Here is a 112,913-nt window from a genome sequence, read left to right as displayed (position 1 = left end):
ACGTGAGCGACCTGATCACGATATAGATGTGGTTATCCCTATTCCAGATACCAGTCGTAGCTCAGCGGTTGAATTAGCCAATCGTCTAGGTGTTAAGTATCGTGAAGGTTTTATGAAGAACCGCTATATCGGCCGTACCTTCATTATGCCGGGTCAACAGCAACGTAAAAAATCAGTGAAACAAAAACTGAATGCGTTGGACCTTGAGTTTCGCGGTAAAAATGTATTATTAGTAGATGACTCGATCGTTCGTGGTACCACGTGTGAGCAAATCATCGAAATGGCTCGCGATGCGGGTGCTAATAAAGTGTACTTTGCGAGCGCAGCGCCAGAGGTTCGCTTTCCTAATGTTTATGGCATTGATATGCCAGCCAAAGAAGAATTAATAGCACATGATCGCAGCGTTGAAGAAATTCAAGAAGCGATTGGTGCTGATTGGCTAATCTATCAAGACCTTGACGATCTAATTGAAGCGACCTGTGATGGTGCTGACGTTAAATACGATTTTGATTGTTCTGTGTTTAATGGTGAATATGTCACCGGTGACATAGATGATGCTTACCTAGAAAATTTGCAAGCGTTGCGTAATGACGCAAACAAAAAGCAAGACATAGAAAACAGCATCATTGATTTACACAATGACGATGATATTGAATAGAGACAATTTAAGTGGCCGATAATAAACGTTACAACTCTCAGTTAGAGGGTGCCGAATTCGCAACACTAGGTGTTCGTGCTGGTTACGAGCGCACACAGGAGCATGAGCACAGCGAAGCCATGTTCTTAACATCTAGTTATGTTTTTGGTAACGCCCAAGAAGCGGCAGCAGTATTTGCCGGTGATGAAGAAGGTAATGTTTACACTCGATATACGAACCCCACTGTACGTACGTTCGAGCAGCGTTTAGCAGCTTTAGAAGGTGCGCAGCAATGTGTGGCAACGGCATCAGGCATGTCGGCTATTTTCTCTATGATTCTGGCGCTGTTAAATCCCGGTGATCATATTGTGTCGAGTCGCAGCATTTTTGGCTCGACCAATGTTCAATTTAAAAAATACGTAAGCAAGTTAGGTATTACAGTTGATTACGTATCGTTAACCGATATCGAGGAATGGCGTTCAGCCATCAAAGAAAACACAAAACTGTTTTTTTTAGAATCACCTTCTAACCCTATGAACGAAGTTGGGGACCTAACCGCACTCGTTGAATTGGCCCATCAAAATGATGTTTTAGTCGCGGTTGATAATTGTTTTTGTACCCCCGCATTGCAACAGCCATTGAAATTCGGTGTGGATATTGTCATACACAGCGCTACTAAATTTATTGATGGCCAAGGTCGAACATTAGGTGGTGCGGTATTAGGTCGTCATGAATTAATGGAAGAAGTGGTGGGCGTATTACGCTCCGTTGGCCCAACCATGAGTCCATTTAATGCATGGGTGATGTTGAAAGGTTTAGAGACATTAAAAATTCGTATGAAAGCGCACAGTGAAAATGCAATGGCACTTGCACTTTGGCTTAAAGAGCAGCCGAGTGTGACGGCCGTGCATTATGCTGGCTTGCCTGAGCACCCTCAGCATGAGCTTGCAAAATCTCAACAAAAAGACTTTGGCGGTGTATTAGCCTTTGAGGTCAGTGGCGGTAAAGAAGAAGCGTGGTCTGTTATTGATAGCACGCGTATGTTTTCGATTACTGCCAATTTAGGCGATACAAAAACCACGATTACACATCCTGCAACCACAACCCATTGTCGAGTTGATCCTGCCGAGCGTGAGCGTGCTGGGATTAGTGATGGTTTGATTCGTATTGCGTGCGGTATTGAAGATATCGAAGACATTAAAAGAGATCTGTCTTTTGGTTTGAGTCGTATTTAAAACAATTATAAATACATAGCAATTTTGCATAGGAGTCATTCTGTCATGGATGCAAAATTACGTTCAGTATTATCTGCACTAAATAGCGTGGTACTGGGTAAAGAGCACCAAGTAAAATTGGCTCTAAGTTGTTTACTAGCCAAAGGTCACCTCTTAATTGAAGACTTACCTGGTATGGGCAAGACCACATTGAGTCATGCATTGGCAAATGTGCTTGGTCTGCAATATCAGCGTATTCAATTTACCAGCGATATGTTACCAGCCGACATTATTGGCGGCAGTATTTATCAAAAAGATGAAAAAACCCAGCAGGGTTCGTTTGTATTTCACCCTGGGCCTGTTTTTTCTCAAGTGGTTTTGGCGGATGAAATCAACCGCGCAACCCCTAAAACCCAGAGTGCACTGTTAGAGGCCATGGAAGAGCGTCAAGTGAGTATTGACGGTAAAACCCATGCGTTGCCTCAGCCGTTTTTTGTCATTGCTACGCAAAATCCTATTTCACAGTCGGGTACGTTTACATTACCTGAATCTCAGCTTGACCGTTTTTTGATGCGTATTGAATTAGGTTACCCTAACGAAAAAGCAGAGCGTGCATTATTAGAAGGTAAGTCGGTTTCTTCAACAAGCCTTACAACATTAATGAATGAAAAAGAGTTATCTGTTTACCAAAATAAAGTGGCTAGCGTAAATGCCAGTGCCGCGTTGTTAGATTATGTGCAGCGTTTAATTAAGCAAACCCGCGAACATAGCCAGCTACGCTATGGGTTGTCTCCAAGAGCAACACTTGCATTGCTGAATACAGCAAAAAGCTGGGCTTTGCTGCATGGTCGTGATCATGTATTGCCTGATGATGTGCAGGATGTTTTCCGTTATGTCGCCCAGCATCGCTTAGAAGATGCGTTAGTTGATAGCAAAAAGGATATTTGCGCAGACATATTGCAAAATGTATCTGTGTTGTGATGTCTAAGGGTGTTGAAAAAATTGGCCAGTTATACGAAGGCTGGCTAAAAAAACGAATGCCTTTGTCTAGTGAGATTCAGCTCACTCAAAAACGTATTTTTATTTTTCCGAATAAAGTGGGCTTTTTATTTTTAGTGCTGCTTTTGTTGTTGTTGGTGACAGGGATTAACTATCAAAATAATCTAATACTAAGTATTGGATTTATAATGATCAGCTTATTTGTCACCGCAATTGTTGCTACCTATCAAAATATTTCATCTTTAATTATTAAAGCAAGCGCATGTGATGCGTGTTTCTGTGGTGATACGATTTCTTTGCCGCTCACCTTTTTGAACCCTAATAAAGCCAGTAAAGTTGGTATTTTTGTCGGCTTTGATAAAGCGAGTGCTAAGTTGATTCCTCTGGTTGAGGACCAGCAAGCAATGAAATTATCATTCAGCCCAGCAGAGCGTGGTCACCTGAGTGTGCCAAGAATTAAGCTGTTTAGTGTGTATCCTCTGGGGTTGCTCACATGTTGGAGCTGGCTGCACTTGGAGTTTAATGGTGTGGTTTACCCAAAGCCGGTCGATATGTTGTTTCGTAGCAGTACGGGTGAGGGAATTGATGATACAACTGAAACCACTCAGTCTGGTATGGATGAGTTTGATGGTTTAAAAATGTATCAAAAAGGTGATTCACTGAAGCGTGTGGCATGGAAGCAGTATGCAAAAACACAACAATTGATGACAAAGCAATATCTAGATTATCAAGGCGATGAGCGCTGCTTAGATTGGTATACCTTGTCTGGCTTTGAAGTTGAATACCGGTTGCAAGTATTGTGTGGCTGGGTTTTAAAAGCACACAAGCAACAAAGTGAGTTTAGTCTTAAGCTTCCTAGTATAGAAATACCGCTAGGCAGTGGTGAACAGCATATGCATCGCTGCTTAACCGAGCTTGCGTTATTTCAATACGGAGGCAAATTATAATGGCCTTTAATGCAGGTTTGATGTCTCAGGCGACGTTAGTTTTTTTGTTTGTGAATGTCTTTGCTGCTTTGCTACTGCATGTTGGCCGCTTGCCTGTTTGGCTTGTTGTATTTTCGATAACGGCTTTAGTTTGGCGATTATCTATGTTTGGTGGGCGCGTGCCTAGGCCCAATTGGTTTGCCAAGTTAGTATTAGTTATATTGGGTTTTGCTGGTGTCTATTACACATATGGCGCAACCCTTACCATAGAGGGAATGGTGTCATTACTGATCGCTGGTGTTATGTTGAAACCGTTAGAGGTCAGTAAACAACAAGACAGTTATCTGCTTATTTTTCTGAATTATTTCTTATGTGCATTGCTGTTTCTGTTTGATCGAACCCCACTCGATTTTTTATTGGTAATAATAGTGATGGTATTGACCTTAGGGTCACAAGTTTTAGTGCATTTTTATGATCAGCCAAATCGCAGTGCTAGTTTAAAAACAGGGTTTGGATTGTTGTTGAAATCACTGCCATTGGCGCTGATTTTATTTTTTGTGTTGCCTCGTTTAGGTCCGTTATGGACTTTGAGTATCCCAACACAATCCGGTGTTGTGGGCTTAAGTGATTCTATGTCACCAGGAAGTATTGCTCAGCTAGGTGAGAACGATAAGCTAGCCTTTAGGGCTAAGCTGCTAGACGGTGATTTACCGATGAATCAACGCTACTGGCGAGCTTTCACATTAAGTGATTTTGATGGTAATACTTGGCAACAAGGCAGCGCTTATCAAAAGCAAAACATGCCGGATTTTTACGACCCTAATTCTCAGTCTGTTCGTTATGAGGTGATGATAGAGCCCCATGAAAAAAAGTGGTTGTTTGCATTAGGTGCTGCAAAACCATTAACACAAGGCGTTGAGATACAAAATGATGCGACATTTGAAAGTGAGCGCAGGCTGTATAATCAATGGCAGTATCAGGTTGCATCAAATAGTGCTGAGCTTATTCCGCAGCCTTCACTGACGCGATCGCAGCGTATTATTTATACGCGACTGCCACAAGGCTCTAACCCTAAAGCTCACGCATTTGCACAGCAACTTATACAGCAATCTAATGATGTCAGTGTGCTGATTTCACTTGTGCGTGCTTATATTTCTACTCAGCAGTTTAGCTATACGTTGAGCCCAGGTGAGTTTAGTGGTGATCATCAAATCGATAACTTCTTATTTGAGTCGAAATCTGGTTTTTGCTCTTACTATGCAGGCTCTCTTGCGTTTTTATTACGGGCTGTTGATGTGCCAGCTCGTATCGTCCTTGGCTATATGGGGGGAGAAGAGAATTCAATATCTAAGACCTTATCCGTTTACCAGTATGATGCTCACGCTTGGGTCGAAGTATTTATTGAAGGCGAGGGATGGCTACGCATAGACCCAACGGCTTGGGTATCGCCTGAGCGTGTTGAGTCTGGATTACGGCAGGCGATACCAAATGAATTTAAAGGTTTTGACAGTCAGTCTCAGTGGTTAAGGGATTTGCGTAAGCAATGGCAGGCATTTGATTATCTTTGGAATGAGTGGATGCTCAGTTACAAAGGGAGTAAGCAGCAGGCTGTGTTACAAGATTTTTGGGGTGAGCGCAGTACACAAGAGCTGGCTTTACTTCTAATGAGTGTGTTTGTTTTATTAGGCGCGGGCTTGTTCGCTTTTTTGTGGTGGGATCAAACATCTAAGCCTGTCAGTAATGAGCAGCGAATATACTATGTTTTGCTAGCATGGCTTAATAATGAAAAATATAATAAACAAAAGCGTTTAGAGCAAGGTTTAACGCTCCAGCAATTATTTTTGCGCTTACAAAATAAGTATCCCCATCTTAAGGCTTCTCTGGCGGCTTTAAATAAAGAAATGAGCCTTGGGTTATATCAATCTCAAACCGTTGGGTTGGATAAGATAAAGACACGCCGTATTATGAAGTTAATTAATATTCTTAAGAAGCAGTCTCGCTAATTTATTAAATGACTTTTTCCATGTAAATATGATTGTCTAAAATATTATTGTAACTGTTCTGTATGCTTATGATTTTGAATCCATGCGATAGATAGAGGTTTAATGCTCTTTGGTTGCTTTGCGCAACATCTAAACTGAGCTTTTTAAATCCGGATGCTTTTTGCTTGTGATGTCATTTGTATGATTAATTTACTGGCTATTCCTTTTCCTTGGAAGGCTTTGTCTACAGCGATATGGCACAAGTACAGACAACCTTCTTCTGGCGATTTCACAAGCTCTGATTCAAATTTTAAACCCTTAATAATACTGCGCCAGCCATACTGTCTGAATATTTCAAAGACATTCGCGAGAAAGGTTTTTTTGTAACTTTTTTTACTGAAGCTACCAAGCGTTGCGATGACATGATTTTTATCTATGCAAACTAAATGATGTTGATGGCTAAACATAGATTTTGACGTTCTAAATAAATGACGCAAAAAAACGTTTATATCGGGCCCGTGACTTTGATTAAAGATATATTCAAAAGCAATGGGGCCAGATTGGTAAATAAGTTCACAGGCTCGCTGTGCATGAATGGGCTGTGCAGGCTTAATAGTCATAGTAATACTTTTTTCTTTTACTATGGGAGGTTTTAAGCGCTAGAAAAAGGTGCTATTTGGCCGAACTTTGGTTATATATGAATGTCATATATGGCACTGATATAATTTTGAGGAGTTGGCATGTTAGAGTCAGTTAAAGACTATTACGGGAAGGTATTGCAAAGCTCAGATGACTTACAAACTAATGCATGCTGTACCGATGAGGCAATGCCTGAGTTTTTAAAACCAATTTTGTCTAAAGTGCACGATGACGTCATGATGCGCTATTACGGCTGCGGGTTGGTTGTGCCTGAGGAAATGAAAGGCCTAAAAGTGCTTGATCTAGGTTGCGGCGCTGGTCGAGATGTATATGCGCTATCGGCAATGGTCGGCGAAGAAGGTTTGGTTGTAGGCTTGGATATGACAGATGAGCAACTGGCCGTTGCTCGTCAATATCAAGATTATCACGCTGACGTATTTGGTTATAAGCAATCTAATGTTGAGTTTATTCAAGGTGACATTGATCAATTACAAAATCTGCCTTATGACGATGGCTATTTTGATTTGATCGTTTCAAATTGTGTTATTAATCTTGTACAAGACAAACAAAATGTATTGAAACAAGCTCATCGCTTACTCAAGCAGGGTGGCGAAATGTATTTCTCGGACGTTTATTGTGATCGACGCATACCTGATGAACTCGTTAAGGATGAAGTTCTCTACGGTGAATGTTTAAGCGGTGCGTTGTATTGGAGAGACTTCTTAGACTTTAGTAAGCAAGCAGGCTTTACAGATCCTCGATTAGTAAAAGACAGAGTGCTAACCATTGAAAATGCCAAGCTTGAGCAAAAAATTGGTCACATGAATTTTTACAGCGCCACTTATCGCTTGTTTAAAATAGAAGGCTTAGAGACAGCGTGTGAAGATTATGGCCAAGCTGTGCGCTATAAGGGCACCATTGAACATCATCCACATTTTTTAATGCTCGATAATCATCATAAAATTGAGACAGGAAAAATGTTTTCTGTCTGTGGTAATACCTATCGTATGCTGAGCGACACGCGCTTTAAATCGAATTTTGATTTTTTTGGTGATTGGTCAACGCATTATGGAATTTACCCTGACTGTGGTACGCCCATTCCATTTGTAACGGATCAGAGCTCAGGTTTAGGGGGCGCGTGCTGTTAGCAGTGTGAGTTTCATGCACTAAAAATGCTAAGCGTCTGCTTGGTATTTTAGTGTGTTCTCATCAGTGATTAACGCTTTATGAGGGTTTGCTAAGTAGATAAGGTGTTATATCGTCTACATCAATTTGATCTGGGCTTAATACTCGTTTAGCGTACTTTTCCCAAACGCGAGATTGCACAAATAATTCGTAAATATCGGGGTCAATGTGCTCGTCATCAACCATTCGATGCATAATATTGAGTGATAAACTGATTTTCATTGGGTCTTTATAAGGTCTATCTTTTGCGGTTAATGCCTCGAATATATCAGCAATGGCCATCATACGAGCAGGGATCGACATCTGTTCGCGAGTAAGGCCACGAGGAAAGCCAGAGCCGTTCATCTTTTCATGATGGCCACCTGCGTACTCTGGGACGCGTTTTAATTGCTTAGGGAAGGGTAGCCCTTCGAGCATATCAATGGTGACGGTCATGTGATTGTTGATGATCTGACGTTCTTCTGCGTTAAGAGTACCTCGTTCAATGCAAAGGTTATAAATTTCGTCTTCACTGAGCATGGGTTGCAGTGTACCACTGATGTCTGGCCATTTTAGTTTTGCGATTTTTTCTATTTTTGCCTTTGCATCCTCACTCATGAATTCGCCTCCTTTATTGCTCGTGCGGACACATTCTAAATCGCTTTCTATCTCATTTAATGCGGTATCGAACTTGGCTTTATGGGCTTTTTCTTCATCCGGTGATTTGATACACGCTTTTAAATAATCGATTTCTAGCTTCTGTTTCAAACTGGTAAAGCGCGCTTCGACTAATTCTATGCCATCGCGCATTTTATGAAGCTTGGTTGATTTCTCTAATACGCTATCGGGTGTAGCGAGTTTGCCACAGTCATGCATCCAAGCACTGACGCGTAACTCATACCATTCTTCTTCTGATAAGTTAAAATCTTTGAATAAGCTGTCATCTTTGCAGGCTGCGTCAGCGATCAGTTCCATTAGAAGGGGAACACGCTGGCAGTGTCCGCTGGTGTGGGGGCTTTTTGCATCAATGGCTTTTGCAATGGTTTTTACAAAGGCATCTAAAAGATTTTTTAAATCTTGAACCAATATTTGGTTGTTAAGCGCAATGGCGGCATAAAGTGCAAGGCCTTTCAAAAGTGGAATATAGCGATCAGAAAACGGTATTATTTTTTCTGAGTCTGGTGGGCGCGCATTAATTAATTGCAGAACACCAATGACTTCCTGTTGGTGGTTGAGTAAAGGGAATGTTAATACGCTTTGGGTGCGATAATTGGTTTGTTTATCGAATTCCCGTGCGCCAGAAAAATCAAATTGCTCTGAGCAATATACATCATCAATGTTTACAACCTGTTTACTGTTTGCGCTATAGGCTGCCACGATATGATTATTTTCACTGCCATCTTGCTCAAATAACTCAAGTGGTGGAAAGGGTATGGGAACACCTTGCTTGCCTCCCATTTTGATATTGAGAATATCGTTCTTAATGATCTCGAACTTTAGCTTAGAAACTTCACCGCTATTATCGCTTTGCGTTAGGTAAAGCGTACCGCCTTCGCTGTGGGTGAGGTTAATGGCTTCATCTAAAATTCTTTCAATGATCTCTTCAGTGTCTTCTGTTGCGGCGAGCTCAATGAGCAACGCTTTTTGACTGTCACTGATGGTTCTATTTTCAATGGCACTGGCGGCAAACGTTGCCAGCGACATAATGAGAGGTTCGATTTCTTCACTGAAGGGAATGATTTTTCCGCTGTTTTTGTCTTGAGCATTAATAAGTTGTAATAAGCCTAGTATTTGATTGGCTTCGTTAAGTAAAGGAATCGCAAGAACAGATTGGGTGCGATATTGGTTTTCAGCATCAAATTGTTTGGCGCCCGAAAAATCAAATTGAGTATTGTCATAGGCGTCCTCAACATTAATTAGCGTTTTTGCGTGGGCGGTAAATGCAGCAACATGATGCTGATTTGTGTTGCCATTGTTTTCAAATAACGGAATAGGGGGGAAAACAGAGCCGCTTTCATCGCTAATGAGTCTGATGTTTAAACGGTTGTTATGCACAATCGCAAATTTCAATTCTGTGGCCGGTTGCTTATCGACAAGATAGAGGGTGCCGCCGTCAGCGCCAGAAAGCTGCTGAGCTTCATCTAGAATTAGTTCACACAGTTTGGTGATATTGCGCTCGCTAATAAGGTTGCGGCCAATACGCACTAAGCTTTGATAGTCAGATTGTTGCATGATTGTCAGATTTAACCGGTCTAATGTAAGACTAGTTCAAATCTGACGAAGAAAGGGGAAAAAACCGCTTATTGTGTATTGGGCCACTGGCAGAAGCAGCCTTGGCCTATTTGGTTGTAGAATGCTCGGCTTGTTTGATTATTGATGCCCAAAAGCTGGCTTTCAATAACACTGGTGGTGGCTTGGCTGCAAAAGGCGCCAAAACCTAGTGGCCCAATATAAAGCAGTTGGCTCAAAGGTCCTTCGATTAAGACGGAAGGATTTGCCGGCCAGTTGTTTAATAGCGCATGATTAATGCTGATAACGGTTGTTTTAGGGTTTAATGATTGCAGTGATTGCACCTGATCTTTGTAGGTCTCGGGGATGAGGGTTATGTGTTCGTACCCCAGTGTTTCGGCTACATTCATGGCGTTAATGGCATGTGTGCGAGCAAATCGGTTGCATAAGCAGTCTGGTAGCCACAGTTGTATAAGGCGTGCATCTTTGGTTTTAGCTGGCAGGCTTTGCAGTAGCTGTTTGAACCATTGCTCGGTATAGCTGGCCTGTAAAAACGCAGGTTGAGACTGCGTGAATTCGTGAATATAGCGAGACTGAAACCAACTTAACGCCAAGAGCATAATCATAAGCCATAAACCTAGGCCTACAAAAATACTGATAATAACGGTATTAGATCGCGGCTTAGAATACGTCATTAGCCTTGCATTTTGTTTTGGTTTTTCATTTTAGTTGCCGCAAGCTCTAACGCTTTGGCTATCTTCTCGCGATCATAATTATTGATGCGGTTGGTGTCCATGTACATTGAAAAGCCAGGAAGCTCGTGCTCAATGAACGATGATTTGGCTGCTAGGTTATGCCTAAAGTCGACCGCTTCATAAACCGGAACCGGACGAGAGAAGCCTTTTGCGCTGATTGTGCCTTTTTCACGACAAATGATTTTATCTTGAATAAGAGAATAAGATTCGTGTGACAGCAAGATCTCACCCGCCTCAGCAGCGCTTTCTAAGCGGCTAGCCATATTCACTTCTCTGCCGATAATGGTGTAATCCATGCGTGACTCGGTGCCAAAGTTACCCACTGTACAGTAGCCTGTGTTAATGCCCATGCGCATTTCTAGCGGGGTTTGCACACCTTGTGCGCGCCATTTTTGTCGTAATACCTTCATATGTTTGCGCATTTCTATTGCCATGGCCACGCAGGCTAACGTATCTTTTTTTGCCCCTTGGGTTTTAGGGTCGCCAAAAAAGACCATGATGCTGTCACCAATGTACTTATCAATAGTGCCACCATATTTAAGTGCAATATTGGTCATCTCAGTCAGGTAGTTATTGAGTAGCTCGGTTAGTGGTTCGGATTCTAACTGCTCAGAAAGGGACGTAAATCCACGAATATCTGAAAAGAACACCACGAGCTTTTTACGTTGTGTTTCAAGTTTGACTTCACGGTTGCCTGAAAATATGGACTCCCAAATCTGAGGAGAAATATACTTGGCAACTTTATTTGATAGGTTTTTTTGTTTGGCTTGCTCAGCTTTTAACTCGGTATGTAATTTTGTTAGTTGCTTATTTTGCTTGCCCGAATAAAAGGAGGTGACAGCTAAATGAATAGACATGCCCAGCGCCGCTACAATGTTTACTAAATTTGGTACTTCGTAGTTCGGTTGAAAGCCAAAGAGTGCACTCGCGATAGATGCGCCCATAATGGCACCGATAATACAAGTCAGCCAGGTAGTGCCTGTGCCAAGGGCAATAACGGAAGTATTAACCATGACAAAGAATAAAATACTAGGGACCACGGCGAAGTTCATATACGCAATCAAGCAACCTACAAAACTGGCATCAATCGTAATGAATATAGGGCGTCGTAAGTGTGCAATGTTCTCAGGCAGGCGCTTACCAATGACAAGTGCCAGAATAGGGTAGATGACGCATATACTTAATATAGGAGCCTCAAAACCGGACCAAGCACCTAGCTTGCTGCCCATTAAAATGGTGATGGCGCCAACAATAAAGCCTACGCTGCGGGAATAAAACTCGTATAAAGGGGCTGACGATGATTCTTGGCTGGTGTTAGTCATTGATCTAATTGATAATTCTGAGGTATATCTGCGACAGTGCAGAATAAGTATAGTATTTAATACTTAGATAGTCTCATGTGCAAGGACATACATTAGACATAGTTAAATTATCCCACGAAAGATTAAAAGATATAAGGCTACTCATTGAATACGGTAATCGAACTGCTACAAAACAGAGTATCTTGCCCAAAATTGGTAGCGCCAGCCCCAGGGCAAGATGAACTTGAGCAAATTTTAGCGTGTGCTGTAAGGGCTCCTGATCATGCGCGCTTGAAACCTTGGTTTTATCATGTATTGCAAGGCGATGCGCTGGTTAAGCTAGGTGACACCTTTGTACAAACATTGGATGCTGAAAGCGCAGCGCAAGATAAGATCGATAAAACCCGCAATATGCCATTGCGCTCGCCAATGATGATCGTTGCGGTGTGTGAGCCTAAAGCTAACCCTAAGGTACCCGTGATGGAGCAACTTCTAGCCGTAGGTGCCTCGATTCAAAATATGCAAATAGCCATTAGCTCGCTGGGTTACGGCTCTATTTGGCGGACAGGTGATATGGCACACGCAAGTGTAGTTAAAGAACTATTTGGTTTATCTGAACAGGGTGAAATCGTTGGCTTTTTATATGTAGGTACGCCAGATAAAATACCCAGTAAGCCCAGTACCAATATTGATGAATATGTAAAATATTGGGAATAGTGCTTAAAAATCAAGGAATTACTTGCACTTAGAAGACCGATTTGTATAATACGCCGCCTTAAAGCTGTGTGCGTAAAGGCTTTAAACTTGTTTTTTTACCACAAGTATAAAAAAGTAAAACTGCGGTGAAGTGTCCGAGTGCAGACTCGAAGAGATTTCACGAGCATAGTTACGCAGTAACCGCGTGCGACTTGTTTGGGGTTTGATTCAAGTATAAAAAAACAAAAACTGATTTTGCGGTGAGGTGTCCGAGTGGCCGAAGGAGCACGCCTGGAAAGTGTGTATACGGTAACGTATCGAGGGTTCGAATCCCTCCCTCACCGCCATTAATTATGAAGCCCGAGATGCGAAAGCATCTCGGGTTTTCTCATATATGTCTCAAGCAAACATTAGCGTAAGTGTTGAGGCTTCTTGGCAAGTTTTCACTGCATATCGCGAAAGATAAGTCGAAAGTAATACAGCGAATGCAAAAGGTGACCTCCTTTTATTGTCATTAAGCTTGAAACCGAGGTGTGAAAATACCACGGTTTTTGGTGGTGTATAAGTGCGGCGCTGTTTACTTTTGGGTCGCTTATAATCAAGAAAAGCCGCAGTAGAAAATATGTAGCCTATGCAGTTGATTTGGCTAAGCAGTCTTGTTTTTAGTTTTAAGGCTCATTTTTTATAAAAATTGGGCTCGTTTTATGCTGGTTGTGAAAAAATAAATCGTGCAGAATCAGTCATTTATAAAAACAATAGGCGAAATAACGAGACCCCGTTATTTCGATGAAAAGCGACATGCTTGTTTTTACAGGTTAGGTAGATACTTGAAAGCTCATAGCTTCTTATTTTAAAAGGGTTTATTTATATTTTGAGGAGTTTATGTGAAATGTAAAAACGAGCGTGCGCATGATTAAAATGTTATGCCTAAAGGAGAGAATGTGCTATTTTTTTTGTTTTTGTTACTGGTGTGTCTAACAGGCTGTAGTAAAAACATTGATACAGCATTGACTGAGAAAGATCTCATAGCTGAGCTCTCTGAGCATGGGCAGCAATACAGGTTGCTTCGTGAAATGATCACCGAAGACGTAAAGGCACTTCAAAAATTTGAGGTAGGCGAAGATCGCCTAGGTGAATATCAGTTGTACGATGATGGGTGGGCTAAGAGGTATGATAATTACGTCCCTCTAGAAGCTATTTTATCTGAGTATTCATTGACACAATCGAGGCACCAGGAATATCTAAATCTATTATCCTCTGCGGGGGCGTCAGCGATAGAGCGGTATAATGGCAATGTATCAATCGCCATATCGGCATTGGGCTTTGTTTTCGGTGGTTGTCTTAGCCAGATCCACTACAGCCCGCACAAATTAGAACTTGAAAAATCATCATGGGCACAGGTCTATCATCAGGCAAAGTTCAACGATAATTGGGGCGGTGAAACAAAGTGCAACTAAGGCATAACAAGCGCAGGCTGTCGGAACGCCTTTCCGCTGCGCTCCAAGTCGTCCGCAGCTGCGGGCGTTATAACCCTAGGAACGTATGAAGAGTACAGTAATAAAATGGATTTTATATTCATTTTTTGTCGGATTAATCCCAGTCTTACTATTAGGTGCTAGTCTAGGCGGGATAGCGTTAAATCCAATCATTCTAACGTTGAGTCTTCTGATCGGCTTGTTTGGCGCTGCCATACATATAAATATTTTTGCATTTACTAAGGGTACTCAAAAACAGAAAATTAAATCTTCGGTTTTCGGTACGCTCGTATTTATCATTGTAACTATGATCATATACACTGAAAATCAATGTGGTCTATCAGAAGAAATTGCTAAAAATAAAATTTTGAAATACATCGATGGTCTAGAACATTTAGATGCAATGTATCTTGGTGAATACGTGTTTTATGAAGATTCTTGTCAAGGTAGCCTTAAATACGACTCCCCTAGTAGACCCTCTACAATTATAATTGATAAGCATCATAAAATAGGCGAGTACTATGGTGGATAAACCTCAGAGCATATATTTCAACGCGAAACGAGTTATAACAAAGCACTGTTGTCAGAATCAATCACTTCGCTCGTTCTCCGCAAAGCGCGGCGTAAGGTGCTAAGGATAAAGTTTGAGAAAAGTATATCAGTCAAAGTTTTTAAGTGGATTTATTAGATGCACTCTTTATTTTTCATTGATTCACTTTCTTCAGTATGCCTTTAGTATTCCAGATCAAGTTGTAGATGGTTGCGGGCGTACAGGTTTCCCTAGAATTTTTTTCGTGAATTGCTACTGGTCTGGTGGGAGTTTTGAAAAAGGTAGTTTTATATTTAACATGGTGTTTTGGCTTTTTTGCGCTATAGCAACTGGCTTGTGGTGGCGTTTTAAAAAACATAAGTAAGTGTCATGTTAGCACCTAACAAGCAAATCAATCAGGACAAAAAACAGTTGGCTTTTGTTCCTTTGTCGCTATTTTAGCCAACAATTTTTTGCCTATTATTTGGGCATTAGGTGTACAAATAATGAGAGTTGAAGCTAGAAAAACATTCGCTTCAAATGGTCTAATCGATGACTTGGTTATCTATGGGGAGTCAAAGGACTATTTGCAATTAGCTGAGCTTATCGGGAATGCAATTAGTTCAAAATCACCGACATCATTACTATCGAAGTCAGGAATTACAATCGAGATAATTCTAGATTATGAGGATGAACTTTTTACTTCTCTTCAAAATAAGACCAACGAGTACTACTCGATGAATGACTGGAATAATCGCAATGTATTAAGGATTTATGGCTGCGAAAAAATTCTATCGGCCTTACAGTCATTTTTAAGCGATGTCGCAAAACGTGGCGATGGCTACAGTTATATTAGTGAATATTCCAAAAACCTTGGTTACTCACGTAATTCGCCAGAATGGAGGCTTCATGTTGAAGACACCTAACAAGCGTCAGCACAAACAGGCACTACGGGTCTTGGACTCGCAACAAGTTGCTCGCCTGTGTGGCGAGCGTTGAGGCTGTAGAAAAACCTCAAAGAGAAAAGTAGAGCGCGCTCTACGTTAAATTTCAAGGAAGTTTAATGGTAAAACCTATATGGATTTTAAACTGAGGCGTATTTATAGAGTGATTTTTACTCTATTTTCATAATGAAATTTAGGCTGTGTGTTTTTCTACAGCCTCGTTAACAGGTAAAATATGAATAAACCTCTATCACTTATAATCCTGTTACTTTTAACAAAGACAGCATTAGCCGGAACACAACTAACGAATCAAAACTTCGATTGGTACTCTGAGAACCATAAATATATAAGCGAACTAGTTAAATCTGGGAATAAGAGAGAGCTAGTACCAGTTATTACAACCCTCGGTGCTATCTGGGAAAATAGAGATGGCGCTATTGGTTCTGAAATAGCCGAGGTAATTGCAGAGGCGATGACTTATCAACCAAAAATGATGTTTAGTTGGTTTAATAAATATCCGGAGTAACTTGAAAAATATAATAAAAGAATGCCTTCGAACCTTTTTACGAACTACAGTGGTTCAACTGAATTCGCGGCCCGTATAAATAAATTAAAATTCCTAATGGAGAAGAATTTGTTTAAATTTATAAGTAGCGAGAAAGATACTGAGTTAGTGGTTGGTGCTATTTCTGTTTTAGAAGTCGTTCGCAACTCCAGTATCAGAGAAATCGATTGAAACTGTTAACAACGCCAGCCAAATTCGCCAGCAAGCTGGCTGGATTCGTTTCACTCGTCTTTGCTGGCAAGCGTTGAGACTGTAGAAAAACCCCAAAGAGAAAAATAGAGCGTGCTCTGCGTTAAATTTCAAGGAAATTTAATGGTAAAATCTATATGGATTTTAAACTGAGACGTATTTATAGAGTGATTTTCACTCTATTTCAATAATGAAATTTAGGCTGTGGGTTTTTCTACAGCCTCGTTATGCACTAATAATTAATTGGAAAAGTTATGTTAACAGAAGTAGACAGTACCCCTAAATCACCTCAAATAAAGGAAGGAAGTGTTACAAAGGGAGTTATTTGGGGGAGTATAATAGATGTAGTAGGAACAACTATATTTGGTTTGATTTTTGGTGTTGCTTATGCAACTTTTCAAGCCAGTCAGGGGGTAAGTGAGCAAGAAATTATTGAGTCATTGGTGCAAGTAGATATGTTCTCAATTTATAATTTAATTGCTATATCAGTGGGTTTGTTAATTTCCTTTTATGCTGGTTATCTTTGTGCAAAAAAATCAGGTGAGGACGTAAAAAAAAGTACGACTATATTGTGTCTTATATCTTGCTTTTTTGGCATTGCCGTTGGAGCTACAGTGTATTCGTTAAGCGAGCTTGTGGTGCTGAGTGTTTTGACCATTGGAGCAATAATACTTGGTGCTAATAGGTGGCAAGTCAAAAGTGCATAACAAATCAAGGCACATTCGCACAGCAAGCTGTGCTGGACTCGCTCCTGCGTCGCTCGCCTATGCTTTCAAACGTTATGCGCTATTAGGTACGGATTTTAAATGAACAAAATTGTGGTTTTTGGAACAGTGATCCTTTGTTTTATTAGTTATGGTATTTGGCCACTTGCTGCGTCTGCTTTGTTGGTGTCCATATCAGATGAGCCAACGGTAGGCCTTATCAGTGTAGTTATTTGGTCAATTGCTGTAGTAATTCAAATTATTGCAATGTGGCAGATTTTCAAAAGAAATCCCAAAGGGTTACATTTGTTCTTTTCGGTGATTTTTCTTTACGTACTTTTATATACGGGTGATGAGCTAATGTTTTATTTAGAAAGTGACGAACCTTTTCCATTTTCAAGCATTTTAAATAAAGCAATTTATCCATTTTTCGCAATATGGGTATTATATTTTAGTGATGCAAAAGATTTCTTTAATCAATCAATTAAGAGTTAGTTATGAGTAAGTGTAGTAAGTGTAGTAATTGTAGTACCAGCATTTCATTTATGTCAGTTTTAAATACAATGAATCCTTTGAAAGTAAAGTGTTCAAATTGTAAAGAACCCGTGCAAATGGACAAAGTAAGTGGTGGTATAGCGGTGTTTATTATTTTATCTATTATAGTTCCGGTTCTAGTAATGTTTTACGGCTCTGAGAACTACTGGTTACAAGTTGTATTACCTCTTGTCGCTGCAGCAGAAGTGGGATATTTTGCATTAATCAAGTTTGGCGTAGTCAAAATAAAATCCGCATAACAAAGCAATCTTGCGGAACTTGAACTTCCTCCGATAGTGTGGACACCTTTAAATAACTTAAAGGTGTCGTAATACCAAAGTATAATAGTCCCAGAAAAACATGGTTTTACACTAATGAGTTCAAAATCAAAGCTGAACTTCCCCCGATAATGTGAATGCTGTCATTTAATATAGGGAATTCCATTCGCTATAGTCTTCGTTTTTATCTGGTGAAGTGTTTCAGTATAATTCGGTGCTTGAGCAGCCGCTCTTTCATAATTCAATAAAGAGCATGTTTGTGGCTGAAGCCAGAATAGAAAGATAATTACCTGCGCTAAAAATACCTAGCCTCTAAGGCTTTTACGCCAAGCCGCCGGTGTCACCCCATAAATTTTACGAAATTGCCGTATGAAATGTGTCGTGTCTTGCCAGCCAATACGGGGTGCGATTTGATCAATGGCCATGTCGGTATGTTGTAAAAGTTGTGCGGCCTTTGCAATGCGTGAAGAGGTGATCCATGTGCCTACGGTGAATCCTGTTTCGGACTTTATAACCCCTGCAACATGGGGCGCTGTTCGGTTTACGGCAGCGGCAACATCCACCAAAGAAATGGGCGAGAGACTGTGCAGTTGTATGTAGCGTAACGCTTTTGCCACCACGTTTGATTTTGGCATGCGTTCACTAGTAGAGGGAAGAGCACGAGCAACTTCGGCTAATATTAACGTAATCAGGCTGCGTTGCACGGCCGCGCTTTCTGGGGTTTGCATATCTGACTCTTGCAGCAAAATCTTAAACCACGCTTTTATTCGCTGTTGTGCTTTTTTGTTTAAAGCGATGACGGGAGCCGCGCCAAGGCGAACTTCAGAAAAAGGCCGCATGATGGCTTGCGTTTCATCAAGGTCAAAACTGCCAGCTGAGAACCCTAATAGCCAGTAATCGAGATTTTCACCCGCTAGTGGTCTGTGGGGTACGCCAGCAGGCACCACCGTAACACTGCCTGGCAGCGATAGTGCAGAATAGCGCTGCTCCATGGTGAACCATCCGTCGATCACAAAGATTAAGCCATGCTCAGCATGCACTGCAACAGGTGCAGGGGATGTGGTAATGCCTGTTTCATGGATGACATAGCATGATGGGTGAGGTGTTTCTGAGGAGTGCTTTGACGACAATTGGGCTATCTCATAAAATCTTAAGATCAGCCGATATTACCCCAATCCTCCCTCTCAAGTAAAACATCACAATAGCCTACTATATTCAGCGGTATCTTAAGCACTGAGGAGTACGACGATGGCACATTATGATCTTATTATTATTGGTGGCGGCCCTGCTGGGCAATCTGCGGCATTGATTGCCGGCAGAACCCGGATGAAGACGGCTTTTATTAATGAAGAAAGCCCACGTAATTTTGTCACGACCGCTTCTCATGGGTTTTTAACACGCGATGGTGCACATCCAAGCGAGCTGTTGTCCGTCGCTAAAGAGCAGCTTAAAAAATACCCCAGCGTACGCTATGTCGCGGCTAACGTGTTGGCAGTAGAGCGCTTGGAAGAAGGTTTTTCTGCCACTGTTGCAGGTGGTGAGACATTATCAGCAACCCGCATGATCATTGCGACGGGCCACCGAGATCATCTTGATCGATTAGAGCTGCCGGGGATTGAAAAGGTTTATGGGAAATCAGTTTACCCTTGCCCATTTTGTGATGGTTTTGAGCACGCAGATGAAGCACTGGCGATTTTTGGTCATGGGGCCGTCGAGCATTTTGTGCCTATGATGCATATCTGGTCGAGTGACATGATTGTGTTTACTAATGGCAAGCCATTGAATGCTAATTTGAAAGCACAATTTGCTAAAAAAGGGGTCGGCGTTGAAGAAAGTAAAATCACGCAACTACTCTCAAATAAAGGAAAGCTAACCCATGTGCTGTTAGAGGGGGGTCGTAAGATCGACCGCCAAAGTGGATTTGTAGTTGAGGAGTTTTCGTCACCCGCTACGGACTTTGCAGAGCGTTTAGGGGTTGTACCAAATGAAGAAAACGATTGGGGCATGCCTGAATTGGCGGGGGCATCGGGCACAACGAATATCCCAGGTCTTTACGTTGTGGGTGATGCCCGAATTGGTTTTAGTGGTATTGCAGCGGCCGTATCAGAAGGAGGGTTTTGTGTCGAAATGATGGTGCATGAGATCGCTATGGCGCGTTGGAATGCAGAATCTAAGGACGCATTATGAGCAGTAAGACGCTTGCACTATGGGAAAAACAAGATCAGCACAAAGGGGACCGTTGGCGCTTGTTTAAAGCGATGAGCGAATTTACCCCTGCAAAAAAAGTGCTTTACCCTGGTAGTTATGTCGATCTCGCTCCGTCTTTTGTGTTTGATGATGTGACGTATACCGATATGGATAAACGCGCAGCAAAATTTTTTGAGGATGATACAGGGGTTAAGCAGATTATTGAGTCCCATGAAGGCAACCCAAATGCCAGAGTGAAATTCATACCGGGTGATTACAATGCGCTTGCGCTTAAAGCCGAGAGCTTTGATTTGTTAATCTCACTTTATGCTGGATTCATTTCTGAGCCATGCGGTCATTTATTGCGCATTGGTGGAATGTTACTGGTTAACTCAAGTCACGGTGATGCTGCGCTTGCGGCACTGGATGCAAGGTTTGAGTTAATGGGCGTTATTCATTGTGTTAATGGGGAATACAAGATTGATGATCAAAATATTGATCGCTTTATGGTGCCCAAAAAGCCTAAGGTCATGACACGCGAAAGTATTCTGAGCTGGGGTCGGGGTATTGCTTATACAAAATCGCCCTTTGCGTATTTGTTTCGACGCATTAGCTGACTTGATAAATGAGGGTGTTGGGTGTTGGGTTGGTTTGATTTGTTAGTATCAGAAATAACGAAGAATGGTTTATAAAAGTGGAAATTTCGCCCCTTCATGCTTAAGTGAAGGGGCGAACGTTAATGTATAAATCAAAAATTTTTTTTTTGAGCTAGAAGATGAAATCGACCCCAGCCGTAATGGTTTGTGAATTACCGTGATAATCCCAGCCAGTTGCTTTCTCCCCTTGATCTTCAAAGTGGTCAAATTGTATTTTGGCAGATGATTTAGAGCTCAAGTTATAGCGTAAACCTACACTAGCTAGGTAATGTTCTTCATAGTCTTTTTCTATATCTTCTTTTGTCATCCAGTGGTCGGCTTTTGAATAACTAAAATAAGGTTGATACTGATCAATATTGTAAACAAATGAAATTAGATAGGTCGGAAAAACAGTACCAGCATCATCATCATAAGTAACATAGTTAGCATCAAATAACATAGTCAGTGCATTCATGTTAATGCTGCCGCCAACACCAAAGAACTGCTGTGAAAAGCCTGAAGCGCTTGCTCTTATTGCAGTTTCGCCCGCTGTGTTTGTATCAATTCTTTTTCTGTCATTTCTAAAATAGACGAAACGCACATCATAAGAATCGGCTACTACATTGAGGTTAAAGCCGGCAATATTAGTCCATTCCTCAGTAACCTTCGTAATGGCTAGACCATTTAGCGTTCTATTACCGATTTCGGCATAATACAGCATTTCTTTGTTGTCGGTTGAGTACTCATTACCATAAAACGCGGTTAGAGTATTTGAAAAATCACCGAAACTAAAATCATAAATTGCATGAAATCCATTAAATTGCGTCACTTGCCACCAATATAAATTGGCTGGTGGACCGCATCCAAGGGTATGCATAACCCACTTCAGAGAACTCCGAATAATAATACATTGGAATATTTCTTCGCCCAGCCATGAGTGTTAAGTCATCGGTCGCTTTATAGGTTAGGTAATACCAATCTAGTTCGGGTTTGTATTCATCCGTTCCCTTAGCCAGTAACTGTCCTGTGGCTTTTAACCCTTTAGATATATCGGCGGTTACCTGTAGGCCTAGTACACTTTCAGCTTTAAATGTTGTTTTGTCTTCATATTGACCGACATCATAAAAATCAGCATTAAATTTCTCATCACTGTCTAACGTTCGCCCTGCAACCAATGACCCAAAGCCACTAAACTTCACTTCGGCAACGCTTGAAAGTGAGAGTGTGGTAGCCAAGGAAACAATCAAAAATTTTGTTAAATTATTCATATTATTGCTCCGTTAAAAATTAGCTACGACTTTTACTTTGTCGGTGACAGCGGATGAGTCAATGTAGCTAATGGCTCCTTGATTAACTGAAACAGTGGAAACAATCTCCCCGTCAGAAGAAATGATTTTAGGCATGGTGCCTTTTCCGGTAAAAACGAGCCGAGCCCAGTACGCATTAATTTGTGTGCGTGATCTACCAATTATCTTTTCGTTGAATTGATCATAAGTCGGTAGGTTTTCTTCGGCATTCATAGGAATGGCGATTTGACCGTTTGGAAATTTTGATTCTTTGCCTAGAAAAATATTTTTTATTATCTCAGGTGTAAAATTGGAGTTATTACTGGGATGGACGATAACCGCCATATCAGCAAATGTAATGCTGCTCACTATGATTGAGCATGCAAAGAGTATTAATTTTTTCCTGACATTAAAGCTGGTTCTCATTGCACTCTCCTTTATAGAGTCGGGCTGTCGCTGTCGTTATTAGATAGAGTGAAATTAAATATGATTTAATTGCGCTCATTTTCAAGCGTAGACCATTGTTAGGTTTTTACTGCATAGATGATTTTTATCTAATGTGGTGGATGTTAGTTTCAATTGAATATAAAAAAGCCGCGGAGCGGGCTGATGACGTACGGGCTAAAGCATAGGTATTATGTACGAGAAATCAGGGTGTAGGGGGTCAGTTCTAGCTATGATGCGTGTGTTTTTACACGTATTTAAATTAAATTTTGATTGAATAGTCGTTTATATCGATTCTAAATTCTTAAAGTATTTTTCAATGATATCTAGATTTAATTGCACAAATTGCAAAAACGCGGCTGCAGTTGGGCTAGGGGTTTTACTTTGAGGGTGGACTAAGCACCATGAGCGCTTTAACGGAAAGCCCTTTATTTTAGGACTTTTTAATAAACCAAGGCTTAATTCTGGCAATACACTTAGCTTTGGTAATACGGCCACACCTAAACCGGCGAGCACGCCGTGTTTGACTGCGTCATTGGAGCCTAATTCCATATTGCCATTTAAACGAATGCGCTTTTCTTGAGAGTAGACTTCAAATGCAAGGCGGCTGCCTGAGCCTTTTTCTCTTAATAGCAGTGGTTGTGCTAAAAATGCCTCCATGGTGGACGATTCTTTTTGGCCTAGCGGCGAATCAGCGGCGACAACAGGAATGAGTTCGTTGTCTAAAAATGGGATAGATACCAGCGGGCGACCAGTGGGCACCATGCCCATGATAACAATGTCATCAGGGTTGCTGTCCATGCTATCAAGTGCGCCTGCACGGTTAACAACTTTAAGGTTGACTGTAATCTTAGGGAACTCTTGCTTAAATAATTTTAATAAATGTGGCACAACATATTGAGCGGTATTAACGGCGCATAAATTTAGGTCGCCAGAAAGTTGCCCCTGCATGGCGTTTAAGTCGATTTGCATGTTCTTAAGTTCACCGAATAAGTTACTTACGCATTGCGAAAGGCGTTCGGCAGCTCGGGTACGGTAGAGTTTACGACCCACGTATTCAAATAGCGGTTGTTCGAGAGTGTCTTCAAGTTGTTTGATTTGTGCACTGACGGCCGGTTGAGTTAATCCGAGCGAGTTGGCTGCTTTTTTATAACCTTGAAGTTCATATACTGCCAAAAAGACCTGTAGTTGACGCAAAGATAGACGGCGAATGAGTTGGTCTAGCGGTAAAGACATGCTGGTTTTCCTAGGCGCTGAGCCCATGTATAAGTAAAAGGTTATGCAAGGTGTTAATAATAGTAATTTATCTTTATATAAAAACCCATCTAAACTTTCCTCAAGTTTAAGTGGGGTTGATCATGTTAAAGAAACTTTTGATTGCCAATCGGGGTGAGATTGCACTGCGAATTGTGCGTGCTTGCGCCGAAATGGATGTGCGTTCAGTGGCCATATACACAGAACCAGACCGCTATGGCTTGCATGTTAAACGTGCCGATGAGGCTTACAGCTTGGGCGAAGACCCATTGTCTGGGTACTTAGATCCCCAGCGCATAGTGAATTTAGCGCTAGAGACGGGCTGCGACAGTATTCACCCAGGTTATGGTTTTTTATCTGAGAATTCTGAATTTGCCCGTCTTTGCGAGCAGGCTGGGATTGTTTTTGTCGGCCCTAAATCATCAGTGATTGATGGTATGGGTGATAAAACATCAGCCCGTGACAGTATGCGATCAGCCGGTGTGCCGATTACGCCGGGTTCAGATGGCAACCTTAAAGATGTCGATGAGGCGATTTTACTGGCCAAAGACATTGGTTATCCCGTGATGATTAAAGCCACATCGGGTGGTGGTGGGCGAGGAATTCGTCGCTGTGATAACGAGAACGACCTGCAACAGCAATACCCACGTGTGATCTCGGAGGCCACTAAGGCCTTTGGCAGCGCGGATGTGTTTATGGAAAAGTGCATTGTTGATCCTAAGCATATCGAAGTGCAAATTCTGGCTGATAGTCATGGCAATGTGGTGCACTTATATGAACGTGACTGCTCGATTCAGCGTCGAAATCAAAAACTAATTGAAATCGCTCCCAGCCCACAATTAACGCCAGAGCAAAGAGACTATGTGGGTAATCTTGCGGTAAAAGCTGCTGCGGCTGTTGGTTATGAAAATGCAGGCACAGTGGAATTTTTGTTCACCGGTAACGAAGTGTATTTCATGGAGATGAATACACGGGTACAGGTAGAGCACACCATTACAGAGCAAATAACCGGTGTTGATATTGTACGAGAGCAATTGCGTATTGCCTCTGGTTTGCCTTTGTCTTATAGACAGCAAGACATTCAATATCGAGGGTTTGCGTTGCAGTTTAGAGTGAACGCAGAAGATCCCAAAAACGATTTTTTACCAAGTTTTGGGCGCATTAGTCATTACTATGCACCGGGCGGGCCTGGTGTGAGGGTCGATACTGCAATTTACACTGGCTATGACATTCCGCCTTACTTTGATTCTATGTGCTTAAAATTAGTCGTTTGGGCACTAACATGGGATGAAGTGATCGCCCGTGGTAAGCGTGCACTGGCAGATATGCGTTTGCAAGGTGTGAAAACCACCGCTCATTATTATCAGCAAATTCTTGATCACCCAGATTTCAAAGAGGGTGACTTTAATACCAGTTTTGTTCCGAATCACTCCGAGTTGTTGCAGTACTCAGAGAAAAAAGACCCAAAAGAAGTGGCGTTGGCATTGGCGGCCGCGATTGCGGCTCACGGCGGTTTATAAATCACTTATTTTATAAATAAAAATTTAGGGTAGTCACATGAAAAAAATTGAAGTTACCGATCTTATTTTACGCGATGCACACCAATCATTAATTGCCACTCGTATGCGCACAGAAGACATGCTGCCGATTTGTGAAAAATTAGATCAAGTCGGTTACTGGTCGCTAGAAGCATGGGGCGGCGCGACGTTTGATGCGTGTGTGCGTTTTTTAAAAGAAGACCCTTGGGAGCGTTTGAGAAAGTTACGCAAAGCGCTGCCTAATACGCGCTTACAAATGTTATTGCGTGGGCAAAATTTATTGGGTTACCGCCATTACGCGGATGATGTCGTCGAAGCGTTTGTACAAAAAGCCGCCGATAACGGTATGGATGTGTTTCGTGTATTTGATGCCTTAAATGATATGCGCAATCTAGAAACCGCCATGAAAGCGGTCAAAAAATCCGGTAAACATGCGCAAGGCACAATTTGCTACACCACAAGCCCAGTGCATACCCCGGAGTTATTTGTGCAGCAAGCAAAAGACTTAAAAAATATGGGGGCAGACTCGATTGTGATTAAAGACATGGCGGGTTTATTGTCGCCATTTCCAACGTTTGATTTAGTCAAAGCGATTAAAGCAGAGGTGGATTTGCCTTTGGTTCTTCATAGCCACTCAACGTCGGGCTTGGCTGCATTGTGTCAGTTAAAAGCCATTGAAGCTGGGGTTGATAGGATTGATACGGCGATATCTTCATTTGCATCGGGGACCAGTCATCCAGCAACCGAAACTCAAGTGGCGGCATTAAACAATACCGGATACGACACCCAATTAGATTTAGTATTGCTGGGTGAAATTGCAGATTACTTTCGTGAAGTACGTAAAAAATATCATCAATTTGAAAGTGAATTTACCCGTGAAGATGTATCCGTGCAGATTAATCAAGTGCCTGGCGGCATGATGTCTAACCTTGCAAACCAGCTAAAAGAACAAAACGCATTAGATAAAATTCGGGATGTGTTTACTGAGATACCAAAGGTGCGTGAAGACTTAGGTTTTCCGCCTTTGGTAACGCCCACATCACAAATTGTGGGTACACAAGCGGTTTACAATGTTTTGTCTGGCGAGCGTTATAAAACCATTACCAATGAAGTAAAACGTTACTTGCAGGGCGGTTATGGCAAGCCTCCTGCACCAGTTAATGAAACGTTACGCAGCAAAGCCATTGGTAATGAAGACGTAATGGAAGGGCGCCCAGCGGATGACTTATCACCAGAACTAGACAAACTACGTAACGAAATTGGGCCGCTAGCGGAAACCGAAGAAGACGTTTTAACGTACGCTATGTTCCCTGATTTAGGCCGTGAGTTTTTACAGCAACGTAAAGACGGCACATTAATCCCCGAGGCACTGTTGCCCGCTAATCAAGATAGTAATGCAACCGCTGCTGGTAAAATGGCGACAGAGTTTAAACTTGATGTGCATGGTGAAACCTATGAGGTTGCGGTAACGGGTGTTGGTAGCATGGGCGGGAATAAACGTAAGCTGTATATTTCGTTAGATGGCATGCCTGAAGAGGTCACATTCGAAGCCCTAAATGAATATGACGCAACGGGTAAAACAACACAGCGTAAACAAGTGAGTGCGCCTGGTCATGTTACAGCGACGATGCCCGGTAATGTGGTTGAAGTACTGGTTCAAGTTGGCGACAGTGTTACCGCTGGGCAGTCTGTGATGGTGATGGAGGCCATGAAAATGGAAACCGAGCTGCACACAAGTATTGCTGGAACCGTTAAGGCCGTGCATGCTGTGAAGGGCGATCGTGTAACACCGGGCGAGGTTTTAATTGAAGTCGAATAATAAATAGCGGTTAAGCCATGCACTTAACAAAAGCACAGCCAATAAAAAAGCGAGCAATTAAGCTCGCTTTTTTATTGGGTGTGCTTATATATTAAATACGATATGGGTCTAGCTCAATATTGGTAATGGCTCGACCCATCATTTCGAGCCTGCCTTGATAGCGTTGCTCTTGTGTCGATGTAAATTCAAATGTAAAACAGCGGTATAAGCGCCATTGGTTTCGGCTGTTCTTTTTTAAGCGTGTACGATGTATTTGAATGTTGTCGTCTAATAATTGTACATTCGCTTCATCGCAATACTGCTTACAACGTTTGTAGGCGGTTTGTTTTAACCCTCTATCTAACCACCACAACCATGCAAAGAGCATTAAAACTAAAACAATAAACACATCGGTTAATAACATGACGATACCTATTTCATTAAGGTACCACTATAAAAGAATAGTGTGCTCATGTAGAGCATAATTGTTTTAGTTGTTGAGCAATTTGATTAACGCCTTGCTGAGCGCGTTGGCTGACTTTATAAGTCGAAATAAAAGAATGCATACAGTCATCAAAATGCTCATGAGTTACGGAAACCCCTTGTGCTATTAATGTTTGCGCAAACGCAATACCTGAGTCTTTTAGGGGGTCATGCTCCACGCTAAGTAAATAGGTGGTGGGCAGTAAATGTAAATCATCGGCCAGTAGCGGGCTAACAATGGCGTGCTCGGATTGAGATAGGTTAACTAAAAAATGTTTACGAAAATAATCCATCAATTTTTTAGTTAGCAGCATACCTTTGTGCGCATTTAAATAAGATGGGGTTAGGCCGCGTAAATCAACCATTGGGTAAAGCAGATATTGAAACTCAGGTGGTGTACTGACTTTAATCGGCCTTGAATTAAGGGTTTGCGTTAAGCTTAATAACGTTGCCAAATATGCCCCAGCGCTGTCACCACCAGCACCAATATGATGATTCTGTATAGCCAATGTTTGCTTGTTGTTGTGTAGCCAGTTCCAAGCATCAATCGCGTCGTGTATGGCGGTGGGGAATTTATGCTCAGGGGCTAAACGATAACCCACCGAAATAATCACTACATTACTAAACTGTGCAAGGTAGCGGCACAAGCGATCGTGACTATTTAGGCTGCCAATGACGCCACCGCCGCCATGAAAAAACATCATCGCGTGGGTTGTTTCGTTTTGAGTAAGTGATTTGTTTGGGTAATAAATGCGCAATGGCAGCGATGCGCGACCATCGTGGGTTGCAATCGAAATATTTTTTACATTGTTGAGTGGTGCATTTGGTATGCCCAATAATCGATCAACTAAGGTAAACATTGGGCGCGCTAACTTAGGGGGCAGTGAATGCAGTGGTGGCATGCACGCTAATATGTTGGCGGTTATTTTTTGCTGTTTATCCAATGTTTTTGTCATACGATTATTCTTATTATTAAGGTTGTTATTGTTAATCGAGCTTATATTTTAGATTCACATATTTTAGATTACTGGCTTAACTTTTTCATCACTAGGCGATTAAGCCAAGTGGGTGATATTGAGTTTAAGTAAAATAGAATACTAAACATAATGCTAACGGGCCTGTGTAATATTGGGCTTTGTATTTGTTTTGCAAGAGCGTTCACCACATCCTCTGGGGTGAGGTTAACCCCTAAGCGCTGAATAACATCCGCGTGACCTGTTTGTGAGCTGAGCATATTCGTTGAGACAAACGGTGGCATGATATCGCTGACATTGATGTCATATTGCTCCCATTCTAACTCCAGTGCCTCAGTTAGTCCCTTAACGGCAAATTTTGATGCGCTGTAACTTGCAAATGTTGGTACGCCATAAGTGGCAGAAGCCGACGACATATTAATGACTTGCGCGCTTTGGGTGTTTTTTAAAAATTCAAAGCTGTGATGGCACGTATTTAAAATGCCCTTAACGTTAACATCAATAATGGCGTGATGTTTGTTAAGTGGTATGGCTTCAAAGTGACCAATATCTAAAATACCCGCGCAATTAAATAATAAACGTAATTGTTTGCCTTGGCTCTGGCAGTAAGCTTGAACGACAGCATGCACTTGTGCCTCATTTGTGACATCCATTGGATAAAGGCTGTATCGTGTTTTGTCCCAGTTTTGGCTTAAGGCGCTTAGGTTTTTTTCATCGACGTCAGTTATGCATACATGCCAGCCTTCGCTGTAAAGATACTGGGCCACGGCTTTGCCAATACCTGAAGAGGCGCCAGTGATAATTGCATTATTCATAATGGCTCCTCAAAGAACATCATATTGGTTAAGCGAAAACTGCTTACACATTTTGCGATAGCTAAAGGTAAAGCCGGGCCAGTTAACGGTGTTTTTACCACTATCTGTTTTATACCAGCTCGTGCAGCCTTCGCTCCAAACGCTGTTGTTTACCTTTTGTTGGATGACCTGATTAAAATGCGATTGAATACCGGGCTTCATATTAATGGCGTTAATGTCTTTTTTAATTACGGTATTGGTTGCTTTTAATATGTAACGTATTTGGCTTTCAAGCATATACAGTATGGAATTGTGCCCAAGGTTGGTGTTGGGGCCATACATAATAAATAAGTTAGGAAACTGATGAATGCTCATGCCTAAGTAGGCTTCTGCGCCATCTTGCCATGCTTGATTGAGTTTAAGGTTGTTGATACCGGTAATGGTCATGGGCGATAAAAACTCAGTGGCAGTAAAGCCCGTTCCTAAAATAATGACATCAGCGTTAACATGATCCCCGTTTGAATCGGTAATACCGGTACTATCAATATTGTTGATGCCTTTATCAATAATACGCACATGTGATTGATTCATGGCAGGGTAAAAATTGTTGGATATTAGCACGCGTTTGCAGCCCATTTTATAGTCGGGCGTGAGTTGTTGGCGTTTCTGTGCATCCGTAATGTGCTTGAACATGAAGCGGTGCCATTGCCATTTGGTAATGCCCATAATCCATTGCATCGAGGTGAACGCGACAAAGCGACTTTCAAAAGTAAGGTATGTTTTTAATCGACTTAATTTCTGTAATGGGGGGATCAACCGATAAATCGCTTGCTCAAATTTCGAATATTGCCGGTCTGGTTTGGGTATGACATAAGGGGCAGAGCGTTGATAAACATTAATCTGTTTGGCTTGTTTTGCGATCTCAGGGATAAATTGAATAGCCGATGCGCCCGTGCCAATTACAGCCACGGTTTTGTCAGTTAGGTCGACATCATGTTGCCACGTGGCTGAATGAAACATTGGCCCTTTAAAATGATTAATCCCCATAATATTTGGGTAGGCTGGGCGGTTGAGTTGTCCGGTTGCGCTAATTAAAAATTGCGCACAAATTTGATTACCTTGAATATCGTTAACAATCCACTTTTGTAATGGCTCATCATAATGGGCGCTGGCGACTTCTGTTTCGAGATGAATGTGTTTACGAATGCTAAATGTGTCTACACAGGCTTGTTGGTATTGGTAGATCTCAGCTTGTGGGGCAAAACGGTGTGACCAATCCGCTTTGGGTGCAAATGAATACGAATATAAGTGAGAGGGCACATCACACGCGGCGCCTGGGTAAGTATTATCGCGCCAGCAGCCACCTAGGTCGTCTGCCTTCTCCCATATTTCAAAGTCATCTTCGCCTTGTTGTTTTAATTGAATGGCTAAGCCTATCCCACCAAAACCGGCTCCGATAATTAAGTAGCGTACTTTTTTCATATCTGACTCGTTATTTCTTATTATCGATCCACTGTAAGGTGAAATCATGCAAAGGGCTATGCCATAATCAGACGCATATTTGTGATTTTCGGACATGGGTTTGGTTTTAGTAAGGGAGTGATATGACATATCGCAGCATCGGCAGTGTAAGAATCATCACCGAATACGGCGTTGCCTCGGGCCTGCCGTTAACGGCATTGCTGAATGAATCGGGTATATCGGCTGACCAATTAAACCACGGTAATACTCAGATCGAGGATGCCCAAGAGCTTAAAGTCTTAAACAATTTAGCGGATTTAACTGACGATATTTTCCAAATTGGGCGAGCGCTCGGTGGGTGCTATCAGCTAACCAGCTATGGCATCTGGGGTTATGCGCTGTTAGCTAGCCCAAACCTTCATAAAGCCATAGAACTGGGTTTGCGCTATTTAGATTTAACCTACGCATTTTGCCAAGTTGAGCTGCGACGTGTTGGCGATAAAGCACGGATTGTGTTTACGCCTAAGCATCAAGGCCATGCTGCGCGACTGGCACTTTACCGCGATATGTGGGCGATGATGGTGATTCAAAAGGATTTGTTTGCGGATAAAGCCCATGAATTCAAATTGGGTTTTACTGAGTCATCACCGGCTGGTATGCCGAATGATGAGTTCACATCGCAAATGGGTGGTGTCATGTTATTTGACCAGACTCAAAATTATGTTGAGTTCGATTGGCAGTACTTAAGTATGCAGCTGCCAAGAGGCAATGATGTTACAGCCAGTATGTGTGAGCAGCAGTGCCAAGCATTGCTCGAAAAGAAACAAAGCTTAAGCGGCGTTGCCCATGAAATTCGAGCGTTGATGCTCAAGCACGGCATGCAAATATCTATGGAGTTTGTCGCTTTGCAACTGGCCACGACTTCGCGCACTCTTAAAGCACAAGGTACAAGCTGGCGCTGTCTAAGGGATGATGTGCGGTGCGCCATGGCAGAAGAATTACTGGCCGTGAATAATATTCAATTAGACGAAATTGCAGAGCGATTAGGGTTTTCTGATGGAGCAAACTTTAGCCATGCGTTTAAACGCTGGCGCGGTGTATCACCATTGAAATATCGGGCCAGTCTAACGGCTTAAAATCCCATTAAATGAACGCTATTAATTAGAGTGTCCTTCAACATGAAATTGACTCATGTTGTGCGTGAGTGCTCATCGCTTTATGTAAATAGCTGATTTTGCTATAATTTGCGCCATTTTATATAGTTAGGTACAGCAATGACTCGCTCAGTTGTTAAGGAACTGCGTTCCATATTAGAAAAACGCGTCATGGTGCTCGACGGAGCAATGGGAACATCGATTCAAGGTTACCCTCTTGATGAAAATGATTTTCGCAAGGGCCACTTTGAAGATCACCCAAGCCCACTAAAAGGTAATAACGACCTATTGTCGCTTACTCGCCCAGATGTCATCGAAGAAATTCACGACAGTTACTTTGCCATCGGTGCTGATTTTGCCTGTACCAATGCGTTCAGTGGTACCACCATCGCTCAGGCAGATTACAACCTTGAAGATGCGGTGTATAAAATTAATTACGAATCCGCTCAATGCGCCCGTCGCAGCGCGGATCGCTGGACAGCTAAAACCCCTGACCAACCTCGTTATGTGGTCGGCTGCCTTGGCCCCACCAACCGAACAGCGTCTATTTCACCTGATGTAAATGACCCTGGCACACGCCTTGTCACGTTTGATCAGCTGGTAACCGCATATCGCCAAGCGGCCGATGCTCTGATGGATGGCGGTTGCGATGTCATCATGATTGAAACCGTGTTTGATACTTTAAATGCAAAAGCTGCTTTATTTGCTGTCATGCAGATGAAAAAAGACCGTAACCTTGATACTCCCGTTATGATCTCAGGCACCATTACCGACGCCAGTGGCCGTACATTGTCAGGCCAAACCGCAGAAGCTTTTTGGATCTCACTTATGCATGGTGGGCTCACCAGCATTGGTTTGAACTGTGCGTTAGGGGCCAGCGATATGCTGCCGCACATTAAAATGCTTGATAAGCACGCAGTGTGCTTAATTTCAGCTCACCCAAATGCGGGTTTGCCCAATGAGTTTGGTGAATACGATGAAAGCCCTGAGCAAATGGCCGAGCAAGTGCGTCCATTTTTAAGTGAAGGTCATGTGAATGTTATTGGTGGTTGCTGTGGTACCACCCCTGATCACATTGCGGCACTTAAAAAATTAGCCGATGAATATGTGCCGCGCCCGTTTCCTGAATATTTCACTGCACTTTCGACCACGCCTAAGGGAGATAAATAATGCGTTACTCTCATGATAATGTCCCAGATATGGTGCTAAGTGGTCTTGAGCCACTTGTGGTGAATAAAACCACTGGTTTTGTTAACGTAGGTGAGCGTTCTAATGTGACCGGTTCGCGTAAGTTTGCACGTTTGATTCAAGAAGAAGATTACGAGCAAGCGGTTGATATTGCCCGTGCTCAAGTAGAAGACGGCGCACAAATTATCGACGTCAACATGGATGACGCCATGTTAGACGGCGTAGCCGCCATGAAGCGTTATTTAAACTTGTTAGCATCAGAGCCAGATGTGGCTCGCGTGCCGTTTATGATCGATTCCTCTAAATGGGAAATCATCGAAGAAGGTTTAAAGTGCGTTCAAGGCAAGGCCATTGTTAACTCAATTTCGTTGAAAGAAGGCGAAGAAAAATTCATCGAGCAAGCTAAACGCATCAACATGTATGGTGCGGCGGTTGTGGTGATGGCGTTTGATGAAAAAGGCCAAGCCGATACGTATGAGCGCCGAATTGAAATCTGTCAAAAATCCTACGATGTGCTGGTGGATAAATGCAACTTTGCACCACAAGACATTGTATTCGATCCGAATATTTTTCCGGTAGCCACGGGTATCCCCGAACACGATCACTACTGTGTTGATTTTTTTGCGGCAACAACATGGATTAAAGAAAACCTGCCCGGTGCCAAAGTATCCGGTGGTGTCTCGAACATGTCGTTCTCATTTCGTGGTAACGATATTGTGCGTGAAGCCATGCATTCTGTGTTTTTGTATTACGCGGTAAAAGCGGGTATGGACATGGGCATCGTAAATGCCGGCATGTTGACCATATATGATGACATTCCTAAAGACTTATTAGAGCGTGTTGAAGACGTAGTGCTTGATCGCCGCTCGGATGCCGCTGAGCGTTTGGTTGATTTTGCCGAGTCATTGAAAGGCCAATCAATTGAGCAAAAAGAAAGCGATAAATTAAAGTGGCGTGAAGGCTCGCTACAAGAGCGCATCACCCACGCGCTAGTCAAAGGCATCACCGAATTCATTGAAGACGATGCTGAAGAAGCCCGCGCCGCCGCCAACAAGCCCATCGAAGTGATCGAAAACACATTGATGATTGGTATGAATGTGGTGGGTGATTTATTTGGCGCAGGTAAAATGTTTTTACCTCAAGTGGTAAAAAGCGCACGCGTGATGAAAAAAGCAGTCGCGTATTTATTGCCGTACATTGAAGAAGAAAAACTCAGAACCGGTAACGTTAGCCAAAACAACGGCGTGATCATCATGGCCACCGTAAAAGGCGATGTGCACGATATCGGTAAGAACATTGTGGGTGTGGTGCTGAGTTGTAATAACTATGAAGTCATCGATTTAGGTGTCATGGTACCGCCAGAAGATATTTTAGCCGCGGCTGAAAAACACAATGCTGACATCATTGGTCTGTCGGGTTTAATTACACCGTCACTCGATGAAATGGTCACCATTGCACAGATGATGCAACAGCGTGGCATGACACAGCCGTTATTAATTGGTGGTGCTACCACCTCTAAAATCCATACGGCGGTTAAGATCGAGCCTGAATTTGACGGCATCACCGTGCACGTACTCGATGCATCAAAGTCGGTGCCGGTTGCCAGTGCCTTATTAAGTAAAACCGAAAATACCTTTGTGCAAGATTTGCGTGAAGAATACCAAGCTGCTCGTGATAAAAATGCGAAAAAGCGTGGCCAAAAAGCATTTACCGCGCTTGATCTGATCCGTAAAAATACCAGCGGCTTAGACTGGAAAGCATACGAGCCGGTTACGCCTAAAAAATTGGGCAATACTGTGATTCGCGATTATCCCCTTGAGAAAATTCGTGAATACTTCGACTGGACGCCATTCTTTATTACTTGGGAGCTACACGGTAAATACCCAGGTATTTTAGAAGACAATGTTGTGGGCGAAGAAGCCACAAAGCTATTCAAAGATGCCAATGATATGCTGGATAAAATCATTGCTGAAAAAGCTTTTCAATGTCATGGCGTACTCGGTTTATACCCAGCGGCAGCCATAGAAGGGGACATGACTGAAATTTATAAGGACGACTCGCGCTCAGATGTCGATGCTGTGCTGTATCACTTGCGTCAGCAAACGGCTCGTCCAGCAGAACGTCCATATCGTTCGCTTGCTGATTTTGTTGCACCAAAAGACAGTGGTGTAAACGATTATATGGGTGGGTTTGTCGTAACCTGCCAAGGCGCCGATGCCTTAGCGAAGCACTACGAAGATAAGCTAGATGATTACAACGCCATTATGGTAAAAGCATTGGCAGACCGTTTTGCCGAAGCTTTTGCTGAAGTGTTACACGGTGATGTTCGACAAGAACACTGGGGTTATGCGCCAGAGGAATCGCTTAATAACGCAGAGCTTATTTCAGAAAAATACCAAGGTATTCGCCCAGCACCTGGCTACCCTGCGTGCCCAGAGCACAGTGAAAAAACCACATTGTTTAGTTTGCTTGATGCCACAAATGCAATTGGTTGTGAATTAACCGATAGCTTTGCCATGTATCCTGCATCGTCAGTCAGTGGTTGGTATTTTGCGCACCCAGATGCCCGTTACTTTGCATTGGGTAAAATAGATAAAGACCAAGTTGAAGAATACGCAGACCATAAAAACTGGGATATGAAAACCGCTGAGCGCTGGTTGCGACCAACATTGGGTTACGATGAGTAAATAAAAAACCAATGTACTTGGTTGTTTAGTTCGTTGTCGAAGTGAAATAAAAAGCGGCCTCTAAAAAGAGGCCGCTTTTCGTATTTGTTTATATAAGCTCAATTTAGTAATACACATAAAAATTTGATGTGCACTGCTGTTATTAAGTTTTGAGCTAGATGGAAATAATATATGCGCGAAAGTCACCTTGGGAAGGTGGGTATTTTAGTTTTAAAAGATGAGAAAAACGAACAGCCAATACCTAGCGTTTGGCGGTCGACTATTTGTTCTATTATAAATTCTTTTGTAAGAACGGATTATTCACTTTCCATCGATATTGCGGGTGTTTTGCCCATTCCCTGTGAAACAGCTGTTTTTATTAAAGAATATATTGATGATTACGGAGAGGCATTAATAGATCTTCCGGATGAAGCATGGGGCTCCTCGATATGCTTGTGGATGGATGGTTACTGGGACGTTCTTATTGATTTGTGGACAGAGGGTGAAGGGCGCAGTGATCTTGTGCTTAGCTTGCAAGTCTTTGAAGTTGAAGGTGGATATAGCGTTGAAATAGGTATGGTTTATGTGCCCTGAATTTATTAGCTATAAATAAGATTTGTGGAAGCGTGTGCTGTATTCACTAACGTTTACTTGTTCTGATGATTTTCTCTGTAGTCAGGTCTTGATGAGACTGGGTCTTTAGAAAAAATTGATTTTGGTTTGTCCGTCCTAACTATATCGCAAATAGTATAATTTCAATTAATGTAATTGAATAAAAGGCTGCCTGCATCAGGCAGCCTTTTTTATTGCCTATAACAATAGTAAGGGTAGGGGTCATAAGTTGCTCAAATACTCGCCTGATTATGTGGCAAAATGATGGATAAGAGATCATGCTAAACACAGTTCAAGTTTAAGCCTTATATGTGTGTCTATTGATTAAGAGCATTGCGTTTTAAGGCAAGCGTATTAACCTAGCGTTCTTAGGAGAATATATGTCAAAACACTGTGATGATAACAACGCAGGCGTGCAATCCAGTTGCGCTTCGACGGCCCATGAGCATAAAGAAGAAAGCGCATCGTGTTGCGGCCCAAAACCAAGTCCTCAAGAGTCAGCATCATCGTGCTGTGCACCAAAGCAATCATTTGATTGGATTATGTGGGGCTCGGCTGCGTTTGTAGTGACATTCTATGCGCTATTTTTATGGTTTGGGTCATCTGCCCATGATGAATTACCGGCCGTATTTGCGACCATGGCCCATACCAGTTTTGAGATGATGAACACCATGTGGTGGGGTATTATCATTGGTGCTTTAGCAGTGGGTGCATTGGGGCGTATCCCTAATCAAATGGTGATGGCGGTACTAGGAAAGCCCGGTAGTCGCAATGGTGTGTTCAGGGCAACCATGGCGGGGTTGCTGTTAGATTTGTGCAACCATGGCATTTTAATGGTTGCCATGGGGCTTTATCGTAAAGGTGCTAGCCTTGGTCAGGTGATGGCGTTTTTAATAGCGAGCCCTTGGAACTCGTTCACGCTGACGCTTATTCTGGTGGCCTTGGTTGGTTTACCATTTACCTTGTTGTTTATTGTGTGTTCTATGTTGATTGCTTGGGTGAGTGGTTGGTTGTTTGATGCTTTGGTTAATAAGGGCGTTTTACCAGCAAACCCGGTTCATGCTGAAATCGATGAAAACTTTAAACTATGGCCAGCTGTTAAGTCTCAAGTGAGTGCAAAGCATTTCACACCATCAAATTTGTTATCTATGTTTTGGCAGGGTTTAAAAGAATCTAAAATGGTGGTGCGCTGGGTGCTATTTGGTGTTGTATTGCTGGCACTGATTCGCGCGTTTATAGACCCAGAGCAGTTTGGTGTTTGGTTTGGTGCGTCCATTAGCGGTCTCTTTTTAACGCTATTGGTCACCACGATTATTGAGGTTTGCTCAGAAGGCTCATCACCTATTGCGGCCGATTTGGTTAACCAAGCAAATGCCCCTGGTAATGGCTTTGTGTTTTTAATGGCCGGAGCATCTACGGATTACACTGAGATAATGGCGCTGAAAGACACAACCAGTAGTTGGAAAATTGCGTTATTTCTACCATTGGTTACGGTGCCGCAGGTTTTGTTGATTGGCTGGCTCATGAATGTTTTTGCATGACATTCTTTAATGTCGTGATTGTTTAAGACACAAAAAAGGCGACTTCAAATTATGTCGTCGCCTTTTTAACTAATTGTATTTAAGTTGCTGTGTTATTCGTCAACCCATACCCATCTTAGCAATTCACCGAAATCATCATAAACTGGCTTTTTTTTTGGTCGTTTAATGGTTTTGGTGTTGTTTTTATGAGGCTTGCGAGAATCCATTGTATTCAATGCATCGCGGGCGTCGGTGCGCGAGCCGCTTTTTTCATTAAATAAAACAGGCAGCAGTGCTTTAGTGGGATTCTCGCGTCCGCTGACGCCTTGATCGACACTATTCACTTTGCCACCATCAGATAAGAAATCTTCCATCTCTTTATTTAATGCGGCACGTTTGTCAGCTTTACTTGGACGCGAGTTCACAATTTAGCTCTTGCTGTTGTTATACAGCTGTTTAGGGTCTTGAATTGGGTCGGTACTGACGCTAAGGCCATTGGGTTTGATCTCATTATAGAAGCAATCACGGCGCCCAGTATGACAGGCAGCGCCTTTCTGATCCACTTTTAACAATAATGTATCGCCATCACAGTCCGTTGCCATGCTAATTAGGGACTGTTGGTTGCCTGAGCTCTCACCTTTACGCCAGTAACTGTTGCGTGAACGAGACCAATAGCACACTTGGCCTGTGCTTAATGTTTCTTCAATGGACGCTCGGTTCATCCATGCCATCATTAATACTTCGCCCGTGTCGTGCTGCTGGGCAATGGCGGGAATCAAGCCTGCTTCATTGAATAATAAGTTGCTTAGGGCTGTTTCAAGAGGCAGTTCAGCGCCTTTGCTTTGCTTTTCTAGCTCTTTAAATACGTTACTCATAAGTGGCAATGGCCCCTTTACCGATTCCTTCGAACGCTTTAACGGTCACGCTGCGACCAGATTCTAGGATGGTCTTTGCGATGTGTTTTGCTATTTGCTCAACTGTGGTGTCGGTTTCAATGTCATAGCAAGCTTTAGTGGGGAGTGTGAGGCTAAATTCACCTTGAGGAGCGGTATAGCGGTAGTGATTGTGCTCAACCCCTTCAATTGTGGTTTGGTTGTGCAGGTCTTCTTGGGTGCCAACGTAAATGTCTTGCCACTGGTTGGCCCACTTTTTTTCCATTTCTGGCTGGCGAGTGCCGTTTACAAAAATCTCAATTTTTGAGCGGTGACCGTGTGCAATGCGCTGGCAGTTGCCATTGTGTTTTTTAAGGCCATGGCTGTAGTGGTAAAAAGCACCACCGATTAGTTCGGTATTAAGGGATACATGCAGTTTTTCGATATCACCCGGAATCGTGGTGTTCAGTTCAACCTCAAGCCATTTAGATACGCTTGTAGGTGCGATCTCTTTGCAATCAATGAAGCAAAAGGCTTCGTCGGGCGCGCTGCAAATGAATTCACCGCCCATAGGGTGTGGGAAGCGCACAGTGGTTAGGCTTTCATGCTTGCTGATGTGCAAGCCTTCCATTTGTGTCGGTACGACTAAGCGATGATCAATGAAGTCGTCTAGCCAGTCTTTTGCGCAGCGTTTGACGACACCAAAGTCACAGATCATGCTTTGCTGATCAAGGTTGCCGGTAAGCATGATGCCTGCCATCCACGATTCGCCTACTAGGCCGCGCTTGGCATCTAAATAAGAGACATCAACATTGGTAAGGTTTTCAACAAAAAGTTTCACCAGGGGTACTCGACTGAATAAGTGGCTCGATTTTATATCATTGTAGTTGGCTTTGCATGGCCAAGGGTGAGGAATTGGGCAGCTTTACGCTGCCCAATATACGGTTAGCGAGAAAGTAGGGGCTCGTAACCGTTAGCAAGACCTTTGGTGGCAATGGCCACGGCGTCATGCGCGTGTAAGCTTTCTAAGTGTTCGATGCGCAACCAGAAATCGTTAAATACGTTTTCATTTTTGTTAAGGGCACTTTTTACGCGACGTGCTGCATCTTCACAAAACATAAGGTTGTGACCGTTTAGGCGGGCAAACTCTTGCTCGTCTTCACGTTTAACCGCGGTTTGTACCGGTGTTTGTAGTGCGTCTTCAATCACACCGATGACATCAGTGATTGGGAAGTCTTCAACGGTGTCGTCTAGTTTTACCCATATCTTAGCGATACTGCGCTGGCTGTGCGGTGTAGCAAACGTGCCTTGTGTCGCTGCGTAACCATGATTCGACTTCTTCAGGGGTGACACTGGCTTTATCGCCAAAATCTTTGCTGAATTGTTGTTGAATCAATTGACGTGCAAGGGCGGCTGAGCACGGGCAGGTAGAAGAGTAAGGAATGTGAATGCCCAGCTCTAAATCAACTTTACCGTTTTTTAAGGTAGCGCGAATTTCAGTTGGGTAGTCTTTCCAACCAGAAAATTGGCTCTTAAGTGCTTTGCGCTGAATGACATAATCAAACTCAAAGTTAAGCGTAGCTTGGTCGCTAATGTCTTCGTGGCTATCAAGCATGTGAGCTAAAAATTCACGTAAGTTCGCGGCGCTGAGTATTTGGTTGTCTGAAAATTCAGATAGCAATAAATACAGACGAGACATGTGAATGCCCTTAACGTCTGGATTGCAGATATTCACATAGGTTTGAACAAAGGCATTCACCTTGTTCACGCCGATATGGGCGTCTTGGATGTTTAGGGGCAGAGCGATACGGTTCATACCCACCCAGTTTAGGGTGCCATTAATTTGTGGAGCTTGGCTGGCAGCCACATCGGGCATTTCGCTTGGGCGCTGTTCTGTCATAGGAGCAATTCTTTGAGCCACAATAAAAATAAGGCGGCTATGTTATCCGATAGGTCAACTTGAGACAATAAAACCCGACTATTCTGGTCGGGTTTCGGTGGAACAATCCGTTGCTTTTAGTGCGTTTTAGTCTGTATTAATTCAATACTGTAATTATCTGGGTCTTTCACGAAGGCAATTTCAGTGGTGCCGCCTTTAACTGGGCCAGGCTCACGGCTTACAATGCCGCCAGCGGCTTTAATGGCATCACAGGTGGCGTATATGTCGTCAGCGCCTATGGCGATGTGCCCGTAGCCATTACCAAGGTCGTATTCGCCTGTGTCCCAATTATAGGTTAGTTCAAGCACGGCGCCGTCTTCTTCGTTGCCATAACCAACAAAAGCTAATGTATAGCGGTATTGTTCGTTATCGCGTTGGCGAATTAAGTTCATGCCTAATACGCGGGTGTAAAAGTCGATGGAGCGTTGTAAGTCGCCCACGCGTAGCATGGTGTGCAAGATGCGCATAAATGGCCTCTAATCTAATTCTTTTTGTTTGTATTCGCACAAGTCTTCAATGATGCAGCTGCCGCATTTTGGTTTGCGCGCGGTGCACACATAGCGGCCATGTAAGATCATCCAATGGTGTGCATCTAATAAAAACTCGTTTGGCACCAGCCGCATTAAACGATCTTCAACTTCTAATACATTTTTTCCGGGTGCGACTTTTGTGCGATTACCAAAGCGAAAAATATGGGTATCGACCGCCATGGCAATTTGCCCAAAGGCGGTATTAAGTACGACGTTGGCGGTCTTTCGGCCCACACCTGGGAGTTCTTCTAGTTCTTCGCGGGTTTGAGGGACAACGGAGTTGTGTTTATCGATCAAGAGTTTGCACATCTTAATGACGTTTTTGGCTTTGCTGTTAAATAAGCCAATGGTCTTGATGTAGTCTTTTAAACCGTCTTCGCCCAGTGCGTAAATAGCTTCGGGGGTGTTTGCCACAGGGAATAATTTACGCGTGGCTTTATTTACGCTGACATCGGTTGCTTGTGCAGACAGGGCAACGGCTACCACTAATTCAAACGCAGATGAATACTCAAGTTCGGTTTCAGGGTTTGGGTTGTTGTCCCTTAACCGTGTGAATATTTCGGTGCGTTTGATCTTATTCATAATTAAACAATTTTCCCGGTGACACGTACGCGTTTAGAGCCAGCAATTACCGGTTCTTTTTTGCGGTTCTCAATGTCTTTTAGTTTGTCATCAATAATATTTTTAAGGGCGATTAATAACCCCATGCCGACAAATGCGCCGGGAGGCAAAATGGCAAACAAGAAATCAGGGTAATCAGAGAATAATGTAATCTGCCAAGACTTAGCGCTTTCGCCAAAGAGCAAATCCATGTTCGAAAATAAGGTGCCCTGACCAATCACTTCACGCATGGCGCCTAAGATAACCAACACGATTGCAAACCCCATGGCCATCATGAAGCCGTCTAACGCAGACGGTAAAATAGAATTCTTGGCAGCAAAGGCATCGGCACGACCTAAGATGGCGCAATTGGTAACGATAAGTGGAATAAAAATACCCAGAACCGTATAAAGCTCGTAGGTATAAGCCTGCATAAGCAGTTCGGTACACGTTACATAGGATGCAATAATCATCACAAATGCAGGTAAGCGCACAGCAGACGGCACGTAGTTGCGCACCATTGAAACCGCGATGTTTGAGCCCACTAAAACCAACATGGTCGCTAAGCCTAAGCCCAGTGCATTAACCACGGTGCCAGTAACCGCTAATAGAGGGCATAAACCCAATAGCTGAACCAGTGCGGGGTTATTGGTCCATAAACCGTCTTGGGTGATTTGTCCGTAAGATTTTGTGCTCATAAAGCATCTCCACGGTTAGGGGAATGTGTGTTGGTGCTTAATGTCGATAAAACCGCTTTATCTTTTTCAAACATTTCTAATGATTGCTTAACAGCGTTAATTACAGCGCGCGGCGTGATGGTTGCACCGGTGAATGAGTCAAACTCACCACCGTCTTTTTTAACTTTCCATTTTTCGATGTCAGGGTTGGTGAGTGACTTGCCATTAAACGATAAAATCCAATCGGACTTTTTAAGTTCAACTTTGTCGCCTAGTCCGGGTGTTTCTTTGTGATCCACCACACGCACCCCCGCGATGCTGCCATCTTGCTTTATACCGACTAAAAGCTGGATTTTAGTGGTGTAACCATCCGGTGCCGTGACCGGAAAAATATAAGTGTGTGTATTGTTATCTTTTTGCGCTAAATGCAATTTTGCATCGTCTGCAATGGGGCCTAAATAATTCACGTGTAGGTGTTGCTTGCTTTGCGGTGAATGTAATTCGATATAACTATTTAGCACGTCATTATCAACCTGACTTTCTGGCGTAATTTCGTACAGCGCTTTGGCTTGTGCCTGTGCAATGTTTTCATGAATTTGTGCTTTGGTGCTCTGTTGCACAATGGCAATAACGCCAGCAGTCACAAACGCAAATATCGCAAGGCCAATAGCGTTTTTGGCTATGGATTGGCCAAGGCTCATTTCGGCTTTTTCAGTATCATTAGTCGTCATGCTGAATCCTAATCTTTTTTCGCCAAACCGCGCACCGCTTTTTTGTGGCCATAGGTGCGAGGTTGAGTGTATTGGTCAATAAAGGGTGCTGCAAAATTCATCAGCAGTACAGCAAATGCAACGGCATCAGGGTATGAGCCCCAAGTGCGAATAACATAAATTAAAATGCCGATGCCTGCGCCATAAATGATTTTACCCAAGTGTGTGGTCGATGCCGTTACTGGGTCGGTTGCGATAAAAAAGGCACCCAAAATGGTGGCGCCGCCAAGCATGTGAATCGTTAGAGGTACGTAACTGTCGTTGTCCCAGCCTAAAATGCTTGAGCAAAGTAGCAGGGCGATTAGTAGGCTTGCTGGGATGTGCCAAGTGAAAATCTTTTTCCAAATTAAAAATAAACCACCTAGCAAAAACCCAAGGCTGACCCATTCCCATGCCAATAAAATGTGTGTGTGATCGGCGCCCTTAAAAAGTGGGTTCACTAAAATTTCATCTGCGGTAGCGATGGCGACTTGATGTTTGTATTCATCTAATGGTGTGGCCATTGTGAATGCATCAATGGCTTCACGGGATGAAAATATGGCGGTTAGCGAGTCGCTCAATGAAATGCTGCTCGCTAATAATTCACTCGGCGCGCTCCATGATGTAGTCATGGGTAATGGAAAGCTAACCAGTACCAAAGCAAAGCCAATCATGGCGGGGTTGAATGGGTTTTGACCAAGGCCGCCGTACAAATGTTTGGCGACGATAATGGCAAAGCCAGCGGCAATAATGGTTACCCAATAAGGCGTGTAGGGCGGTAACGATAGTGCTAACAATACGGCCGTTAATAACGCGCTGTAGTCTTTTAAGTAAAAACCGATAGGCCGATTACGCAACTTTAATACGAGCGCTTCACATGTGATGGCGGTGGTGGCTGCGATGATGATTTGAATTAAGTGGCCAGGGCCAAAAAAATACGTCAGTGCAATAATGCCCGGTATCAGCGCTAAGATAACGGTGCGCATGACATCGGCGGTGCTTAATGGGCGGGTAGCATGTGGCGAACTGATGTTGAGTAGTTTCATGAGTTTGCCTCGGCTAATACTTTTTTGGCTTCGTCTAATTTAGCATGTTGTTTTTCAAGCCCAGTTTTAAATGCTTCGATGGTATCGAGATTTTGCTCTTGCGCCATTTCTAAGCGTTCCTGTGCTTTGTCGACGCGAGTTTGCGCCGCGAGTACTTTTTGTTTGAGCAATTCAATGTCTACAACAGGCTTAGTGATTGCTGGCTGAGCCGTAGGTGCTGTATTTGTAAAATCAGTTAGCGCTTGTTTGGCCTCATCGACACGGGCTTGCTGTTTTTCGACAGCGGTTTTTAGCATGTCAACTTTGTCACTGTTGCTTTCTACTGCTTCATCAAGGCGTTTTTTTGCTGTCGTTAAGCGTGATTCGGCTAGGTCGACTTTGTTTTGCATGCGCTCGGGTGTCATTTCTATTTGCGCAGCATTGCCTTCGCTTGATGCGGGTGCGGCTTTAGCCGCTTTTTTAGCGTCAGCAATGGCCTTTGCTGCATCTTTCATTTTTTCTTGTGCTTTTTTAAGCGCGCCGGCTAATAGTTCAACCTTATCGGCATCGTTTGCTTCTTGCGCGGCCGCAATTTTCTCTTTTGTCTTTTTAATCGCTGCTTGTGATGCCTCAAGTTTTTTCTGCAGTAATTCTAAGTCAGCAGCAGGGGCCGTCGGAGGTGTTTCTGTGGCCGGCGCGTTTGCCTCAGCGGCTTTTTTCTCGGCTTGTTTTTTAGCCGCGGCTTCAGAGCGGGCTTTACGCTTGGCTTCTTTTTCAGCGATCTCACGCTCTTGGCGAGCAAGGCGTGCTTCAAAGCGATCTTTTGCGCGATCACTTTTTTGTTTGTCAGCATTGGCTTGTTTGATTTCGCCTTTTGTATGGCGGTAATACTGCACTAGTGGAATATTACTTGGGCAAACATAAGCGCATGCGCCGCACTCGATGCAGTCGGCTATATTGTGGGCCGTTGCTTGTTCTAAGTTGCTGCTTTTAGAGAACCAGTAAAGCTGCTGAGGCAATAATTGTGCAGGGCACGCTTCGGTACACATGCCGCAACGAATACAAGCTTGCTCCAAAGCAGGGTCGGGTAACTCTTGTGTGCTAGAAGCAATAATGCAATTGCTTGCTTTTACAATGGGCGTGGCCGGATCGTCTAGCGTAAAGCCCATCATTGGGCCGCCCATAATTAAGCGGTGTACTTTATCGTTATTTGTTTGTGTTAACTCAAGCAAGTGGTTAACCGGCGTGCCAATGAGTACTTCAAAGTTTTGTGGTTGACCACATGCTTCACCCGTTATCGTCGTGATGCGGCTGATAAGCGGCTCGCCTTTGCTTATGGCTTTGTAAATGGCAAAACAGGTGCCCACGTTTTGACAGACCATGCCAATATCAGACGGTAGCCCGCCAGCAGGGACTTCTTTACCCGTGAGTATTTCAATGAGCTGCTTTTCACCACCACTTGGGTATTTGGTGGGAATGGTGACCACTTCAATATTAAAGGTGTTGTCTTTGAAGTGTTTAAGGGCATCTTTAAGTGCGGCGATGGCTTCTGGTTTGTTGTCTTCAACCCCAATAAGGCAATGTTCAGGCTTTATGATGCGTTCAAGGATCTCAATGCCTTTGATGATGCCATTGGCGTGTTCGCGCATGAGCATGTCATCAGATGTGATGTAAGGTTCGCACTCAGCGGCATTAATAATGAGGGTGTGTATCTTACTGGGTTCAACCGATGCTTTTACATGGGTCGGGAAGCCTGCGCCACCTAAACCAGTAATACCTGACGTTTGAATCTTGTTAATAAGGGTTTGCGGGTCAGCTTTAAGGTAGCCCTCAATCCCTTCAATTTCGCACCATGTATCGTTGCCGTCTAAGGTGATTTCGATACAAATATCGCTCATGCCAGACGGGTGAGCAATGACGCGCTCTTCAATTGCGGTGATTTTGCCTGAACTCGGTGCATGTAGATTGGCGCTCACAAAACCTTGAGCTTGCGCAATGATTTGGCCTTTAAGTACCGTATCACCTAGGTTTACCGTTGGTTTTGATTGCGCGCCAATATGTTGTGCAATCGGTAATATGAGCTTTTTAGGCAGTTTTGCCACGCTAATAGGGCGTTGCGTGCTTTGATCTTTATTTTGTGGTGGGTGAATGCCACCGTCGAATTCGTGAAGGGTAATGAGGTTCATATTACGCCGCCTGTTCTTTATCTGTGGCAATGATGTTGGCGGGTTTTTGCCAATGCCAATCTTGCAGGCCCGTTTCAACTGGGACCATATCAATGCAGTCCACTGGGCAGGGATCTAAGCACAAATCGCAGCCGGTACATTCGTCGGCAATGACAGTGTGCATTTGTTTGGCCGCACCTAAAATGGCATCCACAGGACACGCTTGAATGCACTTGGTGCAACCAATGCATTCGTCTTCACGAATGACGGCCACCATGGCGCTTTCTTTTTCGGTGCCGTGTTCGGCGTCTAGGGGTTCTGGCTCCACCCCCAATAAGTCGGCAATGGCGGCAATAGTGCTTTCACCACCGGGTGGGCATTTGTTGATTTTCTCTTCGCCACTGGCAATGGCTTCGGCGTATGGGCGGCACCCAGGAAAGCTGCATTGCCCACACTGTGTTTGTGGCAGTAACGCATCAATTTGCTCAACCACAGGGTTGCCTTCTACTTTAAAACGCACGGCAGCAAAGCCTAAGATGGCACCAAAGATAAGGGATAAAACAACGAGGGCTGAAACAGCAATTAATATAACAGTCATAACGCCCCCTTAAATCGACACTAGGCCAGTAAAGCCCATAAAGGCCAGTGACATTAAGCCTGCGGTGATCATGGCGATAGCCCCACCTTGAAACGCTTTAGGTACGTCGGCCACGGTAATGCGTTCGCGCATGGCGGCAAAAAAAACCAAAACAAGCGAGAAGCCAACTGCGGCACCAAAGCCGTATAGGATGGACTCCATGAAACCGTTTTCGCGTTTGATGTTAAGTAGCGCCACGCCTAATACCGCACAATTGGTAGTAATGAGAGGTAAGAAAATCCCCAGCACGCGATAGAGCAGTGGGCTTGTTTTGCGAATGGCCATCTCGGTAAACCCCACCACCACAGCAATCACCATGATGAATGAAATGGTTTTAAGGTATTCGATGTTTAGAGGTACCAGTAGGTATTCGTACACTAAGTAAGAGCTTAATGAAGCAAGCGTCAGCACGAAGGTAGTAGCAGCTGACATGCCAATGGCCGTCTCTAACTTGTTAGAAACCCCCATAAATGGGCAAAGCCCTAAAAATTGAACCAGTACAAAGTTGTTCACCAATATGGTGGAAATCAGTATGAGTATGTAATCAACCATATATGGCCTCGATGTACGGTCTGTATGAAATCACTCTCTAGCTGACAGTAAAGCGATCTAACTGGTTGTCAGGCTTAGAAAAATGGCGGCATATTATCAGCTAAGTAGAGGGGGGGTACAAGGCGGCAGAGGTGCGGAATTCAGTCATATTGATAATATTGTATATTTGCTGCATAAATAAGCAGGGTTTTGTTAATCGGTTTTATTGAATAGGTTAGAGTGTTTTGGGAGCGGCCTAATAATAACGAACCGGGTTATTACATGTGTGTTTCCCTTGTTTGGTGAGTAAGCATTGTTGTCTCATGCTGTTAAATTAGGCCTCTAGATTTTGGAGGTCAGCATGGATCAGCGCACCTTATAGAATAAAATTCTCCAGCTTAAGGCACCATGGGAAGTATCCGATGTTCGTCTTCAAGAAAGTTCTGGTCAAATAAAGGTTGTAGTGAGCTGTAACGTGTCCTCAATGCCATGCCCAAAGTGCGGTACTGATTCAAAGCGATACGACTCTAGAATAAGGCAGTGGCGTCATCTCGATACCTGCCAATTTCAAACAATAATTGAGGCTGATGTTCCCAGGGTAACTTGCAAAGAACATGGGTGCGTTACGATTCCTGTGCCATGGGCCGAAGATAGTTCTCGCTATACATTGCTATTCGAAAATCAAGTTCTGAATTGGGCAGCCGAGACCTCGATTTTAGCGCTAACTCGACAACTTAAACTCAGTTGGAATGCCATTGACGGCATTATTAAGCGTGCTGTTGATCGAGGCCTAAAAAGACGACGGAAGTTCTCATGCAAGCATTTATTTGTGGATGAGACATGCGTCGGAAAGCCTAGGGTTTTCATTACTGTACTTTCAAACCAGCTAGGCCAGATACTTGCTATTAAGGACGGCCGATCTAGCGAGAGCTTATTGCAGTGCTTCTCTACCATACCGGTGCATGACATAAATAAAATGAAATCCATATCAATGGATTTAAGTGCAGCGTATAAAAAAGCAGTCTTCATTCGTTTTGGGCGCAGAGCTAAAAAACTAATTGCTTATGATCACTTTCATATCACCAAAATGCTGAATGAGGCATTGTTTCATGTGCAAAGATCAGAAGTAAGATCTATGCCTAATCTAAATAAACTTGAGCATCACAAGTCACGATTTTTATGGTTTAAAAATAGACAAAATAGAACTGAAGAAATTGAAGATACCCTTGACGGACAAAAACAATATTTAATAAAAACAGCCGTAGTTTGGTACTTCAAAGAGCAATTTAGAATCATCTGGAAAACGGTGAGCTATATCCAAGCTAAATCAGCGTGGAAAACATGGATTAAGCTAGCGAAAGAAGCAGGGATTAAAGCTTTAACATCTGTTGTAGGAACGATAGAAAATTGTCTGGAGGGTATTATCAATGCAATGCATTACGGTGTTTCAAATGGTCGAGCTGAAGCACTAAACAACAACATTAAGGCACTAGGCAGACAATCGAGGGGCTATAGAAATATTGAGCGATATAAGTCTTCTATCTTTTTTCATTTTGGAGGGCTGGATATGGTGTTCCACTGAATAAGGGGAAGAGCCTTTTATATACAGTGTAAATGGCAGGCTGAATTTTTGAAGTTAAATAAAACAAAATCATACTTTTGTGCTGGGTATTGGCCACAAAAAGCGTCACGTGATCGCATATTATATTATGCGGTCACGTGACGCTTTTTGTGGAAATGGGACCTTTGTCTTGGTAAAGCGACGAAACGCATCGAAAAAGAAACCAGAAGAAAAAGAAGGGCTTACATAGGCACAAATGTTTCGTGAATACGTAAAAAAAGGGAAGGCATATTTGCCAAAACAGGCTGCATGCCCCATGATGACTCGGCTTTATTGAAATGAAGGGCGAAGGTGCCCCATAAAACACGTCACGTGACGGCATATTATATTATTTGATCACGTGCCATAGAATAAACTGTTATGCATCAAGAGTATCGAGTATGAAGAAATTAACCGAGATAACTGTGTTGGCTTTGATGATCGTGGTATCGAATGCTCATGCAGGATCGTGGGGTGCAGGTAGCTTTGAGAATGATAGTGCTGCCGATTGGGTATATGAACTTGAGAGCTCAAAATCTCCTAGTTTTTTGTTAACGGTTTTTGCAGTCGTACCGCCAGCAGGTTACATCGAAGTTGATACGTGTTCTGCAGCAATTGCAGCAGCTGATGTTGTTGCTGCCTTAAAGGACGGTAAAACCAAGCAGCTTCCTAAAGTGGTTGCCACGTGGGTCAAAAGTAACGAATCAGGGTACAAGCCTAATATGGCAACTAAAGCCCTAGAGGTAATAAGCTTCTGTAAAAGTATGAAGCGTTCTGAGCTTGCGCAGCTGTGGAAAGAGGGTCAGTCCAATAATTGGCTGTCTCAGATTTCTAAAATCGAAGCTCGTTTACAATGAAGTGCATAACAAAGTTAGGCATCGGACCTACACTAGCTAGCACCTATTTTTGCGGAGCAAAAAAGTCGCCAACTAGCTCCAGCCAATGCTAACGGCGTTAGCTGCTTAAGGAGATTCATTTGAAAGTAGACGATATTCGAACATTTATTCCCAGCAAGGACTACGAAGTTTCAAAGTCTTTTTATGAAGCTCTGGGTTTTAAAGGGGAGTATGCTTCTGACGATCTTACACTTTTTGAAAATGGTGAATGCGCCTTTTGGCTCCAACGATTTTACAACGAAGAGTTTGCTAATAATTTAATGCTACAGCTTTCGGTGTTAGATATTGAAGAAGCATTCAATTTAATATCGAACTTAAAAGGTTTTGACATTAAATTTGAACCAATCAAAGTTGAGCGTTGGGGCAAGGTAGTTTATCTATGGGGGCCATCTGGTGAGTTATGGCACGTTACTGAATTCAGCAGCTAACAAGTTGCTTCTACGGAAAATTTACTCGCTGCCGCTCCCAAATTTCCGCAGAGCAAAGCGTTATACGAAATTATGAAATTAAAGAACATCAAGGCTCTTTCCCATAATCTTACTCATTCATATGTGAGCTTTGAAAATTACGTAGACGGTGAGTTTGTATTTAAAGACCTTAAAGAATTAGCCTTTAAAGCAAGCGGTGAAAAAGTATCAATCTATTGGGTATTTCCAGAAGGAAAGGTTATTCCTCTATTAAATGAGCGAATAAACAAGAGTATTGAATACTACAAGAAGTGGTTACCGAAATTACTGTCGCAACATGAGCTTGAATTATCAGTAATAGCTGAATTAAGAACAGATATTTATATCGCTTTAAATAAACAGCTAGAAGTACAAGCTTATGCTCGTGATATCAATGGAAAAGAATACACAAAAAACATATACGAGTTTGCTGATCTTCAGCCACGCAAAGGTGAAGTATGAGTAAATCGTATAACAAAGCCATTAAGAATGGCCCACTAAAAGACGTGGGCCGGACGGCATTTCATGCCGCCTCTTATGGCAAGCGTTGAGGCTGTAGAAAAACCTTATTTCCAGCCCATATTTTGTTAAAATAACACCTCTTATCAAGAGGTGGAAAATGCCTAAGTTTATTCCTTATAATTACGATCAAACTTCTATGGTCGTCATAAACTACAAAGATCAATTACAGCCTGGAACATTCGAGCACGCAGTTCATTTCTTGATAGATACCAAACTCGATCTCTCAATATTTTATCCCAAGTTTAAAAATAGCGATGGCGGTCGCCCTGCATATGACCCCGCTATTCTGTTAAAGATAATTTTATTCGCCTACTCAAAGGGCATTACCTCTAGCCGTGAAATCGAATGGTGCTGTGAAACTAATATCATCTTTAAAGCACTCTCTTGCGATACGGTTCCTCACTTCACTACGATTGCTGCCTTCGTAAGTAGCAACGCGCAAGAAATAGAAACTCTTTTCGAGCAAGTCCTTCTAATCTGCCAAGAGCAGGGTCTATTAGGTAACGAACTGTTTGCTATTGATGGTTGTAAAATGTCATCGAACTCTGCAAAAGAATGGTCAGGCACACTAAAAGAGTTAGAAGAAAAGCGCGTGAAGATTAAACGCTTAATTGGCCATCATGTCAGTGAACACAAGAAGATTGATGGCAGTGATACGCTAGATGAGCAGCGTAAATTAAGGGCAGAACAAGCAATTGATACTTTAGATAAAGCGCACGAGAAAATTGATAAGTTTCTAAAGACGCAACCCCAAGGATGGGGCAAGGAAAAAGATCAAAAGAAGTAAAGAGCAATATCACCGATAACCAATCTGGAAAGATGACAACCAGTAAAGGAACGATTCAGGGTTATAACGGTGTTGCGACTGTGGATAAGAAGCATCAAATAGTTATTGATGCTCAAGCTTTCGGAGAAGGCCAAGAACACCACACTTTGAAGCCTGTTTTGGATAATATTAAAGATAAGTATCAACGCTTAGGCATAAGTGAAAATATCTTTGACGAAGGTACAATCGTTACAGCAGATACAGGCTTCGCAAACGAAGCGAATATGAAATATCTGTACGAAGATAATATTAATGCATACATACCTGATAATAAATTTAGAAGCCGTGACCCTAAGTTTATTAATCAGAAAGAAAAATATGGCAAGCGTCATCAAAACGAAAAGAAGAAAGGTAAGATTCGTAATGTCATTCCGCCGAGTGAATTTAATTTTGATCCAGTGAATCTTATTTGTGTATGCCCAGCGGGAGAAACACTGAGTTACCAAAGTACAAGAACATCAGAATCAGGTGTACCAAAAGCCTTCTTTAATGGTCGCCTTATGCAATGTCGAAATTGCGATTTAAAAACACAATGTATGCAAACCCCAAGCTCTGCTGACCATCGAAAAGGAAGTGGGCGGCAAGTTTCATTTATACTCGATCATAAACGTAAGCCTACTTTTACTGACTGGATGAAACATCGGGTTGATAGCAAATATGGGAAGCAGATATACAGCCACCGTATGTCGGTTGTAGAGCCTGTATTTGCAAACATTGGTACGAATAAAAAACTGAACCGCTTTAGTTTGCGTGGGAAAAAGAAAGTCGAAGCACAGTGGCAGCTGTATTGTATGGTTCATAACATAGAAAAATTAGCGAATTATGGGCAGTTAGCAGCCAGATAAGACCGCATAAAACGAGTAGTAAGTGTTTTTATCAATAAACTGATGATTTGAGTTGCAAGTTAATAAAAATCTGGCAAATTGGTGCGTAAATAAAATTAGAAAGAAGGCGCAAGGGAAGACTGTCTTAAATCGGGTTTTCCTACAGTCTCGTTACGTGAGTAAATTATGAATCCAGCAATTGAAAAATTGAATCTATATCTATCGGAATTAGAATCCATTGATTGTTTTGATTCAATTGAAGCTAAAGCTGAGCACATAGGCTTACTTAATCAGGTTAAATCTAGTATTGGTCAGCTTGAACTTTGTGAAAAGTATGGAATTAATTCGGGTTCCCTTGTAAGTGTATTACCTGAAACAGAAAATCCTAATTTTTGCTATCTTGCTGTTCATGAGAATGAATCCTCCAACCCTGAAAACTGGGAAGAGGTTATTTTCGAGGGGCATCAAGTACAATTTAGTGGTGGTGATCTTGTTATTCGCAAGTAATTCACGTAACAAAAACCAGCAATCAGACTCCGCAAGCGTGTCACCTTTTGTGCATAAAGACGCACAAAAAGCGCCAAGCATGCTACGCAGTTGTGGTTGGCGTTATCGTCTTTAAAGCATGAGTAGCGAACTAGAATCATATAAATCATTCATCGATGATGTTGTCGGGATCAAAAAGTCTACGGTATCGACTTGGGTTGAGAAAGGCTCTTTTCCTGAAGTACCTGATAACATTAAACGTAATGAAATTTTATCGACTCTTTCAAATGAGCAGCGAACTGAATTAGCAAAAATCATTCAAGAATCGAATGAGTCTGGAATTCATGATTTATTGGCTCTGCTTAATGATAATGCTTCGATTGAATATAATGGTGTAAAGCTGCCTAAAGAGCCATTCGATACAGAGCTGAATTTTGATTTTATTGCTCGTAGCGAAGGTGATTCATGGCCGAAATAGAAAACCATAACAAGAATATCAATGATCGCCAGCAAAGCTGGCTGGACGCGCAAAAAGCCGCGCGCCCATTATATTGGCGTTGAGGTTGTAGAAAAACCTCAAAGAGAAAAGTAGAGCGCGCTCTACGTTAAATTTCAAGGAAGTTTAATGGTAAAACCTATATGGATTTTAAACTGAGGCGTATTTATAGAGTGATTTTTACTCTATTTTCATAATGAAATTTAGGCTGTGTGTTTTTCTACAGCCTCGTTATACATGAGAGGTCTGTAATGGATGAAAAGGAATTTGTAGAAGAGTTTTATTTCTTAAAAAATGAACTAATTGCAGATTACAAGCCGAAAGAAGCTATAGGCTTTCGAAAGGAACTTGTAGATAAGTTAGTTTCGAACTCTGAACAAGCTGAAGCATTAGAAGCGTTATTAGAAACAATTATGACAGATGCTTTGTACACGGTTTTACTAGGATTAGACGGGGCTGCTGCCATTGGCGGCCTGCAAATTGACTATAAGCTACATGACGAAGATGGCAACGAACTAACTGGAAAAAATATTTCAGGCTATGCAGGAGAATTCTTTCCTGAAAATGACTCAACCATCAAATAGGCGTGTATAACAAACCAAGCCAGTTCGCCAGCGGGCTGGCAGGACAAATTTAACGCGCTTCGCGCTAAAAACAAATTTGCCTCTGCTTTGGGGCGTTATAAGTAGATATATGAAAAAAATTACCGCAATTGCTTTATTGTGCAGCATAAGTTCAATTTTTAGTTTTAGCCTAGGGGTGGCTGTGGATTTTTTTGAAACCACGCATAAAGCAGAAGAAATGTATGAAATTGCTAAATCTTGTCAAGAACTTAAAAGTGTAGGAGCTGATGGACAAATCATTGATAGAGTAATGTTTGTGAAAGCAATGATTTCAGACAATAAAGAGCTTCAAGAGAGTTATGAGGGGACCTTTACTCATAAACTAGCTCAAGACGCACTTGAGTTGAATCGACAAATTAGCAACGATATATCTGACTCAGAACTAAAATCAAAGAAAGATCTGATATTGCTTATTGAAGAGCTTCTGAAAGAAGTTAATGAAAAGAAAAACTTATAACAAGCAAAGGCAGTACTCCCTTCGGTCGGGACGGCTACGCCGCCTCTGCTTTGGGTGTTATAAGCCATTTGAGTTCAAACTATGTGGGAAGAAATAGATTCTAAAGATTGGAAAAATGTTCCCTTTATCTCTGGCAGGGCTGCTACCGAGCAGGATGTAGAGGAAGGTAGGGCTGTATTCTACATTCCATCTGGCAGCGAACCCTACGAGACAGGACTACCCTTATTTGCAGTGCAAACAGATAGTGAAAATAATTCAAGAGTGCCTTGCGTTGCTATACAAATTGAAAATTGTAGTGAGGGAACTGCAGTTGGGGTAAGGTATTTCAGCGGTGGTAATGGTGTTGGCATGGCTAATGAGTTCGAGTTTTACAATGAAATCACAGAAGAGTTTAGCTTATAACAAAGCGCTGTTGTCGGACTGGTTTTCCGCTGCGCTCCAAACCAGCCGCAAAACGCGGCGTTAGGCTTCAAGGAAGTAAACCTATGGTATCTCTATTAGAACACCCAGATTCACAAGAACTCTTTGATCGTACCTATTCTTTATTAATGTTTGAAGCAGACAGGGGCTGCGTTTTGTTGGGAGTATCTTTATTGGATGAAGAACTGACTAAACTTTTTAAGTCTTTATTGCCAGAGGATACTAGTAATAAACGAAAAAAAGAAATCTTTGATGGAAAGGGTGCCTTTGGAAATTTATCTGCAAAATTAGATATCGCACATGTTTGTAATATTCTTCCTGTAGACTTAGTGAATTGTATCCATCGTTTAAATAAGCTTAGAAATGATTTGGCACACCAAGCTTCCCCTTTTTCAATTGATGAAAACTTAGAACTTATATTTGAAATATTTAGTAAAACAAAAGGTAATCTTGCGGCTGGAATTGTGCATATGTCGGGAGATTTTGTTTACGGGCAGTTTATTAAAAAAGTAATGGAAACAGATCATCCCACAGATGAAGGAAGGAAACTTTTTGATTCGCAAGAAGAGGCTGTTTCTTATTTAGAAAAAAATGATCAGGTGAAAACGAAATTATCAGAACAAAGAATTAAAACTATGTTTGCAATAGGAATTGCTAGTCTTGGAGCCATTATCATTCTTCATAGGGAAAAAATGATAGATCAGATTGCAAGTAAAGCCTAACAATACGCTGAAAGGCATTACGGCCAAAAAGACGGCCTCCATTGGACGTGCTAGACGCACGCCCGTTAGCTAAAGCGTTATATTTCACTGAATGTCTGGGTTATGAGTTATGAATAAAGAACTAGTAAATGTGTCAAAGTACCTTAGCTTCCTTCTTAGGCATAAACCTGAGTCAATTGGTCTGGAATTAGATGATAGCGGCTGGGCTTCAATTCAAGAGTTAATTGAAAAGACTACTGAGTACTCATTAACCCCAGAACTTCTTAAAGTTGTAGTTGAAACTAATGATAAACAGCGATTTGTGATTAGCGACGATAGTGGGCTTATACGAGCGAATCAAGGGCATTCAATTAATGTCGATTTAGGTCTAAAGACTATAGAGCCTCCAGTTTTCCTTGTGCATGGAACCGCTGACAAATTCTTATCATTGATTGAGTCACAAGGATTAGTGAAAGGTAAGCGCCATCATGTTCACCTTACTGAATCGGTTGCAGTTGCTAAGTCAGTAGGAAGCCGGTATGGAAAGCCAGTTATCTTGAAGATTGATGCCGCTAAAATGCAAAAAGAAGGCTATGAATTCTTTAAAACGCCAAACAATGTTTGGCTAGTAGATCATGTGCCAATCAAATATATAGAAATATAACAAACAGTTGCAAGCGACACATTTTATTACGCCGTTTTTGTGCATGTGTCGCAGGCTCCAATTATTGCACAAAAACGCTACATAAAATGTGCGCCTGAACTGGGCGTTAGAGAAAGGTTTATGTTTAAATTTCCAGATACAGAAAAAAAATTGAAAACAAAGATATCGAGTTATCGTTCTGCCTTAAGGAAAGAAAAAAAAGAACACGACTTCATAAGTGATGGATCAGGTAAAAGGTATCTTTTATTCAGTCTGTATTTTCTTTTAGATGATGCAAATAAATCAAAAGAGTATTTTGACTGGTATATCGAAGAATTTCCTGATTGTGCAGGTGAGCCATTTCAAAATCTCTGCTGGGCTATTAGCCTGTTTAGAATGCAAAGCTTAGATGAGGCCAGAATGAAGCTTGCTGAGACAATGCTATCAAATCTTTACCTGCTTCCTGAATTAATCGGAAATCCAGAGAAGAAAGAGCATGATATTTGGCATTCAAGTAATTTTGATGAGCTTAGCTATATTTCTTACTTACCTGAAGAGATTAGAAACAACATCAAGGAAGAAGAAATATCTTGGTTAAAACAAGAATTTGAGTCATTTGATTTTCGTCGCATTAAAAAGAAATATATAATAATTTACAATAAAATGAACACAGAAAAAGATGTCAAAGAAAGAGGTAAGCTACTTAAAGAGTCTGTATCTTTGCTTGACACTATAAAATGCAGCTAACAAGCCCCTACAATCTGACTCTGCAAACTGTCACTTGTTTTGCTACGCAGTTGAGGGCAGCGTTGAGGCTGTAGAAAAACCTCAGCGCAAAAATAAAACGGGCTCTACGTTAAATTTGAAGAAAGTTTAATGGTCAAACCTATACAGATTTTAAACTGAGGAGCATTTTTAGGGTGATTTTTGTCCTATTTTTAAAATTTAATATTGGCTGTGAGTTTTTCTACAGTCTCGTTAGCAGTAAGACCCGATTTGTTTATTACCGGCTCTACCACTACACCAGTGCCAGACAAGATGGAATTATCTGCTTCAGTAGGGAATTATTATGAGCTAAGTTAGCCCATTGAAAGTAGTGGAACCCTTACTCTTCTAATAAAACTCGATAAGCTAAGTAACGGCACTAATTGGGCACCGGGAGCGATGATCAGTTTCGCTAAGGGTGGATATGAGAATACGCTAATTTTTACTGTTTACCAAAAACAAGAATCGGATAGGTTTTTAACCGCTGGCTATCGTTGTGCGGTGAATGATAAAGATGTGTTCTTTAGAGGTCTAGCAACAACTTATCCCATTGGTAGCTCAGTAGAGCTAGTGGTAAATTGGAGTGTTGATTCTGGGTTCCATTTCACTTTTTCCGGTCAGCCAGAAATAACGTTTAAGCCAGATTTTCAGGTAGACAAAGTCCTTTACTCTATTTCATCTGGTTCAGGCGTCATCGAAAAAATATGAAACGGCTAACAAGGTGTTCAATCTACTTTAGGAATCAATGGTATATGCCTTTACCAATGAACCTATTCTTTAACGTATTTTTTGGGTTTACTTTAGTCATCCTTTTACGACTCTTTGGATCGCTAGCGGCAGTGAACGCATAGATTCTTACTTGAAGGAAACTAACAAAGGTAAAAAATGGGTAAATCATAACCTAATTGCAAGTGACGCTCTCCGACCCATTTCAGATATTATCATTTACCCAGTTGGCTCGTCGTAATGCGAAAATCTATCGTTTGAGAAAAACAGAATTTTAGTTATCCAATATAAAATAGTAATGAGTATGAGCATGGTTGGTATCCCCACAATGAGTAACAGCTGTTCTCCCTGCATGCTCTTGATATTAGTGCCCATCATTTTTACGATTTTGTCAGTGAATGCTAATGCCGCCCATGCCAGTGAAAAGCCAATGCGCCAGACATGGCGAATAATGCGTTGAGTGCCAGAAAGTCCTGAATGGTAAAGGTTACGGGTGTCCCCTAATGCAAGCAGAATCGACAAACCACCCCACACCAGATAGGCAGTGGGCGCCTGTACCTCATGCGAACCTATACTGATAAAAAATGCAGTAATGGCGAAACCAATAACCCATATCAAAGCAGTTACTTCCATCAGGCCAGTTTCATTCTTTTTATGATGCACCGTTAACCAGGCGGTAAATACGGTATACAGGACAATTGCCCCCAGCATCATGTCATCGATGGAGTTTTTGAGGTAGGCGACTGCAATAGCCGAAACCAGCATGACCACCATGGATACCGTAAACCAGGAGCCTGCTTTCTTATGTCGTGCACTGCCTTTCTTAGCGAACATGGCAAGAACGGCTGCTATCAAGGCGATCGTTCCCGCGGGGGTATGTACTGCCCAAGCAATGATATCTTTCATAGGTAAAATCTCTGGTAAAAGTTTGCTTAAAACTGAATGGCTGACGTTAATTAGTTGGCATTCAACTTCTTGACCGCCATGTACCCGTATTGCGAATGGCTATGCTCTTGGGCCAGAAATTGGTAAAGGGTATTCGCTGTCTCGATCTCATTCATCTCCTCATAGGTCATTGCTTTTAAATAGGTCAATTCCGCTCTCGTTTCAGCCGGCATGACCTCTGCATTCTCTGCCTGTGAAATCAGCGCCAAAGTACGATCGTATTGCTGACGATCATAGTGTTTATATGCTTCAGAAATGGAGGCTGTTTGAATCAAACTCGAACATGCGCCGAGCAACAGTATTACTACTAGTAGTGCAATGGTAGGTAGTTTCATGACTATCAATCCTGTTAGCGTGATTTAAGGTCGGCAATACTACCAATGCATTAATAAAAGCAATAGAATGAAATTTAGACTTCAGGTATGCATATTTGTATGGATTGGAAATCAATAACATTCGACTGGAACCGTGCCCGGGCTTTTTTGGTGACGGCGGAAGAGGGCTCTTTGGCTGCTGCAGCGCGGTCGATGGGAATGACGCAACCTACCTTAGGGCGACAAGTGGCGGCGCTTGAGAGTGAAATAGGTTTTGATCTATTCTCCCGGCGAGGTCGAGGCCTAGAATTAACACCTAATGGCATTAAATTATTAGAACATGTGCGACTGATGGGGGATGCCGCCAATCAGTTCTCTTTATCCGCTTCTGGTAAATCAGATGTCATCGAAGGTGACGTAAGTATCACCGCTTCCGAGCTTTTTTCCATATTTGTGCTGCCACCCATTATCAAGACGCTACGGGAAGTGGAGCCTGGCATTGAGATCAACATACACTCAACTAACGAAGAGCGAGATCTCAATCGAAGAGAGGCTGATATAGCTATCCGGAGTGTTCGTCCAACACAGCCAGAATTAATTGCAAAAAAATTGGGTAGTGTTCAAGGTCATCTCTACGCAGCCAAAAGCTATCTGCAGCGACTGGGAAACCCTCCATCAATCGATGAGCTAAATAAGGCTAACTTTATTGACACTGAGAACCCCGGTCGTCTCATGCAGTTGCTTAATACTCAGGGGCTTTCCCTAAGCAAGAAAAATTTCCCAGTCATTTCAAACAGTCATATTGTTCAGTGGGAATTGGTTAAACGAGGAGTGGCAATTAGTGCCACAATAGAAGCAATTGGCGATCACGAGCCGCTGGTTGAGCGTGTCGTCATCTCCGATCTCCCCTTGATTACCATAGACCTATGGTTAGTTACCCATAATGAGTTGAGAACCAATCGTCGAATCAGACGTGTATTTGATTTCTTAGTATCGGAGTTTGCTTGTGATTAGACTGGCTAGGAGTGACCGTTACTAGTTGATTATTGGCGTTCAAGCTAACATTTTGATCGTCCGCTTTTAGGGCCTCTTTAAAAATGTAGTGGTACAGTGATTTTGGCCACCTAAATAGAGGTGATATCATCACCTCATAAGTATCTTAGGTGACATATGAGTAAGCAAGGTAGAAAGCATTTTACACCCGAATTTCGTTTAGAAGTTGCACAACTAATCGTTGATAAAAATTATTCTGTACGCGAAGCTGCTGAGTTAATGAATGTCGGTAAATCCACCGTCGATAAGTGGGCAAGACAGCTCAAACTTGAACGTGATGGTGGAATACCAGCAGCATCCCCAATGACCCCTGATCAAATCAAAATTCGTGAGCTGGAAAAGAGAATTAAAGACATTGAAGAAGAGAAAGAAATCCTAAAAAAGGCTACCGCTCTCTTGATGTCGGACTCGATGAGAGGTTCTCGTTAGTCCAGAAGCTGAAAGAGAGCTACGCCGTTACGAAGCTATGCAATGTATTTGAAGTGTATCGCAGTAGTTTTAAATATTGGTTAAGTCACCCAGAAAAACTTACCTCTAAAACGATTGAGTTGCATAGTAGAATTCGGGAAATGTTCAGGCTAAGTAACGGCTCTGCGGGCGCTAGAACAATCAGTACGATGGTGACTCAATCAGGTATTAAATTAAGCCGCTACAGGGCAAGAAAAGCCATGCAGTACTTGGATTTAATTAGCAAACAACCTTTTGCGCCGAAGTACAAGAAAGCAAATAACGAGCACCTTGCAGTGCCCAATTTACTTAATCGCCAGTTTAATGTGGCCGCACCTAATCAAGTTTGGTGTGGTGATGTCACTTATGTTTGGATCGGGAAAAGATGGGCTTATTTAGCTGTGGTAATGGATTTATACGCCCGCAAGCTAATTGGCTGGGCGCTCTCATTATCGCCAGATAGTCAGTTAACCAGTAAAGCTTTACAACATGCCTATGAAAGCCGAGGGCAACCTAAAGGAGTGATGTTCCATTCCGATCAAGGTATGCATTACACCAGTAGAAAGTTTAGGCAAACACTATGGCGCTGCCAGATAAAACAAAGCATGAGTCGTCGAGGTAATTGCTGGGATAATGCACCAATGGAGCGATTTTTTAGAAGCTTAAAAACAGAATGGATGCCGAAATATGGGTATAGCAATTTTGCTGAGGCTGAATATTCGATAACAAATTATATCGCAGGTTATTATTCTCAGTTGAGACCACACCAGCATAATAATGGGAAGACTCCAAATGAGGCAGAAGGATTATTCTTTCAAGCCTCTTAAACTGTGGCCAGATTTACTTGACCACTACAAAACGTATGTTTAAAAAATAATTGAAATATCACGTTATGAAGAAAGACTGGGTCATTGGTTGTTTGCATGAAGGCAACTATTAACAACTATTAAGACACTCATAGTAATTAATCATCAAAAAATAAAAGGATTATAATTTTTTGTATAGCTGATGCCAGTGCTCAATGACGCATTCGAAAGACAAGTTATCAGCTGCTTTTTTATTAATGTGTAAAACTACATGGTAGTGATTTGACAGATGGCATAGGCGGCGACATCAATCATAAAAAATTGAGCTTGTTTTAATACTTCATTCTCAAGCCAAGCGCGGCGATGTTCGTAGCTTTCGTTCGTTGTAAAATCCACACCACATAGAAAGGCTTTACGCACGCAGCGTGATACGCAGTGATAGTAGGACGTGGCGTCTAAACAAACCTGCTCTTTTCTTGGCTTGGGCATAATATTTTCTTTAACGAGATCATCTATTTAAAGGCTGGATGGTTAAATACGAATAAGGTTTTAAATGACGAACGAATGTAGATTTAGACATGGACGGACTAGGCATATTTTCTTATTTTCTTAGTATGAATATCTTGGTTAATATTATAAACGCGAATATAGGTCTAACGATTAGTTGAAGTGCATATATTCCAATATAAAAAACCCTAAATTGCACTATATATCTGTAATGAACAGCTTTCTTAGAACGTTAGATTATTTTAAATTTGTGTTGCCTTTGACTTTTCATACCCTCAATCGTGATTTACTTTTCAATTGTACCCAATAGAAATAGGCCTTAATAAGCTAAATAATTAGCAGAGTTATTTCTAATGGAAAGATTGTTCTGAAAGACGAGGAGACATAAAAATGAAAGGATTTATAACAGGACTGCTCATGCTAAGCACGACATGTAGCTGGGCAACCATTTGCGAAGATGCAGTGCCTCTGCATACAGAAGCCAATAATTACATTATTGATGAATCATCTAATTACTTAATGGATCATTACCGAGGATGGCAAGTGTTTGATAATAATCCATCCACCATGTGGCTCTCTGGAGGATTTGTCGACGATGCGTGGGTGCGATATTTTTTCAATCAACCTACACAAGTAGATCAATATACAATTCATTTTACGAATGGTACCGTCACCACACGAGCGCCAAAAGACTGGGAGCTACAAGCATTCAACGGCGCCAGTTGGGTGCCTGTCGATATTCGGCAAAATGAAACTAACTGGCAGTCCAGTGAAAAACGTTCCTATGCAGTCGCGAATCCAGGTAGCTATTCTCAATACAGGCTGTATGTCTTTGATGACAATGATGACCGCCCCAATATAGTCGTGCTGTCCATTGGAGAACTAGAACTGCGTACGTGCAGCTGTACAGAAACCGAGCGCAAAGTACCTTATTTGACCGATGCATCCCCACAGCTTAATGCTTCTAGTCATTACTCAAGCTATTACCCTTGGCTCGCCTTCGATGATAACTTATCCACCTTTTGGCTATCTGCTGTCTATCCCAGCATTACCACTATCGAATATGATTTACAGCAAGCCACCGAGATAGTGGAATATACATTAACCTACGCAAACGGTTCGATCACTTCACGAGCCCCAAAATCATTCGAACTACAAGGCTGGAATGGATACCAATGGCTGCAACTGGACTACAGAGAAAATCAAACAAACTGGCAAGGATTTGAATCCAGAACCTACGCCGTCACATATCCTGGTAGCTACTCAAAATACCGTGTCTATTTTACTGAGGACAACGATGCTCGGGCACCCATCGTGATGCTTTCATTGAGCGACATTGCGTTAATGAGCTGCGCAAACTAGCGTAAAAAAATGCCTCAACTCGTGTGAGTTGAGGCCTTATTCGATTAATTAATATTCAACCCAAACAGAATCAAACTCAGCAGTAGTCCGTTTAAATCATTGGAAAACTAAATAAGAAAAAAACTAAATATGACACTCATGTTTAAAAAATCAAATATTTGAAAAATAATTGATAGAGTTATTAAACATTAATTGAAATATCATGTTATGAAGAAAATACCTAAAAACCTGATTTTTAGGTATAGCAGTATCCATATTGTGGGTATGAAAATAGTGAGTTTTATTTCTAAGTTAGTTGTCGTGATTAGCGTTTCTTGTTGTGGGCTTGTGCAAGCAAATGATATGGGTGGGTGCTCAAAAGTAGTATCAGTTGGTGGGGGTGGGGTTACGATAAGGCATACAGAAAGCAATTTGTTTTATGGCGTAAATTATTCAATATCAGAAAAGGACTCTGATTACAGTAATAGAGGAACCGAACATGATTTAACGATAACAATTGGTCGAAGGTTTTATTTGAATGATAATGAAATAAGAAACTTTATTGATGGTGGATTGAGTATATCTCATGAACTTTCCGATAACGATGCACGTTCTTATCGACTTTTTGCAGGATATGGCATAGAGAAATTTATATCTGAGGCCATTAGTATTGGTGGCTCTGTTGGTGTTCATCTTAGTTACTATGATGGTAGAAGCTATAATCGTACAAGCCTATCGGTACCATCTGGTAATCTTTTTATGAGTTACTACTTTAATTGATGCTTGGATCAGGGGTTTCTATTTTATTTAGAAACCCCAGTGCTAGAGATTAACAATTGGGGTTATAAGGTGTTTAAATTATTTTTGAGTATAATTTGAAATTACATTACCCGCATACCCGGCTGGGCACCTTCGTGAGGTTCAAGTAACCAAAGCTCATTACCACCAGGGCCTGCCGCTAAAACCATGCCTTCTGAAATGCCGAATTTCATTTTGCGTGGTTTTAGGTTGGCGACCATCACCGTTAATTTTCCGGTTAGATCTTCTGGGTTGTAGGCGGCTTTAATGCCTGAGAATACGTTACGTGTTTTGCCTTCACCAATGTCCAATGTGAGTTGCAGTAACTTACCGGCGCCTTTTACGTAATCGGCTGAAACAATTTTAGCGATACGTAAATCAGTTTTTGCAAAGTCATCAAATTCGATTTCATCTGCTAATGGTTCGCTCAGGCTAGCTGCACTTTCAGTTGCAGGGTTTGCAGCCGCTTCTGCTTCGGCGTCGGCTTTTTCAGCTTCAACAATGGCGTCTACTTTGTCTTTTTCGATGCGGTTCATCAATGCTTTAAACTTGGTAATTTCATGGTCAAGCAAAGGGGCTTTGCGCGAATCCCAATTTAAGTCATCAACCTGTAAGAACTGCGCAACGCTTGCGCTTAAGTTTGGCAGTACCGGTGTAAGGTAGGTTACGAGTTGGCGGAACAAGTTAATACCCAGTGAGCAAATGCCTAATACTTCGGCTTCTTTGCCTTCTTGCTTGGCCAGTGCCCAAGGCTCTTTCTCGTGAATGTATTCGTTTGCGATATCGGCAAGGGCGATAATTTCACGGATGGCTTTGCTGTACTCACGGTCTTCAAAATATTGTGCGATCACATCACCTTTGGCCACGGCATCTTCAAGGATGTGCGCGTCTGGCAATTCAGCTGCTAACTTACCACCGGATTTTTTCACAAAGCCCGCACAACGTGAGGCAATGTTGATGACCTTGCCGATTAGGTCGGAGTTTACGCGCTGGGAGAAATCATCAAGGTTCAAATCGAAGTCATCAACGCGGTTGTTCAGTTTGGCAGCGTAGTAATAACGTAAGTACTCTGCATCTAACTGATTCAAGTAGGTACGGGCTTTAATGAACGTGCCACGAGACTTAGACATCTTAGCGCCGTTCACCGTTACATAGCCGTGTGCCCAAACCGCACTTGGTGTACGGAAGCCAGCACTGTGTAGCATGGCTGGCCAGAACAAGGCGTGAAAGTTGATGATGTCTTTACCAATGAAGTGATACACCTCGGTGTCGCTGCCTGGTTTCCAGTAGTCGTCGAACTCTAAATCGGTGCGCTCGCATAATTGCTTGAAGCTGGCCATGTAGCCGATAGGCGCGTCTAACCAAACGTAAAAGTATTTGCCTGGCGCGTTAGGAATTTCAAAACCAAAGTAAGGAGCGTCACGGCTGATGTCCCATTCTTGTAGGCCGCTGTCTAGCCATTCGGCGAGTTTGTTGGCCACTTCGTTTTGTAAGGTGCCAGAGCGGGTCCAGTCTTTTAGGAAAGCTTGGAATTCAGGTAGTTTAAAAAAGAAGTGTTCGGATTCTTTTTCAACAGGTGTTGCGCCTGACATAACCGATTTAGGGTTGATAAGCTCGGCTGCGTTGTAGGTTGCGCCACAGTTTTCACAGTTATCGCCATATTGGTCGGGTGTTTTGCATTTAGGACAATCGCCTTTTACGTAGCGGTCGGCTAAGAACATTTCTTTTTCTGGGTCGAATAGCTGCTTAATACCGCGTACCGCAATATGGCCGTTTTCAAATAGTTTGTTGTAAATCAGGCTTGAAATCTCACGGTTTTCTTCGCTATGGGTTGAACCGTAGTTATCAAATTTAATTGAAAAATCGGCGAAGTCTTTTTCGTGGTCCGCTTGTACGGCCGCGATTTGTTCTTCTGGAGTAACGCCCATTTTTTCAGCGCGTAGCATGATGGCGGTGCCGTGTGCGTCATCAGCGCATACGTAGCTGCATTGATTGCCACGGGATTGCTGAAAGCGCACCCAGATATCGGTTTGAATGTATTCCAGCATGTGGCCTAAATGGATAGGGCCGTTGGCATAAGGAAGGGCGCTGGTTACAAGGATCCGACGGGTAGACATAAGATGAGTTCTCAGGGTAAATCGTTTAAATATAATAGCGGCGCATAATAGCAGGGTTTACGCAGAGTCTGTAGTGGCTACAGGCCTGATTTGAATCGGTAAAAACCAAAGTTATGGGCAAAGGGAGTGGCAGTTAAGGGCTGCCATCCGTGTCAGGTGGCAGCTTAGTGTGTTTATCGCGCAATTACTTTTGAACGAAAACCATGATACCAGCCACAAGAGACAGGGCACCGCTTACTAAGTGGTCGTATTTGAAGCTAAGGTCGGCTACTTCCATTAATCCATTTAATACTAAAAAGGCGCCTAATAATGCAATCCATAATTTCATCGATGTCTCCTGATTGATCTTATTGTGGTGTTTTAGGTTATGCCCTTGATTGTGGCGTGTCTAGCAAGAGTCCTTTTGTGGCTTATCGATCGGTTAAGTGTGTTGCGTGCGTCACACTTTGTTTACAGTGACCTGCGTCTTTTAAAAATGTAAAATCCGACCCAGTTACTAGGTTATTGTTTGGGAAGGTTTATATGTCTGAGTTTCAAACGGCTATTGAAGATGCCATAAAGGGTTACCACGACCCATATTTGAATATGGATTTATTTGCGGCGGGTGCGGTAAAACGTATCGAAGTGATTGGTGATAAAGCCGAAGTCGATATTCAATTGGCTTACCCAAGTGAGCACCTAAAAAATGGCATTTCACAAATGTTGCAATATGCCATTGAAAACATAGAGGGCATTAACGACTCGCAAGTGAATATCAGCTGGGAAGTGACATCCCATAAAGCCCATGAGAATTTAGCGAGCATCGCTAATGTGAAGAATATTATTGCGGTGGCGTCTGGTAAGGGTGGTGTGGGCAAATCGACAACGGCTGTGAACTTGGCGTTAGCGCTTGCGGCAGACGGCGCGCGCGTTGGCTTGTTGGATGCGGATATCTATGGCCCGTCAGTGGGTATGCTTCTAGGGGTTAAAGAAGGCACCCGCCCAGAAACCGAGCAAGAGAAGTTCTTTAAGCCGGTGGTTGCTTGCGGGATTCAATCTATGTCGATGGCATACTTGGTAAATGACAATACCCCTATGGTATGGCGTGGCCCTATGGTGAGTGGCGCGTTACAGCAGCTCATTACCCAGACGCTATGGGACGACTTGGATTACTTGATTGTCGATATGCCGCCGGGCACCGGTGATATTCAGTTAACCTTAAGTCAAAAGGTGCCTGTTTCTGCATCGGTAGTCGTGACAACCCCGCAAGACATTGCACTGCTGGATGCCAAAAAAGGCATTGAGATGTTCCGTAAGGTGAATATCCCTGTGTTGGGCGTAGTAGAAAATATGTCGATGCATATTTGCGGTAATTGCGGGCATGCTGAGCACATATTTGGTGAGGGCGGTGGTGATAGAATTGCAGAGGAGTTTAATACTCAATTACTAGGGGCGTTGCCGTTATCAAAGTATATTCGCGAGCAGTCTGATAGTGGTTTGCCGGTTGTCGCGGATGACCCTGATTCTGAGGTATCGACCATGTATCGCAGTGTGGCGCGTAACATGGCAGCAAGTTTAAGTTTGCTAAGCAGTGATGTTGTTCCTGCGATTCAAATCTCAGACGATTGATTGCCTTTTAAAGGGCAGCCTATGTGAAACTGGGCTGCTTTATTTTTATTGTTAACGCATGTGTGCCCGATGTTTGTAGTGGTTGCTCATGAGCGTACTACTGAGATAGCCATTCTTTAATCTCTTGCTTTAATTCTTTGCTTGTTTTTTTAGGTAATACCAAATCAAAACCGTTTATTCTTTTTAATATCACTTTAGCGGTTTCGTAACTGCCACTGTGCTTTAAAAAAGCATTGAGCAATTGTGTTTCGGTTGGCTTTAAATCTTCGACGCTTTCAATAGGCAAGGTTTGACGTTCATAAAAGTGAACGTTGTCTTCCTCTAGTTTAATCCCTTGTGTGGTTAGGCCATACATAACCAAAGCCGATTGCGTACCGCTGGCTTTATCTTGTTTGTTGCCTTGGCGTATTAGTTTGAATTCATTTTTAAACCAAAAATGGCGCACATCTTTTGTGTCAGCAAAGCTAGAGCCAATATAATCGTATTGGTGTTGCTTGCAGTGCAGCGTAACCGCTTTTAAAAGCTCGCTGCCTAGGCCGCAGCGCTGAATATTCTCAAGTGTTGCGATGCGTACAATACGCGCTCCCTTTAAATCCAATGCCTTTAATGCGCCCATATGATGAGTCATTACCTGCGGCATTAAGTGACCCTTTGGTCGGCGATAACCGTTTAATATATCTTGGTGTAAATTTTCATGGGAGCTTGGGCCATTAGCAATTGGCCCTTCGTCATTAAACAAGCACACGCTGATAACATGCTGCGTATTGTTAAGGGTGATCATCTGTGCAAATAAATGCAGGCCTGGCGCGTCGAGTAAATCACGTAGGTCGCTGGGTTTGGTTTGATAATGCGCTTGTACCAAAAGCGCAAAGACTTGCTTAAGCAATGCCGGCGATTCGCTTAGGGTATCCTTGGTTAAATGCATGACAGTCAGTGCATTAAACGCTTGCTTGAGCTCTGTGTGTGAAAAGGCAAGGGCAGAAGGTTCGCTGTCGAGGCAAAATGCATCGAATAGCCAGCTCTCGACAGGGTCGTCTTTGCTATAGCGCATGGGCTCAGTCAGGGTGTGTTGTTGCCATGTGAATTCGCTATCGGCGGCCAGTTGATTAAGGTGCTGAAAAAAACGAATTTGAAAGCCCTTGCCAGTGCCTTCGTAACCATGAGTGGTGGTGGCCAAAATAAGGTGCTTAAAGTGCTGACTCCACTGCATTAGCTGGCCAATGGGCAAGCTGGCGGCTTCATCAATGAACACAATGTCGCCTGGGTTGGCGGAGTCCATCAGACGCTCCGGCGCGACAAACTGCAAAGTATGTTTAGTGGCTTCGCTCAAATGCTTATAAACCGAGCTGGTGGATGCTTTATTAGGCGCACATATATAATAGTTTATACCGTTATCTTCTGATGAGTTTATCAATGAATCGGCCAGCATGCCCAGTAGGTGTGATTTGCCGCGCCCGCGGTCAGCGGTGATCACGTGAAACGATTGACTTGATTTAGCGCTTTTATCTGCCGAATTACTGATTTTAGTTGCAAAGTTGATGCTTTCTAATGTGCGTTTAAATACACTTTTCTGCTCTAAATTGGCATTAATATGTGTTTTTGTGCTTATATATTTATTGCTGGGATATGTGCTGACGGTATCGAGTAGTTCGTTCAGACTTTTCGGATTGTATTGCTCAAGCATGAGTACGTTGTGGTGAGCTGCGCAGCTTAATAAACGCTTAATTGTGTGCTCGTTATTGCATTGATCTTCATACCCTAAGCTGGTGCGCCCTTTGGCGAATTCATCACTAAATAGGGGGTAATCTTTTAATGGGGGCGTTAGCAAAAACAAAAAACCGCCGGGCAATAGGGTGCCGCTTATGGCAGTGAGGGCATCTGGGAATAAACCGTGGTGAGCATCAAATACCACATTATCACTCTCGTAGCCCAATAGTGTATTGGGCTTACTCGCCTTAGTGCAGGTGAGGTAAGCGTGTTTAAGTTCCGCCTGACCTACATAGATATTGTGTTTAAACCCGCACAGCCAAGGATTAAGCAGTTGCCAAGCCCAATGATGATCACCGGCCAGCCAAATCACCTGTCTATGTTGGCGTGCTTTATTGTTGGCGGAAAGCTGTGACAACCATGACTGCATAATAAAGGGGGATTACCTGTTACTGGGTTTATAGAATCTGCTAGAATCCGCCCCAATTGTAACTAAGTTTGTAGGCTTTGCATGCGTTTAAGTGATGGTGATATCGAAGCGGCACTAGAAAGTGGCCATATTAAATTGACTCCGCAACCGGATCAAAAGGCGATTTCGGGTATCAGTGTCGATTTACGTTTGGCGAATAGCTTTCGCGTATTTAGTAATAACTCGGTACCGTTTTTAGATTTATCGGGTGATCGTGATGAGTTAAACAAAAATATCGACCGCGTAATGGGTAAAGAAATCACCATTGACGGTAATAATGCCGACGATGCACTATTTATTCACCCAGGTGAATTGGTGTTGGGCTCAACATTAGAATCGGTTGAAATTCCAGATGACCTAGTAGGCTGGTTAGATGGCCGCTCAAGTTTGGCGCGCTTAGGTTTAATGGTGCACGTAACCGCAGGGCGAATTGACCCCGGTTGGAAAGGGCAGGTGGTATTAGAATTCTACAACCTTGGTAAGATGCCATTAGCGCTGCGCCCAGAAATGATTATTTGTGCGTTATCGTTCGAGACATTATCAAGCCCTGCACAGCGCCCGTATCGTTTGCGTGAGAATGCTAAATATCGCAATCAGCAAGGTGCTATTTCATCGCGCATGGGTGATGATTAGTTTTTGATTTAGCAGGGTAGTTAATAGTGCTAAAACTAAAGCCCGCTGATGTGGGCTTTTTTGTGTTTGCTGTATTCATGAGTAATGTTTGTTTTCTGGTTCAGAAAAAACAAATCATGCAGAATGAGCATCCGAATGATTAACGTGTTATGGCCGTAGGCAGATTAAGATGATAATTGACAATGCAAACTACGAGATTAAAAAGTAATGGCATCAGTGCTTCTGCTTTACTATAGCCTCCTAGGGATGGGTAAAGTAAGAGCGAGTATGAATTAAGGCTGAATAAACGTCATTGCGATTAATAAATATAATGAGGGCGATATGAAAAAATTAATGATCAAATACTTACCTAAACACACTGCCAGCTTACGACGTTAGGCCTCATAGGATAAACGGATGATTCCAATAGAAACGATTAGTTTATTTGTGATTGCATCAATCGCGCTGTCATTGTCACCAGGCCCCGACAATATATTTGTTCTAACACAGTCTGCTATAAATGGGCGAAAAGCAGGTGTATTGATAACCCTTGGCTTATGCACGGGCTTATTGGTTCATACCGCTGCTGTGTCACTGGGTGTGGCCACTATTTTTAAAACGTCAGAATTTGCGTTTAATTCGCTTAAAGTTATAGGTGCGGTGTACCTGCTGTATTTGGCATGGCAAGCATTCAGATCGGGCGCCGTTAAAACGAGTGAGGTGCCGAATGTGCAAGCTAGTTGGCAGCAGCTATATTTACGTGGCGTCGTCATGAATATAACTAACCCTAAAGTTGCGATATTTTTTTTAGCGTTCTTACCTCAGTTTGCAGACCCTTCCGTCGGTTTGGTTTCGGTTCAAATGATTGTTTTTGGTTGCTTGTTTATCGTCACGGCACTTTGCATTTTTTGCCTGATTGCATGGTCAGCTGGTTTTCTTGGGGAATGGTTGAAGCATTCCGATCGTGCTCAAAAAATCATAAATACAATAGCGGGTACTGTATTTGTCGGTTTAGCTATTAAATTAGTTATAAGTGAAAGATAAATTTAATTATAATGGGCTAACCGAATCACTTAATCAGCCGCTAAACATATGTTTATTAGAGTAAATTATTGAGGATAAATACTAATGAGTGAAGTATTAACGTTTGGCTTAATAGCCTTGCTTTTGGTTATCTCACCTGGCCCGAATGGTGTATTAATATTAAAAACAGCATCATCACAAGGGCGTACGCCATCAATTTTGAATATATTCGGGTTGACGACGGCAACGTTTTTTCATGGTGCATTTTCAATATTTGGTCTTTCTGCGCTATTGATGCAATCAGCTGAACTATTTCTAGCCGTAAAAATACTAGGCGCTGGGTATTTGTTCTATATGGGGGCAAAAGCAATTATCAGCTCTTATAAAGCACCTATTAGTGAAGCAGAAGCATTATCGGGTAAAAAAAGAAAGGGAATAGGGTATTTTAATGAAGGCTTTATAACTCAAATTCTAAACCCTAAAGTGTCTATATTTTATTTGGCGGCTTTCCCTCAATTCATATCACCTGCTAACTTTTCGTACGGGTTGGCGTTTCTTTTGGTTGCAATACATGCCGCTATTATATTTTTCTGGTTTGTAGGGGTAACGTACGCAATAAATATAATAAAAACATCGGCTAAAAATACAAATATTGGGCGTTGGGTTCAACGAATAGCAGGCTCAGCTATGATTTATTTTAGCTCAATGATTCTTACGCAAAAATAAAGCATAAGCTTATTATGATTGGCAGTCAGGATGTGCAGGGATATTCCATCTCAGTGCGTTTTTTGTTGTGATGTATAAATTAAATTAGAAAATTCGCATTGATTTTAGTAGGGTGATAGAACTAGTTGTGTATTGTAAAAGCCATTGCGCTTGCAGATGAGTTGGTGGCTCTATAACTTAAAGGGTGAAGATGATCAATTATCCGAACCTCCTATTCGTGGTTTATTAGCAAGTGAGATACACCTTAATAATAATTCTCAAGATTCTGAGATTGAAATTCAATTAACTGGCTCTAAAACATGACAATTGATCGCAATTAAAGACCCAAAGTGTTCTCTATATGTAGAGCAGAAAAACAGAATAACTATCCATGGAAAAAGTGAGCACTCAGACCTGTGCTGTTAATATTATTTAATGAACCCATGAGTAGATGAAGAAATATTTAGCATGCTTCATAGTCTATGTTTTCAGGTGTTATTAAGGGATATAAAATGAATTGGACACCTATATCTGAATTGGAAATTTTGGATACGATAAATACTTCGTATGAACGAATGAATCTCAAACAGCGACGCATGTGGGATGCGATTAAAATCCCCCCTGTAAAATGGAGGCAAGATCCATATGCAAATGAGGGGGCTGGTTTTTGGGTGGTAGCATTAATAGGTTTAACTGTTATTTGGTTTAATGACATTGAAGATGGTTTTAATCGTTCATCCTTTATTGAATATGGTGTTATTGATAATTACTTTTGCAATCAAGACGAACTTGAGTGGCAGGTGCAAGGTGTAATTAATCAAGTCGAATAAGGTTAAGCCTTTAATTGTTGTTCCGATGCTTTGAATAGATCGCTTAATGGTGCTACCAATATATTAGTATTCTGGGCCGCCTACTGGCATAAGTTATGGTGTGAGTGTGAAAATTGAATATTAGTGATGGCTTAAGAGTATTTCTAAATAATGCTTTGGTTAAAGGTAAGCGTGATCGGTATATTGGGTTCTTATCTAGCAATAAAGGGTGTATGAAGTTTTCTAAGTCCTTGAGTCATGATTTTATCAAATGTCTCGATAGAGGCTTTTTTACGAGCAACTTTCAAAGTGGTTTTTTGAATCAGCCGGGCGATTTATATTGTGCAAACGTAGTTGGTAATGATTCTTCGTTATCCATGATAGATCTGTATAATAAGGCTCCATGGGAGGGTGGTTGGTTGTTGCTAAATAAAACTGGAGAGATCGCAATATACAGAGCAGAGGGGGTAATCGATGGTGAGATTTACATTTCTCTCTGTTAACAATATTAAGTATGAGTTGTGTGACCTGACACTTTGTTCAGTTTTTACGGAGTATCCTGTGACTTTAGGTTTATATGTATAGTAACTATTTTGAAGGTGGTGAAGTTAAGCCTGAATACACAAAAACGTTTATAAGTATCTTTGATGGCTGGCTTGGAGAAGGTGATCTTCATAAGCTTGATAAAGTCACAGTCTGTGAGTGGGAGCGGTTTAGTAATTTTATACGTAGAATTTCTCAAGCTCATGAAGTTCAAGTAGTGGATTTTGAAACAGAGTCCTTTATTCAAGTTACTAATATAGAGTTGTTATCTAGTCATGATGAGTCAAAAAATAAAACCTCGGCTGAATTTACTAGAATATTCATTCCAGCTCTTGATTGTATAATCACTGAAGATTGGGATTACACCTATATACTTTGGTGTAAAAATCTTAATTCTATAGATATATTGAAACCTTTGATTGATGAAGTTGGTTTGTTCAGTTTTCGAGATTAAAAGAGAATAAAGTAAGAGTGGGTAATTTGTATGAGGGAGCCTAATGCCGACACCATATAACATGGCATTTGCATGCTTAGATTGCCGAAAGTCGTTTAAGCGTGAGTTTAATCTTGCCAAAGAGTGCCCTAGTGAACTGAAGTGTTCAGATTGTGGTGGGCTTGCTTATAATTTTGGAAGGCATTTTAAAGCACCAAAGAAAAACCATATGAAGCAGTGGAAAAAGATAAGGTTTTTATTTGAACATGGTTTTAGGTTTCAGAAAATTCGTCCAGTGAAAAATTCAACGGAATCAGTCCCATATCCTGAAACATTAGATGCAGCAAAAGAATTTGTAATAAAATACGAGTCCTATGCATTTAAATAAACATATTATGGCTAGGCTTGTTATTTTATCACTTGTTCGAGTGTGCTGTGTTAGGTCTATTCTGTGCTTCAGCTTACTATTAAAAAGTAGTCTTTTACGGTGTAAATGCAGCAATAATAATGCTTGAAAGCGATACTCATCAGTTGGTGGTGTTCTACTATATATGTAAATAAAAATAAAGGTTGTAGAAATAGACATTCAACTTCAAGTGTTAGACGGAAATATTAAGATTGCATTCTTTGTGAAATAAATTCATTCCATTCCTATCATAAATCCCTGAGTTATATATTACAAAGCCATCTGTCTAACCTATAAATTCCGCTGTAAGGTTTTACATATTAACTTTGTACTCACTTTACCTTACAAGTGTGAATATCCAGTACTAGTGTAAGCGTTCAATAAACCCCAACTAGCTATTGAGTAAATCCACGTTCCACGGCAACGACGCCTCAATATCTTCAAGGGATTTCGCTTGAGGCAATTTTGTAAAAACCGTTTTCAAGTACGCATAGGGCTCAAGGTCATTGGCTTTTGCCGTTTCGATCATGCTGTAAAGCATAGCGCTGGCTTTAGCGCCTTTTTGACTATCGCTGAGTAACCAGTTTTTTCGGCCGATGGCGAATGGTCGGATGGCGTTTTCTACTGGGTTGTTGTCGATATTTAAGCGGCCGTCTTTTATGTACTCGGTGAGCTTTTGCCAGTTTTTGCTCATGTAGGATAAGGCTTCACCTGTTTTGCCTTTTGGTAAAGTGTTTTGTAGGGTTTTATCTAGCCATGCTTTTATTTTTTCTAATTGCGGCTTGCTCTTTTCTTGTCGAGCTTGGTATTTCTCTTCCGTGCTGTTATCTTTTATGGTTTTTTCTATTGCGTATAGCTTTGCGATCATTTGCACAGCCATGTCGGCTTTGCTAATTTTGCCTTTTTTGCTCGGAGCGACTTTTTGTGCATTGATGAATTTTCGCCTGGCGTGTGCGAAGCAGCCTAGTTGAATAATGTCCTTTGAACGGGCCACGGCATTATAGCCTGCGTAATCATCGGTTTGCAGGTAGCCTTTAAAATCAGGCAGCAGTGATTGCGCCACATCCGCCCTTCGGCTGCTGGCGTAATCGAATAGAATTATTCTTTGGTTGGGATCGCCCGTTCCTGATTGAGAGAGCCTGACCCACATGTAACTTTTGTTTTCTGCTTTTTTATCTGGTTCTTTTAATACTTGAACGGGGGTTTCATCCATGTGGATATAACCACTGGATAAAAATTGATCATTTAGTACATTGTAAAGCGGTTGCAGCAGTTCGCTGCACTTGATCATCCAGTTAGCTTGAGTGTTTCGTGGTAAATGAATGCCCAGACGATTAAAAATCGTTTCCATTCTATAAAGTGGTAAGGCATCTTGGTATTTGGCCACAGCAATATGAGCAAGCAAGCCAGGGCTGGCGTTGCTTTTTGTAATGGGTTGCGCCGGTAAATCGGCAACCAGCATCTTACCTTCGCACGTTTTACAGGCGTATTTTTTACGACGATGTTGTAATACCTGAACCACCGCTGGAATAATATCCAACTGTTCGCTGACTTCGTCAGCAATGTGTGTTTTTTGACATCCGCAGTCACATATTTTTGCTTCTTCGCTAATGTCATGCTCAATCACAATGCGTTCAAGTTCTTTTGGAAGAGGCTTGCGGCCGGATTTCTTTTTTGTTTTTTCTTTTGAGGTGGCTTGTTCAATTTCAATATCGGCAGCACCAAAAGCATTTAAATCCGCTTCGTCGGTGCTTTCAACTTCCGCTTCGTCAAACAGCTCGGCTTGATCAGGGGATTTTTCGCTACTTTTACCGAATCGATTACCTTGGAAAAGTTTGACTATTTCTTCTAAGCGCTGAATATGCCCGTGCTGATCAACCAGCAGTTGCTTGAGAACTTCAACATCATCAGGAAGTTGATTTTTATCCAGTGTTTTCATGCATTGGATTATACCAAAACATCAGTTTAAGTTTTCATAAAATAGCGATTGGTGAGGTTTACCACTGAAAATATTCAAACCATCAAGCAGTTGATTGAGGCGATAGCCTGAAATCTCACAGGGAGTGGATGAAATATCCTTCAGCCACTTAAATTTTTGTTTCTCTAAGCGCTTATACCAGAGCACAAATCCATTTTTCTCCCAGTAAAGGATTTTTATTTTATCTCGACTGCGATTGCAAAAGACAAATACCGCATCCTGCATGGGGTTTAGCTCTAAATTATTTTCAACTAGCGCAGCCAAGCCATCGATAGAATTACGCATATCCACGGTGCCTGTGTATAAATACGCTTGAGTGCTTTTGCTAGGTCGGATCATAAAGTAAACCTACGCGGTCAAGCTCTAATAATAAGAACGGTATCTCACTAGAATCTAGAGTGAGGCGAGCATGACCAATTTGAATGCAGGACTCAGATTTTGATTCTAAAGCCTTAAAAGGAATGAATGCAGTGCTAGGTGTTTCTGATTCTCGAAGTTTTTTAAGCCAATAATGCAGAGTATGGATTTTGATATTGCGCTGTTGGCAGAATACTTTTTGGGTTAGATCGCTGGATTGATATTCGGCGATTACTGTTTTCCAGTGTTCGATGTTGCTCATGGCTTGCCCTCAATGATTTGAGGGCAGTATGCGATGGAGAAATTGGCGTTGTAAGTTGGGGTTTATTGAGCGCTTACGTACTAGTGAGGCCTTTCTTTAGACGTAAAAGATAGAAGCTAATGTTTTATATTTAGCAAGATTCGGGTCGAAGAAATAGAGCCCTGTATTTATAGTCTTCACATCATGAAACAAATAGGAATTGATGATGGGACGATTATTAAATAAAGTCGCGATTGTTACTGGTGCAAGCTCAGGTATTGGCTATGCGACAGCAAGGCTATTCGCAAAAGAAGGCGCAAAAGTCATTATTGCAGCCCGGCGCCAAGAAAAACTAGATGCGCTAGTCACACGGATCACGCAATTAGGTGGTAGCGCCATCGCATTAGCTGGTGATGTTGTGGAGGAGAATTACGCTAGGGCATTGGTTGATCTTGCTATACAGGAATATGGTCGCCTTGATATTGCATTTAATAATGCCGGTACACTGGGTGCCTCTGGCTCAACACCCGATATCACGCTAGAAGCATGGAATGATACCATTAACACAAATCTCAATAGCGCGTTTTTAGGTGCTAAATACCAGATACCCACCATGCTAGAATCCGGTGGCTCTCTTATTTTTACCTCCTCATTTGTGGGGCACACAATAGGGATGCCACAAAAGGCCGCTTACGCGGCGAGTAAAGCAGGGGTGATTGGCTTGGTTAAAGCGCTGGCCACTGAATATGGCTCTCATGCCATTCGGGTAAATGCGTTGGTGCCCGGCGGAACAGATACACCAATGGCGGAAGAATTTGGCACTGCACCGGAAGTGGTTGAGTTTGTTAGGCAAATACATGCCCTAAAGCGTACCGCTGCACCAGAAGAGATGGCAAAATCGGCGCTATATCTTGCTTCGGATGACTCAAGTTTCACAACGGGCACTGCTATGCTGGTTGATGGTGGTGTGTCTATTAATAAGACTTAAATAAATTGTTGATATGCACAACGAATGTAAAAAAGGTTAAAAAATGGCTGATACTCAACACATAAACTATGAGCGTATTGCAGCTGCTATCGACTATATAAAGTTGCATTTCAAAGATCAGCCATCTTTAAATGAAATTGCCGGTGTGGTTGGTTTAAGCGCTTTCCACTTTCAGCGTTTGTTTTCGCAATGGGCGGGTGTTAGCCCTCAAAAGTTTATTCATTATTTAAGTATTGAATATGCCAAGCAATTATTAAAAGACAACCAATCAACGTTACTTGATACCGCTTATGAAGCAGGATTATCCGGTACAAGCCGATTACATGATTTATTTGTCAATATTGAAGGCATGACCCCAGGAGAATTTAAAAACGGGGGCGAAAATCTTGTGATCAACTACTGCTTTGCTGATAGCCCGTTCGGAAAACTGATCGTAGCTTCTACAGCCAAAGGCATATGCCAAATGTGTTTTGAAGAGGATGAAGCTCAAGCACTATCTAATTTGAAAGCTCACTTTCCTAATGCTAAATACCACCAAGTGGTGGATGCATTTCAACAGAGCGCGTTACTTATTTTTCAAAAAGATTGGCAGCAGCTTGATCAAATTAAATTGCATCTCAAGGGTACGGATTTCCAATTAAAGGTGTGGGAAAGCTTGCTGAAAATCCCTTTGGGTACGGTTTCTACTTATGGTGCAATGGCTGAGAGTATTGATAGACCAAAAGCGTCAAGAGCAGTAGGGACAGCAATAGGTCGTAATCCGGTGGCATTTTTAATTCCAATGTCATAGGGTCATTCAGGCGAGTGGTAATCTTGGTGGTTATATGTGGGGTGAGACACGAAAATCAGCCATTGTGGGCTGGGAAGCAGCGAAGGTTAATACTTAAAAATAAACAAAATGGCTATAAAGATGAAAGCAGTTATTGAGTAGCAATGCTATTTAATATGTGAAATGTTGCTGATTGATATCAAAAAGTGATTATAGAATGATGTCTTTTCGCTTGGTTGTCAGGGCATGCTTGGGAATACATAAACCATGAAAGACTCGAAGGCGTTTTGGGATGAATCGGCAGAAAAGTATATTAGCGGTGCCACCGCCATTTGTCATGCGCCTCATGTGAAGCATGTTGTTGGTACGGATATATCTGACAAGATGATAGAGGCGGCAAAAAAGAGGGCGATCGAGGCTGGAGTAACAAATATTACATTTCAGCAGGGTACGTTAGATAACCTGACATTCAAAAATGAAAATTTTGACGCTGTTTTGGGCTTGAATGTATTGCATCTTTTGGAAGATGTCGATGATGCGATTATTGAAATTTATCGCTTGCTAAAACGTAATGGTGTGTTTATTTCAAGTACATCGTTAATAGGGGAGATCAATTTTGCCTTTCGGTGGTTGATCTCTGCGATGCAGTTCTTTGGTTTAGCGCCTTATGTTAACCGTTTTACTAAAAGTCAGCTTATTTCTAAATTATTGACGTCTGGCTTTGTTATTGAGCGAGAATGGCAGGTTAGTTATGAGTCTGTCTTCATTGTCGCAAGAAAAATCTAGTTGCGATGTTGAGTCAAAGCAAATCATTTATTTTCTCTGCTCTTTTCTCTTTTCTCTTTTGTTCTCTGGTGTTGTTTCTGGCGCTTCGCTTGTTTAAAGCGATCGCTTGGCCCAGTGCCAGTCTAGTGCTGTGACGCCTATGTTCGGCTGCCGGTTGTTCCATATCTAAAGTACACATTACTAGCTATTGAAAAAATATGTGTATTTATGCATATTGATCCATATTTATTAATCAATATGTATAAATAAACGGTTTATTTGTTTTATTTTAATTACCTGATCAGGCTATCAGCTCAGTACTGGCGAGCCTTGGAGAGGTGTGTCGGTGAGCAAAGCCATACTCAAGGGGCATTGGCTGACATAAGCTGAGGCGCGGCGCAAAACATTGAGCTTGATCAGCTACTATTTTGTTTAAATATTTATTTTAACTTGAATAAATATGTGTATTTATGCATATTGATCTATATTTACTAATTAATATGTACAAATAAGCGGTTTATTTATGTTATCTGAATTACCTGGTCAGGCTGTCAACGCAGTGCTGGCGCGCCTTGGAGAGGTGTGTCGGCAAACTCGTATTGAGCAAAGCCATACTCAAGCAGAGCAAGCGGCATTGGCTGAAATCAGCTTACGCGCGGCGCAAAACATTGAGTCTGGTCAGTCTGGGCAAACTGCAATTTTGTTTAAATACCTATTCTCATTGGGCTTGCTTGATCAAATTCATACGGCCTTGCCAGACCCTGATGCCGTATCGCCCATTGAGCAATTAGCAATGGATAAGGCAAAGCCTAAAAAGCCGCAGCGAGTGACGAAGCCTAAGATGGCAGGTAAGCCTAAGCCAAAATGGGGTGATGAAAAACCAGCCAGTGCGCGGCCTATGGCGGGTAAGGATGATAACTAATGGCCATTGAACTTGCAGAGGTGGTGTTGTGGGGCACAACCATTGCCGTTGTGCGCTGGGATGAACAAGCCAGTGTTGCTGACTTTCAATACACGCCAGAATTTCAAAACTTTGGTATTGAATTAGCGCCAGTCGCTATGCCTGTACGGGCCGCGCCGTATCGGTTTGCCAACTTAAACAAAGAGACCTTTAAGGGTTTACCGGGTATGTTGGCTGATGTGCTGCCTGATAAATTTGGTAATGCCTTGATTGACCAGTGGTTAATCAAACAAGGTCGCAGCCCATCTGATTTTAATCCTATCGAGCGTTTATGTTATACCGCTGACCGTGCCATTGGTGCGTTAGAGTTTAAACCGACCCCAAGCGATATTTTGACCACGACGAAGGCTCTCAAATCGAGCTGGATAAAATGGTGCGCTTGGCCAGTTTAGTGTTGCAAAAAAAGCAGTTTGAAATTGACAGTCATGACTTAGATGGCGAGGCACTCGAACAGATCTTACAGATAGGGACATCCGCTGGGGGCGCTCGTGCAAAAGCCATTATTAATTGGAATGAGTCCGAAAATATTATTTTACCAGGCCATGTAAAACCGCAAGCAGGGTTTGACGGCTGGTTAATTAAATTTGATGGCGTGAGCGAAAATCGAGATAAAGAATTGGCTGACCCATTAGGCTACGGCCGTATTGAATATGCGTATTATTTGCTTGCACAAAAAGCAGGCATTGAAATGATGGAAAGTCGGTTATTAGAAGAGGGGAATCGCGCCCATTTTATGACTAAGCGTTTTGATCGCGTTGATGGTGATAAATTACACATGACCAGTTTATGCGGTTTAGGGCATTTTGATTTTAATGACCCAACCTCTACCAGTTATGAGCAGGCCTTTGTATTGGCAAGACAATTGAAAACTCCCCGTGAGCATGTGGCGCAATTATTTAAACGCATGGTGTTTAATTTGGTGTTTCGTAACCAAGATGATCACACTAAAAACATTGCGTTTTTAATGGATCGTAACGGTGATTGGCAATTAAGCCCAGCGTTCGATGTGGCGTATAGCTATAACCCAAAAGGATTGTGGACGTCTAAACATCAAATGAGCGTTAACGGTAAACGTGATGATTTTATCTTGAGTGATTTGTTGTCAGCGGCCGAGCAGACGGGTTTATCTAAGCAAAAAACAAAACAAATTATTGATGACGTGTTGGCGTGTTTACAGTTTTGGCCTGAATGTGCAGAGTTGGCTGGTGTGAAACGCGAGATGATGGTTTCGATTGGCAGTACATTCAGATGGTTTAATTGATCTTCTTTTTGCTTTTAGCGTCGAATTTTATTGATTTTTTCTAGTGAGTGCGTGAAGCTAAATTTTTAAGCTCACATAAAAGCGTGTTTGCGTCTGTGTTTTTTTGTATCGCAAACCAAAGTATAGATAGGTATTCCATTTGGAGTTTTGCATGATGGAGTTGAGTTAACGAATATTCACCATAAAAAGCTAGAAGCTGCTCTTCTTCTTGTGTGTTTAGTTTTGCGCTGTCACTGAACACAGCCAAGTCCCATATTGGGTTGCCACGTCCTGCGTATTCCCAATCAATTAAATGCAGCTTTCCGTCGGAGTCTTTGATCCAGTTATGAATATTGGTGTCCATGTGGCACAAGGCAGTTTGTGGATTGTCTATTTGTAATGCGTCATCAAGTATTCGTTTGAGTCTTAAGGCCTCAGGTGTATTGATGCTTGGTTTAGGTAATATTTGTTGCCAAAAATATTCGGCGCGCTCAATAATATCCACGCTTGGCCAGTGTGATTTTATTGGTTGCTTGTGTGCTTGTCTTAATATTCTAGCAATGCTGGCCAGTTCATTGTTGATGTTAAAATCATGTGCTTCTAGCTCGGCTAATGTGTGGCCATCAATGTAAGGGCGCACCCAATATTTAAAGCTAGGTTCTTTGTACAAAATAATAGGGCAAAGGTCTAATGCGCTAATACTTTCGACTATTTCATATTCACTTTTGTGGTCAATATTGAGCGATTGTGCGTTACTCGCATTAATGCGAATGACAAATTGTTGAGGTGTTTCTAAGACTGAGTTTTGTGGAGTAAAGTCTTGTGTATCGCTACTGTGTATAAGCGATAGTCTAACTTTGCTAAGGGTGACCAGCCAGTTTTCGTTCGTTAGACCTTGTTCTAGTGGTGTAAAGGTACAAGCTGCTTGATTACATTGGTTTAAGATTGGCCATAGCGACCAATCTTGTAATGCTTCATTAAGGGCTTGTGACTCTATTTTCATATTTATGCGGGCTGTGCTTGGTTGTTGTTTGTTTGTGCTTTGTATATTTTTAGCCATGCAGCATAACCGAAGACTACCATAACCACATATACGGCCATGAGTAGCGCGGTTAAATATAACTCGCGATCTATGTATAAATATATGGCTAAAGCATCAATGACAAACCAGTAAATCCAATTTTCAAGTACTTTTTTTGCAACCATATACGTTGTGACTACTGCACCCCAAGTGGTAAATGAATCTAGGTAGGGCATGACAGCAGTCGTGTTTTCGCTTAATAAGAAGCCACTTATGAGCGTCATGACGAGTACGCCACCAATGGTAAGTGTATGCTGTTTTCCAGTCCATGTGGTAATGGGAAGCTTAGGTGTTAATGAATTTTGCATTGCGGAGTTTTGTGGCTTTTTGTTCCAGATGTACCAGCCGTATATTGCCATAGCTAGGTAATACACATTTAATGCGGACTCCATAACTAGACTGACATCAAAAAACAACCAACTAAAAATAGCCGTACTGCCGAAGGCTGCATACCAGCATAGGCTGTTTTCACGCATGGCTAATACTAAATACGCAACGCCGAGTAATACAGCGATGACTTCCCAGTAGCTCATGGCCTGCGCGGCGGAGATGACACTTTGGATAAACGTATCGGCGAAAGATGTGGGTGCTTGAATATCAGCTTCCATAATTAGACCTTAGTTGTCGCCATGTGGATTAAGTGCAGGGTCTAGATTCGCACCAATAAATTTGCACGCAAAAATCGCTTTACCAAATTGCTCATATGAGCGTTTCATTTCTTTACTTAAAATAGACATGACTAAATCGTATTCGCCAAAAATTTGCGTGCTCATGGTGTTGCCCACCACGCTGATGCCATCGGTGGCATTTAAGCGATCGATGAAATCTTTAATGGCCGGAATGTAATCATCGGCCAATGGATATTTGCTGATCTCAACGGATAGTTCCATGTGGGCTCCAGTTTTGCGTTAATGTAGTAGGGCAGGCATTGCCTGCCGAGGTTTTTGTCGGGCGGTGCCCGACCTACGGTTTGTTAAAAATGCTGAGTGGCTTGAATAGTGATTAAGCGTGGCGCAGCAAGTTGAGTGTAGGTTTTTGCAGCGTAACCGTCTCGTGGGTCATTACCAAAGTAGAACCCTTTAACAGCATAGTCTTCATCCGTTAAATTGTGGCCATGTAAACTTATGCTGCTATTGCCTTTGGTGTAGCTGAGTGCGGCATGCCAAAGTTGATAGCTTTCTGATTTTTGGTCGTGGCTATTAGAAAAGTAATAGGTGTCTTTGTATTCTGTTTCTAATCGCAGTTTTATTGATTCTGTAAAGCTAATATTTAAAGCGGTTGCACCTGATATTTCCGGTGCGTGTGCTTGCGAGCGGCCATCTTTATCAATTGTAATAACGTTGCCGTTGCTATCTTCTGATTTGAAACTGTAATTGTTTAGTTTGGTTTTTAGGTAGCCAAGTGATAATTCCCAAGAGAGAGTCTTATTAATTAACCAGTTACTTTCAATTTCTAAACCATAGTTTTCGCCTTCAGCGGCATTGGCAAAGTAGTCTTTAAACTTAGGCTTTGAGTCTTCGTAATAAAGGAATGACTGTTTAACTTGTTGGTCTTCTCTTTGAATATAAAAGGTTGCAACACGCGTTTGCAGTGAGTCATCTAGCAAGCTTGATTTTAATCCGACCTCTAAACTATTGTTAGTTTCGGTTTTATAGACTTTATCATCTGATGGTATGTTCGTATCACGGTTGACGCCGCCAGCCTTAACGCCTCGAGCCAATTGAATGTAAGTCATTTGATAAGGGGTGATTAAATTCTCAAATGTGAGTCTTCCGCTCCAGAGTGTTTCGCTCTGATCTTCTGTGATTGTATTATTATCTTTGAAATCAAATGTCCATTCTTCTAGTCTTATGCCATAAATTATCCGTGACTGTGCGTTAAAGTTCGTGGTTAGCTCTGAGTAAACAGCAGTGGAGTTGTTGTCAATTGAGCTGTTGTAAGGGTTGTCTAAAAATGTGTAGTTTCTGTTAAGGCTTTCTTCTCTGTCCATGTAATAAAAGCCGACGACCCAGTCTGTTGAGTTGTTAAAAATTTGACCGTCTTGCCCTGATAATAAGCGGATGTCTAAGTGTTGGTTAGTGTAGTCGCGGCTGTATTGATCATAGCCACTATAGCCATCGAAATCAGCGAGGCATGTGTTCAGTATTGTGCATGGGTCAGGCGTGTACGTTGGATCATCATCTAACCATGTATATTGACCAAAAGCCCAGTCATCATCATAAGCGTAAGTGCTTTCGGTATTACTTATGGCCGCTAGAACCTCAAGGTTGAGTGTATTGTTGATTTTTGATTGCCAATTAATAGAAAACGCATTGGTGTTTTGTGAATCTTCACCGGGTTGATCAGAGTAAGTGTTTCGGTTGTTGTCTAAGCTAAATGCATCGTAACCGTTATCAATGTCTGTACTGAACAATGAAACGTTAATATTGTTATCCGGGTTAACTTGCCAAGCTAGTTGGGCACGAGCGATAACTTCATAAATGTTGTTAGTGTCATCTTTGTTTAAATGGATATTTTCCATGTAACCATCAGACTTAACTTGATTAATAGCAAAGCGTGCTTGTACCTTTTCGGATAGCGAGCCAGAAATAGCCCCGCCTAAACCTTGAGTATTATAATTACCAAGCTTACCTTGAACATAACCTTCGGTTTCTTTGGTTGGTTGTTTGCTTTTAATATTAATGGCACCTGCCAGTGCGTTTGCACCGAAGGCTGTACCTTGTGGGCCACGCAAGATTTCCACTTGATCAATGTCAAATAGGGTGGCTGCGCCGCCTAAGCCTGTCATGTCAATGCCATCGATGATTAAGCCAACGGATGGATTGACTGGGTCGATAAACTGGCTGCGCTCACCAATGCCGCGGATCTGAAAGAAACGCGCACGTGATGCACCAGCAGCAAAGTTAACGTTCGGGGCTAAAGATAAAATGCTTTCTAGGTGGTCGGCATTACGATCTTGAATGTCTTCTTCGCCCACAACTGTAATAGATGATGGAATTTGCATTAAATCTAATTGGCGAAAATCAGCGGTGACATTGACGGTGTCTAACTGAGCACTTTGGTCGGCTTGTTTGACGGCATCGGTAATTTGACTGCTAACGTCAGTGGGTTGTGCAGCTAGGACAGAAGCACTCAACGTGCATATGAGTGAGGGTAAAAAAATCGGGGTTTTCATGGGTCTTTTCCAAAATATTGAATAAGTCCCGGTTACTGCGTAGAGGTAATTAGTGGCGTTTGCAATGATGCAAAAAAACGCAAAAGAATGTCCATTCCTACGCCGGTATTAACCGGATCAGGTTCTAGGGGTTCGCAAAAAAGACATCTCAGGCCGAAGCCTCCCCCTGGATAAGGGGGATTCTACGTGATTTGTATATAGGAAAAAAGGACTAGAGCGACTTAGAAACCCTTTAGTGTTCGATCGCCAATGTCTGCGCTTTTTAAGCTGATGGTATTGCTATCGCCATTTTTCTGTTTGGTTTCTAATTTGATGAGTAAGTATTCATAGTCGATAGCAAACCAAATGCGAGTGGATTCTTTCTTGCTGCCTTTATCTAGAATGACTTCAACGGTATCAATCATACCCTGCTTGGTTTTGGTTTGTCCGCGCTTGGCGACTTTGAAGTCGTACTGTTTAAGGCGATTTTTGTACGCCACTGAATATGAGAACTCTGTTTTACCTGCGATTAAATCTAGACGTATTTGCTCCTGATAACTCAGATTGTCTTGTATGCCCAGTTTGAGCTCATAGTCTGCCCACTCTTCGCGCTCTGGTACAAATACTTGCTGTTTTTCCCAGTCAAAGGTTTGTGCTCTGCGCTTTTTTGATAAAAAGCCGGAGGTTTTATAGCGATAGTTATGGGGTTTTACGGTGTTGTTTTCGATACTGTATTGAGACTGTTCATGTAGGTCTGCAATGGAGGAGTATGCTTCGAATGTCAGTTGCCATAATCCGTTTTCGAGCTTGCTTAGTTGGCGACTGGCATCAACGGTAATAGGAAACCAGCCAGCTTTCCATGTGGCTTCATAGTTTGCTTTATAAGGGGAAAATTGTTGAAACGGTTTGTGTGTGTTTGTTGCTTCATTGCCCATGCTGGTTTGACTAATGAGAACAACAAAAAAGGTAACGATGATTTTATACAAAGCATCCTGCCTAAATGAATCGTGAATATGGGCTTGAGTATAAGCGCAGTTGCTGTGTCCGTGCCAGCAACTGGCTAGAAATGTCTGTTCTAATTTGCAATAAGCTGCACGCCAGACTCGGGTAGGGGTTGGTTGTCGAAGTAAGCATCGCCTTTGAGCATTGAGATGCGGCCCTCAACAAACCATTTAACCGCGATAGGATAAATGACGTGTTCTTGTTGCTGTACTCGTGTTTTCAGGCTGCCTTCAGTGTCGTCGTCTAAAACGGGCACCACGGCCTGAATCACATTTGGACCACCGTCTAGGTCTTCGCTGACAAAGTGCACGGTCACGCCGTGTTCTTTATCATTGGCTTCAAGGGCTCGCTTGTGAGTGTGCAAGCCTTTGTACTTAGGTAGCAAAGACGGATGTATATTGATTAGGCGGCCCTTATAGCGGCGTACAAAATCAGAGGTCAAAATGCGCATGAAGCCAGCTAAGACAATAAGATCAGGGCCAAATTGGTCGATCTCATGAATCAGCTTGCCATCAAACTCTTCACGAGTTGAAAAATCAGTGTGATCAACAACGGCGGTTGGGATGCCCATATTCGCTGCGCGATCAAGACCCATAACACCGGGGCGATTACTAATCACCGCTACAATCTCACCATCAATTTCTTTTTTCAGGCAAGCATCTGAGATTGCCTGAAAGTTACTGCCAGAGCCGGAAATTAAAACGACAATACGCGCAGGTTCTGCTTGTTCGGCTTTCACTGTGCTTATTCCTCGTCCACGCCTTTAACGATGACTAGCTCGTCACCTTCGCCTGCTTTTTCAATGCGGCCAACTAGGGTAGCGGTTTCGCCTTCTGCGTTCAGAATATCCATTGTGGCTTGAGCGTCTTTTTCATCAACCACGACAATCATGCCTAGGCCACAGTTAAAGGTAAGATGCATTTCATGCCAGTCGATATTGCCTTTTTCTTGTAACCAGTTGAACACAGCAGGGCGATCCCATGCGGCGCTATCAAGAATACACTTGGTGCCTTCTGGTAATACGCGAGGGATGTTTTCATACATGCCGCCGCCAGTGATGTGGCAGATAGAGTGCGCATCAATGGTTTCTAGCATTTTAAGAATTGGTTTAACGTAGATGCGAGTGGGTGCAAGTAGGGCATCACCCAGTGTTTGGCCGTCTAGGTCTTGGCTTAAGTCTGCACCTGATACTTCGATGACCTTACGGACAAGAGAGTAACCGTTTGAGTGAACGCCTGATGAGCGCAAACCAATAATGACATCGCCTGCTTTTACTTTGCTGCCGTCGATTAGCTCAGCTTTTTCAGCAACACCGACGCAGAAGCCTGCAAGGTCGTAGTCTTCGCCTTCATACATGCCAGGCATTTCAGCTGTCTCGCCACCCACTAATGCACAGCCAGATTGCAAGCAGCCTTCGCCAATGCCGGTAACAACGTTTGTTGCTACGTCTACGTTCAGCTTACCTGTTGCGTAGTAATCTAAGAAGAATAAAGGCTCGGCACCGCATACGATCAAATCGTTTACGCACATTGCCACAAGGTCGATGCCGATGGTGTCATGTTTGCCAAGGTCCATCGCTAAGCGTAACTTGGTGCCAACGCCGTCGGTGCCAGACACTAATACAGGTTCTTTGTATTTGGTCGGCAAGCTACACAGGCCAGCAAAGCCACCGATGCTGCTCATGACTTCAGGGCGACGGGTTTTCTTTACCACGCCTTTAATGTTATTAACAAGTGCGTTGCCAGCGTCAATGTCTACGCCTGCATCTTTATAACTAAGTGACTTGTTTTGCTCGCTCATATTAGGCAGCCCTTTTGTGCGGGAAAGTATCGATGAGTAAAAAAGGTCGCGGATTTTACCATCTAGTAAGCTTTTTATAAATCATACATGTGCTTTAGAAGGCATAATTTACACTTGGGGGCTGCATTTTTTCTCGAATTTGTCAGAATAGCCGCCAATTACAGGAATAAAGACCATCTAATGAAATTTCAACTGTGTTTTGCTGCACTTATTATATGCGCATCTTCTGTCTTGGCTAAGCCGGTATCGGGTTTGTATGACGCACGAGTGCCTGTGCCTGATCAACTATTAATCAGCCGCCAGCATGGTGCAAAGCAGGGCTTAATAGAAGTGCTACAAAAGGTGAGCGGTTTTGCGGTGCCCGCAGAAAATGAAGTCGTGATGAGGGCTTTAGATATAGCCGATCAATATTTGTATCAATATAGTTACGCTGCTGTGCAAAAGAGCGAATGGGATGCCTCTATTCCACCAGGTTCTAGCTGGTTAAAAATGCGGTTTGAAGCGCAATCGATCCAGCGCATTATCAAGCAAGCTAATCTGCCGTTATGGGGAAATAACCGTCCTACTGTTTTACTTTGGCTAATAAAAGAAGAAAGGGGTCGTTCTGTTTTAATTGATGGCGTAGAAGGCAGTGCTTATAAAGCAGTTGAAAATGCCAGTCAGGTGCGCGGTGTACCGGTTGTGTTACCTGTGTATGATCTAGAAGACTCCATTCGTTTACCTCAAGAGAGCTTATGGGGTTTGTTTTCAAGCTCTATTCTGGAGGCGAGCAAGCGATATGATGCTGAGTCTATTCTTGCGGCACGCGTTTATAAAAACAAAAAGGGCAACTGGGTTGGTCAATGGCGCTTCTATTTTAAAGAGCGCGAGTTTAATTATGAATTTGAAACCCAGGAGTTGAGCCAGCAAGTTTTGGCTGGTCTAAGTGCCTCGGGTGAAGTTTTGGCAAATGCGTTTGCTATTAAACCCAACGATGCTCGCAGTGACATACTCGCAATAAAAGTAAGTAATATTAAAAACTTGAAGCACTATGCGGCATTAGTAGATTACCTTGAAGGTTTAACGATTACTAAGCGAGTGTTTGTAGCGGGTGTAAAGGGGAATGATATGGACCTTGAGTTGCGCTTGAGCGGTAGTCTAGGGCAATTTAAGCAGGTTCTTACGCTAGACAGTAAGCTTATTGAGGCCAGCGAGCCTACTGAGAAAAGTTCAGAACAAGGTTTAGATCCGTTAATAGATAAAAAGATTCATTTTAACTGGCAACCGTAGGCTAAATGAAACGCACCATACTAAGATACTTGCCCAACATTATTACTGGTTTAAGGTTGCTGGCTGTGCTGCCTGTGGCTCTCTTACTTTGGTTTGGTGAGTACGAATGCGCGCTGATTGTCTTTGCGTTTGCGGGTGTATCGGATGGTGTGGATGGTTACTTAGCCCGACGCTTTGACTGGAAGAGCCACTGGGGTGCCATTATGGACCCTTTAGCCGATAAACTTTTATTGGTCACAACCGCTGCAGTATTAACGATCAAAGGACTATTGCCTCTTTGGTTGTTTGTGCTGGTTATGGGGCGCGATGTGATGTTGGTTGGCGGTGCTGCGCTTTATCGATTTTGGTTTGGTCCGTTTGAAGTGCGCCCCAGTATTCTCGGTAAAATGAGTACATTTATACAAATATTATTGGTCTTGAGCCTGCTTGTGCATATAGCGACAGGGCTTATGAGTGATGAGCAGATACAGTTTATGATTTTAATGTGTGCGGCCGTTACGCTTGCGAGTGGTGCCCACTATCTATTCGTTTGGGTAAGGAAGGCTATAAATGAGTAATGTTTTACAGTTAGGTTTAAAGCCACTGGCGATAGTCTTTGTATTGGTCTTATTTGGCTGGGTAATGCATCAGCTTGAGCCAGTATTAATGCCATTTGTCGCGGGTGCCTTGCTTGCCTACTTAGGCGACCCAGTTGCGGATCGATTAGAAGCGCGGGGCTTTAGTCGCACGTTGGCGGTGGTGACCTGTTTTGTTGTGTTAAGCATTATATTTTTGGGTGCTTTGATAGTGTTGGTGCCATTAGTATTGCACCAGCTTAAAGTAGTTTATGCGCAAGTGCCGGGGATCTTTGACTGGTTTAAAACCGAGGCTCAGCCCTTTCTAATCAACACGCTTGCCTTGGAGGCGGATGTGTTTGATGTCGACCATGTGCGTGAGAAGCTAATTAGCCAGTGGGGGAATGCGCAGGATGTATTGGCTTCAGTACTGTCAAAGGTAACGTCATCTGCAGGTACGTTTGTTGGTTTTTTAATTAATCTTACGCTGGTGCCGGTCGTGGGTTTTTACTTGTTAAGAGACTGGGATATCTTAATGGCTAAGCTGCACAAGCTGATCCCCGTTAAATACCAAGACACTTCAAGCAACTTGGGCCGCGAATGTAATGAGGTGGTTGGTGCCTTTTTACGTGGCCAATTATGGGTGATGGCAGCACTTGCACTTATTTATGGTATTGGATTGTGGATTGTGGGCTTAAAGCTGGCATTGTTGGTGGCGATTATTGCTGGCTTGGCCAGTATCGTACCTTATATGGGGTTTGCTATTGGTATTATGGCGGCCATGCTGGCTGGTTACTTCCAATTTGGCTTTGATTGGTCGTTATTTTTCATCTTAATTGTGTTTGGTGTGGGTCAGGCCATTGAATCTGTGCTTTTAACCCCCATTTTAGTGGGAGATAAGATAGGATTGCATCCTGTGGCCGTGATTTTTGCCATTATGGCGGGTGGTCAGTTGTTTGGATTCGTCGGAGTTATATTGGCGCTGCCCGTCTCAGCTATTATTGTGGTACTCTTACGCCATATACATGAAATTTATAAAGATACAGAGTTTTATTCGGAAAGCTGATGGCATCAATACAGGTTGTAGAGCAATTGCCCCTAAGAGTGCAGTTGCGTGATGAAGCTACATTTGAAAATTTTTACGCTAAGCAAGATCTGGAAGCCGTTGAGCAAATAAAGCTCGCCGCGAAAGGTGAAGGCGAGCAAAGCATTTACGTGAGCGGCCAAGCTGGCTCAGGTTGCAGTCATTTATTGCAAGCAGCCTGTCACGAGGCGCAAGCCTCTGGCTTAAACAGTGTTTACTTGCCACTTGAAGAGCTTGTGAGTTACTCACCTGCTGTGTTTGAGAGCTTAGAAGAGTTGCCCGTGATTGCGCTTGATAATCTGCAATCTGTTGCTGGTGACCCTATGTGGGAAGAAGCGCTTTTTCACATGTTTAACCGAGTGCGTGATGCAGGCGGGCGCATGATCTTTGCTGCTAATAAGCCGCTTGAAGAGCTCGGCATAAAGTTACCTGACTTGCTGTCTCGCTTGAAGTGGGGCCTTGTGTACGAGTTTGATGACCCTGATGAAGAATTCAAAATATCAGCCTTTCAATTGCGCGGCCATAATCGCGGTTTAGAGATTACTGCTGATGTTGCTAAGTATGTTGTTCGCCATATGAATGGTGAGATGGAGCAGGTCTTTGATGTGCTGCAGCAGCTCGATAACGCATCGTTAAGCGCTCAGCGAAAGCTAACACGGCCTTTTGTTAAGACCGTGATGGACTGGTAGCGTTAAGCGCCACTAGCCAGCGTAGTCTTCGATTAGTCCTGCTTCTAATAAGCGTGCATACAGTTCAAGACATGTGCGCACTTTTTCTTCTGGTACTTTTAGATCCAACAATAAGTTGGATGAAAGGTTTTCCAGCTCTTCTTGCAGTACCGCTTCTTGCATTTGAAATAGGTCTGTCATTGGCGCTATGTCAAAAGACGGTTCAGCGCCGTAAGCGCCATATAGCGTGCTTAGCCATTTTTCATAAAGAAAGGGCTCGCTGACAAAAACAGGCTGCTTATCAACGTCCTCAGAAAGCTCGCGGATAACATCCAGCACGGTTTCACCGACAAGCTCAATTTGATCGCGAGTGATACCGTGTCGATCTTCGTTTGAAGCGTCCCATTTATGCCACTCATCTTCAGGGCGAATCATGACATCTTTGAGCTGACCATCGGCAATTGACCAACAAGCCGCGATTGGATACGCATCTTCTTCGTAACTACTGCTCTCAAGGACTAGAAAACGTGGGTATTCCATATACAATCCTGTGCTAAGTAAATTGGAGTTAAAAATGGATAGAAAAGAAAGAGACTTTTACCAGCGCGACGCAGAAGATCAAGCATCTTTTTTAGAGCAAACCTGGTGTAACAATTGTCAACAAGTCGACCTAGGCATGAAAGAGCCAGTGGAATACGAACTTGATGGCATTATTATGATTGAAGGTAAGTGTAAAAAATGTGGTGAATCTGTCACCACTGAGCTTGCCGACGAAGACGATGAAAGTGAGTGGATCGATTAATTTCTCTTTCGTTTTCTAACTAAACTTAAACGCCACTTATTCAGTGGCGTTTTTTATTTGTTATTGGCGCTTTTTTAAGCGCGTGTACATGTTAGATGCCAAAAATTGAATCAGCGTCACAAACACACCGGTTGTGGCTAGGTTGCTTTGCTCTGCACCAAACACTGCCAAGATCCAGATAATAAAGTAAACCAAGCAGACATAGCTCATCCAAGCCATGCTGTTTTTGCTTTTCATGATTAATCCTGGGAGCAATACGAGCCAAGGAATGCCCTTCAATACAACCAGCAATAGCCCTGTGAAAATAGCCGCTGCCTTACTTAAATCTATATCAGGGCGATCAAATGTGCCTATGCCAAGTAAGACAAACTGTAATGCAAAGCACAGTAATGCCACATAATAACTGATTTTTAATGTATTCATTTAACTCTCTAAAGACCTTGTAAGCGCTTAGCGAGCATCGCAATACGCTTGCCTTGTGCTTGGCACAGTGCGATTTCTTCTTGGCTTAGGGGGAAGTTGCTTTGCTTGCCTGCAAAATGGCTTACACCATAGGGTGTACCGCCAGTCTGTGTGTCCATTAGCTCGGGTTCTGTGTAGGGCACACCCGCCATCACCATGCCGTGGTGCAACAAAGGCAGCATCATACTTAATAATGTGCTTTCTTGCCCGCCATGAAGGCTGGATGAACTGGTGAAAACCGCTGCTGGTTTATCGACAAGCTCGCCAGTAAGCCAAAGATTAGTGGTGCCATCTAAGAAGTATTTCATGGCGCTGGCCATATTGCCAAATCGTACAGGGCTGCCTAACACTAAGCCACTGCAATTACGCAGGTCTTCTTCGCTGCAATAAAGCGGGCCTGATTCTGGAATGTCACTTAATGTGCTTTGAGTATCCGCAGAGACACTGGGCACTGTGCGAATACGTGCTTCGATGCCATTTTTTTCAACGCCGCGGCCTATTTGCTCGGCCATTGCAGCAACGGCTCCGCTATGGCTGTAGTAAAGAACCAAAATATAGGGGCTGGCCACTATACGATCTCCAGTACATCTTCAGGTGGGCGACCTAGGCGGGCTTTGTCATTGTTGATGACAATAGGGCGTTGAATAAGTTTAGGCTCATTAACCATGGCGCTTATGAGGGCGTCATCACTTAACGTTTTGTCTTTTAGGTTTTGAGCTTTATAAGCGTCTTCTGAGTTACGCAGTAGTTCACGAGGTGTGATGCCCAGCTTGCCTAAAACAGCTTTGATCAGTTTGGCATTAGGCTTCTCATCTAAATATAAGAAGATGTCAGCCTTGATGTTTTTTTGTTCAAGTAACGCGAGGGTTTCTCTTGATTTTGAACAGCGTGGATTATGCCAAATCTCAATGGTCATGATGGGGGCTCGTTGCAAACTAATATAAAGGCGTTATTGTACTCATATTGAAGGGGAGTGCGAGTTTTGAATGTGAAGCAATTTGGGCGGTTTTGTTGGTTTTTAGTACTGCGCTTTGAAGGAAACGAGAATCGCAGTAACGCCGCGGAGCTTACATTTGTGACTTTGTTTGCGATTGTCCCTTTAATGGCATCTGGTTATGTGATGCTCACTTGGTTTCCGCAATACGCTTCGCTCGTCGATACGTTCCATGATTTTTTATTCAAGCATTTTGTGCCGGCCTCTGGCGATGCTATTCAAGTTTATTTGAGTGACTTCTCCCAGCAAGCTCGCAAATTAACATGGATAGGCTTAGTGATTTTACTATTCAGCGCATTGAGCTTAATGATGACGATCGAACGTTCTTTTAATCGAATTTGGCGGGTGAAAAGCGTTAGAGTTGGCCGTCGTGTTTTATTTTATTGGCTGGTGATTATTCTTGGGCCTGTATTACTGGGGGCCATGTTTTTAGTCAGTAGTTATTTATTGAGCTCTCATTTGTGGGTGCAGCATGTTGATTCGATTTTTCACTTTAACCAGTTGTTGTTTAAGTTTTTTCCGTTTTTACTTTCGATCATTACGCTGACGATTATGTATTATTTTTTGCCTACGAGTCAGGTTAGGCTCAAGCATGCGCTTATTGGTGGCTTGTGCAGCGCAGTGTTTTTAGAAGTGTGCAAGATGGGCTTTGTGAAAATGGTGTCGTTTTCTCCGTCTTATCAACTTATATACGGTGCATTTGCGGTGGTGCCACTATTTTTATTGTGGATTTTTGTTGCGTGGTGTGTGGTGTTATTTGGTGCGGAGTTGGTCCGAGCATTGCCGTTTGTGAATAAAGATATTAAGGGTGTGCAATCAAGTGACTTGGACTGGGCATTAATGATCATGCAGCAGTTAAAACTCACACACAGCGATAATAGAGTGACACGAGAGGCATTATGCCAAGCCCTGACCCTTGTGAATGTAGATGAGTGGGAGGCGGTTTTAGTTAAATTGATTGATAGTGAGTGGGTCGAGAGTTTCGATGATGAACTTTTTGTCACGGTTGACTTGAATGAGAAAATGGTTGGCGATTTAAGCGAGCTCATTCATGGTGAGCGCATTGATAAATTCGCTGTGAAAAATAAAAATACAGCTTGGTTTGATCAGCTTGATCCAGTTTTAAAACAGTTAAGAGAGCAAAAAAAAGCAGCCCTCGGGCTGCCTGTTTTAGCGGTCATTTAAGCGCTAATGTGTTTGATGGCTCTCGCTTAGTGCGCGGCTGTATTCTGCAAATGTTTTTGCCGCAGGGCTTGGGCTGAAAAAGATATTGAGCGAACGTGCAATGTGTCGGGCGCTGAATATGCCGCGAATGCATGTTTCGTCGCCATCTTTGCTTGTAACTAAAATATATTCACTGCCAATATCGTTAAGCGTATGCAATACATCGCCGATTTTCGATTGCAATACATCTTGAATGTCTAGCACGGGCATGTTTTCTACATCGCTCATTAAGTGACCAACTTTCACTTCACTGCGTTTCTTTTTTGTCTTGTTAATGAATTGAATTGGTTTTTCGCCTGATATATCAGCAGAAGAAATAAGACCAACGATTTGACCTTCTTTGTTATCGACCAATAGCATGCTTGTCTTTTCATTGGCCATTTGTTTTGTGGCCGATTCAAGTGAGGTGGTGGTATTGCAGATGGGGGCTTTTTCAAGTCGGTGGTCATTCATAACTGATATAGCTGAATCTTCTAAATTCAGCTCTTTATAGCCTCTGTCTGGGACGATCGAATGAGGCTGTGTATCAAGTTTGCTGAATTTAATGGTTTTATAGTTCTCTAGCATGGTGATTCCTCCGCGAGCACAGGGTAATCATAGTCAAAAACCGTCAGAAAGCTGCAAACCTTGAGTAATTTAAGGTAAAGAAATGTATTCCTGATTTGGCAGGGTTATCAGTTAAATAGTAATTGTGCGCAATTACTGATTGAGCACATCACTTTTAGTGGAGCCCGCAATGTTCATCGCTTCTTGAATTAAGTCGTAGGGTACGCTGAGCTCTAGCAATGTGTTTTGTAGATGGTTGGCCACCTTATCAAAGTGCTTTTCATTTAAGCCGATAGCAACAGGGCGAGCGTGTGCGGCACGCATGCCTTTGCCTGAATATTTATTCGGGCCGCCAAAAGCAACGGTTAAAAATGCTTTCTGCATTTTCTTTTGTCTATCCATGCTAATGCCATCAAAGAATGGCGACAGTGCGGTATCGTTTATGACTTTTTTATAAAAGATATCGACAGCGGCATCTAAGGCGGCATCGCCACCAATTTTTTCATATAACGAGGGCATGGGGATTTTCCTTAATATTCATCTGTATTAAGGAATAGACGAGTTAGTGGTGTTTTACCATTTAGCGTATGGATGTTCGCGAAATACTTTTAACGAACCAGCGGCGCTGCCAAGCGTTGAATACTTTTTCTGGGTATTTGGTTTTACCAAGGCTGCCGTTATAGCGAGCCAACGCACGGGTCCAATTGCCTTTTTCACGTTTTAGATAGTGAGCCAGTATGGCACAGCCGTATCTCAGGTTTGTTTTAAGGTCCATTAGGTTATCGTCTGGACGACCAATCTCATTGCGCCAAAATGGCATCACTTGCATGTAGCCTTGAGCGCCCACATAAGACAGGGCGTAGGGCTTAAAAGCGCTCTCAACTTGAATAACCGCCAGCACCATTTCTGGCGGTAGGTCATGTTCAGAGGCTGCATGATGTAAGTGAGTCAAAAACGAAACGCGAAAGCTTTTATCTTTGATGTAGCGGGCAAGGCGGGCCGACATGTCGACCATCCATACTTCGGCATCAAAGCGATCATTAAAGCTGCTGCTGGTGTTAATAGCGTGCTTTAAGTACTGCCTAAGTTCCGGGTCCACTTGGCCATGGGCAAAGTGGACGGACAAAAGCATAAAGCAGCCTAAAACAAAGCGCATACCTTAGCTAATGCCTAAAGCTGATTTTATGTGACTTAAAGCGTCTGCTACGTTCAGCTCAACGGCGTCTTCTTTTTGTTGGGCACGAGCCTTGTATTCAATGGTATCGTTTTTCAAGCCACGAGCACTAAAGACCATGCGATGAGGGATGCCCATTAACTCAGCGTCGGCAAACTTAACACCTGGGCTGGTTTTTTTATCGCGGTCATCAAGGAATACTTCGACGCCCAGTTTTGTAAGTGCTTCGTACAAGGCTTCGCTGTGTTTAATGACGTCTTCTGATTTGTTTGCATCGATTTGAACAATCGAGACTTGGAACGGCGCAATGGCTTCAGGCCAGATAATGCCGCGTTCATCGTGGTTTTGTTCGATAGCCGCTGCGACAACGCGAGATACACCAATGCCATAACAACCCATGGGCATAACCACACTTTTGCCATTTTCATCTAATACCGTTGCATTTAATGCTTCACTGTATGTGGTGCCTAGCTGGAAGATATGACCCACTTCAATACCACGTTTGATCTCCAGTGTGCCGTTGCCATCTGGGCTGATATCCCCTTCGACCACATTTCGAATGTCTTCGATACGAGTGATGTTTGCGTCACGCTCCCAGTTTGCACCTGTTAAGTGTTTACCGTCTTCATTGGCGCCGCATACAAAGTCAGCCATAACAGCTGCGCTGCGATCGACGATCACATCAATATTTAAATTGCATGGACCGATTGATCCAGGCTTGCAACCAAGCTGTGCAATGATGTCTTCTTCTTTTGCAAATGCTAAAGGAGAGGCGATGCCGGTTAGTTTTTCGGCTTTTAGGTCGTTCAGCTGGTGGTCGCCACGAACCACTAATGCAACAAGGGCAGGCTTCTTGCCCGCGTCTTTGTCTTTATCGCTCAGTTCGCCTTCAACAATGAGTGTTTTAACGATGCTCTGAGCGGTAATGTTTAAAAACGCACTGACGTCTTCGATGGTGTGTTGGTTTGGTGTGTCGATAGTGTGCAGCTCAGCATTTGGTGCAGAGCGTTCAGTGGCTGGTGCAACGGCCTCAGCAAGCTCAACGTTGGCTGCGTAATCAGAGTCATTGCTGAATGCAATGTCGTCTTCACCTGAGTCTGCCAATACATGAAACTCATGTGATAGGGCGCCGCCAATGGAGCCTGTGTCTGCCGCTACTGGGCGGAAGTTTAAGCCTAAGCGATTAAATACGTTGCAGTACGCCGTGTGCATGCGTTCATATGTTTCATTTAATGATTCATTGTTAGCATGAAAAGAGTAAGCGTCTTTCATTAAGAACTCACGGGCACGCATCACGCCGAAACGTGGGCGAGTTTCATCACGGAATTTTGTTTGAACTTGATAGAAGCTCATTGGTAGCTGGCGGTAGCTTTTTAATTCGTTACGGGCTAGATCGGTAATCACTTCTTCGTGAGTGGGGCCGATACAAAAATCACGATTTTGGCGATCTTTAATGCGCAGCAGTTCACCGCCATATTTGTACCAGCGACCGGTTTCTTGCCAAAGCTCAGCAGGTTGAACCGCTGGCATAAGAAGCTCTTGCGCGCCGGCGGCGTCCATTTCTTCACGAACGACTTTTTCAACTTTGCGCAGCGTTTTAAGGCCCAGTGGCAGCCAGGTGTAAAGACCGGATGCTAGTTGACGGATCATGCCCGCGCGCAGCATAAGCTGATGACTAATGACAACGGCGTCAGAAGGAGACTCTTTTAAGGTGGCAATTAAAAACTGGCTAGCGCGCATTTGGGTTCCAAGCGTATCTAAATTAATTGAGGTCAGGCCGTTGAATAGGACTATTCTAATGCCGACTCTTTACAAAACAGTCGCAAATTGTATGCTGCGCGGCCCTTAGACACAATTTTTTCATGATGCTTGAATACTTTAGATACAAACAAACCCCTGCTGGGACGGTCCTAAATGACAGATTGGTTGATAAATCATCTGATCTATTGGGTGTCAGTAGCTTTACGCTTGGCGAATTTGAGGTAAAGGCAAAAGGTGATTTCCCTGTTGGGGGTGATCTTTTGCTGCTGCCAGTAAAGGGGTCAAAGCAGCTAAGTATGCAATTGACGGTGATTGACGTGAGTCCATTGATTACTCCCATAGGTGCCTGGAGTGCACGGTGCAATGGGCCTGCACAAGCTCAATTTAATGTAAAGTTTGCTGAGATTACCTGTGATCAATGTCGCCAAGCTTATGCGTTAGAGTTTATTGATTTTAGTGGTGATACACAGGCTGATGCCATTGCAGGTATGAATAAGCAGGGCTGGAGTGCTAACCTTGCAGAGCAAATTTGCCCAAGTTGTCATGTAAAAGGAAAAGGTAAGGAATAAATTTTTATGACGGATATATCGTTTGATTTGATGCTGGATGCTAAAGGCTTAATGTGTCCTGAGCCCGTTATGATGCTGCACACTAAAGTAAAAGAGTTAGAGTCCGGCGGTGTGTTGAAGGTGTTAGCCACAGACCCCTCTACGAAGCGTGATATTGCAAAGTTCTGTAGCTTTCTGGGCTACACCTTGCTTTCGACAGCTGAGATAGATGATGTATTTCTGTTCTATATTGAAAAACCGTGATTGCAATCTTTCCTTAAATCATTAAAGTACTGTATTTAAATACAGTGTTAGCGCATATGGACGTAGTTATGTTGAATCCAGTGACCATTCAATACATGAGTCGAGAAGAAATAGAGCGTCTTTTGTTTAGCTTAAGTGCCACAAAAGAGAATGAAGAGGCGGCGGCATTTGAAGCGCTCGCGCGTCGATTATTACAGGTTGTTAGAAAAAGCCGTCGACTAGACGGCTTTTTGGTCTGATTTGTGTCAGTTAAAGCGATTTAGGTTTCGACTGGCCCACCATGACTTTGCTTGCTCAAGGCAAGATTCTTTTGTATCCCCTTTGCCCATTAACCGAGCCGTGTAGGCGAGGGTGCCTAAAATTGCTCCCATGCCGTACTCATCCTGTTCATCTGCCCAAGTGGTTTTTAAATTTTCAATTTCCAGTGTTTCTGGTTTTACATGACGCCTTGGGAAGATGGCGTCCCACTCTTCTTCAATCAGTTCGCCGTTAAAGCAGTGGTACATTCTTGCCACGCTGTCAGGGTTCATTTCGCATTCGCCACCTTCACCTTTCAAAATAGACAGGCGCTTGTAGCCAAGTAGCTCGGCGCTTTGCTGATGGGAAGGGCCGTAGCCCGGATGGAAGATACCTTGGCTGACAAATTCACAGTTAAGTGGATTAAGTAGTCTTGAGAAACTGTGCACAGGTGAGCGCAAGCCAAAGGTGTTGCGCAAGTCAATGATGCTTTGTAATTCAGGGCAAAGTATTGCCATGTCCATAAAACAAAAGTGTGTCTGCTTGAGTTGTTGCTCTGCTTCTTGCCAGTTTTTAGCGGGCTTGATACCAAGTCGTAATAGCGTGTCTTTGCTGTAAAGGCGACCTTCTGTGTGGCCGTCAGCGCCGTGCATAAATACTTTAACGCCATTGTCGGCCAGTGCCAGCGTTGCCAGTAAGTACCAAGGCAATTGACGACGCTTGCCTGCATAGCTCGACCAATCTAGGTCGGCGGTTAGGTGGCCCGGGATGTTACCTGCTAAATGGTTTTTTGTGGCTTGCGTAAAACCGGCCAGTTCATCAGCGTTTTCTTCTTTTACGCGCAATAGCATCATGAAAGCGCCAAGCTGAACGTCTTCTGTTTCGCCGCGTAAGATCATGCCCATGGCAGCGAGCGCTTCTTCATAGCTTAATGATCGAGAGCCTTTTCGGCCTTTACCAAGGATGCGCACATATTGTGCAAAAGGGTGTTCAGTTGTTGTCATTATAAGCAGTTCGCTGGTTTGGGAAGGCCTGCAATTTTGGCAGCAATTTTGGCAGGGCTTTCAGGAAATAAAGTCATTAAATAAATACTGTTGCCTTTTTCTGGGCCGAACGTATTTTTGATTAACTTAACAAAAGGGCGGTTGGCGATGGCTACTTCATGCTCGGCATAAAAATCTCGTAGCGTATGGATGATTTCAAAGTGTGCTGGCGATAATTGAATGTTTTCAGCGTGGGCGATCTCATGAGCCAGTGCTTCATTCCAATTATTTAAGTCAAGTAAAAAACCGTCATCATCAAAAAGTGGTGCGTCCATATTTAATACCAGCTAATAACGTTGTTTGAATGTGCACACAGCTCGACAAATTCAGTGTAATTAATTGTTTGTAAATGATCGATCGCGTCAACACCTCTGGCGCGTAAGTCATCTGTAAGGGCGTAAATTTTGTTGCTTGCGGTGCTATTGGCTAAGTCTATGAATGCCTTGTCTTTGCATGCATAAACCCCATCTTGCATTAGCAATACGCTGTCATTGGTGTTGATAATGGCCAGACAGTCTTTTAATGCTGAGTTTGAGAATGGACTTTTTTGAATTAAGTGAAGTGTCATTTAAAACCCTATGACCTTGGTATGCTGCTCAATGATTACCTTACCTTGAGCACGAGTAATAATGTTTACGTTGTCCATAATCTGCGAGTGCTCAATTGAGCGCTCGCTTAGATCTTCTTCGATTACAAATAAATTTTCGATGTCATATAGCGGCAGTACTTCAAGCGCACTGGCATGATTCTTTAGCTCAATGGCCTTACTATCTTGATTGTTTAATAATTGAAATACGCCATCACCTAAAAATAAAATGGTTAGGTTTTGATCGTAAGCCGCGCTTGTTAAAATAAAGTCGAGGCCTTCTCTTGCAATGCTTGACCCATAAGGCGCGTGTCGCTGCAAAATTAAAATGTCGTGTGTAGTGTTGATTGTGTTCATTAGCCGAATGTTACTATTTGGTCTGAGTGAATTTGCGCATCGAGCAATTGCCCAAGACCAGAGAGCTCGAACGGGGCGCTCACATTATGCTGTGCTTTCTGATATCGCCTGGCTTCGGCTTCATCTAATACACCGCGTTTAAGTGCGGCTGCAATACAGGTGACAAGATCAATATTGTTGTCTTGTGATAACTGTTGCCATTCATGATTAATGTTCACTTCATCTTGCGGAGGGCTTTGCAGTTGGCTTGCGCTTATTACGCCGTCATTGTAAAAAAATACGCGATAAATTTGATGGTTTGATGCAATGCAGGCCTTGGCAAATTTCAAAGCACTTAAATTACTTTGCGAAGAGTAGGGTGCAGCCATTACCAGAATTGAAAATTTCATAATAAAATCGAGTTCATTAAAAAAGGAGGGTTGCCCCTCCTTTATTTTGTTTCAACTAACGAATTAATCGTTTGATGCACCAAGAAATGTGAAGCAAGCTAGTAAACATATTGTAGATGTTTAGGTATAAGCCAACAGTTGCCATGATGTAGTTGGTTTGCTCGCCGCGAATAATGCTGCTTGTGTCATATAGAATGAAACCAGACATGAGCAGTACAACCGCACCCGAGATCGCCAAAGAGAAAGCGGAAACATCAATACCAAATGCCCAAGATGCGATCATCGCGCCAATTGCACCAACGATTACTAGGATTAGGCCTGTAAATAAGAAGCCACGCATAAAGGTAAAGTCTTTCTTAGTGGTCGTCACGTAAGCAGAAAGTGCGAAGAAGATGATAGCGGTACCACCTAGTGCTTGCATGACAATCTCAGTTCCGCCTTGCATGGCAAGATAGCGATTTAGGATTGGACCAAGAGATGCACCCAGTAGACCTGTGAATAAAAACACAACTGGCAAGCCCATTGAAGAGTTAGCCACTTTTGGCAATACAAACCATACAATGACAATTGCAGCGATAGACATAATCATAGCTGCGCCATGACCAAGGCCTAAAGACATTGAGATGCCGGCTGTGATGGCACTAAATGCTAGTGTCATAGCTAATAGCATATAAGTGTTGCGCAATACTTTCATTGCGCCGGTTGAGTCTACTTGCTGGTGGGCAAGAGTTTGTTGATCCATTTTGTGTTGCTCCAGTTTGTTGTATTAACTATCTAGTGCAGATAATAGGGTTGTTACAGGGAAATTCAAGCATTCTCCTTACTATATTGACTAAGTATTTTAGCGGTAGTTCTGGCTAAGTTACTAAAAAGTAAGATTTTTTTGTTCTTATTGTTGACACCAAATCTGAAACGGGTAATATGCGTCTCGCTCACAGCGGAGGGGTGGCTGAGTGGTCGAAAGCACCGGTCTTGAAAACCGGCGACGGCTTATACCCGTCCTAGGGTTCAAATCCCTACTCCTCCGCCATTTATTTTAAAAACCAGATTCGAAAGAATCTGGTTTTTTTACGTCTAAAGAAAAGTAAAAAAGAGATTATTTGTGACGAAGCGCCTGAATATGGGCGTGTGCACTGTTGGCAAGGGCTTGAAGGTTGTAGCCACCTTCAAGCATAGAAACGATTCGTCCCTGGCTGTGGTCTTTCGCTAAGCTCATTGTGAGCTTGGTTAGCCATGAGTAATCATCATCTATTAAGTCAAGCTCACCCATTGGGTCGTCTGTGTGTGCATCAAAGCCGGCTGATACAAGAATTAAGTCCGGCTTGAACCAAGAGGCGGCCTTAATGACTCTTGGCTCTACGAGCCTTCGGTATTGTGTGCTGGCTGTTTGTGCTTCGATTGGAATATTAATGATGTTTTCAGATTTGATATTCCAGTGGGAATTAGGAAAACAAGGGTGCTGAAAGCTGCTGATGACCATGACGTCTTCGCGGTCTTTAAATATTTCAATTGTGCCGTTACCTTGGTGTACATCAAAATCAAAGATCAGTACTTTTTTTATGCCCGGCTTCGTTAATGCGTATTGCGCGGCAAGTGCTACATTATTTACAAAGCAAAACCCCATTGTTTTATTGGGCTCGGCATGATGCCCAGGTGGCCTGATGGCACAAAATGCATTTTTAAAATTACCAGCAAGCACTTGATCAACCGCTTGAATGCCTGAGCCTGCAGCTTCTTCTGCTGCCCCGAGCGTATTAAATGTGAGTGGCGTATCGGGGTCGGCTAAAATCATGCCTTTTGCTGGGCTGATTTGATAAAGCTGATCAATATAGCCCGCCTTGTGGACCATTTTAAATAACTCTCTAGAGGCAGGCGTTGCTGTTTGTATTGTTAGGTCTTGCCATAGGCCTGTTTGGCGCAGGCGTGTTTCGACTGCCAAGCTTCTAAGTGGGCTTTCAGGGTGACTTGGTGGCACCGAATGTTGGTCAAAATGTGTATGGTGTATAAATAATGTAGATGACATGCATGAATAGCTTGAGGCTTGATAGATAAGTCTATATAACTCAATTAATTGATAGATAACACCTTTTTTCAGGGATTTATGAGTACTCGTTGGTTAGAACGGTTTTTTGAACCATCCAAAATTGCAGTTATTGGAGCATCTGAGCGATCTTCCAGTATGGGTGGTGCGGTCATACAAAACTTAAAAACGGCCGGTTTTAAGGGCAGTCTTTATGCGGTGAACGTTCGTCGCTATAAAACTGTTCATGGCATTCCTTGCACGTCTAAAATTGGACGCCTACCAAAAGATGTTGATCTGGCTATTATTTGTACGCCAGCCCACACCATCGAAAAGATCATTAAGCAGTTAGGGCGTCATGGTATTCATGCCGTGCTTATTTTAACGGGCGGTATTTCGCGTAAGCGCGCTGAGCAGTTTAGACCGTCAAAGCATCCCTTAAGAAAATTGTCTCGCGAACACGGCGTTCGTATTATGGGGCCAGATTGTTTGGGCCTGCTGGTGCCTGAGTTAAATTTGAACGCCAGTTATAGTCATATTAATGCGCTGCCGGGCAAGGTCGCTTATTTAGGGCAGTCTGGTACGTTGGCCAGTGCGTTGCTTGATTGGGCCCATGCCCGTGGTATTGGGTTTTCGCATTTTTTAACCATCGGTGATAGTGCCGATGTGAGTATGTCCGATACCATTGATTATCTTTCTACTCAGCGCCATGTTAAGGCCATTATGCTTCACCTAGAGCAGGTCACTGATGCAAAATCATTTGTGCGCGCGGTTAGAAATGCGTCGCGCAGTAAATTGGTGTTGGCCATTAAAAGCTCTCGATTCCCTCAGTCGCAATCACCCGTCGAGCCTATTCCTAGTGGTTTGCGTCATCGCGATATGATTTACGAAGCCATACTGTTGCGCGCGGGTGTGTTACGAGTTGATAGTACTGAAGAGTTATTTGAATCAGTTGAGTCGCTAACTCGCATGAAGCCTCTTAAAGGAGAGCGCTTAGCGATTGTGGCAAACGGCATTGGTGGTGCTATCTTGGCCGTTGATCGACTGGTGCATGAGGGTGGTAAGTTAGCCGAATTATCCGATGAGACGATCGATAAGTTATCAGCCGTTTTGCCTGGCTATTGGTCCCAAGCAAACCCTGTTGATATTACGCCTGAGGCGGGTCCAAGTGTTTATCGCGATGTCCTTAAAATTATTGAAGAAGATAAGGGTGTTGATGCCATTCTGGTTTTATTTTCGCCAACCAGTGTTGTGAATAGCCAAGATGTCGCCAATGTTGTTGTGCATCATAGTAAATTTTATCAAAAGAATTTATTAACCAGCTGGATGGGCGGTGCTACAGTAGAGCGCAGTCGTCATGTATTTGATGATGCGGGCATTCCAACGTATGACACCCCCGATAGGGCCGTAAAAGCATTTATGCACATGGTTCGTCATCAGCGTAACCACGAGCTATTGCGCGAAACACCGTCATCGTTAATGAACAATGTTAATATTGATCGCTCATTTTGCCAGAGCATTGTGCAATCTGCCTTAGATCAAGAGCGCAATTATTTAACGGCAGAAGAAATCTATAAAATACTTAAAGTTTATGATTTTAAGCAGGTTAAGACAGATTTTTTACCTGAAACGTTCGATCCGCAATCATTAAACATAAAATACCCTGCAGCACTTAAAATCATTCATGCAGATTATTGTCACCCATTTGCTTACGGCGACAACCCAAGAGATCGCTGGCGTGGCGTTGTCTCGGGCATAAAAAATAGTGACGAGCTAGATATTGCAGCCAAAGAATTACGCTCGCAAATACGAAAACGTTTTTCTCATAGTAAGGTTCATGGTTTTTCGGTGCAGCCAATGCGCAGCGGAGAAGTCTCAACCCAATACAGCATGGGCATTACCCGTGATGCGACGTTTGGCCCGGTTATTATTTTTGGTGGTGGCGGCGCAACGGCAAATATCATGGCAGACAGAGCGGTGCAGTTTCCGCCATTGAATGATGTGCTCGCCAGGCAACTTATGTCAAAAACACATATTTATCGTGTCTTAAAAGAACGCAGTCGCCACTTAGAGCGTGATGTTGAGCAGCTCTCCCAAATGCTGATTCGACTGTCGCAAATGGCAACAGACATGCCCAATTTAAAAGGGTGTGAGCTTAACGTGATTTTGCATCCCGTTGAGGGTGCAAAGATTTTGGGCATGGCCGCGAATATTGGCCCTAAGCATCAGCTGTGCATACAACCGTATCCGGCTGAGTACGAAGAGACCATTAGGGTAAAAGATAACAGAGAGATTCTGCTTCGTCCTGTGCGTGGTGAGGATGAGCCTGAGCTTAAAACCTTCCATGAAGACTTAAGTATGGAATCCATCCGTTATCGCTTCTTTACGGTAAGGCGCAATTTTAGGCATCGCGATTTAGCATTATTTTCTCAGATTGATTACCAGCAAGAAATGGCCTTTGTGGCGATTAATAAAGATGGCGAAATTATTGGCGATGTTAGAACGTGGACAGATGCAGATCAACTGCAGGCCGAGTTTTCTGTGTTAGTTTCCGACAAGGCTCAGGGTATTGGTCTGGGCTCGATTTTAATGAACAAGATGATTGCCTATTGTACTAGCAAGGGCACCATTGAAATGAAAGGCACTGTCCTGTCGGACAATGCGCCAATGTTGAAGTTAGCCGCAAAACTCGGATTTAAAATTAAAAGACGCTTAGAGGGTAATGTAGTTGAAATAAGATTGCCTTTAAATGAGGTCAGCCAAGAATGGCATAGCTTACGTCTTGACGAGCTTCATAAAAGTAAAAAATAAAGATGGTTTAAAGGCCTCGATTTGCTAGCATAGGTCTCCGCAGTAGGCGTCACGGCATTAAAGGGGTGCAGCTTGATTCGAGTATTAGTTGTTGATGATCACGACTTGGTCCGTATGGGCATTGTTAGCCTATTGAGCGACGGCGACAAAATTCAAGTGGTTGCAGAGGCCAGCAGTGGCGAAGAGGCTATCGAGCTTGCTAAGCAGCACGAGCCTGATGTTGTTCTGATGGATATTCGTATGCCTGGCATGGGTGGATTAGAAGCCACGCGTAAAATGCTGCGTTTTAACGAAGACATTAAAGTCATTGCTGTGACAGCCTGTGCAGAAGACCCGTTTGCTTCACGTCTTTTACAGGCTGGTGCTGCTGGTTATATGACAAAAGGCGCAACCGCTGACGAAATGATCATGGCGGTACTAAAAGTTAAATCGGGGCAACGCTATATCAGCCCTGAAATTGCCCAGCGCATGGCATTAAAGCCATTCGACACTCAAGAAACTGCCTGCCCATTTGATGCTCTATCTGATCGTGAAATGCAGATATCGATTCAGATTGTCAATTGTGTAAAAGTTCAAGAGATATCAGATCAGCTGTTCCTAAGCCCTAAGACGGTTAATACCTATCGTTACCGCATATTTGAAAAGCTAGACATTAGCAGTGATGTTGAGTTAACTCGCCTCGCAATTCGACACGGTATTATTGATACCGAATCATTGGTTTGATCACATAGTTTGATTGAATCATGAGCTTCGATGCAAAACCATTTTTAAAAACCCTAACCTTAAAACCCGGCGTTTATCGTATGTACGATACCGAAGGGGTTTTATTGTATGTGGGAAAAGCAAAAAACCTTAAAAATCGTGTTTCCAGTTATTTTAGCGCCAGCGGTTTAACCACCAAGACTATGGCGCTCGTTTCTCGTATTGATAGTATTGAAATTACGATTACAGGCAGTGAGACAGAAGCGCTTCTGCTTGAACAGAACATAATTAAGCAAAATAAACCCCCTTATAATATTTTATTAAAAGACGATAAATCGTATCCATATATTTATCGCTCATCCCATGAATTTCCTTTGCTCTGCTATGCCCGCGGTAAAAAATTTAAAACCGGGCAGTATTTTGGTCCTTTTCCAAACTCATCAGCTGTTCGAGAAAGTCTTAATTTTTTGCAACGTGTTTTTCGATTAAGAAATTGCGAAGACAGTTATTTTAATAACCGATCAAGGCCTTGCTTGCAGCACCAGATTGGTCGTTGCAGTGCGCCGTGTGTTGGGATGATATCCAAGCAAGAGTACGCGGCAGATTTGTTACACGCCGAAATGTTTTTGCAGGGTAAAAACCAAGACTTGATCAATGATTTAAATAATACGATGGAAGCGCTTGCTGAAGATTTAAAATTTGAACAAGCAGCAAGAATTCGCGATCAGGTTCAGTACCTGCGAAAAGTACAAGAAACCCAGTCTATCGATGCACAGCAGGGCAATGTAGACGTTATTGCCATTTATCAATCAAACGGTATCTGTGCTGTACACATTGCCAGTGTGCGACACGGCAGGATGTTAGGCAGTCGCTCTTATTATCCTAAGTTTCAAATGGATGAATCATCAGAGCAGGGCTTGGCTGCTTTTATCTCTCAATTTTACTTGGTGCTAAGCCGAGAGATTCCAGATGAAGTAATTACGTCCCATGAATTAGAAGATCGCCTAGTTATTCAGTCCGCCTTAAGAGAGCAGAAGGGCAAGCAGGTAAAGGTTTCCCACTCTGTACGCTCAGACCGCTTACGTTGGCTGCAATTGGCAATTACCAATGCAGAAGAGGCTGTGCGTCTTAAGCAACAAGACCGCCTACATATTATGGCGCAGTATCAAGATCTAAAGGCTGTGCTTCAATTAGATGAAATGCCTACGCGTATGGAGTGTTTTGATATTAGCCATAGTCACGGCGAAGCGACAGTCGCATCTTGTGTGGTATTTAACCAAGACGGGCCCCTGAAAAGCGATTATCGGAAATTTAATATTGAGGGCGAAGTGGCAGGTGATGATTACGGCGCCATGCAGCAGGCGCTGTCCCGCAGATTTAAAAAACTAACCAAAGACAAAAAACCCGACCTATTGTTAATAGATGGTGGTAAAGGTCAGCTGAATATCGCGAATGATGTATTGGCAGAGCTTGAAATAACCGATATTCCTGTATTGGGTGTGTCTAAGGGCACAACTCGAAAAGCAGGGATGGAAATCCTATTGTTCCGTGGGCGCAGTTTTAATTTAGACCTTTCATCACCTGCGCTGCACTTAATTCAGCAGATTCGCGATGAGTCCCATCGGTTTGCAATTACAGGTCACAGGGCAAGGCGCGCCAAGGCAAGAGGGCGTTCAATTTTAGAGGGAATTGCTGGAATTGGTCCAAAAAGGCGTAAAGAGCTGATAAGATTCTTCGGCGATGCCGGTCAAGTTAAAGCGGCCAACGTTGAAGAGATAGCCAAGGTGCCTGGAATCAGTCGCCAATTAGCACAAGAAATATACGATGCCCTTCATGCATAGTGGCAAACATTAAAGCAGTATCTGGATAGCAATATGCCGTTAAATCTCCCTAATATATTAACCGCGATTCGTGTGGTTTTAATTCCGCTAATGGTGGTGATGTTTTACTTACCTGTGCAGTGGGCTAGCTTTGCTGCCGCAGTTGTTTTCTGGATTGCCTGTATCACGGATTACTGGGATGGTTACTTGGCGCGTAAGATGAATCTTATGACGCCATTTGGGGCTTTCTTAGACCCGGTTGCAGATAAGCTTATCGTTGTTGTTTCGCTGATGATCATCGTTGAGCGTGACCAAACATTGTGGGTGACCATTCCTGCATTAATTATTGTTGGGCGCGAAATTTTTATATCAGCCTTGCGCGAGTGGATGGCATCCGTTGGTAAGAGCGATACCGTGGCGGTAAATTTTGTCGGTAAAGCCAAGACCTTGCTTCAAATGTTTGCGATTACGGGCATGTTGGGAATTGAGCCAAGTGCCAGTGATGCGTTTATAGCATCTGACGGTTGGTATGCGGCTGCAATTTTCTCTTTGGTGGCTGCTGCGATATTAACTTTGTGGTCAATGATCACATATTTAATTGCTGCTTGGCCTTCGCTAAAGGAATCTAGTTAGTTGTTTTAAGGGCTTTTTTCCCATTAGATTGATGCTACTTTAATCAGCTTGATGGTTTTCTAATCAAAACAGTAAAAATGCGCTAAGTAATTCAGAAATAAGGAAAAAATCGTTGACACCTTGGGCTTAATCATTAGAATGTGCCTCCGTTGTCAGGGATAACCCGGCAGCAGATTGCGGGAATAGCTCAGTTGGTAGAGCACGACCTTGCCAAGGTCGGGGTCGCGAGTTCGAGTCTCGTTTCCCGCTCCAAATCATTCTAGTAATAGAGTGTTGCCATCCCAAAAGGTTGGTTGAATTTTGTTTTGAAGAGTTGCTGTAAAAGTATTCAAATCAAAATTGTTGGCGCGATGGTAGAGAGGCTATGCAGCGGACTGCAACTCCGTGTACGCCGGTTCGAATCCGGCTCGCGCCTCCATTTAGATACAGAAAACGTGTCTTGCCCGGGTGGTGAAATCGGTAGACACAAGGGATTTAAAATCCCTCGCTCATAGAGCGTGCCAGTTCGAGTCTGGCTCCGGGCACCAATTCAAAAAGGCCATGTAGAAATACATGGCCTTTTTTTATGCTTTTTATTTAGAGTCCTTTAACGGTAATTGCTAGATTCTTAGGTAGTAGGCTGTGGCTAATTCCGGACTTTTCGTTAATGGGCAATACAAATTGCTGTTCAAGCTTTTCATGCTCATCTTCTTGTTTTACTAAATGAATAGTTGTGCCTTGTGAATTACTCAAGAACAGCTGATTCTCTTGCGCTTCATTTGATTTACTTTTTTGTAAGAGTGTCATGAGTACATTGGCTTGACTGATTGGCTCGATTGAAACTTGCCAGTTGTTATCGAACATATTGATGGTGTTGCTGGTGTTTGACTGAATGGTGATAGGAGGCGGCAGCCTTGTGGTTGAGCGCTTATGTTTGCTCATCCATGAGAATGCTAGGGTGTAAATAGAAGAGGGCTTGTCGAGGCTGGATAGAAGCGCAATGGTTGGCTTGAGTTCTGCTGCATTTGCGTAAAAGACGATTGTTTGGCCCGTCATATTGTATTTAATTTCATCGCTCAATTGCTTATCTAAAATCGGAAGCAACTCACTTGGCTGGCGATGATGCAGTTCAACGACCGTGTATTCGTCGTCACTGCATGCACTGATAAGGGTGAGGGCTAAAACTAAATAGACAGCCTCCTTGCATCGGATATATGTTTTGCGCTGTGCCACCATTTATTGAAACGCTCCATAAAGTGCCTAATTTTGGCTCGGTCTGAGAAGCAGGCTCGGCTATTGGTTAACTCAAAATCAAACCAAGCGGTGCTATCCATAAGCCACTGACAAGGAATGTTATCGGCCGTACTTCTGATTTCTATAAATGAAGGCAAGCGATCTTGTAGTCTAAATAAGCTGTGGTCGTTGTTTTGCACCACGTAATTATTTATTAGGATGTACACTTTGAAGTTGCGGTTGTGGCGTGCGAGTTGTTTTATTTTTTGGGTGAGCCCGTCATGCCGGCAAATTGGGTGAGTCAGATCCTTGAGGCATAGAATGATATTGCGCTGTGTTTGGCTCAGCATGGCATCAAGATAACCTTGTGCTTCTAATACAGTTTTGCCGTGATGAATCTTGTCATCGCTACCCAAGCGAAATAGGCCGGATTCTTGTGTCTGCGAAAACACATTATGTGCCATATCAATGTGCGGAATATCTGCATCATTGTAAGGCTGCGAGAATGCCTCAAAGCCGCATTTCTGATAGAACGAATAGGCATGGCACTGCGAGCTTAGCTCAAGGCGTGTATAGCGCTTTTGTGAGGCGTGGCGTTTAATGTGATCAATGATCATCTTGCCAATGCCCAGTGCGCGGAATGGCTTGAGTACCGCCATGCGGCCAATTTTTTTGTGCCCGATTAGTCGAGCGCAACCAACCGCATCATTGCCAACAAAGGCAATGAAATGCTCGCAAGTGAGATCATCATCATCCCACTCTAATTCTTCTGGCACGTTTTGCTCTTGAATAAAAACCTGCTGGCGAATGTCTTTGAGCGCGACGCGATCTTTATCCCACTTGGCTCCAATGACTTTTATTTGG

At 42.7% G+C, this 112,913-nt stretch carries 123 protein-coding genes, 5 tRNA genes, 3 pseudogenes and 1 riboswitch (2 of these 132 cut by a window edge); of the genes and pseudogenes, 73 read left to right on the top strand and 58 right to left on the bottom strand.

Annotated elements, in window-relative coordinates:
• The 5 genes in view from purF to ACU6U9_RS17540 are tightly spaced (at most 45 nt apart) and all read left to right on the top strand, a layout consistent with a single transcriptional unit that may run on beyond the window.
• On the top strand, positions 1–658 hold the end of the coding sequence (gene purF, locus ACU6U9_RS17560) for an amidophosphoribosyltransferase (RefSeq protein WP_446736298.1). The gene continues 857 nt to the left of window position 1, outside the view; 658 of the gene's 1,515 nt are visible here — the last part of the coding sequence; its start codon lies beyond the left edge, outside the window; its stop codon occupies positions 656–658.
• An 11-nt stretch (positions 659–669) separates the two neighbouring features.
• On the top strand, positions 670–1,872 hold the full coding sequence (locus ACU6U9_RS17555; RefSeq protein ID WP_446736297.1) for an O-succinylhomoserine sulfhydrylase: 1,203 nt from the start codon (positions 670–672) through the stop codon (positions 1,870–1,872).
• 45 nt (positions 1,873–1,917) lie between these two features.
• Positions 1,918–2,832: an AAA family ATPase gene (locus tag ACU6U9_RS17550; protein ID WP_446736296.1), complete on the top strand. Its 915-nt coding sequence runs from the start codon at positions 1,918–1,920 to the stop codon at positions 2,830–2,832.
• On the top strand, positions 2,832–3,797 hold the full coding sequence (locus ACU6U9_RS17545) for a hypothetical protein (RefSeq protein ID WP_446736295.1): 966 nt from the start codon (positions 2,832–2,834) through the stop codon (positions 3,795–3,797). Before ACU6U9_RS17550 ends, ACU6U9_RS17545 begins: the two co-directional genes overlap by 1 nt.
• On the top strand, positions 3,797–5,779 hold the full coding sequence (locus ACU6U9_RS17540; protein WP_446736294.1) for a transglutaminase family protein: 1,983 nt from the start codon (positions 3,797–3,799) through the stop codon (positions 5,777–5,779). Before ACU6U9_RS17545 ends, ACU6U9_RS17540 begins: the two co-directional genes overlap by 1 nt.
• Positions 5,780–5,922: 143 nt before the next feature.
• On the opposite strand, the gene ACU6U9_RS17535 is transcribed toward ACU6U9_RS17540, so the two are convergent.
• Complete coding sequence (locus ACU6U9_RS17535) at positions 5,923–6,378, bottom strand: GNAT family N-acetyltransferase (RefSeq protein ID WP_446736293.1); 456 nt, start codon at positions 6,376–6,378, stop codon at positions 5,923–5,925.
• Between the two features lie 120 nt (positions 6,379–6,498).
• On the opposite strand from ACU6U9_RS17535, the gene ACU6U9_RS17530 reads away from it, so the two are divergent.
• The gene (locus ACU6U9_RS17530) at positions 6,499–7,545 is read left to right on the top strand and encodes a methyltransferase domain-containing protein (RefSeq protein ID WP_446736292.1); all 1,047 of its coding nucleotides are present in this window, start codon (positions 6,499–6,501) and stop codon (positions 7,543–7,545) included.
• A gap of 76 nt (positions 7,546–7,621) precedes the next feature.
• On the opposite strand, the gene ACU6U9_RS17525 is transcribed toward ACU6U9_RS17530, so the two are convergent.
• From ACU6U9_RS17525 to ACU6U9_RS17515, 3 genes are all read right to left on the bottom strand, one after another.
• A complete protein-coding gene (locus ACU6U9_RS17525; protein WP_446736291.1) occupies positions 7,622–9,793 on the bottom strand; it encodes an HD domain-containing phosphohydrolase in 2,172 nt (723 codons plus the stop codon).
• Between the two features lie 68 nt (positions 9,794–9,861).
• Positions 9,862–10,485, bottom strand: a complete 624-nt coding sequence (locus tag ACU6U9_RS17520; protein ID WP_446736290.1) for a DUF6436 domain-containing protein — start codon at positions 10,483–10,485, stop codon at positions 9,862–9,864.
• Entirely contained in the window at positions 10,485–11,867 is a 1,383-nt protein-coding gene (locus ACU6U9_RS17515) for an adenylate/guanylate cyclase domain-containing protein (protein WP_446736289.1), read from the bottom strand. Before ACU6U9_RS17515 ends, ACU6U9_RS17520 begins: the two co-directional genes overlap by 1 nt.
• A gap of 144 nt (positions 11,868–12,011) precedes the next feature.
• Here ACU6U9_RS17515 and ACU6U9_RS17510 point away from each other — a divergent pair, with 144 nt between their 5' ends.
• The 9 genes from ACU6U9_RS17510 to ACU6U9_RS17470 all read left to right on the top strand — a co-directional run bounded on the left by ACU6U9_RS17510 (position 12,012) and on the right by ACU6U9_RS17470 (position 17,742).
• Positions 12,012–12,563 (top strand): nitroreductase family protein, encoded by a 552-nt coding sequence (locus ACU6U9_RS17510; RefSeq protein ID WP_446736288.1) that lies wholly within the window; start codon positions 12,012–12,014, stop codon positions 12,561–12,563.
• A 238-nt stretch (positions 12,564–12,801) separates the two neighbouring features.
• Positions 12,802–12,889, top strand: a tRNA-Ser gene (locus tag ACU6U9_RS17505).
• Between the two features lie 594 nt (positions 12,890–13,483).
• Positions 13,484–13,999 carry a hypothetical protein gene (locus tag ACU6U9_RS17500; RefSeq protein WP_446736287.1) on the top strand — a complete coding sequence of 172 codons (516 nt, stop codon included), beginning with the start codon at positions 13,484–13,486 and terminating at the stop codon, positions 13,997–13,999.
• Between the two features lie 85 nt (positions 14,000–14,084).
• Positions 14,085–14,549 (top strand): hypothetical protein, encoded by a 465-nt coding sequence (locus ACU6U9_RS17495; protein WP_446736286.1) that lies wholly within the window; start codon positions 14,085–14,087, stop codon positions 14,547–14,549.
• A 503-nt stretch (positions 14,550–15,052) separates the two neighbouring features.
• Entirely contained in the window at positions 15,053–15,472 is a 420-nt protein-coding gene (locus tag ACU6U9_RS17490; protein WP_446736285.1) for a hypothetical protein, read from the top strand.
• Positions 15,473–15,725: 253 nt separating this feature from the next.
• Complete coding sequence (locus tag ACU6U9_RS17485) at positions 15,726–16,016, top strand: hypothetical protein (RefSeq protein WP_446736284.1); 291 nt, start codon at positions 15,726–15,728, stop codon at positions 16,014–16,016.
• A 482-nt stretch (positions 16,017–16,498) separates the two neighbouring features.
• The gene (locus ACU6U9_RS17480) at positions 16,499–16,951 is read left to right on the top strand and encodes a hypothetical protein (RefSeq protein WP_446736283.1); all 453 of its coding nucleotides are present in this window, start codon (positions 16,499–16,501) and stop codon (positions 16,949–16,951) included.
• A 99-nt stretch (positions 16,952–17,050) separates the two neighbouring features.
• Positions 17,051–17,443 (top strand): hypothetical protein, encoded by a 393-nt coding sequence (locus ACU6U9_RS17475; RefSeq protein ID WP_446736282.1) that lies wholly within the window; start codon positions 17,051–17,053, stop codon positions 17,441–17,443.
• A gap of 116 nt (positions 17,444–17,559) precedes the next feature.
• Positions 17,560–17,742 carry a hypothetical protein gene (locus ACU6U9_RS17470; protein WP_446736281.1) on the top strand — a complete coding sequence of 61 codons (183 nt, stop codon included), beginning with the start codon at positions 17,560–17,562 and terminating at the stop codon, positions 17,740–17,742.
• 323 nt (positions 17,743–18,065) lie between these two features.
• Here ACU6U9_RS17470 and ACU6U9_RS17465 read toward each other — a convergent pair whose 3' ends face one another.
• Complete coding sequence (locus ACU6U9_RS17465; protein WP_446736280.1) at positions 18,066–18,890, bottom strand: helix-turn-helix domain-containing protein; 825 nt, start codon at positions 18,888–18,890, stop codon at positions 18,066–18,068.
• A gap of 118 nt (positions 18,891–19,008) precedes the next feature.
• Between ACU6U9_RS17465 and ACU6U9_RS17460 the strand changes: the two genes are divergently transcribed.
• Positions 19,009–19,947 carry an NAD(P)/FAD-dependent oxidoreductase gene (locus ACU6U9_RS17460; RefSeq protein WP_446736279.1) on the top strand — a complete coding sequence of 313 codons (939 nt, stop codon included), beginning with the start codon at positions 19,009–19,011 and terminating at the stop codon, positions 19,945–19,947.
• Complete coding sequence (locus ACU6U9_RS17455) at positions 19,944–20,564, top strand: hypothetical protein (RefSeq protein WP_446736278.1); 621 nt, start codon at positions 19,944–19,946, stop codon at positions 20,562–20,564. Before ACU6U9_RS17460 ends, ACU6U9_RS17455 begins: the two co-directional genes overlap by 4 nt.
• A 151-nt stretch (positions 20,565–20,715) precedes the next feature.
• Here ACU6U9_RS17455 and ACU6U9_RS17450 read toward each other — a convergent pair whose 3' ends face one another.
• The 4 genes from ACU6U9_RS17450 to ACU6U9_RS17435 all read right to left on the bottom strand — a co-directional run bounded on the left by ACU6U9_RS17450 (position 20,716) and on the right by ACU6U9_RS17435 (position 23,548).
• Positions 20,716–21,411, bottom strand: coding sequence for a hypothetical protein (locus tag ACU6U9_RS17450; RefSeq protein ID WP_446736277.1), 696 nt, complete (start codon positions 21,409–21,411; stop codon positions 20,716–20,718).
• Entirely contained in the window at positions 21,398–21,850 is a 453-nt protein-coding gene (locus ACU6U9_RS17445) for a hypothetical protein (protein WP_446736276.1), read from the bottom strand. The genes ACU6U9_RS17450 and ACU6U9_RS17445 overlap by 14 nt, the downstream gene beginning before the upstream one ends.
• Before the next feature lie 12 nt (positions 21,851–21,862).
• Positions 21,863–22,294 (bottom strand): hypothetical protein, encoded by a 432-nt coding sequence (locus ACU6U9_RS17440; RefSeq protein ID WP_446736275.1) that lies wholly within the window; start codon positions 22,292–22,294, stop codon positions 21,863–21,865.
• 303 nt (positions 22,295–22,597) lie between these two features.
• Positions 22,598–23,548 (bottom strand): LysR family transcriptional regulator, encoded by a 951-nt coding sequence (locus ACU6U9_RS17435; RefSeq protein ID WP_446736274.1) that lies wholly within the window; start codon positions 23,546–23,548, stop codon positions 22,598–22,600.
• A 122-nt stretch (positions 23,549–23,670) separates the two neighbouring features.
• On the opposite strand from ACU6U9_RS17435, the gene ACU6U9_RS17430 reads away from it, so the two are divergent.
• Together ACU6U9_RS17430 and oadA are read left to right on the top strand one after the other, a co-directional pair.
• On the top strand, positions 23,671–25,086 hold the full coding sequence (locus ACU6U9_RS17430; protein WP_446736273.1) for an acetyl-CoA carboxylase biotin carboxylase subunit: 1,416 nt from the start codon (positions 23,671–23,673) through the stop codon (positions 25,084–25,086).
• Positions 25,087–25,123: 37 nt separating this feature from the next.
• Positions 25,124–26,923, top strand: a complete 1,800-nt coding sequence (oadA, locus tag ACU6U9_RS17425) for a sodium-extruding oxaloacetate decarboxylase subunit alpha (protein ID WP_446736272.1) — start codon at positions 25,124–25,126, stop codon at positions 26,921–26,923.
• A gap of 91 nt (positions 26,924–27,014) precedes the next feature.
• On the opposite strand, the gene ACU6U9_RS17420 is transcribed toward oadA, so the two are convergent.
• The 4 genes from ACU6U9_RS17420 to ACU6U9_RS17405 form a co-directional block, all read right to left on the bottom strand.
• Positions 27,015–27,326 carry a DUF3301 domain-containing protein gene (locus ACU6U9_RS17420; RefSeq protein ID WP_446736271.1) on the bottom strand — a complete coding sequence of 104 codons (312 nt, stop codon included), beginning with the start codon at positions 27,324–27,326 and terminating at the stop codon, positions 27,015–27,017.
• 46 nt (positions 27,327–27,372) lie between these two features.
• The gene (locus tag ACU6U9_RS17415) at positions 27,373–28,341 is read right to left on the bottom strand and encodes an alpha/beta hydrolase (protein WP_446736270.1); all 969 of its coding nucleotides are present in this window, start codon (positions 28,339–28,341) and stop codon (positions 27,373–27,375) included.
• 68 nt (positions 28,342–28,409) lie between these two features.
• On the bottom strand, positions 28,410–29,174 hold the full coding sequence (locus tag ACU6U9_RS17410) for an SDR family oxidoreductase (protein ID WP_446736269.1): 765 nt from the start codon (positions 29,172–29,174) through the stop codon (positions 28,410–28,412).
• 9 nt (positions 29,175–29,183) lie between these two features.
• Entirely contained in the window at positions 29,184–30,635 is a 1,452-nt protein-coding gene (locus tag ACU6U9_RS17405; RefSeq protein WP_446736268.1) for a flavin-containing monooxygenase, read from the bottom strand.
• 122 nt (positions 30,636–30,757) lie between these two features.
• Here ACU6U9_RS17405 and ACU6U9_RS17400 point away from each other — a divergent pair, with 122 nt between their 5' ends.
• The 4 genes and pseudogenes from ACU6U9_RS17400 to ACU6U9_RS17385 all read left to right on the top strand — a co-directional run bounded on the left by ACU6U9_RS17400 (position 30,758) and on the right by ACU6U9_RS17385 (position 37,775).
• Complete coding sequence (locus tag ACU6U9_RS17400; protein WP_446736267.1) at positions 30,758–31,750, top strand: AraC family transcriptional regulator ligand-binding domain-containing protein; 993 nt, start codon at positions 30,758–30,760, stop codon at positions 31,748–31,750.
• 138 nt (positions 31,751–31,888) lie between these two features.
• Positions 31,889–35,643: pseudogene (gene metH, locus ACU6U9_RS17395) on the top strand (methionine synthase).
• 171 nt (positions 35,644–35,814) lie between these two features.
• The gene (locus ACU6U9_RS17390; RefSeq protein WP_446736266.1) at positions 35,815–36,216 is read left to right on the top strand and encodes a DUF7668 domain-containing protein; all 402 of its coding nucleotides are present in this window, start codon (positions 35,815–35,817) and stop codon (positions 36,214–36,216) included.
• A gap of 398 nt (positions 36,217–36,614) precedes the next feature.
• Positions 36,615–37,775 carry a permease gene (locus ACU6U9_RS17385; RefSeq protein ID WP_446736265.1) on the top strand — a complete coding sequence of 387 codons (1,161 nt, stop codon included), beginning with the start codon at positions 36,615–36,617 and terminating at the stop codon, positions 37,773–37,775.
• 92 nt (positions 37,776–37,867) lie between these two features.
• Here ACU6U9_RS17385 and ACU6U9_RS17380 read toward each other — a convergent pair whose 3' ends face one another.
• From ACU6U9_RS17380 to rsxA, 12 genes and pseudogenes are all read right to left on the bottom strand, one after another.
• Positions 37,868–38,179, bottom strand: a complete 312-nt coding sequence (locus ACU6U9_RS17380; protein ID WP_446736264.1) for a hypothetical protein — start codon at positions 38,177–38,179, stop codon at positions 37,868–37,870.
• A gap of 3 nt (positions 38,180–38,182) precedes the next feature.
• Positions 38,183–38,629, bottom strand: a complete 447-nt coding sequence (hisI, locus tag ACU6U9_RS17375) for a phosphoribosyl-AMP cyclohydrolase (protein WP_446736263.1) — start codon at positions 38,627–38,629, stop codon at positions 38,183–38,185.
• Entirely contained in the window at positions 38,622–39,467 is an 846-nt protein-coding gene (locus ACU6U9_RS17370) for a 6-carboxytetrahydropterin synthase (RefSeq protein WP_446736262.1), read from the bottom strand. The genes hisI and ACU6U9_RS17370 overlap by 8 nt, the downstream gene beginning before the upstream one ends.
• 104 nt (positions 39,468–39,571) lie before the next feature.
• Positions 39,572–40,502: pseudogene (gene folE2, locus ACU6U9_RS17365) on the bottom strand (GTP cyclohydrolase FolE2).
• 140 nt (positions 40,503–40,642) lie between these two features.
• Positions 40,643–41,032 (bottom strand): lactoylglutathione lyase, encoded by a 390-nt coding sequence (gene gloA / locus ACU6U9_RS17360; RefSeq protein ID WP_446736261.1) that lies wholly within the window; start codon positions 41,030–41,032, stop codon positions 40,643–40,645.
• A gap of 9 nt (positions 41,033–41,041) precedes the next feature.
• Entirely contained in the window at positions 41,042–41,677 is a 636-nt protein-coding gene (gene nth / locus ACU6U9_RS17355; protein ID WP_446736260.1) for an endonuclease III, read from the bottom strand.
• A gap of 2 nt (positions 41,678–41,679) precedes the next feature.
• Positions 41,680–42,393 (bottom strand): electron transport complex subunit E, encoded by a 714-nt coding sequence (locus ACU6U9_RS17350; protein ID WP_446736259.1) that lies wholly within the window; start codon positions 42,391–42,393, stop codon positions 41,680–41,682.
• The gene (gene rsxG / locus ACU6U9_RS17345; RefSeq protein ID WP_446736258.1) at positions 42,390–43,103 is read right to left on the bottom strand and encodes an electron transport complex subunit RsxG; all 714 of its coding nucleotides are present in this window, start codon (positions 43,101–43,103) and stop codon (positions 42,390–42,392) included. The genes ACU6U9_RS17350 and rsxG overlap by 4 nt, the downstream gene beginning before the upstream one ends.
• 8 nt (positions 43,104–43,111) lie before the next feature.
• Entirely contained in the window at positions 43,112–44,167 is a 1,056-nt protein-coding gene (rsxD, locus tag ACU6U9_RS17340; protein WP_446736257.1) for an electron transport complex subunit RsxD, read from the bottom strand.
• Complete coding sequence (rsxC, locus tag ACU6U9_RS17335) at positions 44,164–46,332, bottom strand: electron transport complex subunit RsxC (protein WP_446736256.1); 2,169 nt, start codon at positions 46,330–46,332, stop codon at positions 44,164–44,166. The genes rsxD and rsxC overlap by 4 nt, the downstream gene beginning before the upstream one ends.
• Position 46,333: 1 nt before the next feature.
• Complete coding sequence (gene rsxB / locus ACU6U9_RS17330) at positions 46,334–46,909, bottom strand: electron transport complex subunit RsxB (protein ID WP_446736255.1); 576 nt, start codon at positions 46,907–46,909, stop codon at positions 46,334–46,336.
• Between the two features lie 9 nt (positions 46,910–46,918).
• The gene (gene rsxA, locus ACU6U9_RS17325; RefSeq protein WP_446736254.1) at positions 46,919–47,500 is read right to left on the bottom strand and encodes an electron transport complex subunit RsxA; all 582 of its coding nucleotides are present in this window, start codon (positions 47,498–47,500) and stop codon (positions 46,919–46,921) included.
• Between the two features lie 463 nt (positions 47,501–47,963).
• On the opposite strand from rsxA, the gene ACU6U9_RS17320 reads away from it, so the two are divergent.
• From ACU6U9_RS17320 to ACU6U9_RS17255, 14 genes and pseudogenes are all read left to right on the top strand, one after another.
• Entirely contained in the window at positions 47,964–49,061 is a 1,098-nt protein-coding gene (locus ACU6U9_RS17320) for an ISL3 family transposase (protein WP_446736253.1), read from the top strand.
• A 419-nt stretch (positions 49,062–49,480) separates the two neighbouring features.
• Positions 49,481–49,936: a DUF4259 domain-containing protein gene (locus ACU6U9_RS17315; protein ID WP_446736252.1), complete on the top strand. Its 456-nt coding sequence runs from the start codon at positions 49,481–49,483 to the stop codon at positions 49,934–49,936.
• 119 nt (positions 49,937–50,055) lie between these two features.
• Positions 50,056–50,403, top strand: coding sequence for a hypothetical protein (locus ACU6U9_RS17310; RefSeq protein WP_446736251.1), 348 nt, complete (start codon positions 50,056–50,058; stop codon positions 50,401–50,403).
• A gap of 72 nt (positions 50,404–50,475) precedes the next feature.
• Positions 50,476–50,883, top strand: coding sequence for a hypothetical protein (locus tag ACU6U9_RS17305; RefSeq protein WP_446736250.1), 408 nt, complete (start codon positions 50,476–50,478; stop codon positions 50,881–50,883).
• A 157-nt stretch (positions 50,884–51,040) separates the two neighbouring features.
• Positions 51,041–52,614: pseudogene (locus ACU6U9_RS17300) on the top strand (transposase).
• A gap of 165 nt (positions 52,615–52,779) precedes the next feature.
• Entirely contained in the window at positions 52,780–53,100 is a 321-nt protein-coding gene (locus tag ACU6U9_RS17295) for a hypothetical protein (protein ID WP_446736249.1), read from the top strand.
• Between the two features lie 118 nt (positions 53,101–53,218).
• Positions 53,219–53,557 carry a DUF6547 family protein gene (locus tag ACU6U9_RS17290; RefSeq protein WP_446736248.1) on the top strand — a complete coding sequence of 113 codons (339 nt, stop codon included), beginning with the start codon at positions 53,219–53,221 and terminating at the stop codon, positions 53,555–53,557.
• 269 nt (positions 53,558–53,826) lie between these two features.
• Complete coding sequence (locus ACU6U9_RS17285) at positions 53,827–54,159, top strand: hypothetical protein (protein WP_446736247.1); 333 nt, start codon at positions 53,827–53,829, stop codon at positions 54,157–54,159.
• A 109-nt stretch (positions 54,160–54,268) separates the two neighbouring features.
• On the top strand, positions 54,269–54,655 hold the full coding sequence (locus ACU6U9_RS17280; protein ID WP_446736246.1) for a hypothetical protein: 387 nt from the start codon (positions 54,269–54,271) through the stop codon (positions 54,653–54,655).
• 81 nt (positions 54,656–54,736) lie between these two features.
• Positions 54,737–55,057, top strand: a complete 321-nt coding sequence (locus ACU6U9_RS17275; protein WP_446736245.1) for a hypothetical protein — start codon at positions 54,737–54,739, stop codon at positions 55,055–55,057.
• Between the two features lie 83 nt (positions 55,058–55,140).
• Entirely contained in the window at positions 55,141–55,797 is a 657-nt protein-coding gene (locus ACU6U9_RS17270) for a hypothetical protein (RefSeq protein ID WP_446736244.1), read from the top strand.
• A 109-nt stretch (positions 55,798–55,906) separates the two neighbouring features.
• Complete coding sequence (locus ACU6U9_RS17265; protein ID WP_446736243.1) at positions 55,907–56,440, top strand: RNA 2'-phosphotransferase; 534 nt, start codon at positions 55,907–55,909, stop codon at positions 56,438–56,440.
• A gap of 120 nt (positions 56,441–56,560) precedes the next feature.
• Positions 56,561–57,166 (top strand): hypothetical protein, encoded by a 606-nt coding sequence (locus ACU6U9_RS17260; RefSeq protein ID WP_446736242.1) that lies wholly within the window; start codon positions 56,561–56,563, stop codon positions 57,164–57,166.
• 417 nt (positions 57,167–57,583) lie between these two features.
• The gene (locus tag ACU6U9_RS17255; RefSeq protein WP_446736241.1) at positions 57,584–57,892 is read left to right on the top strand and encodes a hypothetical protein; all 309 of its coding nucleotides are present in this window, start codon (positions 57,584–57,586) and stop codon (positions 57,890–57,892) included.
• Positions 57,893–58,129: 237 nt separating this feature from the next.
• Here ACU6U9_RS17255 and ACU6U9_RS17250 read toward each other — a convergent pair whose 3' ends face one another.
• Both ACU6U9_RS17250 and ACU6U9_RS17245 read right to left on the bottom strand, forming a co-directional pair.
• The gene (locus tag ACU6U9_RS17250; RefSeq protein ID WP_446736240.1) at positions 58,130–58,816 is read right to left on the bottom strand and encodes a hypothetical protein; all 687 of its coding nucleotides are present in this window, start codon (positions 58,814–58,816) and stop codon (positions 58,130–58,132) included.
• 50 nt (positions 58,817–58,866) lie between these two features.
• Positions 58,867–59,190 carry a hypothetical protein gene (locus ACU6U9_RS17245; RefSeq protein WP_446736239.1) on the bottom strand — a complete coding sequence of 108 codons (324 nt, stop codon included), beginning with the start codon at positions 59,188–59,190 and terminating at the stop codon, positions 58,867–58,869.
• Between the two features lie 99 nt (positions 59,191–59,289).
• Between ACU6U9_RS17245 and ACU6U9_RS17240 the strand changes: the two genes are divergently transcribed.
• Together ACU6U9_RS17240 and ACU6U9_RS17235 are read left to right on the top strand one after the other, a co-directional pair.
• A complete protein-coding gene (locus tag ACU6U9_RS17240) occupies positions 59,290–60,183 on the top strand; it encodes a LysR family transcriptional regulator (RefSeq protein WP_446736238.1) in 894 nt (297 codons plus the stop codon).
• A gap of 156 nt (positions 60,184–60,339) precedes the next feature.
• A protein-coding gene (locus ACU6U9_RS17235; protein WP_446736237.1) for an IS3 family transposase occupies positions 60,340–61,496 on the top strand; the annotation gives its coding sequence in 2 pieces (ribosomal slippage) (positions 60,340–60,598 and positions 60,598–61,496; 1,158 coding nt in all).
• Positions 61,497–61,742: 246 nt separating this feature from the next.
• Here ACU6U9_RS17235 and ACU6U9_RS17230 read toward each other — a convergent pair.
• Positions 61,743–61,964, bottom strand: coding sequence for a hypothetical protein (locus ACU6U9_RS17230; protein WP_446736236.1), 222 nt, complete (start codon positions 61,962–61,964; stop codon positions 61,743–61,745).
• Positions 61,965–62,372: 408 nt separating this feature from the next.
• On the opposite strand from ACU6U9_RS17230, the gene ACU6U9_RS17225 reads away from it, so the two are divergent.
• Both ACU6U9_RS17225 and ACU6U9_RS17220 read left to right on the top strand, forming a co-directional pair.
• Positions 62,373–63,344, top strand: coding sequence for a discoidin domain-containing protein (locus ACU6U9_RS17225; protein ID WP_446736235.1), 972 nt, complete (start codon positions 62,373–62,375; stop codon positions 63,342–63,344).
• 207 nt (positions 63,345–63,551) lie between these two features.
• Positions 63,552–64,103: a hypothetical protein gene (locus ACU6U9_RS17220; RefSeq protein ID WP_446736234.1), complete on the top strand. Its 552-nt coding sequence runs from the start codon at positions 63,552–63,554 to the stop codon at positions 64,101–64,103.
• 101 nt (positions 64,104–64,204) lie between these two features.
• Here the strand turns inward: ACU6U9_RS17220 and metG are convergent, their stop codons facing one another.
• Positions 64,205–66,238 (bottom strand): methionine--tRNA ligase, encoded by a 2,034-nt coding sequence (gene metG / locus ACU6U9_RS17215; protein ID WP_446736233.1) that lies wholly within the window; start codon positions 66,236–66,238, stop codon positions 64,205–64,207.
• A 184-nt stretch (positions 66,239–66,422) separates the two neighbouring features.
• Positions 66,423–66,566 carry a hypothetical protein gene (locus ACU6U9_RS17210; protein WP_446736232.1) on the bottom strand — a complete coding sequence of 48 codons (144 nt, stop codon included), beginning with the start codon at positions 66,564–66,566 and terminating at the stop codon, positions 66,423–66,425.
• Positions 66,567–66,760: 194 nt separating this feature from the next.
• On the opposite strand from ACU6U9_RS17210, the gene apbC reads away from it, so the two are divergent.
• On the top strand, positions 66,761–67,846 hold the full coding sequence (gene apbC / locus ACU6U9_RS17205) for an iron-sulfur cluster carrier protein ApbC (RefSeq protein WP_446736231.1): 1,086 nt from the start codon (positions 66,761–66,763) through the stop codon (positions 67,844–67,846).
• Positions 67,847–67,943: 97 nt separating this feature from the next.
• On the opposite strand, the gene ACU6U9_RS17200 is transcribed toward apbC, so the two are convergent.
• The gene (locus ACU6U9_RS17200) at positions 67,944–69,971 is read right to left on the bottom strand and encodes a GNAT family N-acetyltransferase (protein WP_446736230.1); all 2,028 of its coding nucleotides are present in this window, start codon (positions 69,969–69,971) and stop codon (positions 67,944–67,946) included.
• Between the two features lie 93 nt (positions 69,972–70,064).
• On the opposite strand from ACU6U9_RS17200, the gene dcd reads away from it, so the two are divergent.
• From dcd to ACU6U9_RS17165, 7 genes are all read left to right on the top strand, one after another.
• Positions 70,065–70,655, top strand: a complete 591-nt coding sequence (gene dcd, locus ACU6U9_RS17195; protein WP_446736229.1) for a dCTP deaminase — start codon at positions 70,065–70,067, stop codon at positions 70,653–70,655.
• A 396-nt stretch (positions 70,656–71,051) separates the two neighbouring features.
• Complete coding sequence (locus ACU6U9_RS17190) at positions 71,052–71,678, top strand: LysE family translocator (protein ID WP_446736228.1); 627 nt, start codon at positions 71,052–71,054, stop codon at positions 71,676–71,678.
• A gap of 84 nt (positions 71,679–71,762) precedes the next feature.
• The gene (locus ACU6U9_RS17185) at positions 71,763–72,383 is read left to right on the top strand and encodes a LysE family translocator (RefSeq protein WP_446736227.1); all 621 of its coding nucleotides are present in this window, start codon (positions 71,763–71,765) and stop codon (positions 72,381–72,383) included.
• A gap of 156 nt (positions 72,384–72,539) precedes the next feature.
• Positions 72,540–72,686, top strand: a complete 147-nt coding sequence (locus tag ACU6U9_RS17180; RefSeq protein ID WP_446736226.1) for a hypothetical protein — start codon at positions 72,540–72,542, stop codon at positions 72,684–72,686.
• A 188-nt stretch (positions 72,687–72,874) separates the two neighbouring features.
• Positions 72,875–73,192 carry a hypothetical protein gene (locus ACU6U9_RS17175; RefSeq protein ID WP_446736225.1) on the top strand — a complete coding sequence of 106 codons (318 nt, stop codon included), beginning with the start codon at positions 72,875–72,877 and terminating at the stop codon, positions 73,190–73,192.
• Positions 73,193–73,748: 556 nt separating this feature from the next.
• Positions 73,749–74,168, top strand: coding sequence for a hypothetical protein (locus tag ACU6U9_RS17170; protein ID WP_446736224.1), 420 nt, complete (start codon positions 73,749–73,751; stop codon positions 74,166–74,168).
• Positions 74,169–74,211: 43 nt separating this feature from the next.
• The gene (locus ACU6U9_RS17165) at positions 74,212–74,535 is read left to right on the top strand and encodes a hypothetical protein (RefSeq protein ID WP_446736223.1); all 324 of its coding nucleotides are present in this window, start codon (positions 74,212–74,214) and stop codon (positions 74,533–74,535) included.
• A 409-nt stretch (positions 74,536–74,944) separates the two neighbouring features.
• Here the strand turns inward: ACU6U9_RS17165 and tnpC are convergent, their stop codons facing one another.
• From tnpC to tnpA, 3 genes are read right to left on the bottom strand one after another with little or no spacing between them, the layout of a single operon-like run.
• Positions 74,945–76,492 carry an IS66 family transposase gene (gene tnpC, locus ACU6U9_RS17160; RefSeq protein WP_446736222.1) on the bottom strand — a complete coding sequence of 516 codons (1,548 nt, stop codon included), beginning with the start codon at positions 76,490–76,492 and terminating at the stop codon, positions 74,945–74,947.
• A 21-nt stretch (positions 76,493–76,513) separates the two neighbouring features.
• Positions 76,514–76,870: an IS66 family insertion sequence element accessory protein TnpB gene (gene tnpB, locus ACU6U9_RS17155; protein WP_446736221.1), complete on the bottom strand. Its 357-nt coding sequence runs from the start codon at positions 76,868–76,870 to the stop codon at positions 76,514–76,516.
• Complete coding sequence (gene tnpA / locus ACU6U9_RS17150; protein ID WP_446736220.1) at positions 76,857–77,150, bottom strand: IS66 family insertion sequence element accessory protein TnpA; 294 nt, start codon at positions 77,148–77,150, stop codon at positions 76,857–76,859. The genes tnpB and tnpA overlap by 14 nt, the downstream gene beginning before the upstream one ends.
• 202 nt (positions 77,151–77,352) lie before the next feature.
• Here tnpA and ACU6U9_RS17145 point away from each other — a divergent pair, with 202 nt between their 5' ends.
• The 7 genes from ACU6U9_RS17145 to ACU6U9_RS17115 all read left to right on the top strand — a co-directional run bounded on the left by ACU6U9_RS17145 (position 77,353) and on the right by ACU6U9_RS17115 (position 81,873).
• Positions 77,353–78,117 carry an SDR family oxidoreductase gene (locus ACU6U9_RS17145; RefSeq protein WP_446736219.1) on the top strand — a complete coding sequence of 255 codons (765 nt, stop codon included), beginning with the start codon at positions 77,353–77,355 and terminating at the stop codon, positions 78,115–78,117.
• A gap of 43 nt (positions 78,118–78,160) precedes the next feature.
• Positions 78,161–78,907: a methylated-DNA--[protein]-cysteine S-methyltransferase gene (locus ACU6U9_RS17140; RefSeq protein WP_446736218.1), complete on the top strand. Its 747-nt coding sequence runs from the start codon at positions 78,161–78,163 to the stop codon at positions 78,905–78,907.
• Positions 78,908–78,911: 4 nt separating this feature from the next.
• Positions 78,912–79,004, top strand: coding sequence for a hypothetical protein (locus ACU6U9_RS17135; protein ID WP_446737193.1), 93 nt, complete (start codon positions 78,912–78,914; stop codon positions 79,002–79,004).
• Between the two features lie 149 nt (positions 79,005–79,153).
• The gene (locus ACU6U9_RS17130) at positions 79,154–79,672 is read left to right on the top strand and encodes a class I SAM-dependent methyltransferase (protein WP_446735891.1); all 519 of its coding nucleotides are present in this window, start codon (positions 79,154–79,156) and stop codon (positions 79,670–79,672) included.
• A gap of 502 nt (positions 79,673–80,174) precedes the next feature.
• Positions 80,175–80,573 (top strand): hypothetical protein, encoded by a 399-nt coding sequence (locus ACU6U9_RS17125; RefSeq protein ID WP_446735892.1) that lies wholly within the window; start codon positions 80,175–80,177, stop codon positions 80,571–80,573.
• A complete protein-coding gene (locus ACU6U9_RS17120; protein ID WP_446736217.1) occupies positions 80,573–81,004 on the top strand; it encodes a HipA N-terminal domain-containing protein in 432 nt (143 codons plus the stop codon). Before ACU6U9_RS17125 ends, ACU6U9_RS17120 begins: the two co-directional genes overlap by 1 nt.
• The gene (locus ACU6U9_RS17115; protein ID WP_446736216.1) at positions 80,983–81,873 is read left to right on the top strand and encodes a type II toxin-antitoxin system HipA family toxin; all 891 of its coding nucleotides are present in this window, start codon (positions 80,983–80,985) and stop codon (positions 81,871–81,873) included. Before ACU6U9_RS17120 ends, ACU6U9_RS17115 begins: the two co-directional genes overlap by 22 nt.
• A 40-nt stretch (positions 81,874–81,913) precedes the next feature.
• On the opposite strand, the gene ACU6U9_RS17110 is transcribed toward ACU6U9_RS17115, so the two are convergent.
• The 7 genes from ACU6U9_RS17110 to purM all read right to left on the bottom strand — a co-directional run bounded on the left by ACU6U9_RS17110 (position 81,914) and on the right by purM (position 88,889).
• Positions 81,914–82,912 carry a phosphotransferase gene (locus tag ACU6U9_RS17110; protein WP_446736215.1) on the bottom strand — a complete coding sequence of 333 codons (999 nt, stop codon included), beginning with the start codon at positions 82,910–82,912 and terminating at the stop codon, positions 81,914–81,916.
• Positions 82,858–83,541, bottom strand: coding sequence for a nicotinamide riboside transporter PnuC (gene pnuC, locus ACU6U9_RS17105; protein WP_446736214.1), 684 nt, complete (start codon positions 83,539–83,541; stop codon positions 82,858–82,860). Before pnuC ends, ACU6U9_RS17110 begins: the two co-directional genes overlap by 55 nt.
• Before the next feature lie 9 nt (positions 83,542–83,550).
• Positions 83,551–83,823: a hypothetical protein gene (locus ACU6U9_RS17100; RefSeq protein ID WP_446735895.1), complete on the bottom strand. Its 273-nt coding sequence runs from the start codon at positions 83,821–83,823 to the stop codon at positions 83,551–83,553.
• Positions 83,824–83,906: 83 nt separating this feature from the next.
• Complete coding sequence (locus tag ACU6U9_RS17095) at positions 83,907–86,108, bottom strand: TonB-dependent receptor (protein ID WP_446736213.1); 2,202 nt, start codon at positions 86,106–86,108, stop codon at positions 83,907–83,909.
• Between the two features lie 77 nt (positions 86,109–86,185).
• Positions 86,186–86,285, bottom strand: a riboswitch (TPP riboswitch).
• 44 nt (positions 86,286–86,329) lie between these two features.
• Positions 86,330–87,073, bottom strand: a complete 744-nt coding sequence (locus ACU6U9_RS17090) for a DUF3108 domain-containing protein (protein ID WP_446736212.1) — start codon at positions 87,071–87,073, stop codon at positions 86,330–86,332.
• A gap of 89 nt (positions 87,074–87,162) precedes the next feature.
• Positions 87,163–87,828: a phosphoribosylglycinamide formyltransferase gene (gene purN / locus ACU6U9_RS17085; RefSeq protein ID WP_446736211.1), complete on the bottom strand. Its 666-nt coding sequence runs from the start codon at positions 87,826–87,828 to the stop codon at positions 87,163–87,165.
• Positions 87,829–87,833: 5 nt separating this feature from the next.
• Positions 87,834–88,889 (bottom strand): phosphoribosylformylglycinamidine cyclo-ligase, encoded by a 1,056-nt coding sequence (gene purM / locus ACU6U9_RS17080; RefSeq protein WP_446736210.1) that lies wholly within the window; start codon positions 88,887–88,889, stop codon positions 87,834–87,836.
• Between the two features lie 180 nt (positions 88,890–89,069).
• On the opposite strand from purM, the gene ACU6U9_RS17075 reads away from it, so the two are divergent.
• From ACU6U9_RS17075 to hda, 4 genes are read left to right on the top strand one after another with little or no spacing between them, the layout of a single operon-like run.
• Positions 89,070–90,158, top strand: a complete 1,089-nt coding sequence (locus ACU6U9_RS17075; protein ID WP_446736209.1) for a DUF2066 domain-containing protein — start codon at positions 89,070–89,072, stop codon at positions 90,156–90,158.
• Positions 90,159–90,163: 5 nt separating this feature from the next.
• Positions 90,164–90,715, top strand: coding sequence for a CDP-alcohol phosphatidyltransferase family protein (locus ACU6U9_RS17070; RefSeq protein ID WP_446736208.1), 552 nt, complete (start codon positions 90,164–90,166; stop codon positions 90,713–90,715).
• Complete coding sequence (locus ACU6U9_RS17065; protein ID WP_446736207.1) at positions 90,708–91,778, top strand: AI-2E family transporter; 1,071 nt, start codon at positions 90,708–90,710, stop codon at positions 91,776–91,778. The genes ACU6U9_RS17070 and ACU6U9_RS17065 overlap by 8 nt, the downstream gene beginning before the upstream one ends.
• Complete coding sequence (gene hda / locus ACU6U9_RS17060) at positions 91,778–92,485, top strand: DnaA regulatory inactivator Hda (protein WP_446736206.1); 708 nt, start codon at positions 91,778–91,780, stop codon at positions 92,483–92,485. The genes ACU6U9_RS17065 and hda overlap by 1 nt, the downstream gene beginning before the upstream one ends.
• A gap of 12 nt (positions 92,486–92,497) precedes the next feature.
• Here the strand turns inward: hda and ACU6U9_RS17055 are convergent, their stop codons facing one another.
• Complete coding sequence (locus ACU6U9_RS17055; RefSeq protein WP_446736205.1) at positions 92,498–93,004, bottom strand: hypothetical protein; 507 nt, start codon at positions 93,002–93,004, stop codon at positions 92,498–92,500.
• A 34-nt stretch (positions 93,005–93,038) separates the two neighbouring features.
• On the opposite strand from ACU6U9_RS17055, the gene ACU6U9_RS17050 reads away from it, so the two are divergent.
• Positions 93,039–93,266: a hypothetical protein gene (locus tag ACU6U9_RS17050; RefSeq protein WP_446736204.1), complete on the top strand. Its 228-nt coding sequence runs from the start codon at positions 93,039–93,041 to the stop codon at positions 93,264–93,266.
• A gap of 60 nt (positions 93,267–93,326) precedes the next feature.
• On the opposite strand, the gene ACU6U9_RS17045 is transcribed toward ACU6U9_RS17050, so the two are convergent.
• From ACU6U9_RS17045 to arsC, 3 genes are read right to left on the bottom strand one after another with little or no spacing between them, the layout of a single operon-like run.
• Entirely contained in the window at positions 93,327–93,689 is a 363-nt protein-coding gene (locus ACU6U9_RS17045; RefSeq protein WP_446736203.1) for a DUF2069 domain-containing protein, read from the bottom strand.
• Between the two features lie 8 nt (positions 93,690–93,697).
• On the bottom strand, positions 93,698–94,297 hold the full coding sequence (wrbA, locus tag ACU6U9_RS17040) for an NAD(P)H:quinone oxidoreductase (RefSeq protein ID WP_446736202.1): 600 nt from the start codon (positions 94,295–94,297) through the stop codon (positions 93,698–93,700).
• The gene (arsC, locus tag ACU6U9_RS17035) at positions 94,297–94,647 is read right to left on the bottom strand and encodes an arsenate reductase (glutaredoxin) (protein ID WP_446737192.1); all 351 of its coding nucleotides are present in this window, start codon (positions 94,645–94,647) and stop codon (positions 94,297–94,299) included. Before arsC ends, wrbA begins: the two co-directional genes overlap by 1 nt.
• A 69-nt stretch (positions 94,648–94,716) precedes the next feature.
• On the opposite strand from arsC, the gene ACU6U9_RS17030 reads away from it, so the two are divergent.
• Positions 94,717–95,907, top strand: a complete 1,191-nt coding sequence (locus ACU6U9_RS17030) for a YihY family inner membrane protein (RefSeq protein ID WP_446737191.1) — start codon at positions 94,717–94,719, stop codon at positions 95,905–95,907.
• Positions 95,908–95,910: 3 nt separating this feature from the next.
• Here the strand turns inward: ACU6U9_RS17030 and ACU6U9_RS17025 are convergent, their stop codons facing one another.
• The 4 genes from ACU6U9_RS17025 to ACU6U9_RS17010 form a co-directional block, all read right to left on the bottom strand.
• Entirely contained in the window at positions 95,911–96,513 is a 603-nt protein-coding gene (locus ACU6U9_RS17025; RefSeq protein ID WP_446736201.1) for a CBS domain-containing protein, read from the bottom strand.
• 132 nt (positions 96,514–96,645) lie between these two features.
• Positions 96,646–97,011 carry a group I truncated hemoglobin gene (locus ACU6U9_RS17020; RefSeq protein WP_446736200.1) on the bottom strand — a complete coding sequence of 122 codons (366 nt, stop codon included), beginning with the start codon at positions 97,009–97,011 and terminating at the stop codon, positions 96,646–96,648.
• Positions 97,012–97,072: 61 nt separating this feature from the next.
• Entirely contained in the window at positions 97,073–97,624 is a 552-nt protein-coding gene (locus tag ACU6U9_RS17015; RefSeq protein WP_446736199.1) for a lytic transglycosylase domain-containing protein, read from the bottom strand.
• Positions 97,625–97,651: 27 nt separating this feature from the next.
• Positions 97,652–99,406, bottom strand: a complete 1,755-nt coding sequence (locus tag ACU6U9_RS17010; protein ID WP_446736198.1) for a proline--tRNA ligase — start codon at positions 99,404–99,406, stop codon at positions 97,652–97,654.
• 122 nt (positions 99,407–99,528) lie between these two features.
• Here ACU6U9_RS17010 and ACU6U9_RS17005 point away from each other — a divergent pair, with 122 nt between their 5' ends.
• The 3 genes from ACU6U9_RS17005 to ACU6U9_RS16995 all read left to right on the top strand — a co-directional run bounded on the left by ACU6U9_RS17005 (position 99,529) and on the right by ACU6U9_RS16995 (position 100,478).
• A complete protein-coding gene (locus tag ACU6U9_RS17005) occupies positions 99,529–99,996 on the top strand; it encodes a hypothetical protein (RefSeq protein ID WP_446736197.1) in 468 nt (155 codons plus the stop codon).
• Positions 99,997–100,002: 6 nt separating this feature from the next.
• Positions 100,003–100,239, top strand: a complete 237-nt coding sequence (tusA, locus tag ACU6U9_RS17000) for a sulfurtransferase TusA (protein WP_446736196.1) — start codon at positions 100,003–100,005, stop codon at positions 100,237–100,239.
• Positions 100,240–100,307: 68 nt separating this feature from the next.
• Positions 100,308–100,478, top strand: coding sequence for a hypothetical protein (locus ACU6U9_RS16995; RefSeq protein WP_446736195.1), 171 nt, complete (start codon positions 100,308–100,310; stop codon positions 100,476–100,478).
• Positions 100,479–100,484: 6 nt separating this feature from the next.
• On the opposite strand, the gene ACU6U9_RS16990 is transcribed toward ACU6U9_RS16995, so the two are convergent.
• From ACU6U9_RS16990 to ACU6U9_RS16965, 6 genes are read right to left on the bottom strand one after another with little or no spacing between them, the layout of a single operon-like run.
• Entirely contained in the window at positions 100,485–101,489 is a 1,005-nt protein-coding gene (locus ACU6U9_RS16990) for a glycosyl transferase family protein (protein ID WP_446737190.1), read from the bottom strand.
• A complete protein-coding gene (locus ACU6U9_RS16985; protein WP_446736194.1) occupies positions 101,480–101,794 on the bottom strand; it encodes a TusE/DsrC/DsvC family sulfur relay protein in 315 nt (104 codons plus the stop codon). The genes ACU6U9_RS16990 and ACU6U9_RS16985 overlap by 10 nt, the downstream gene beginning before the upstream one ends.
• A gap of 2 nt (positions 101,795–101,796) precedes the next feature.
• On the bottom strand, positions 101,797–102,087 hold the full coding sequence (gene tusB / locus ACU6U9_RS16980) for a sulfurtransferase complex subunit TusB (RefSeq protein ID WP_446736193.1): 291 nt from the start codon (positions 102,085–102,087) through the stop codon (positions 101,797–101,799).
• Positions 102,088–102,462, bottom strand: coding sequence for a sulfurtransferase complex subunit TusC (gene tusC, locus ACU6U9_RS16975; RefSeq protein WP_446736192.1), 375 nt, complete (start codon positions 102,460–102,462; stop codon positions 102,088–102,090). It lies immediately after the preceding gene.
• A complete protein-coding gene (gene tusD / locus ACU6U9_RS16970) occupies positions 102,462–102,851 on the bottom strand; it encodes a sulfurtransferase complex subunit TusD (protein WP_446736191.1) in 390 nt (129 codons plus the stop codon). The genes tusC and tusD overlap by 1 nt, the downstream gene beginning before the upstream one ends.
• A 55-nt stretch (positions 102,852–102,906) precedes the next feature.
• Positions 102,907–103,593 (bottom strand): Bax inhibitor-1/YccA family protein, encoded by a 687-nt coding sequence (locus ACU6U9_RS16965; RefSeq protein WP_446736190.1) that lies wholly within the window; start codon positions 103,591–103,593, stop codon positions 102,907–102,909.
• 197 nt (positions 103,594–103,790) lie between these two features.
• Between ACU6U9_RS16965 and ACU6U9_RS16960 the strand changes: the two genes are divergently transcribed.
• Positions 103,791–103,881: transfer RNA gene (locus ACU6U9_RS16960), tRNA-Ser, on the top strand.
• A gap of 66 nt (positions 103,882–103,947) precedes the next feature.
• Here the strand turns inward: ACU6U9_RS16960 and ACU6U9_RS16955 are convergent.
• Positions 103,948–104,874: a histone deacetylase family protein gene (locus ACU6U9_RS16955; protein ID WP_446736189.1), complete on the bottom strand. Its 927-nt coding sequence runs from the start codon at positions 104,872–104,874 to the stop codon at positions 103,948–103,950.
• 78 nt (positions 104,875–104,952) lie between these two features.
• Here ACU6U9_RS16955 and ACU6U9_RS16950 point away from each other — a divergent pair, with 78 nt between their 5' ends.
• The 7 genes from ACU6U9_RS16950 (at position 104,953) to ACU6U9_RS16920 (ending at position 111,364) form a co-directional block, all read left to right on the top strand.
• Positions 104,953–107,682: a bifunctional acetate--CoA ligase family protein/GNAT family N-acetyltransferase gene (locus ACU6U9_RS16950; protein ID WP_446736188.1), complete on the top strand. Its 2,730-nt coding sequence runs from the start codon at positions 104,953–104,955 to the stop codon at positions 107,680–107,682.
• 72 nt (positions 107,683–107,754) lie between these two features.
• Positions 107,755–108,405: a UvrY/SirA/GacA family response regulator transcription factor gene (gene uvrY, locus ACU6U9_RS16945; RefSeq protein ID WP_446736187.1), complete on the top strand. Its 651-nt coding sequence runs from the start codon at positions 107,755–107,757 to the stop codon at positions 108,403–108,405.
• 20 nt (positions 108,406–108,425) lie between these two features.
• Positions 108,426–110,225, top strand: a complete 1,800-nt coding sequence (uvrC, locus tag ACU6U9_RS16940) for an excinuclease ABC subunit UvrC (RefSeq protein ID WP_446736186.1) — start codon at positions 108,426–108,428, stop codon at positions 110,223–110,225.
• Between the two features lie 33 nt (positions 110,226–110,258).
• Entirely contained in the window at positions 110,259–110,837 is a 579-nt protein-coding gene (pgsA, locus tag ACU6U9_RS16935) for a CDP-diacylglycerol--glycerol-3-phosphate 3-phosphatidyltransferase (protein ID WP_446736185.1), read from the top strand.
• Positions 110,838–111,013: 176 nt separating this feature from the next.
• Positions 111,014–111,089: transfer RNA gene (locus tag ACU6U9_RS16930), tRNA-Gly, on the top strand.
• Positions 111,090–111,181: 92 nt separating this feature from the next.
• Positions 111,182–111,255 (top strand) — tRNA-Cys (locus ACU6U9_RS16925).
• A 23-nt stretch (positions 111,256–111,278) separates the two neighbouring features.
• A tRNA-Leu gene (locus ACU6U9_RS16920) sits at positions 111,279–111,364 on the top strand.
• A 49-nt stretch (positions 111,365–111,413) separates the two neighbouring features.
• On the opposite strand, the gene ACU6U9_RS16915 is transcribed toward ACU6U9_RS16920, so the two are convergent.
• Together ACU6U9_RS16915 and ACU6U9_RS16910 are read right to left on the bottom strand one after the other, a co-directional pair.
• Complete coding sequence (locus tag ACU6U9_RS16915; protein WP_446736184.1) at positions 111,414–112,052, bottom strand: hypothetical protein; 639 nt, start codon at positions 112,050–112,052, stop codon at positions 111,414–111,416.
• A protein-coding gene (locus tag ACU6U9_RS16910; protein WP_446736183.1) for a GNAT family N-acetyltransferase crosses the window boundary here: on the bottom strand, positions 112,001–112,913 show its 3' portion. The gene runs 5 nt beyond the window's last position; the window shows 913 of its 918 coding nt (coding positions 6–918); its start codon lies off the right edge, out of view; the stop codon is at positions 112,001–112,003. The genes ACU6U9_RS16915 and ACU6U9_RS16910 overlap by 52 nt, the downstream gene beginning before the upstream one ends.

The organism is Pseudomonas sp. HK3 (assembly GCF_052920985.1).
This window is presented reverse-complemented; position numbering and strand designations above follow the sequence as displayed.

Bases quoted from the DNA above. Each gene is read 5' to 3' on its own strand.
- ACU6U9_RS17010 (WP_446736198.1), bottom strand. From the start codon at position 99,406: ATGCGCGCTAGCCAGTTTTTAATTGCCACCTTAAAAGAGTCTCCTTCT.
- ACU6U9_RS17295 (WP_446736249.1), top strand. From the start codon at position 52,780: ATGAATCCAGCAATTGAAAAATTGAATCTATATCTATCGGAATTAGAA.
- ACU6U9_RS17125 (WP_446735892.1), top strand. From the start codon at position 80,175: ATGTTATCTGAATTACCTGGTCAGGCTGTCAACGCAGTGCTGGCGCGC.
- ACU6U9_RS17245 (WP_446736239.1), bottom strand. From the start codon at position 59,190: ATGAAACTACCTACCATTGCACTACTAGTAGTAATACTGTTGCTCGGC.
- ACU6U9_RS17385 (WP_446736265.1), top strand. From the start codon at position 36,615: ATGTCAAAACACTGTGATGATAACAACGCAGGCGTGCAATCCAGTTGC.
- ACU6U9_RS17315 (WP_446736252.1), top strand. From the start codon at position 49,481: ATGAAGAAATTAACCGAGATAACTGTGTTGGCTTTGATGATCGTGGTA.
- rsxD (WP_446736257.1), bottom strand. From the start codon at position 44,167: ATGAAACTACTCAACATCAGTTCGCCACATGCTACCCGCCCATTAAGC.
- ACU6U9_RS17420 (WP_446736271.1), bottom strand. From the start codon at position 27,326: ATGTTATTAACCGATGTGTTTATTGTTTTAGTTTTAATGCTCTTTGCA.
- rsxA (WP_446736254.1), bottom strand. From the start codon at position 47,500: ATGGTTGATTACATACTCATACTGATTTCCACCATATTGGTGAACAAC.
- pnuC (WP_446736214.1), bottom strand. From the start codon at position 83,541: ATGGAAGCTGATATTCAAGCACCCACATCTTTCGCCGATACGTTTATC.
- tnpC (WP_446736222.1), bottom strand. From the start codon at position 76,492: ATGAAAACACTGGATAAAAATCAACTTCCTGATGATGTTGAAGTTCTC.
- ACU6U9_RS17390 (WP_446736266.1), top strand. From the start codon at position 35,815: ATGCGCGAAAGTCACCTTGGGAAGGTGGGTATTTTAGTTTTAAAAGAT.
- ACU6U9_RS17270 (WP_446736244.1), top strand. From the start codon at position 55,141: ATGGTATCTCTATTAGAACACCCAGATTCACAAGAACTCTTTGATCGT.
- ACU6U9_RS17530 (WP_446736292.1), top strand. From the start codon at position 6,499: ATGTTAGAGTCAGTTAAAGACTATTACGGGAAGGTATTGCAAAGCTCA.
- apbC (WP_446736231.1), top strand. From the start codon at position 66,761: ATGTCTGAGTTTCAAACGGCTATTGAAGATGCCATAAAGGGTTACCAC.
- tusC (WP_446736192.1), bottom strand. From the start codon at position 102,462: ATGAACACAATCAACACTACACACGACATTTTAATTTTGCAGCGACAC.
- ACU6U9_RS17350 (WP_446736259.1), bottom strand. From the start codon at position 42,393: ATGAGCACAAAATCTTACGGACAAATCACCCAAGACGGTTTATGGACC.
- ACU6U9_RS17025 (WP_446736201.1), bottom strand. From the start codon at position 96,513: ATGCTAGAGAACTATAAAACCATTAAATTCAGCAAACTTGATACACAG.
- ACU6U9_RS17480 (WP_446736283.1), top strand. From the start codon at position 16,499: ATGTTAACAGAAGTAGACAGTACCCCTAAATCACCTCAAATAAAGGAA.
- ACU6U9_RS17475 (WP_446736282.1), top strand. From the start codon at position 17,051: ATGAACAAAATTGTGGTTTTTGGAACAGTGATCCTTTGTTTTATTAGT.
- ACU6U9_RS16995 (WP_446736195.1), top strand. From the start codon at position 100,308: ATGTTGAATCCAGTGACCATTCAATACATGAGTCGAGAAGAAATAGAG.
- ACU6U9_RS17015 (WP_446736199.1), bottom strand. From the start codon at position 97,624: ATGCTTTTGTCCGTCCACTTTGCCCATGGCCAAGTGGACCCGGAACTT.
- ACU6U9_RS17050 (WP_446736204.1), top strand. From the start codon at position 93,039: ATGGATAGAAAAGAAAGAGACTTTTACCAGCGCGACGCAGAAGATCAA.
- ACU6U9_RS17435 (WP_446736274.1), bottom strand. From the start codon at position 23,548: ATGTCTTTACCGCTAGACCAACTCATTCGCCGTCTATCTTTGCGTCAA.
- ACU6U9_RS17220 (WP_446736234.1), top strand. From the start codon at position 63,552: ATGAAGAAAATACCTAAAAACCTGATTTTTAGGTATAGCAGTATCCAT.
- ACU6U9_RS16955 (WP_446736189.1), bottom strand. From the start codon at position 104,874: ATGTCATCTACATTATTTATACACCATACACATTTTGACCAACATTCG.
- ACU6U9_RS16965 (WP_446736190.1), bottom strand. From the start codon at position 103,593: ATGGATCAACAAACTCTTGCCCACCAGCAAGTAGACTCAACCGGCGCA.
- ACU6U9_RS17115 (WP_446736216.1), top strand. From the start codon at position 80,983: ATGGTGCGCTTGGCCAGTTTAGTGTTGCAAAAAAAGCAGTTTGAAATT.
- ACU6U9_RS17260 (WP_446736242.1), top strand. From the start codon at position 56,561: ATGTTTAAATTTCCAGATACAGAAAAAAAATTGAAAACAAAGATATCG.
- dcd (WP_446736229.1), top strand. From the start codon at position 70,065: ATGCGTTTAAGTGATGGTGATATCGAAGCGGCACTAGAAAGTGGCCAT.
- ACU6U9_RS17165 (WP_446736223.1), top strand. From the start codon at position 74,212: ATGCCGACACCATATAACATGGCATTTGCATGCTTAGATTGCCGAAAG.
- ACU6U9_RS17170 (WP_446736224.1), top strand. From the start codon at position 73,749: ATGTATAGTAACTATTTTGAAGGTGGTGAAGTTAAGCCTGAATACACA.
- gloA (WP_446736261.1), bottom strand. From the start codon at position 41,032: ATGCGCATCTTGCACACCATGCTACGCGTGGGCGACTTACAACGCTCC.
- ACU6U9_RS17095 (WP_446736213.1), bottom strand. From the start codon at position 86,108: ATGAAAACCCCGATTTTTTTACCCTCACTCATATGCACGTTGAGTGCT.
- ACU6U9_RS17075 (WP_446736209.1), top strand. From the start codon at position 89,070: ATGAAATTTCAACTGTGTTTTGCTGCACTTATTATATGCGCATCTTCT.
- ACU6U9_RS17405 (WP_446736268.1), bottom strand. From the start codon at position 30,635: ATGAAAAAAGTACGCTACTTAATTATCGGAGCCGGTTTTGGTGGGATA.
- ACU6U9_RS17535 (WP_446736293.1), bottom strand. From the start codon at position 6,378: ATGACTATTAAGCCTGCACAGCCCATTCATGCACAGCGAGCCTGTGAA.
- ACU6U9_RS17005 (WP_446736197.1), top strand. From the start codon at position 99,529: ATGATGCTTGAATACTTTAGATACAAACAAACCCCTGCTGGGACGGTC.
- ACU6U9_RS17175 (WP_446736225.1), top strand. From the start codon at position 72,875: ATGAATTGGACACCTATATCTGAATTGGAAATTTTGGATACGATAAAT.
- rsxG (WP_446736258.1), bottom strand. From the start codon at position 43,103: ATGACGACTAATGATACTGAAAAAGCCGAAATGAGCCTTGGCCAATCC.
- ACU6U9_RS17400 (WP_446736267.1), top strand. From the start codon at position 30,758: ATGACATATCGCAGCATCGGCAGTGTAAGAATCATCACCGAATACGGC.
- ACU6U9_RS17545 (WP_446736295.1), top strand. From the start codon at position 2,832: ATGTCTAAGGGTGTTGAAAAAATTGGCCAGTTATACGAAGGCTGGCTA.
- ACU6U9_RS17145 (WP_446736219.1), top strand. From the start codon at position 77,353: ATGATGGGACGATTATTAAATAAAGTCGCGATTGTTACTGGTGCAAGC.
- ACU6U9_RS17020 (WP_446736200.1), bottom strand. From the start codon at position 97,011: ATGCCCTCGTTATATGAAAAAATTGGTGGCGATGCCGCCTTAGATGCC.
- ACU6U9_RS17065 (WP_446736207.1), top strand. From the start codon at position 90,708: ATGAGTAATGTTTTACAGTTAGGTTTAAAGCCACTGGCGATAGTCTTT.
- tusB (WP_446736193.1), bottom strand. From the start codon at position 102,087: ATGACACTTCACTTAATTCAAAAAAGTCCATTCTCAAACTCAGCATTA.
- purM (WP_446736210.1), bottom strand. From the start codon at position 88,889: ATGAGCGAGCAAAACAAGTCACTTAGTTATAAAGATGCAGGCGTAGAC.
- ACU6U9_RS17320 (WP_446736253.1), top strand. From the start codon at position 47,964: ATGCCATGCCCAAAGTGCGGTACTGATTCAAAGCGATACGACTCTAGA.
- ACU6U9_RS17110 (WP_446736215.1), bottom strand. From the start codon at position 82,912: ATGGCTAAAAATATACAAAGCACAAACAAACAACAACCAAGCACAGCC.
- ACU6U9_RS17290 (WP_446736248.1), top strand. From the start codon at position 53,219: ATGAGTAGCGAACTAGAATCATATAAATCATTCATCGATGATGTTGTC.
- ACU6U9_RS17550 (WP_446736296.1), top strand. From the start codon at position 1,918: ATGGATGCAAAATTACGTTCAGTATTATCTGCACTAAATAGCGTGGTA.
- ACU6U9_RS17230 (WP_446736236.1), bottom strand. From the start codon at position 61,964: ATGCCCAAGCCAAGAAAAGAGCAGGTTTGTTTAGACGCCACGTCCTAC.
- ACU6U9_RS17485 (WP_446736284.1), top strand. From the start codon at position 15,726: ATGAATAAACCTCTATCACTTATAATCCTGTTACTTTTAACAAAGACA.
- ACU6U9_RS17055 (WP_446736205.1), bottom strand. From the start codon at position 93,004: ATGGAATACCCACGTTTTCTAGTCCTTGAGAGCAGTAGTTACGAAGAA.
- ACU6U9_RS17460 (WP_446736279.1), top strand. From the start codon at position 19,009: ATGGCACATTATGATCTTATTATTATTGGTGGCGGCCCTGCTGGGCAA.
- ACU6U9_RS17490 (WP_446736285.1), top strand. From the start codon at position 15,053: ATGAGAGTTGAAGCTAGAAAAACATTCGCTTCAAATGGTCTAATCGAT.
- ACU6U9_RS17180 (WP_446736226.1), top strand. From the start codon at position 72,540: ATGAGTTGGTGGCTCTATAACTTAAAGGGTGAAGATGATCAATTATCC.
- tusD (WP_446736191.1), bottom strand. From the start codon at position 102,851: ATGAAATTTTCAATTCTGGTAATGGCTGCACCCTACTCTTCGCAAAGT.
- ACU6U9_RS17120 (WP_446736217.1), top strand. From the start codon at position 80,573: ATGGCCATTGAACTTGCAGAGGTGGTGTTGTGGGGCACAACCATTGCC.
- ACU6U9_RS17130 (WP_446735891.1), top strand. From the start codon at position 79,154: ATGAAAGACTCGAAGGCGTTTTGGGATGAATCGGCAGAAAAGTATATT.
- ACU6U9_RS17440 (WP_446736275.1), bottom strand. From the start codon at position 22,294: ATGAGAACCAGCTTTAATGTCAGGAAAAAATTAATACTCTTTGCATGC.
- pgsA (WP_446736185.1), top strand. From the start codon at position 110,259: ATGCCGTTAAATCTCCCTAATATATTAACCGCGATTCGTGTGGTTTTA.
- ACU6U9_RS17190 (WP_446736228.1), top strand. From the start codon at position 71,052: ATGATTCCAATAGAAACGATTAGTTTATTTGTGATTGCATCAATCGCG.
- hda (WP_446736206.1), top strand. From the start codon at position 91,778: ATGGCATCAATACAGGTTGTAGAGCAATTGCCCCTAAGAGTGCAGTTG.
- ACU6U9_RS17305 (WP_446736250.1), top strand. From the start codon at position 50,476: ATGAAATTAAAGAACATCAAGGCTCTTTCCCATAATCTTACTCATTCA.
- ACU6U9_RS17070 (WP_446736208.1), top strand. From the start codon at position 90,164: ATGAAACGCACCATACTAAGATACTTGCCCAACATTATTACTGGTTTA.
- ACU6U9_RS17520 (WP_446736290.1), bottom strand. From the start codon at position 10,485: ATGACGTATTCTAAGCCGCGATCTAATACCGTTATTATCAGTATTTTT.
- ACU6U9_RS17140 (WP_446736218.1), top strand. From the start codon at position 78,161: ATGGCTGATACTCAACACATAAACTATGAGCGTATTGCAGCTGCTATC.
- ACU6U9_RS17045 (WP_446736203.1), bottom strand. From the start codon at position 93,689: ATGAATACATTAAAAATCAGTTATTATGTGGCATTACTGTGCTTTGCA.
- ACU6U9_RS17185 (WP_446736227.1), top strand. From the start codon at position 71,763: ATGAGTGAAGTATTAACGTTTGGCTTAATAGCCTTGCTTTTGGTTATC.
- hisI (WP_446736263.1), bottom strand. From the start codon at position 38,629: ATGAGTAACGTATTTAAAGAGCTAGAAAAGCAAAGCAAAGGCGCTGAA.
- uvrC (WP_446736186.1), top strand. From the start codon at position 108,426: ATGAGCTTCGATGCAAAACCATTTTTAAAAACCCTAACCTTAAAACCC.
- ACU6U9_RS17415 (WP_446736270.1), bottom strand. From the start codon at position 28,341: ATGACAAAAACATTGGATAAACAGCAAAAAATAACCGCCAACATATTA.
- ACU6U9_RS17540 (WP_446736294.1), top strand. From the start codon at position 3,797: ATGGCCTTTAATGCAGGTTTGATGTCTCAGGCGACGTTAGTTTTTTTG.
- tnpA (WP_446736220.1), bottom strand. From the start codon at position 77,150: ATGAGCAACATCGAACACTGGAAAACAGTAATCGCCGAATATCAATCC.
- tnpB (WP_446736221.1), bottom strand. From the start codon at position 76,870: ATGATCCGACCTAGCAAAAGCACTCAAGCGTATTTATACACAGGCACC.
- ACU6U9_RS17455 (WP_446736278.1), top strand. From the start codon at position 19,944: ATGAGCAGTAAGACGCTTGCACTATGGGAAAAACAAGATCAGCACAAA.
- ACU6U9_RS16950 (WP_446736188.1), top strand. From the start codon at position 104,953: ATGAGTACTCGTTGGTTAGAACGGTTTTTTGAACCATCCAAAATTGCA.
- ACU6U9_RS17410 (WP_446736269.1), bottom strand. From the start codon at position 29,174: ATGAATAATGCAATTATCACTGGCGCCTCTTCAGGTATTGGCAAAGCC.
- ACU6U9_RS17225 (WP_446736235.1), top strand. From the start codon at position 62,373: ATGAAAGGATTTATAACAGGACTGCTCATGCTAAGCACGACATGTAGC.
- ACU6U9_RS17265 (WP_446736243.1), top strand. From the start codon at position 55,907: ATGAATAAAGAACTAGTAAATGTGTCAAAGTACCTTAGCTTCCTTCTT.
- ACU6U9_RS17250 (WP_446736240.1), bottom strand. From the start codon at position 58,816: ATGAAAGATATCATTGCTTGGGCAGTACATACCCCCGCGGGAACGATC.
- ACU6U9_RS17100 (WP_446735895.1), bottom strand. From the start codon at position 83,823: ATGGAACTATCCGTTGAGATCAGCAAATATCCATTGGCCGATGATTAC.
- ACU6U9_RS17280 (WP_446736246.1), top strand. From the start codon at position 54,269: ATGAAAAAAATTACCGCAATTGCTTTATTGTGCAGCATAAGTTCAATT.
- ACU6U9_RS16985 (WP_446736194.1), bottom strand. From the start codon at position 101,794: ATGGACGCACCACTTTTTGATGATGACGGTTTTTTACTTGACTTAAAT.
- ACU6U9_RS17470 (WP_446736281.1), top strand. From the start codon at position 17,560: ATGGACAAAGTAAGTGGTGGTATAGCGGTGTTTATTATTTTATCTATT.
- ACU6U9_RS17255 (WP_446736241.1), top strand. From the start codon at position 57,584: ATGATCAGTTTCGCTAAGGGTGGATATGAGAATACGCTAATTTTTACT.
- ACU6U9_RS17445 (WP_446736276.1), bottom strand. From the start codon at position 21,850: ATGAATAATTTAACAAAATTTTTGATTGTTTCCTTGGCTACCACACTC.
- nth (WP_446736260.1), bottom strand. From the start codon at position 41,677: ATGAATAAGATCAAACGCACCGAAATATTCACACGGTTAAGGGACAAC.
- ACU6U9_RS17515 (WP_446736289.1), bottom strand. From the start codon at position 11,867: ATGACTAACACCAGCCAAGAATCATCGTCAGCCCCTTTATACGAGTTT.
- ACU6U9_RS16915 (WP_446736184.1), bottom strand. From the start codon at position 112,052: ATGGTGGCACAGCGCAAAACATATATCCGATGCAAGGAGGCTGTCTAT.
- ACU6U9_RS17525 (WP_446736291.1), bottom strand. From the start codon at position 9,793: ATGCAACAATCTGACTATCAAAGCTTAGTGCGTATTGGCCGCAACCTT.
- oadA (WP_446736272.1), top strand. From the start codon at position 25,124: ATGAAAAAAATTGAAGTTACCGATCTTATTTTACGCGATGCACACCAA.
- rsxC (WP_446736256.1), bottom strand. From the start codon at position 46,332: ATGAACCTCATTACCCTTCACGAATTCGACGGTGGCATTCACCCACCA.
- metG (WP_446736233.1), bottom strand. From the start codon at position 66,238: ATGTCTACCCGTCGGATCCTTGTAACCAGCGCCCTTCCTTATGCCAAC.
- ACU6U9_RS17275 (WP_446736245.1), top strand. From the start codon at position 54,737: ATGTGGGAAGAAATAGATTCTAAAGATTGGAAAAATGTTCCCTTTATC.
- rsxB (WP_446736255.1), bottom strand. From the start codon at position 46,909: ATGACTGTTATATTAATTGCTGTTTCAGCCCTCGTTGTTTTATCCCTT.
- ACU6U9_RS17430 (WP_446736273.1), top strand. From the start codon at position 23,671: ATGTTAAAGAAACTTTTGATTGCCAATCGGGGTGAGATTGCACTGCGA.
- tusA (WP_446736196.1), top strand. From the start codon at position 100,003: ATGACGGATATATCGTTTGATTTGATGCTGGATGCTAAAGGCTTAATG.
- ACU6U9_RS17285 (WP_446736247.1), top strand. From the start codon at position 53,827: ATGGATGAAAAGGAATTTGTAGAAGAGTTTTATTTCTTAAAAAATGAA.
- ACU6U9_RS17240 (WP_446736238.1), top strand. From the start codon at position 59,290: ATGGATTGGAAATCAATAACATTCGACTGGAACCGTGCCCGGGCTTTT.
- ACU6U9_RS17210 (WP_446736232.1), bottom strand. From the start codon at position 66,566: ATGAAATTATGGATTGCATTATTAGGCGCCTTTTTAGTATTAAATGGA.
- ACU6U9_RS17495 (WP_446736286.1), top strand. From the start codon at position 14,085: ATGAAGAGTACAGTAATAAAATGGATTTTATATTCATTTTTTGTCGGA.